General features: G+C 69.2%; 107 protein-coding genes and 6 pseudogenes (2 of these 113 only partly in view). 47 read left to right on the top strand and 66 right to left on the bottom strand.

What is annotated here, in order from left to right; translation table 11 throughout:
• Nucleotides 1-160, bottom strand: the 5' end (the start) of a protein-coding gene (locus J2S55_RS41050) for an NAD(P)/FAD-dependent oxidoreductase (protein ID WP_306872455.1). Its footprint begins 1,007 nt before the window's first position; only the first 160 of its 1,167 coding nucleotides appear in the window; the start codon lies at nt 158-160; its stop codon lies beyond the left edge, outside the window.
• Between the two features lie 65 nt (nt 161-225).
• Entirely contained in the window at nt 226-1,098 is an 873-nt protein-coding gene (gene sigJ, locus J2S55_RS41045; protein ID WP_306872451.1) for an RNA polymerase sigma factor SigJ, read from the bottom strand.
• A gap of 295 nt (nt 1,099-1,393) precedes the next feature.
• Between sigJ and J2S55_RS41040 the strand changes: the two genes are divergently transcribed.
• Both J2S55_RS41040 and J2S55_RS48510 read left to right on the top strand, forming a co-directional pair.
• Nucleotides 1,394-2,023, top strand: coding sequence for an NTF2-like N-terminal transpeptidase domain-containing protein (locus J2S55_RS41040; RefSeq protein ID WP_306872448.1), 630 nt, complete (start codon nt 1,394-1,396; stop codon nt 2,021-2,023).
• Between the two features lie 60 nt (nt 2,024-2,083).
• Nucleotides 2,084-2,458, top strand: coding sequence for a helix-turn-helix domain-containing protein (locus J2S55_RS48510; protein WP_370879752.1), 375 nt, complete (start codon nt 2,084-2,086; stop codon nt 2,456-2,458).
• Here the strand turns inward: J2S55_RS48510 and J2S55_RS41035 are convergent.
• Genes J2S55_RS41035 through J2S55_RS41020 form a run of 4 tightly spaced genes read right to left on the bottom strand, consistent with a single transcriptional unit; the run spans nt 2,379 to nt 5,894 of the window.
• Nucleotides 2,379-3,584, bottom strand: coding sequence for an ABC transporter permease (locus J2S55_RS41035; RefSeq protein ID WP_306872446.1), 1,206 nt, complete (start codon nt 3,582-3,584; stop codon nt 2,379-2,381). The genes J2S55_RS48510 and J2S55_RS41035 overlap by 80 nt on opposite strands.
• On the bottom strand, nt 3,581-4,312 hold the full coding sequence (locus tag J2S55_RS41030) for an ABC transporter ATP-binding protein (RefSeq protein ID WP_306872441.1): 732 nt from the start codon (nt 4,310-4,312) through the stop codon (nt 3,581-3,583). Before J2S55_RS41030 ends, J2S55_RS41035 begins: the two co-directional genes overlap by 4 nt.
• Nucleotides 4,309-5,376 (bottom strand): peptidoglycan-binding protein, encoded by a 1,068-nt coding sequence (locus tag J2S55_RS41025; RefSeq protein WP_306872438.1) that lies wholly within the window; start codon nt 5,374-5,376, stop codon nt 4,309-4,311. The genes J2S55_RS41030 and J2S55_RS41025 overlap by 4 nt, the downstream gene beginning before the upstream one ends.
• On the bottom strand, nt 5,373-5,894 hold the full coding sequence (locus tag J2S55_RS41020) for a hypothetical protein (protein ID WP_306872434.1): 522 nt from the start codon (nt 5,892-5,894) through the stop codon (nt 5,373-5,375). Before J2S55_RS41020 ends, J2S55_RS41025 begins: the two co-directional genes overlap by 4 nt.
• Nucleotides 5,895-6,095: 201 nt before the next feature.
• Here J2S55_RS41020 and J2S55_RS41015 point away from each other — a divergent pair, with 201 nt between their 5' ends.
• Complete coding sequence (locus tag J2S55_RS41015) at nt 6,096-6,782, top strand: response regulator transcription factor (protein WP_306872431.1); 687 nt, start codon at nt 6,096-6,098, stop codon at nt 6,780-6,782.
• A gap of 26 nt (nt 6,783-6,808) precedes the next feature.
• Complete coding sequence (locus J2S55_RS41010; protein WP_306872428.1) at nt 6,809-8,008, top strand: sensor histidine kinase; 1,200 nt, start codon at nt 6,809-6,811, stop codon at nt 8,006-8,008.
• A 119-nt stretch (nt 8,009-8,127) separates the two neighbouring features.
• On the opposite strand, the gene J2S55_RS41005 is transcribed toward J2S55_RS41010, so the two are convergent.
• Nucleotides 8,128-8,775, bottom strand: a complete 648-nt coding sequence (locus tag J2S55_RS41005; RefSeq protein ID WP_306872425.1) for a TetR/AcrR family transcriptional regulator — start codon at nt 8,773-8,775, stop codon at nt 8,128-8,130.
• A gap of 384 nt (nt 8,776-9,159) precedes the next feature.
• On the opposite strand from J2S55_RS41005, the gene J2S55_RS41000 reads away from it, so the two are divergent.
• The 3 genes from J2S55_RS41000 to J2S55_RS40990 all read left to right on the top strand — a co-directional run bounded on the left by J2S55_RS41000 (nt 9,160) and on the right by J2S55_RS40990 (nt 11,664).
• A complete protein-coding gene (locus J2S55_RS41000) occupies nt 9,160-10,686 on the top strand; it encodes an alpha/beta hydrolase family protein (RefSeq protein WP_306872422.1) in 1,527 nt (508 codons plus the stop codon).
• Nucleotides 10,687-10,827: 141 nt separating this feature from the next.
• Complete coding sequence (locus J2S55_RS40995; RefSeq protein WP_306872419.1) at nt 10,828-11,340, top strand: GtrA family protein; 513 nt, start codon at nt 10,828-10,830, stop codon at nt 11,338-11,340.
• Nucleotides 11,341-11,382: 42 nt separating this feature from the next.
• On the top strand, nt 11,383-11,664 hold the full coding sequence (locus tag J2S55_RS40990) for a hypothetical protein (protein WP_306872417.1): 282 nt from the start codon (nt 11,383-11,385) through the stop codon (nt 11,662-11,664).
• On the opposite strand, the gene J2S55_RS48505 is transcribed toward J2S55_RS40990, so the two are convergent.
• Together J2S55_RS48505 and J2S55_RS40985 are read right to left on the bottom strand one after the other, a co-directional pair.
• Nucleotides 11,646-11,867, bottom strand: coding sequence for a response regulator transcription factor (locus J2S55_RS48505; protein WP_370879813.1), 222 nt, complete (start codon nt 11,865-11,867; stop codon nt 11,646-11,648). The genes J2S55_RS40990 and J2S55_RS48505 overlap by 19 nt on opposite strands.
• Nucleotides 11,851-13,719: an ATP-binding protein gene (locus tag J2S55_RS40985; protein WP_306872415.1), complete on the bottom strand. Its 1,869-nt coding sequence runs from the start codon at nt 13,717-13,719 to the stop codon at nt 11,851-11,853. Before J2S55_RS40985 ends, J2S55_RS48505 begins: the two co-directional genes overlap by 17 nt.
• Nucleotides 13,720-13,792: 73 nt before the next feature.
• On the opposite strand from J2S55_RS40985, the gene J2S55_RS40980 reads away from it, so the two are divergent.
• The 4 genes and pseudogenes from J2S55_RS40980 to J2S55_RS40965 all read left to right on the top strand — a co-directional run.
• Nucleotides 13,793-14,863, top strand: coding sequence for an alkene reductase (locus J2S55_RS40980; RefSeq protein WP_306872412.1), 1,071 nt, complete (start codon nt 13,793-13,795; stop codon nt 14,861-14,863).
• Complete coding sequence (locus J2S55_RS40975; protein WP_370879751.1) at nt 14,820-15,227, top strand: transposase; 408 nt, start codon at nt 14,820-14,822, stop codon at nt 15,225-15,227. The genes J2S55_RS40980 and J2S55_RS40975 overlap by 44 nt, the downstream gene beginning before the upstream one ends.
• A gap of 73 nt (nt 15,228-15,300) precedes the next feature.
• On the top strand, nt 15,301-15,882 hold the full coding sequence (locus J2S55_RS40970; protein ID WP_306872411.1) for a helix-turn-helix domain-containing protein: 582 nt from the start codon (nt 15,301-15,303) through the stop codon (nt 15,880-15,882).
• Nucleotides 15,879-16,253, top strand: a pseudogene (locus J2S55_RS40965) (transposase); the annotation flags it as partial. The gene J2S55_RS40970 and the pseudogene J2S55_RS40965, both read left to right, overlap by 4 nt.
• 366 nt (nt 16,254-16,619) lie before the next feature.
• Here J2S55_RS40965 and J2S55_RS40960 read toward each other — a convergent pair.
• The 6 genes from J2S55_RS40960 to J2S55_RS40935 all read right to left on the bottom strand — a co-directional run bounded on the left by J2S55_RS40960 (nt 16,620) and on the right by J2S55_RS40935 (nt 22,769).
• Entirely contained in the window at nt 16,620-17,225 is a 606-nt protein-coding gene (locus J2S55_RS40960; protein WP_306872406.1) for a dihydrofolate reductase family protein, read from the bottom strand.
• Nucleotides 17,226-17,789: 564 nt separating this feature from the next.
• Nucleotides 17,790-18,059 (bottom strand): hypothetical protein, encoded by a 270-nt coding sequence (locus J2S55_RS40955; protein ID WP_306872404.1) that lies wholly within the window; start codon nt 18,057-18,059, stop codon nt 17,790-17,792.
• 77 nt (nt 18,060-18,136) lie between these two features.
• A complete protein-coding gene (locus tag J2S55_RS40950) occupies nt 18,137-18,307 on the bottom strand; it encodes a hypothetical protein (RefSeq protein WP_306872401.1) in 171 nt (56 codons plus the stop codon).
• Nucleotides 18,308-18,822: 515 nt separating this feature from the next.
• Entirely contained in the window at nt 18,823-19,332 is a 510-nt protein-coding gene (locus tag J2S55_RS40945; RefSeq protein ID WP_306872399.1) for an IS5 family transposase, read from the bottom strand.
• A gap of 1,172 nt (nt 19,333-20,504) precedes the next feature.
• Nucleotides 20,505-20,873 carry a nucleoside triphosphate pyrophosphohydrolase family protein gene (locus J2S55_RS40940; RefSeq protein WP_306872397.1) on the bottom strand — a complete coding sequence of 123 codons (369 nt, stop codon included), beginning with the start codon at nt 20,871-20,873 and terminating at the stop codon, nt 20,505-20,507.
• Nucleotides 20,874-21,386: 513 nt separating this feature from the next.
• Complete coding sequence (locus J2S55_RS40935; RefSeq protein ID WP_306872395.1) at nt 21,387-22,769, bottom strand: MFS transporter; 1,383 nt, start codon at nt 22,767-22,769, stop codon at nt 21,387-21,389.
• A gap of 124 nt (nt 22,770-22,893) precedes the next feature.
• Here J2S55_RS40935 and J2S55_RS40930 point away from each other — a divergent pair, with 124 nt between their 5' ends.
• Nucleotides 22,894-23,856 (top strand): helix-turn-helix transcriptional regulator, encoded by a 963-nt coding sequence (locus J2S55_RS40930; protein ID WP_306872392.1) that lies wholly within the window; start codon nt 22,894-22,896, stop codon nt 23,854-23,856.
• A 491-nt stretch (nt 23,857-24,347) separates the two neighbouring features.
• Here the strand turns inward: J2S55_RS40930 and J2S55_RS40925 are convergent, their stop codons facing one another.
• The 4 genes from J2S55_RS40925 to J2S55_RS40910 form a co-directional block, all read right to left on the bottom strand.
• Nucleotides 24,348-25,097 (bottom strand): hypothetical protein, encoded by a 750-nt coding sequence (locus tag J2S55_RS40925; protein ID WP_306872389.1) that lies wholly within the window; start codon nt 25,095-25,097, stop codon nt 24,348-24,350.
• Nucleotides 25,098-25,763: 666 nt separating this feature from the next.
• Nucleotides 25,764-27,020, bottom strand: coding sequence for an SGNH/GDSL hydrolase family protein (locus J2S55_RS40920; protein WP_306872386.1), 1,257 nt, complete (start codon nt 27,018-27,020; stop codon nt 25,764-25,766).
• Between the two features lie 18 nt (nt 27,021-27,038).
• Nucleotides 27,039-27,875 (bottom strand): NAD(P)H-binding protein, encoded by an 837-nt coding sequence (locus tag J2S55_RS40915; protein ID WP_306872384.1) that lies wholly within the window; start codon nt 27,873-27,875, stop codon nt 27,039-27,041.
• Nucleotides 27,876-27,980: 105 nt separating this feature from the next.
• Nucleotides 27,981-28,928 (bottom strand): DUF2218 domain-containing protein, encoded by a 948-nt coding sequence (locus tag J2S55_RS40910; protein WP_306872381.1) that lies wholly within the window; start codon nt 28,926-28,928, stop codon nt 27,981-27,983.
• Nucleotides 28,929-29,032: 104 nt separating this feature from the next.
• On the opposite strand from J2S55_RS40910, the gene J2S55_RS40905 reads away from it, so the two are divergent.
• Nucleotides 29,033-29,566 carry an ArsR/SmtB family transcription factor gene (locus J2S55_RS40905; protein ID WP_306872379.1) on the top strand — a complete coding sequence of 178 codons (534 nt, stop codon included), beginning with the start codon at nt 29,033-29,035 and terminating at the stop codon, nt 29,564-29,566.
• Between the two features lie 38 nt (nt 29,567-29,604).
• Here J2S55_RS40905 and J2S55_RS40900 read toward each other — a convergent pair whose 3' ends face one another.
• A complete protein-coding gene (locus tag J2S55_RS40900; protein WP_306872377.1) occupies nt 29,605-30,528 on the bottom strand; it encodes a TetR/AcrR family transcriptional regulator in 924 nt (307 codons plus the stop codon).
• Nucleotides 30,529-31,138: 610 nt separating this feature from the next.
• Nucleotides 31,139-31,984 (bottom strand): MBL fold metallo-hydrolase, encoded by an 846-nt coding sequence (locus tag J2S55_RS40895; RefSeq protein WP_306872374.1) that lies wholly within the window; start codon nt 31,982-31,984, stop codon nt 31,139-31,141.
• An 85-nt stretch (nt 31,985-32,069) separates the two neighbouring features.
• On the opposite strand from J2S55_RS40895, the gene J2S55_RS40890 reads away from it, so the two are divergent.
• The 4 genes from J2S55_RS40890 (at nt 32,070) to J2S55_RS40875 (ending at nt 36,093) form a co-directional block, all read left to right on the top strand.
• On the top strand, nt 32,070-32,678 hold the full coding sequence (locus tag J2S55_RS40890; RefSeq protein ID WP_306872371.1) for a helix-turn-helix domain-containing protein: 609 nt from the start codon (nt 32,070-32,072) through the stop codon (nt 32,676-32,678).
• 373 nt (nt 32,679-33,051) lie between these two features.
• Nucleotides 33,052-33,810, top strand: a complete 759-nt coding sequence (locus tag J2S55_RS40885) for a hypothetical protein (protein WP_306872368.1) — start codon at nt 33,052-33,054, stop codon at nt 33,808-33,810.
• Between the two features lie 259 nt (nt 33,811-34,069).
• On the top strand, nt 34,070-35,137 hold the full coding sequence (locus J2S55_RS40880; RefSeq protein ID WP_306872366.1) for an LLM class flavin-dependent oxidoreductase: 1,068 nt from the start codon (nt 34,070-34,072) through the stop codon (nt 35,135-35,137).
• A gap of 200 nt (nt 35,138-35,337) precedes the next feature.
• Nucleotides 35,338-36,093, top strand: coding sequence for a class I SAM-dependent methyltransferase (locus J2S55_RS40875; protein WP_370879750.1), 756 nt, complete (start codon nt 35,338-35,340; stop codon nt 36,091-36,093).
• A 29-nt stretch (nt 36,094-36,122) separates the two neighbouring features.
• Here the strand turns inward: J2S55_RS40875 and J2S55_RS40870 are convergent, their stop codons facing one another.
• From J2S55_RS40870 to J2S55_RS40835, 8 genes are all read right to left on the bottom strand, one after another.
• The gene (locus J2S55_RS40870; RefSeq protein WP_306872363.1) at nt 36,123-37,601 is read right to left on the bottom strand and encodes an AMP-binding protein; all 1,479 of its coding nucleotides are present in this window, start codon (nt 37,599-37,601) and stop codon (nt 36,123-36,125) included.
• Nucleotides 37,598-38,821: a cytochrome P450 gene (locus tag J2S55_RS40865; protein WP_306872360.1), complete on the bottom strand. Its 1,224-nt coding sequence runs from the start codon at nt 38,819-38,821 to the stop codon at nt 37,598-37,600. The genes J2S55_RS40870 and J2S55_RS40865 overlap by 4 nt, the downstream gene beginning before the upstream one ends.
• Nucleotides 38,818-40,542 (bottom strand): N-acyl-D-amino-acid deacylase family protein, encoded by a 1,725-nt coding sequence (locus tag J2S55_RS40860; RefSeq protein ID WP_306872357.1) that lies wholly within the window; start codon nt 40,540-40,542, stop codon nt 38,818-38,820. Before J2S55_RS40860 ends, J2S55_RS40865 begins: the two co-directional genes overlap by 4 nt.
• 107 nt (nt 40,543-40,649) lie before the next feature.
• Nucleotides 40,650-41,480 (bottom strand): SDR family oxidoreductase, encoded by an 831-nt coding sequence (locus J2S55_RS40855; RefSeq protein WP_306872354.1) that lies wholly within the window; start codon nt 41,478-41,480, stop codon nt 40,650-40,652.
• A complete protein-coding gene (locus J2S55_RS40850; RefSeq protein ID WP_306872351.1) occupies nt 41,477-42,127 on the bottom strand; it encodes a nitroreductase family protein in 651 nt (216 codons plus the stop codon). Before J2S55_RS40850 ends, J2S55_RS40855 begins: the two co-directional genes overlap by 4 nt.
• Nucleotides 42,128-42,156: 29 nt before the next feature.
• Nucleotides 42,157-42,492 carry a CoA transferase gene (locus J2S55_RS40845; protein WP_306872348.1) on the bottom strand — a complete coding sequence of 112 codons (336 nt, stop codon included), beginning with the start codon at nt 42,490-42,492 and terminating at the stop codon, nt 42,157-42,159.
• A gap of 300 nt (nt 42,493-42,792) precedes the next feature.
• Nucleotides 42,793-43,401 (bottom strand): hypothetical protein, encoded by a 609-nt coding sequence (locus tag J2S55_RS40840; protein WP_306872345.1) that lies wholly within the window; start codon nt 43,399-43,401, stop codon nt 42,793-42,795.
• An 832-nt stretch (nt 43,402-44,233) separates the two neighbouring features.
• The gene (locus J2S55_RS40835) at nt 44,234-45,697 is read right to left on the bottom strand and encodes a DUF1349 domain-containing protein (protein ID WP_306872342.1); all 1,464 of its coding nucleotides are present in this window, start codon (nt 45,695-45,697) and stop codon (nt 44,234-44,236) included.
• Nucleotides 45,698-45,908: 211 nt separating this feature from the next.
• Here J2S55_RS40835 and J2S55_RS40830 point away from each other — a divergent pair, with 211 nt between their 5' ends.
• Complete coding sequence (locus tag J2S55_RS40830) at nt 45,909-46,250, top strand: response regulator transcription factor (protein ID WP_306872339.1); 342 nt, start codon at nt 45,909-45,911, stop codon at nt 46,248-46,250.
• The gene (locus J2S55_RS40825) at nt 46,247-47,362 is read left to right on the top strand and encodes a sensor histidine kinase (protein ID WP_306872336.1); all 1,116 of its coding nucleotides are present in this window, start codon (nt 46,247-46,249) and stop codon (nt 47,360-47,362) included. The genes J2S55_RS40830 and J2S55_RS40825 overlap by 4 nt, the downstream gene beginning before the upstream one ends.
• A gap of 206 nt (nt 47,363-47,568) precedes the next feature.
• On the opposite strand, the gene J2S55_RS40820 is transcribed toward J2S55_RS40825, so the two are convergent.
• The 8 genes from J2S55_RS40820 to J2S55_RS40785 all read right to left on the bottom strand — a co-directional run bounded on the left by J2S55_RS40820 (nt 47,569) and on the right by J2S55_RS40785 (nt 58,743).
• Nucleotides 47,569-48,405 (bottom strand): DMT family transporter, encoded by an 837-nt coding sequence (locus J2S55_RS40820; RefSeq protein WP_306872333.1) that lies wholly within the window; start codon nt 48,403-48,405, stop codon nt 47,569-47,571.
• Nucleotides 48,406-48,429: 24 nt separating this feature from the next.
• The gene (locus J2S55_RS40815) at nt 48,430-50,433 is read right to left on the bottom strand and encodes a phosphocholine-specific phospholipase C (RefSeq protein ID WP_306872330.1); all 2,004 of its coding nucleotides are present in this window, start codon (nt 50,431-50,433) and stop codon (nt 48,430-48,432) included.
• Between the two features lie 15 nt (nt 50,434-50,448).
• Nucleotides 50,449-52,320, bottom strand: a complete 1,872-nt coding sequence (locus tag J2S55_RS40810; protein WP_306872327.1) for a glycoside hydrolase family 5 protein — start codon at nt 52,318-52,320, stop codon at nt 50,449-50,451.
• Entirely contained in the window at nt 52,320-54,320 is a 2,001-nt protein-coding gene (locus tag J2S55_RS40805) for a beta-galactosidase (RefSeq protein ID WP_306872325.1), read from the bottom strand. Before J2S55_RS40805 ends, J2S55_RS40810 begins: the two co-directional genes overlap by 1 nt.
• Before the next feature lie 4 nt (nt 54,321-54,324).
• Nucleotides 54,325-55,164: a carbohydrate ABC transporter permease gene (locus J2S55_RS40800; protein WP_306872322.1), complete on the bottom strand. Its 840-nt coding sequence runs from the start codon at nt 55,162-55,164 to the stop codon at nt 54,325-54,327.
• A gap of 2 nt (nt 55,165-55,166) precedes the next feature.
• On the bottom strand, nt 55,167-56,138 hold the full coding sequence (locus J2S55_RS40795) for a carbohydrate ABC transporter permease (RefSeq protein ID WP_306872319.1): 972 nt from the start codon (nt 56,136-56,138) through the stop codon (nt 55,167-55,169).
• A gap of 2 nt (nt 56,139-56,140) precedes the next feature.
• Nucleotides 56,141-57,409, bottom strand: coding sequence for an ABC transporter substrate-binding protein (locus tag J2S55_RS40790; protein ID WP_306872317.1), 1,269 nt, complete (start codon nt 57,407-57,409; stop codon nt 56,141-56,143).
• A 128-nt stretch (nt 57,410-57,537) separates the two neighbouring features.
• Nucleotides 57,538-58,743, bottom strand: coding sequence for an ROK family protein (locus tag J2S55_RS40785; protein ID WP_306872314.1), 1,206 nt, complete (start codon nt 58,741-58,743; stop codon nt 57,538-57,540).
• 107 nt (nt 58,744-58,850) lie between these two features.
• Here J2S55_RS40785 and J2S55_RS40780 point away from each other — a divergent pair, with 107 nt between their 5' ends.
• Nucleotides 58,851-59,018, top strand: a complete 168-nt coding sequence (locus J2S55_RS40780; RefSeq protein WP_306872313.1) for a hypothetical protein — start codon at nt 58,851-58,853, stop codon at nt 59,016-59,018.
• A gap of 94 nt (nt 59,019-59,112) precedes the next feature.
• Here J2S55_RS40780 and J2S55_RS40775 read toward each other — a convergent pair.
• The 12 genes and pseudogenes from J2S55_RS40775 to J2S55_RS40725 form a co-directional block, all read right to left on the bottom strand.
• Nucleotides 59,113-59,734, bottom strand: a pseudogene (locus J2S55_RS40775) (response regulator).
• Entirely contained in the window at nt 59,731-60,309 is a 579-nt protein-coding gene (locus J2S55_RS40770; protein WP_306872311.1) for a sensor histidine kinase, read from the bottom strand. Before J2S55_RS40770 ends, J2S55_RS40775 begins: the two are co-directional and overlap by 4 nt.
• On the bottom strand, nt 60,270-60,941 hold the full coding sequence (locus tag J2S55_RS40765) for a hypothetical protein (RefSeq protein WP_306872309.1): 672 nt from the start codon (nt 60,939-60,941) through the stop codon (nt 60,270-60,272). The genes J2S55_RS40770 and J2S55_RS40765 overlap by 40 nt, the downstream gene beginning before the upstream one ends.
• Nucleotides 60,942-60,948: 7 nt before the next feature.
• Complete coding sequence (locus J2S55_RS40760) at nt 60,949-62,778, bottom strand: hypothetical protein (RefSeq protein WP_306872308.1); 1,830 nt, start codon at nt 62,776-62,778, stop codon at nt 60,949-60,951.
• Nucleotides 62,763-63,530: an ABC transporter ATP-binding protein gene (locus J2S55_RS40755; protein ID WP_306872306.1), complete on the bottom strand. Its 768-nt coding sequence runs from the start codon at nt 63,528-63,530 to the stop codon at nt 62,763-62,765. Before J2S55_RS40755 ends, J2S55_RS40760 begins: the two co-directional genes overlap by 16 nt.
• Before the next feature lie 62 nt (nt 63,531-63,592).
• Nucleotides 63,593-63,847: a hypothetical protein gene (locus J2S55_RS48500; protein ID WP_370879749.1), complete on the bottom strand. Its 255-nt coding sequence runs from the start codon at nt 63,845-63,847 to the stop codon at nt 63,593-63,595.
• The gene (locus J2S55_RS48495; protein ID WP_370879748.1) at nt 63,848-64,054 is read right to left on the bottom strand and encodes an ATP-binding cassette domain-containing protein; all 207 of its coding nucleotides are present in this window, start codon (nt 64,052-64,054) and stop codon (nt 63,848-63,850) included.
• Nucleotides 64,055-64,134: 80 nt separating this feature from the next.
• Nucleotides 64,135-64,788, bottom strand: a complete 654-nt coding sequence (locus J2S55_RS40745; RefSeq protein ID WP_306872304.1) for a response regulator — start codon at nt 64,786-64,788, stop codon at nt 64,135-64,137.
• Nucleotides 64,785-65,921 (bottom strand): sensor histidine kinase, encoded by a 1,137-nt coding sequence (locus tag J2S55_RS40740; protein WP_306872301.1) that lies wholly within the window; start codon nt 65,919-65,921, stop codon nt 64,785-64,787. The genes J2S55_RS40745 and J2S55_RS40740 overlap by 4 nt, the downstream gene beginning before the upstream one ends.
• A 71-nt stretch (nt 65,922-65,992) precedes the next feature.
• Complete coding sequence (locus J2S55_RS40735) at nt 65,993-67,756, bottom strand: alpha/beta fold hydrolase (RefSeq protein ID WP_306872298.1); 1,764 nt, start codon at nt 67,754-67,756, stop codon at nt 65,993-65,995.
• A 263-nt stretch (nt 67,757-68,019) separates the two neighbouring features.
• Nucleotides 68,020-68,274: a hypothetical protein gene (locus tag J2S55_RS40730; protein WP_306872297.1), complete on the bottom strand. Its 255-nt coding sequence runs from the start codon at nt 68,272-68,274 to the stop codon at nt 68,020-68,022.
• A 441-nt stretch (nt 68,275-68,715) separates the two neighbouring features.
• Nucleotides 68,716-69,609, bottom strand: a complete 894-nt coding sequence (locus J2S55_RS40725) for a methyltransferase domain-containing protein (RefSeq protein WP_306872295.1) — start codon at nt 69,607-69,609, stop codon at nt 68,716-68,718.
• A 269-nt stretch (nt 69,610-69,878) separates the two neighbouring features.
• Between J2S55_RS40725 and J2S55_RS40720 the strand changes: the two genes are divergently transcribed.
• Together J2S55_RS40720 and J2S55_RS40715 are read left to right on the top strand one after the other, a co-directional pair.
• Complete coding sequence (locus J2S55_RS40720) at nt 69,879-70,430, top strand: Tn3 family transposase (protein WP_306875815.1); 552 nt, start codon at nt 69,879-69,881, stop codon at nt 70,428-70,430.
• A 540-nt stretch (nt 70,431-70,970) separates the two neighbouring features.
• Nucleotides 70,971-71,978, top strand: coding sequence for an RNA polymerase subunit sigma-70 (locus J2S55_RS40715; protein ID WP_306872294.1), 1,008 nt, complete (start codon nt 70,971-70,973; stop codon nt 71,976-71,978).
• Nucleotides 71,979-72,175: 197 nt separating this feature from the next.
• Here J2S55_RS40715 and J2S55_RS40710 read toward each other — a convergent pair whose 3' ends face one another.
• Entirely contained in the window at nt 72,176-72,760 is a 585-nt protein-coding gene (locus J2S55_RS40710) for a dihydrofolate reductase family protein (RefSeq protein WP_306875812.1), read from the bottom strand.
• Between the two features lie 383 nt (nt 72,761-73,143).
• Nucleotides 73,144-73,275, bottom strand: coding sequence for a hypothetical protein (locus J2S55_RS40705; RefSeq protein ID WP_306872292.1), 132 nt, complete (start codon nt 73,273-73,275; stop codon nt 73,144-73,146).
• Nucleotides 73,276-73,322: 47 nt separating this feature from the next.
• Here J2S55_RS40705 and J2S55_RS40700 point away from each other — a divergent pair, with 47 nt between their 5' ends.
• Entirely contained in the window at nt 73,323-73,907 is a 585-nt protein-coding gene (locus J2S55_RS40700) for a DinB family protein (RefSeq protein ID WP_306872289.1), read from the top strand.
• 213 nt (nt 73,908-74,120) lie between these two features.
• Here the strand turns inward: J2S55_RS40700 and J2S55_RS40695 are convergent.
• Nucleotides 74,121-74,854: pseudogene (locus J2S55_RS40695) on the bottom strand (Tn3 family transposase).
• A 26-nt stretch (nt 74,855-74,880) separates the two neighbouring features.
• Nucleotides 74,881-75,858, bottom strand: coding sequence for a hypothetical protein (locus J2S55_RS40690; RefSeq protein ID WP_306872286.1), 978 nt, complete (start codon nt 75,856-75,858; stop codon nt 74,881-74,883).
• 183 nt (nt 75,859-76,041) lie between these two features.
• Here J2S55_RS40690 and J2S55_RS40685 point away from each other — a divergent pair, with 183 nt between their 5' ends.
• The 7 genes from J2S55_RS40685 (at nt 76,042) to J2S55_RS40655 (ending at nt 79,779) form a co-directional block, all read left to right on the top strand.
• Nucleotides 76,042-76,212, top strand: a complete 171-nt coding sequence (locus J2S55_RS40685) for a hypothetical protein (protein WP_306872284.1) — start codon at nt 76,042-76,044, stop codon at nt 76,210-76,212.
• 173 nt (nt 76,213-76,385) lie between these two features.
• Nucleotides 76,386-76,682, top strand: coding sequence for a hypothetical protein (locus tag J2S55_RS40680; RefSeq protein ID WP_306872282.1), 297 nt, complete (start codon nt 76,386-76,388; stop codon nt 76,680-76,682).
• A complete protein-coding gene (locus tag J2S55_RS40675; protein ID WP_306872279.1) occupies nt 76,679-77,989 on the top strand; it encodes a protein kinase family protein in 1,311 nt (436 codons plus the stop codon). Before J2S55_RS40680 ends, J2S55_RS40675 begins: the two co-directional genes overlap by 4 nt.
• A gap of 261 nt (nt 77,990-78,250) precedes the next feature.
• Nucleotides 78,251-78,433 (top strand): helix-turn-helix domain-containing protein, encoded by a 183-nt coding sequence (locus J2S55_RS40670; RefSeq protein WP_306872278.1) that lies wholly within the window; start codon nt 78,251-78,253, stop codon nt 78,431-78,433.
• An 86-nt stretch (nt 78,434-78,519) separates the two neighbouring features.
• Nucleotides 78,520-78,951, top strand: coding sequence for a hypothetical protein (locus J2S55_RS40665; protein WP_306872276.1), 432 nt, complete (start codon nt 78,520-78,522; stop codon nt 78,949-78,951).
• A 286-nt stretch (nt 78,952-79,237) separates the two neighbouring features.
• A complete protein-coding gene (locus tag J2S55_RS40660) occupies nt 79,238-79,537 on the top strand; it encodes a DUF4158 domain-containing protein (RefSeq protein WP_306872275.1) in 300 nt (99 codons plus the stop codon).
• Entirely contained in the window at nt 79,531-79,779 is a 249-nt protein-coding gene (locus J2S55_RS40655; protein WP_306875932.1) for a hypothetical protein, read from the top strand. The genes J2S55_RS40660 and J2S55_RS40655 overlap by 7 nt, the downstream gene beginning before the upstream one ends.
• Before the next feature lie 97 nt (nt 79,780-79,876).
• Here J2S55_RS40655 and J2S55_RS40650 read toward each other — a convergent pair whose 3' ends face one another.
• The gene (locus J2S55_RS40650) at nt 79,877-80,446 is read right to left on the bottom strand and encodes a S1 RNA-binding domain-containing protein (protein ID WP_306872273.1); all 570 of its coding nucleotides are present in this window, start codon (nt 80,444-80,446) and stop codon (nt 79,877-79,879) included.
• 46 nt (nt 80,447-80,492) lie between these two features.
• Here J2S55_RS40650 and J2S55_RS40645 point away from each other — a divergent pair, with 46 nt between their 5' ends.
• The 4 genes and pseudogenes from J2S55_RS40645 (at nt 80,493) to J2S55_RS40630 (ending at nt 83,318) form a co-directional block, all read left to right on the top strand.
• On the top strand, nt 80,493-80,762 hold the full coding sequence (locus J2S55_RS40645) for a Tn3 family transposase (RefSeq protein WP_306872271.1): 270 nt from the start codon (nt 80,493-80,495) through the stop codon (nt 80,760-80,762).
• 111 nt (nt 80,763-80,873) lie between these two features.
• Entirely contained in the window at nt 80,874-81,977 is a 1,104-nt protein-coding gene (locus tag J2S55_RS40640) for a hypothetical protein (RefSeq protein WP_306872268.1), read from the top strand.
• Between the two features lie 10 nt (nt 81,978-81,987).
• Nucleotides 81,988-82,527: pseudogene (locus tag J2S55_RS40635) on the top strand (Tn3 family transposase).
• Nucleotides 82,422-83,318 (top strand): Tn3 family transposase, encoded by an 897-nt coding sequence (locus J2S55_RS40630; protein WP_306875809.1) that lies wholly within the window; start codon nt 82,422-82,424, stop codon nt 83,316-83,318. Before J2S55_RS40635 ends, J2S55_RS40630 begins: the two are co-directional and overlap by 106 nt.
• 48 nt (nt 83,319-83,366) lie before the next feature.
• On the opposite strand, the gene J2S55_RS40625 is transcribed toward J2S55_RS40630, so the two are convergent.
• From J2S55_RS40625 to J2S55_RS40615, 3 genes are all read right to left on the bottom strand, one after another.
• Entirely contained in the window at nt 83,367-85,451 is a 2,085-nt protein-coding gene (locus tag J2S55_RS40625) for a prolyl oligopeptidase family serine peptidase (RefSeq protein ID WP_306872266.1), read from the bottom strand.
• 123 nt (nt 85,452-85,574) lie between these two features.
• On the bottom strand, nt 85,575-85,973 hold the full coding sequence (locus tag J2S55_RS40620; RefSeq protein ID WP_306875806.1) for a recombinase family protein: 399 nt from the start codon (nt 85,971-85,973) through the stop codon (nt 85,575-85,577).
• Between the two features lie 21 nt (nt 85,974-85,994).
• A complete protein-coding gene (locus tag J2S55_RS40615) occupies nt 85,995-87,527 on the bottom strand; it encodes a YncE family protein (RefSeq protein WP_306872263.1) in 1,533 nt (510 codons plus the stop codon).
• A 456-nt stretch (nt 87,528-87,983) separates the two neighbouring features.
• Here J2S55_RS40615 and J2S55_RS40610 point away from each other — a divergent pair, with 456 nt between their 5' ends.
• The 5 genes from J2S55_RS40610 to J2S55_RS40585 all read left to right on the top strand — a co-directional run bounded on the left by J2S55_RS40610 (nt 87,984) and on the right by J2S55_RS40585 (nt 94,874).
• A complete protein-coding gene (locus J2S55_RS40610; protein WP_306872261.1) occupies nt 87,984-89,675 on the top strand; it encodes a DUF4158 domain-containing protein in 1,692 nt (563 codons plus the stop codon).
• 201 nt (nt 89,676-89,876) lie between these two features.
• The gene (locus tag J2S55_RS40600; protein ID WP_306872259.1) at nt 89,877-90,977 is read left to right on the top strand and encodes a Tn3 family transposase; all 1,101 of its coding nucleotides are present in this window, start codon (nt 89,877-89,879) and stop codon (nt 90,975-90,977) included.
• A gap of 383 nt (nt 90,978-91,360) precedes the next feature.
• Entirely contained in the window at nt 91,361-92,722 is a 1,362-nt protein-coding gene (locus J2S55_RS40595; protein ID WP_306872256.1) for a hypothetical protein, read from the top strand.
• 348 nt (nt 92,723-93,070) lie between these two features.
• Nucleotides 93,071-93,658, top strand: a complete 588-nt coding sequence (locus J2S55_RS40590; protein WP_306872254.1) for a site-specific integrase — start codon at nt 93,071-93,073, stop codon at nt 93,656-93,658.
• A 598-nt stretch (nt 93,659-94,256) separates the two neighbouring features.
• The gene (locus J2S55_RS40585) at nt 94,257-94,874 is read left to right on the top strand and encodes a tyrosine-type recombinase/integrase (protein WP_306872250.1); all 618 of its coding nucleotides are present in this window, start codon (nt 94,257-94,259) and stop codon (nt 94,872-94,874) included.
• A 468-nt stretch (nt 94,875-95,342) separates the two neighbouring features.
• Here J2S55_RS40585 and J2S55_RS40580 read toward each other — a convergent pair whose 3' ends face one another.
• The 5 genes and pseudogenes from J2S55_RS40580 to J2S55_RS40560 form a co-directional block, all read right to left on the bottom strand.
• On the bottom strand, nt 95,343-97,187 hold the full coding sequence (locus J2S55_RS40580; protein WP_306872248.1) for an FtsX-like permease family protein: 1,845 nt from the start codon (nt 97,185-97,187) through the stop codon (nt 95,343-95,345).
• Nucleotides 97,188-97,203: 16 nt separating this feature from the next.
• Nucleotides 97,204-97,923: an ABC transporter ATP-binding protein gene (locus tag J2S55_RS40575; RefSeq protein WP_306872244.1), complete on the bottom strand. Its 720-nt coding sequence runs from the start codon at nt 97,921-97,923 to the stop codon at nt 97,204-97,206.
• Complete coding sequence (locus tag J2S55_RS40570; protein WP_306872242.1) at nt 97,920-98,495, bottom strand: PadR family transcriptional regulator; 576 nt, start codon at nt 98,493-98,495, stop codon at nt 97,920-97,922. Before J2S55_RS40570 ends, J2S55_RS40575 begins: the two co-directional genes overlap by 4 nt.
• Before the next feature lie 23 nt (nt 98,496-98,518).
• Nucleotides 98,519-98,812, bottom strand: a pseudogene (locus J2S55_RS40565) (transposase); the annotation flags it as partial.
• A 237-nt stretch (nt 98,813-99,049) separates the two neighbouring features.
• Entirely contained in the window at nt 99,050-99,937 is an 888-nt protein-coding gene (locus tag J2S55_RS40560; RefSeq protein WP_306875803.1) for a LysR family transcriptional regulator, read from the bottom strand.
• 216 nt (nt 99,938-100,153) lie between these two features.
• Here J2S55_RS40560 and J2S55_RS40555 point away from each other — a divergent pair, with 216 nt between their 5' ends.
• Both J2S55_RS40555 and J2S55_RS40550 read left to right on the top strand, forming a co-directional pair.
• Nucleotides 100,154-101,143: an IS481 family transposase gene (locus tag J2S55_RS40555; protein ID WP_306872241.1), complete on the top strand. Its 990-nt coding sequence runs from the start codon at nt 100,154-100,156 to the stop codon at nt 101,141-101,143.
• 106 nt (nt 101,144-101,249) lie between these two features.
• The gene (locus tag J2S55_RS40550) at nt 101,250-101,543 is read left to right on the top strand and encodes a DUF1330 domain-containing protein (protein ID WP_306872238.1); all 294 of its coding nucleotides are present in this window, start codon (nt 101,250-101,252) and stop codon (nt 101,541-101,543) included.
• A 92-nt stretch (nt 101,544-101,635) separates the two neighbouring features.
• Here J2S55_RS40550 and J2S55_RS40545 read toward each other — a convergent pair whose 3' ends face one another.
• Nucleotides 101,636-103,135, bottom strand: coding sequence for an MFS transporter (locus tag J2S55_RS40545; RefSeq protein WP_306872235.1), 1,500 nt, complete (start codon nt 103,133-103,135; stop codon nt 101,636-101,638).
• Between the two features lie 125 nt (nt 103,136-103,260).
• Here J2S55_RS40545 and J2S55_RS40540 point away from each other — a divergent pair, with 125 nt between their 5' ends.
• Together J2S55_RS40540 and J2S55_RS40535 are read left to right on the top strand one after the other, a co-directional pair.
• Nucleotides 103,261-104,265: an Lrp/AsnC family transcriptional regulator gene (locus J2S55_RS40540; RefSeq protein ID WP_306872233.1), complete on the top strand. Its 1,005-nt coding sequence runs from the start codon at nt 103,261-103,263 to the stop codon at nt 104,263-104,265.
• A gap of 1,218 nt (nt 104,266-105,483) precedes the next feature.
• Nucleotides 105,484-105,696 carry a hypothetical protein gene (locus J2S55_RS40535; protein ID WP_306872232.1) on the top strand — a complete coding sequence of 71 codons (213 nt, stop codon included), beginning with the start codon at nt 105,484-105,486 and terminating at the stop codon, nt 105,694-105,696.
• A gap of 34 nt (nt 105,697-105,730) precedes the next feature.
• On the opposite strand, the gene J2S55_RS40530 is transcribed toward J2S55_RS40535, so the two are convergent.
• Entirely contained in the window at nt 105,731-106,300 is a 570-nt protein-coding gene (locus tag J2S55_RS40530) for a PadR family transcriptional regulator (RefSeq protein ID WP_306872231.1), read from the bottom strand.
• A gap of 93 nt (nt 106,301-106,393) precedes the next feature.
• Here J2S55_RS40530 and J2S55_RS40525 point away from each other — a divergent pair, with 93 nt between their 5' ends.
• Nucleotides 106,394-107,557, top strand: a complete 1,164-nt coding sequence (locus J2S55_RS40525) for an FAD-dependent monooxygenase (protein WP_306872228.1) — start codon at nt 106,394-106,396, stop codon at nt 107,555-107,557.
• 64 nt (nt 107,558-107,621) lie between these two features.
• On the opposite strand, the gene J2S55_RS40520 is transcribed toward J2S55_RS40525, so the two are convergent.
• A complete protein-coding gene (locus J2S55_RS40520) occupies nt 107,622-108,725 on the bottom strand; it encodes a sulfite oxidase (protein WP_306872225.1) in 1,104 nt (367 codons plus the stop codon).
• 412 nt (nt 108,726-109,137) lie between these two features.
• On the opposite strand from J2S55_RS40520, the gene J2S55_RS40515 reads away from it, so the two are divergent.
• Nucleotides 109,138-109,479: an SbtR family transcriptional regulator gene (locus tag J2S55_RS40515; RefSeq protein ID WP_306872223.1), complete on the top strand. Its 342-nt coding sequence runs from the start codon at nt 109,138-109,140 to the stop codon at nt 109,477-109,479.
• Here J2S55_RS40515 and J2S55_RS40510 read toward each other — a convergent pair.
• Complete coding sequence (locus J2S55_RS40510; RefSeq protein WP_306872221.1) at nt 109,456-110,277, bottom strand: helix-turn-helix transcriptional regulator; 822 nt, start codon at nt 110,275-110,277, stop codon at nt 109,456-109,458. The genes J2S55_RS40515 and J2S55_RS40510 overlap by 24 nt on opposite strands.
• Before the next feature lie 103 nt (nt 110,278-110,380).
• Between J2S55_RS40510 and J2S55_RS40505 the strand changes: the two genes are divergently transcribed.
• Both J2S55_RS40505 and J2S55_RS40500 read left to right on the top strand, forming a co-directional pair.
• Nucleotides 110,381-111,088 (top strand): SDR family oxidoreductase, encoded by a 708-nt coding sequence (locus tag J2S55_RS40505; protein WP_306872218.1) that lies wholly within the window; start codon nt 110,381-110,383, stop codon nt 111,086-111,088.
• Between the two features lie 491 nt (nt 111,089-111,579).
• Nucleotides 111,580-112,170: pseudogene (locus J2S55_RS40500) on the top strand (IS256 family transposase) (its annotated part continues 408 nt past the right edge of the window); the annotation flags it as partial.

Raw genomic sequence — 112,170 nt, 5'->3', positions numbered from 1 at the left:
CCGGCTCGTACAGGCGCGGCCGCAGCACCAGGTGCTCGTTCGGCGCGATGAGCGTGATGCGCAGGTCCGCATCACCGTCCGCGCGCTCGCGTGCCAGCGCCGCGCCCGCCGCGCTCCACACGCCCGCGAAACCGCCTCCGATGATCACAACGTGTGCCATCGTCTCGTCCTCTCTCAGCCTCACCCCTGGGGATCCGGGGGCGGCAGGGAGACAAGACAGCGGGTTCAGATGTGACCGATGTGGGCAAACTTCTCGGGATTGGCCAGTCTCCGCAACGTCGTGATCCGCCCGTCGGAGATCTCCACGGTGTCGAGCCAGACCAGTTCGCCACCGCGGTAGGTCGCCAGGGCCGGCTGCCCGTTCACCTCGATGATCTGGAACGCGTCGGGACGCCTGATCTCGATCTGCCTGACCGCCAGCAGGGCGATCGGCTCGGCGCCCTGCACCGGTCTGCGCGCGGCGGTCACCTTGCCGCCGCCGTCGGCGACATAGACGACCTCGGGGTGTAGCAGCTCGACGAGCTCAGCCATGTTTCCCGCGTCGGCGGCCGCCTTGAACGCCTTGAGTAGACGTTCGGTCTCGGCCCTGGACGCCCGGGGCCGCTCCTTGACCGCGGCGACCCGCGCCCGCGCGCGGGAGGCGAGCTTGCGGCCGGCGGCGGGCGTGCTGCCGAGCACCTCGGCGATCCGGCCGAACGGGAAGTCGAAGACGTCGTGCAGCACCAACGCGACGCGCTCGGCCGGAGTCAGCGTCTCCATGACCACCAGCATCGCGGTGCTCACCGACTCGTCCATGAGCACCTGAGCGGCGGCGTCGGGCCCGGTCAGCAGCGGTTCGGGGAGCCAGGGCCCGACGTAGGACTCCCGCCGGACACGCGCCGACTTGAGCACGTTGTAGGACGCCCGGGCGGCCAGGGTCACCAGCCAGGCCCGCAAATCGCGCACCTCGGACAGGTCGGCGGCGGCGGCGCGCAACCAGACCTCCTGCGTCACGTCCTCGGCCTCGGCCACACTGCCGAGGATCCGGTAGGCCGCCCCGAATACGGCGGGGCGATGCGATTGCCAGTCGGCCTCCGCCAACGCACCGGTCGGCTCCACCCTCGGCCTCCTGCCCTTCTCGATCAGTGCTCGGCCGCCGATTCTAGGGTCTCGACGTCACCTGGGCCGCCGCGACCAGGCGTATGCCCACCAAGCGCTGCCCCTGGTCGGCCTCGCCGACCCCACCGAGACCTCCGGCGAGGGCGAGTCCTTGTGAATGGAGACGGGGCCTGACCACGCCGCCCGCGTCAGAACGGCAAGTGGCGACAGTACGCGCTCCGATAACGGGGTCCCGGGAGCCCTGGTCAAGGCTTGTGAATCACGTGTTGCGGCCCAGCCGATAGAGTCGCCCGGTATGCCCGCGCTTCCTCTCCGCCGGCGACGGACAAGGATCACCGTCGCCGTAGCCCTGGCCGCCATCCTCGGTTCAGGTACTGCCGTCTACCTGACGTTGCGCACCGAAGGCTCGCCCCAGCAGACGGCGACCGCGTTCCTGACGGCCTGGCAACGCGGCGACCTACCCGCCATGAAAGCCCAGGTGCTGGAACCGCCCCGAGACTTCGACGGCGTTTATGACGCCTTCACCAAGGGCTCCCAGGCCAAGCAGACAACCATCCGGAGGATCCGCGTCCGCCCCAAGGCCAACCTGAATTTCGGGGAGGCCGCCACCTACCACGCCACGTTCTCCGTCACCCTCGACGGCCCGGTCCCCTATACCTATGACGGACAGCTGGAGATCATCGATTTTGACCGCGCCTGGAAAGTTGCCTGGTCACCGAGCGCGATCCACCCCGGACTGCAGGAGATCGGCTCCAGCGAGGTACGGCAAATCCGCGTCGTACCCCAACGCGATGGCTCCTCCCGGCTTGTCCTCCTGGAAACGCGGGCCAGAGGAGAGCAGGCAGGACGGCTCTTCGCCGACGAAGGCCTCAAACTGGCGGCAATCCTGGCCGACTCGGCCCAACCCGGGGTCACCGGTTACTGAGCTTGTAGGTGTGGTGCCGTCGAGGGCTGACGACGACAGGGCGCCGGATATGTCGGATTCATGCAGTACGCGCAAGGCGGTGGCCTGACCGCCGAACGCCGGACCTTTGCCGAACGCCGGACCTTTGCCGAACGCCGGACCTTTCGCGGACAGCTCCGCCTACAGGCAGCGGAACTGTCCGCCCGACGACAGCCCAATCCCGTGATCGCCAAACGGCTACGGGTCAGCGTGCGCTCGGTCCAGCGCCGGCGCAAGACCCGGACCGAAGCAGGGCTCCAGGCACTGCCGGCCCGCAGGGACCGCGCGTACGCGGGCTTTGGAGGGGATACGCGCGGACACTTCAGGGCGCGGCCTGTCAGCTCGCGTGCAGCGCCAGGGTGGGGGAGAGGCGGGAAGCGCGGACCGCGGGATAGAGGCCGGCGACCGTGCCGATGACCAGCGTGGCGGCCAAGCCCCCGCCGACCGCCCACAGCGGGATCACCCAGGGGATGCCACTGCTCGCCGCGTAGACGCCGGTGGCGGCGGCACCCAGGACGATGCCGGCGGCGCCGCCGAGCCCGGACAGCAGCAGCGACTCGGTGATGAACTGGCTCCTTATCTGGCCGCGGGTGGCGCCGATCGAGCGCCTGAGCCCGATCTCGTAACGACGCTCGAGAACCGAGATGATCATGGTGTTGGCGACACCCACGCCGCCCACCAGGAGTGCCACTCCTCCAAGGCCGGGCAGCAGGTTGCTGAAGGCTCCCTCCACGGCGGCCTTGGCCTGGAGTCCGGACGAGGGGTCGCTGACGTTGACATTGTGCGGGGTCTGCGGGTCGACCGAGCGCGGGATCAGGGCGTGGACGGCGTCGACCCTCACGTCGGCAGAGCGCTCGTAGACGGTCGTGGGGTGGCCGTCGAAGCCGAGTTGGGAGCGGGCCACGTCCCAGCCGACCAGCGCGGAGCGGGCGATGTCGGGGGCCAGCGGCAACGGGCCGATGATGCCGAGCACGGTGAAGTACTGCCCGTTGATGTAGACCTGCTGGCCGGCCGCAGTGATGCCGAGGCGCTTGGCGGCCACATCGCCCAGGACGACGGACGGGTACTTGCCGGTGGCGCCGTTCAGCCAGGTGCCGCTCATCATGCGAGCCCGCAGGGTGGTGAGCAGGTCCCCGCTCGCGGCCTGGACCGCGATACCGCCGGTGATGTCGCCGGAGATCTTGTCCGAACGCCTTACGGAGAAGGGGAGCTGACCGGTGGCGCCGACATGTTCCACACCGTCGATCCGCGCCACCCGGCCCGCCGCGTCCTCGGCCAGCGGTACTTTCTTCCCTGTCAGGAGATCCTCGCCCGGGGTGATGACGAGCATGTTGGTACCCAACCTGTCGAGTTCCTGGAGAAGCTGCTCCTTGCTGGACGCGGAGATTCCCACCACCGCGATCATCGTGGCGATGCCGATCGCGATGCCCAAGGCAGACAGCACCACCCGCATCGGGCGGTTCCGCATCCCGGCCGAGCCGGTGTGCAGCACGTCCCGGGGTGTCAGCCTGGCCGGCTTCAGGGCCGGCCGCCGCCCGCTCACCGGGCGTCCTCCCTCAAGAGGGAAGCCACCACGGGGTTGCCGGCGTCCTCGACGACCAGGCCGTCGCGGATCCTGACCCGGCGGGGCAGCATCTCGGCGATCTCCGTGTCGTGAGTGATGACAGCGATGGTGGCGCCCTCCTTGTTGAGTTCATGGAGCAGCTCCATGACGGCCTCGCCGGACGCCGAGTCGAGCGCGCCCGTCGGCTCGTCCGCGAGCAGCAGATCGGGCTCGCCGACAACCGCCCTTGCGATGGCGACCCGCTGCTTCTGCCCGCCGGACAGTTCGTGAGGCCGGTGCTTCAACCGCTCGCCGAGCCCCACCCGTTCGAGTGCCTCGCCCGCCCTCTTGCGGCGTTCGGCGCGCGGCAGCCCGGAGTACAGCAGCCCTTCGGCCACGTTGTCCTGGGCGCTCATGCCTGGCACCAGGTGGAACGCCTGGAAGACGAACCCGATGTGCTGGGCCCGCAGCGCGGAGAGCTTGCGGTCGCTGAGCGCAGCCGCGTCGTACCCCGCGATCCGCACGGACCCGGCCGTCGGCAGGTCGAGGGTGCCGACGATGTGGAGCAGCGTGGACTTGCCCGACCCCGAGGGCCCGACGATCGCGAGGAGTTCACCCCGCTCGATGGTCAGGTTCACCCCGCGCAGCGCGGTGACGCCGCCCGGGTACTCCTTGGTGACGGCGGAGAGTTCGACCACCGGCGGCGCGGTTCGGATGGCCGTGCTCATGTCGACGGCACCCCGACCCGCATGCCGCCCCGCAGCCCGTCGCCGGAGATCTCCACCCGGCCCTGCGCGAACATGCCGAGCTTCACCTTCACCTCGCGGGCCTTGCCGTTCTCGACGACCTGCACCCCGAACGAACCGTCGTCCAGCGCGAGCAGCGCCCCGACCGGCACACTCAGCACGTTCTTGCGGGTCTCGCCCTTGAGCCGCACAGTGGCGGGCGACTTGTCGAAGCCCTTGACCTTGCCGGGGTCACCGAACGTGACCACGACGGCGATCCGGGGGGTCTTGTCGTTGGGGTCGTCGCCGGACTTCGCGGTGGACCCGACCGAGGAGACGGTGCCGCGTGTCCTGGTCCCGTCAGGCAACTGCACCTGCACTTTCTTGCCGACCTTGGCCAGCGCCGCCTGCGCCACCTTCACCTGCAACCGTACGACCCGGCCCGAGCCGGTGGTGGTGAGCAACCTCTGCCCGAGCGCGGTCCGGTCGCCGACCGCCGCGTTCGCGCTCTGCACCCGCACCGCACCGGGCGCGAACGCGATCTGGTCGGGACCGGTCTCGCCGGTCTCCTCCAGCCCGTGCGCCCGCTGCCACCGCTTGACCGCGTCGGCCGTGCCGGGCGTGAACTTGTTGTCGGCGACGAGGCCGCTGCCGTACCCGAGCGCCCGCAGGTTCCGCTTCAGCTGCCGGACGTCGTTGCCCGAGTTCCCGCTCCTGAGCGACCGGTACATGGGCTCGGTTCCATACATCAGCCGTACGCTCTTGCCGTCGACGGCGTAGAGCCGGTCGTCCCGCCTGATCTTGGCACCGGCGGCACTGATCCAGGTCACCGTGCCGGCCGCACCCGAGTTGACCTTGCTCTCCTTGTTGTAGCCCAGAGTGCCGTCCACGCTGGTGCTGCTGACCAGGTCGCCCTCGGTGATCGGCGCGGTGGCCGGTGGCAGCTCGGTCTGCTGCTGCCCGGAGCCCTTGGCGTCCGACTGGTCGACCAGGCCCGTGACGGCGAAGCCGCCACCCGTCACGGCCGCGACCGCCGCCACGGTGACGGCTATGGTGCGGCCCCTCATGCGGCGCACTCGTTCAGCGCCTTCATGAACTTCTCCGGGTCAGCCCCCTGCGGGAGCTTGAAACCGCTGTTCGCCCCGTCCGGCCCCGCCTTGGGGTCGGGCATGTCGAAGCCCTTCGCGCGCACACACTCCGCGATCTTGACCTGCTGGTCCAGCGACTGCTGGCTGCCTGAGTCGCTGTGGCCCCCACTGCCTCCGCTGCCACACTCGTCGAGCGCCTGCTTCCACTTCTCCGGAGAGACTCCGGCGGGCTGGTTGAGCACCTCGGCGTACGGGTTCGCGCCCGGCTTCAGGTCGGGCACGTCCATGCCCTTGCCGCGCAGGCAGGAACGCAGGGCCTGCGCCTTGTCGGCGGCCGCACTGTCGCCCGCTCCGCTGTCGCCCGCTCCGTTACCGCCCGTCGTGACCGTCTCCTTCGCTCCGTCGTCCGATCCGGACGACGGGGAGCAAGCGGTGGTGAGCATGGCCAGGGCGGCGAGACCGGATGCCAGGACCAGGGGGAGCCTGTGGTTCCTCATTGTGTTTCTCCTCGCGGACAGGGGTGCGCGGCGGCGGGCGCCGCGCCGGTACCACGTGATCGCGGCTGGTGAGAGAGTCGCAGAGGGGGCTGTTTCGTTTCTCTTACAGCCGACCCGAGCCCCGGTGCGGGCCGACTGCAGGCCCGGGCACGCGGGTCGGCGAAACAACGGCGAAAGGTCCGCTTCGGGTACACATAAGGCATGCGCGTACTGGTGGTGGAAGACGAGGAGTTCCTGGCCGAGATGATCGCCATGGGTCTGCGCCGTGACGCGATCACGGTGGATGTCGCCCTCGACGGCTTCAGCGGGCTGCGCAAGGCGCAGCTCGGTGATTACGACGTACTCGTGCTCGACCGCGACCTGCCGGGCCTGCACGGCGACGAGGTCCTCCGCCGACTGGTCGCCGACGGCCTGCTCACCCGCGTCCTGATGCTCACCGCCGCCACCGCCATCCCCGACCGGGTCGCGGGCCTGGGCCTCGGCGCCGACGACTACCTCACCAAGCCGTTCGCCTACGACGAGCTCCTGGCCAGGGTCCTCGCGCTCGGCCGGCGTGCCAGGCCGGCGCTCCCCCCGGTCATCGAGCGGGCCGGAATCGTCCTGGACACCGCACGCCGCCAGGCAGAACGTCACGGCCGTAGGCTCATGCTCACCCGCAAGGAGTTCGCCGTCCTGGAGACCTTGATGCGGGCGGACGGCGCGGTGGTCAGCGGCGAGGACCTCATCGAGCAGGTGTGGGAGGAGCATGCGGGTTACAACACCAACCCGGTGCGGGTCGCACTCAGCCGGCTGCGGGCCAAACTCGGCGATCCGCAGGTCGTGGAGACCGTCTCCGGTGCCGGTTACCGCATCGCCCTCACCCCGGCCGCGCCGAAGGTCGGCGGGTGATCGCCGGCCGAGGTGGAGGAAGGCAAGTGATCCGCACCCGCACCGGGGGATGGCAAGCGCTCCGCCGGCTGCGCCCCGCCACTGAGCGCGCCCGCCTCACCGTCCTGTACGGCAGCCTGCTGCTCGGCGCGGCGTGCGTGCTCGTCACGGTCATCTACTCCCTCGTCCAGGACGGGCTCGACAACCGCATCGGCAGCGCCTTCTCGGACGTGCGCCCGGGCATCCGGGTCGTCCCGCTCGCGACATCCGAACCCCAACCCGGCAGCCTGATCCCCTCGGACCAAGCCGGTGAGTACGCCCAGACCAAGATGGTCGGCGCCGCCGCTGACGCCACACTCAGCCGCCTGCTCACCGTCTCCGGCATCGCACTCGCCGTCTTCGCCGCATTCTCACTGTTGCTGGCCTGGTGGATGGCGGGCCGCGTGCTGCGCCCGGTCGGCGTGATCACCGCCACCGCCCGAAAGCTCTCCGGCGAGAACCTCCACCAGCGCATCGGCCTGAAGAGCCCGCCCGGCGAGCTGAAGGAACTGGCCGACACCTTCGACCAGATGCTGGACCGGATCGAGCAACTGGTCACCGCCCAGCGAAGGTTCGCCGCCAACGCCGCGCACGAACTGCGCACCCCGCTCGCCGTCCAGCGGGCGGCGGCCGACATCGGCCTGCTCGACACGGACCCCGAACGGGTGCGATGGATCCGCAGCAAGCTCATCGAGGTCGCCGACCACAGCGAACACCTCATCGAGTCGCTGCTGCTGCTCGCCGCCACCGACCAGGGACTGGAGCGACCCGAACCGGTCGCGCTGGACAAGACCGCAACGAACGTGGCCGCCGAACTCGCCGACGAGGCGGGGGAGCGCGGCATCTCCGTCGAGATCACGGCCGCGCCGACGACCGTCGAGGGCGACCCGGTGCTGCTCGCCCACCTCGTCCGCAACCTGCTCGGCAACGCCCTGCGCTACAACGAGTGGGGCGGCATCGTCCGGATCACCCTCACCGCCCCGGACCGTACGCTCACCGTCGCCAACACCGGGTCGCTCGTGCCCGCCGACGAGGTCCCTCTGCTCTTCGAGCCGTTCCGCCGCCTCCATGAACGTAGGCACACGGCGGGCGAGGGCGCCGGGCTCGGCCTGTCCATCGTCGCCTCCATCGCCCGAGCCCACGGCGCCGCCGTTACCGCTGAGGCCAACCCTAGGGGCGGCCTCACCGTGCGCGTGTGTTTTCCTTGACGAGCACCGCCCCAACCGGCCCCCAAGAGCTCCTGACACAATGACGTGAGGCGTCGCCGGCAGCTGAGCGCGCAGCCGAGGCTGAAGAGCGCGGCGGGCGTTCGCCGTGGTCCGCGCGCTCAGCGGGTCCCCTGTCGATCGGCCCGGTTCCGGATCCCGCCGAGTACGGCGTCGAGCATCCGGTCGAACTCCGCCACAGACCCGAAGTCGGCCTGCAGGGGCGTGAGGGTGGCCATCGTCGGGTACACCGTGGCGTCGATCGCGGGCATGTCACCGACCCCGTCGGGCCCGCCGCTGAGGACCGCCAGCAGATATCCGTTGAGAAAGCCGAACAGCATCAGCGGCGCGTCCGCGACCACCTGGTCGGGCAGCCCAGCCTCACGCATCGCGGTGACCAGTCGTTCCAGGGCGGCGAGGGCCACCGGTGAGGTCTGGGCGCGCGTAGCCAGCAGCGGGAACACCCGGGGATGCCGGTAGGCCATCTCCCGGTAGCGGTGCGCCGTCCAGCGGGTGATCTCTTCCCAGCCGCGGGGCGTGTCGTCCGCGCCGGCCGCCACCTCGGCGAGCACGGCCTCGGAGATCGCGTCCAGCAGCGCCGCTTTGCCCTTGATGTGGTGGTAGATCGACATCGGGTCGACCCCGAGCTCCTCCGCGAGCCGCCGTATCCCGAAGCGCTCGAGGCCGTCGCGGTCGACGAGTACGACGGCGGCGGCCGCGATGCGCCCGCGATCGAGCCCCGCCGACGTGCCCTGTGTGCGTCTGGCCACGTCTACTCCCTCCCTCTTGCCAAATCTACACCGTAGAATTTATCGTGCAGATGGAAACCTACGACGTAGGTTTCGGAGGGAAGCGGTCATGACCACAATGTCCAACTGCCTGCGGTCACCGTCTCGGTCGAGCATCGCCTCCTCCCTCGGACAGTCCACTGTCGGTGGCCCAATCCAGCACGCCCTCACCGCACCCACCCTGCGGACCCGCTACCCGGTGGCATGGACGTCCGAGCGCCGAGCACCCCCGCCCCCATACAGACAGGAGACCCGCATGCCCAAGCTGCCTGAGCCGCAGCTCGCCGACGCCGACGACCTGGTCCGGCTCGACCCGGTCTTCGCCCGAACGGCCGTCGGCAGCAGCCACAACCTGAGGAGCACCTGATGAGACCCCTGGAGATCCTGCTGTCGGCCGCCAACCTGCTGGGGCTCGCGATCGTGGCGATCCCCCGGCTACGCGCGCTGCGCCGGCCAGGCTCCGTGGTGCCCGCCGCGCTGCTCCTGGCGGCAGCGCAGCTCCTCGTCGAAGGCCCGCGCTGGCAGCTGGCCCCTGCCTACGCGCTGACCGCGATCCTCTTCCTGACCTGGCTGACCGGCGTCGTCCGGCCGAGCGCCGTGCACGTCAACCGACTGGTCGCCGGCTCAGCCGCCGGACTGGGTGCGCTGGCGGCCCTCGTCTCCATCCTCCTGGCGACGGTGATGCCCGTATTCCGTTTCCCCGAGCCGACCGGACCGTATGCGATCGGCACTACGACCTACCACTGGGTGGACGCAGGCCGTCCGGAGCTGTTCACCGACGCCCCCGATGATCACCGGGAACTCATGGCGCAGGTCTGGTATCCCGCCGAGCCTCAGCCGTCGGCGCCGCGCACCCCCTACATCCAAGACGCCGAGGCGGTGACGTCGGCGATGGCGCGCCTGGCCGGCTTCCCGGAGCCCGTCTTCAGCCAGCTCAGGTACGTGACCACCAACGCCGTCACGTCCGCTCGGATGGCGGTCGACCGCCCCCGCTACCCGGTGCTCATCTCCCTCACCGGGCTCGGCGGGTTCCGCGCCGCGAGCACCTTCCAGATCCAGGAGCTGGTCTCGCACGGTTACGTGGTCGTCGGGCTCGACCAGCCGGGCGCCGCCGCCATGACACGCTTCCCCGACGGGCGGGAGATCCCGGGGTGGCCCAGGGACAAGATCTATCCGCTGATCAGCCAGAGCTGGACGCCGCGGCCCGACGCGCCGACACTCCAGGGGAAGGCGCTTCCCGACGGCATCATCCCGTACTTCGCGCAGGACGTCAGCTTCGCGCTCGACCGGCTCGCGGGGCTGAACGGAGCCGACCCCGACGGCATCCTGACCGGCCGCCTCGACCTCGAGCGCGCCGGCGTCTTCGGGATCTCGTGGGGCGGCGCGACCGGTGCCGAGGCGTGCGCGAACGACCAGCGCCTCAAGGCGTGCTTCATCATGGACGTTCAAATGACGGCCCACGTCGTCAGGGCGGGCTTGCAGCAGCCAGTCATGTTCATGACCCGCGATACCGACACCTTCCGTCTCGAACGGGAGCGCAGCGGCGGCTGGCCGGAGAAGGAGATCTCCGAGACCATCGAGACCATGACCGACGTGTACCAGCGCCTGTCGGGCGCCGGCTATTACGTGGAGGTCCCTGGGTTGTTCCACGTCGACTTCACCGACGTCCCGGTCTGGTCACCGGTCACACCGCAGCTTGGCCTGAACGGGACGATCGACGCTCAGCGAGCACACGACATCATCAACGCCTACTCGCTCGCGTTCTTCGGCAAGCATCTCAAGGGACAGTCACCGTCACTGCTCGAAGGGCCGTCGGGCCGCTTCCCGGAAGCGCGGTTCATGCATCACCAGGGCGGGCTGGAGCAGCCGTCAGCCGCCGCGCCCTCTCGGTGACCGTTGTCCATCCGCCAGGCCGGGCGGACGAGGGGTCCGCCCGGCGGGGTCCCGGTACTACTCCGTAAATCTTGTTACCAGGGTGTTCGACTGGTGAGAAGATCGGGGGTGCTCCGAACAGCAAACGCAGTACTCGCAAGATTGCCGGAACCGCTGCACGCATTTGCGCTGAAGCACCGTGAACTGCTGAAGTTCGTGGTGGTGGGTGGAACGGCCTTTTTGGTGGACAACACGATCTTCTATGGGCTGAAGCTGACCGTTCTGGAACCGAAGCCGGTGACCGCGAAGATCATCGCGGTGCTCGTGGCGACGATCGTGTCCTACGTGTTGAACCGCGAATGGTCGTTCCGGACCAGGGGCGGCCGCGAGCGCCGTCACGAGGCGGCGCTGTTCTTCCTGGTCAGTGGCGTCGGCCTAGTGCTCAGCTCCGCGCCGCTATGGATCTCCCGGTACGTATTTCGTCTGGAGACCCCGGATGTGAGCCTGGTGACGCAGGAGATCGCCGACTTCATGAGCGCGCAGGTCATCGGCACGTTGATCGCCATGGTCTTCCGCTTCTGGGCGCTCCGGAAGTGGGTCTTCCCCGACGAGAAGGCCCGGTCCGGCAGCGTGCGACTGGCTCCCACTCCCGATTCCACGGACGAGGCGGCTTGATGGCAGCGAATCCAGAAGCCGTTTCGGCGGTTGGACTGCTTCATGCCGGTGCGGGCACGCGCTGTCATGACCCAGGCCGAGGTGCTTTCGGCTGTGCAGCCCTCACGTGCGGAGCAGTGCCGTACCCAGCTGTTGATCATGCAGAAGGAATTGCGCTGGTCCGACGCTCCGGTCGAGCAGATTGAGCTCACTTACCTGTCGGCCCGCGCCGAGTTGCTGTGCGGCCGGCCGGAGGGAGCGGCAGGGCAACTGAGCACGGTCTCGGCCCGGATCGAGGTTCTGCCACGGCTCCTGCAGCCAGGTCATCATCTGAGCACGGTGTGAAGTTCGTGTCGGGAGGCGACGCCGAGTTTCGGATATGCCTTGTAGAGGTGGTATTCCACGGTTCTCGGACTGATGAAGAGCTGTGAGGCGATCTCGCGGTTGCTGACGCCCGCTGCGGCCGGCCGGACGATGCGGCGTTCCTGTGAGGTGAGCTGGCTGAGCGGGTCTGCTCGCGAAGCGGAGTGCTCACCGGCCGCATGCAGTTCGGCACGGGCCCGCGTGGCCCACGCTGCGGCGCCGAGATGCTCGAACAGTTCCGCGGCCAGACGGAGCGGATGCCCTCGACTGGGACGTGCGGTGTGCTCGGCGGAGCCGCTGGCCGTACAGCAGAGCGGTGCGGGCTCGCTCGAAGGGACGTCCGCCCCGCTCGTGAAGGTGCACGGCGCGCGCTAGCAGGTCGTCGGCCTGTTCGCCCTGGCCGGCCAGGGCCTGGATGCGCAGTGCCACCGCCATGGCCCAGTCCTGGCCGGTCCGCTCGGCCCATTCGGGGAAGCGGGCGAGCGGCTCGGCGGCGCGTTCGGGCCTGCCGGCCATGATCGCTGCCTCTACCAGGTCGGCGGCGGCGATCATGGGAGTGTCCGGTTGGCGCCAGCGCGCTTCCAGGTGGGGGAGGGCCTCGTGGAACCGGCCGAGCCCGAGTTCCAGCAGACCGGGCAGACCATCGGAGGAACCTTCGAGGGCGGCGATTTCGGCGAGGAGGCCAGGTGTGGGAGCAGCGTCAGCGGCGATCTGGGTGGCCTCCTCGACAGCTGCTCTGGCCTCGGAGAACCGGCCTGCGGCGATCAGGGCCCGGGCCAGCCGGCCGAGTGGTTCTGGCAGCGCGTCGCATCGGCCTTGCTCGCGCAGCCGCGCCACCTGCCGGGTGGCGAGAGCGAGGGCGGCGTCGTCGTCTCCGGCCAGCAGCAGGGCTTGGACGCTCTCCTGGCCGGCGAGGCGGGGCAGCGCCCGCTCGTAGTCGTGGGCGCGCAGGAGTCGCCTGGCGGCCGCGCCGCTGCGCCGGGTGCGTTGTTCCGGCTGGGCGCTGAGGAGCGCGGCGTGGTCGTAGATGCAGGCCGCCAGTAGGGGATCGGCGCGGCGGGCGAGGTCTTCGAGCTCTGCTGCGATCTTCTCGTCCGGGGTCATGGTGGCCGCGAGCCGGTGCGCCAGGCGGCGGACCGGGTCGTGTACGGCGTCGGACAGCAGGCGGTGCGCGCGTAGCCGGTCCGCGAGCGGGACCAGATAGTAGGCGGCGGCGCGGTCCAGGGGGTGCCGGAACTCTACCCGCATCCCCGTGACACGCAGGACGCCCTCTGCTTCCGCAAGGTCGTTCTCGGTCTGGCCGAGCGCGGCCGCTGCCGTCATGATGGCGGCGAGGTCGCCATCGCGTTCCGCGGCGATCAGGGACAGGAGCGGGCGGCTGCCCTCGGAGACCGCGGTGGCCAGCCGGTGGCCGAACCGGCCGAGCACACGCGGCCGTACGGCGAGCAGGGGCGGCGGTATTACGCGGCCGAGACGCTGCTCGGTGGTGAGTGCTGTGGCGAACTCGCGCAGCGCGAGCGGGTTGCCCTCCGCTTCCCGCACGATCCGCTCGCGGACCTGGGGGTTCAGTTCGACGTCGGCGATGAGCTCCGCTGCCTCGGCCGTGTCCAGGGCGGGCAGGGCCAGCTCCGGTACGCCGGGAGCGTCGAAGTCGTCGTCGGCCGCGAAGATGATCGCCACACCCTCGGCATGCGCTCGGCGCGCGGCGTAGACAAGTGCGGCTGCGGAGAAACGGTCCAGCCAGTGGGCATCGTCGACCAGGACAACCCGAGGGCCCTCCCTCAACAGTGCTATCAGCGCCTCCCCGGCCTGGAACGGGTCGGTGGCATTGCGCAGTGATGCGGGACGTAGGAGCCGGTCGAGAGCTGCCGCCTGCAGGCCGTACTCGGTCTCGATGCCGGTGGTGCGCAGCGTCCGCCGACCGTGCGCGGCCTCCTCCAACAGAGTGGACTTGCCCGAGCCCGCCGTGCCTCGGATGAGCAGGGTGCCGCCGGCCGCCTGTTCCACCAGCGCGGATATTTCCGTTTTTACCGTCATCTGCACCCCCGTGACGCTACCCCGTGGGCACTACGGATGTCGGCCCAGTGGTCCCGTCCCTAACGTCCCTGTCATGGCCAAGACATTGTTTGACACCGTGACCGTCGGCAAGCTCGACCTGCCCAACCGGCTGGCGATGGCCCCGATGACCCGCAGCCGGGCCGCCGCCGGAGGGCTGGCCACGGAACTGACCGCCGAGTACTACGCCCAGCGCGCCGGCGCAGGACTGATCATCACCGAAGGCGTCCAGCCCTCCGTGATCGGGCAGGGTTCCATCGACACCCCGGGCCTGCACAACGCTGAGCAGGTCAAGGCGTGGCGCCGAGTGACCGATGCCGTGCACGACCGGGACGGCCGCATCTTCGCCCAGCTCTGGCACAGCGGCCGGGTCGCGCATCCCAGTCTGTATCCCGATGGCAGACTCCCCGTGGCGCCCTCGGCCGTCCCCTCAGGCGGGCAGATGACCGCGCGCGACGGGACGATGCTCGACCACCCCACACCGCATGCGCTGACCGTGGCGGAGATCGCTCAGACGATCGCCGACTTCGCCCAGGCCGCACGCAACGCCATTGACGCCGGGTTCGACGTGGTGGAACTGCACGGCGCCAACGGTTACCTGATCCAGCAATTCTTGTCCGACAACGTCAACCTGCGAACCGACGAGTACGGAGACAAGATCCGCTTTGCCGTCGAGGTCGCCCATGCCGTGACCGAGGCGATCGGCCCCGAGCGCACCGCCATCCGGCTGTCCCCGGGGAACCCGTACAACAACATCGAGGAAAGCGACCCGATGGGCGTCTACACCCGTCTGGTCCGCGCGCTCCACCCCGACCTGGCCTACGTGCACCTGCTGGAAGTCGGGAACAGGCGGGTCACCGAGGAGGTCCGCGCTGCCTGGCCCGGTGTGCTCATGCTCAATCCCCACTCCGGGACCACCCCGGTATACGCCGGGATGCACGCCTCGCCCGAAGCCGCAGAGGAGGCACTGACCGTCGCCGACGTCATCAGCCTGGGCGCCCTCTGGCTGGCCAACCCCGACCTGCCGGAGCGGGTACGGCGCGGCGGGCCGTACAACGAACCGGACCGAGCCACCTTCTACGGTGGGGACCACGAGGGCTGCACCGACTACCCCGCGCTGTCGTGAGCGACGGACCCGCACCCGGCCGGGCGTGGTGGCCGCCGACAAGGCGTACTCCTCCCGCGGCAACCGCGCCTACCTGCGCCGACGCCGGATCAAGGCGGTCGTCCCCGAGAGGGCCGATCAGGTGGCCAACCGCAAGAAGCGCGGCTCCCGCGGCGGCCGGCCGGTCACCCATGATCCCGATCTCTACAAGCAGCGCAACACGGCCGAACGCTGCATCAACCGCATCAAACAGTGGCGTGGGCCGGCCTTCCGGTTCGACAGGACGCCCGACAGCTATCTGGCCGGCTTGCATCTACGCGGGGCCGTCTTATGGATCCGAAGCCTCCCGGCCAGCATAGAGACCCGAACTCCGTACAGGCTCTAGTGCGACGTTCCTGAATGCGGCCGTACATCCCTGCCTGCCGACCTGGGGAGATGATGGTCTCAGGGGTATTGTCATGCCGAAACTGCTGTACGCGCGTCCGCCGGCGGACGCCGACGAGGAGCGGCAGATCCGCAAACCGGCCGGGGCCCGCCATGCCCCGGCCGACTGGATCACGCGGGCGCAGATGATCGCCTTCAGCTGGCAGGGGCTGCGCACCAGTGCCATCGCGGCCAGGCTGGGCTGTCACATGCAGACCGTGCGCGAGCGGATCGAGCGCTTCAACGCCGAAGGCCTGGCCGGGCTCGGCGATCGGCCCGGGGCGGGCCGTAAACCTCGGCTCACCGAGGTCGAACGCGGGTATGTCATCGCCCTGGCGCGCTCGGCCCCGCCCGGACGACCGGTTCGCGACGGGGCCGGCGACCTGGTCGCCGACGACGAGAGCGGTCCCGCGCAGTGGACTCTGGACAGCCTGACCGCCGCCGCCCGCGCGCAGGGCATCGTCATCGCCCGTAGCCAGGTCCGCCGGATCCTGCTCAAAGAGAAGGTCCGCTGGCGGCACACCCGCTCCTGGAGCGAATCGACCGATCCGCAGTTCACCCCAAAAGGGCCGAAATCATCGGCCTCTACACCCACCCGCCGCCCGGCACCACGGTGATCTGCGCCGACGAGCTGGGACCGGTGACCCCGCGCACCTTCCCGCCCGCGCCCGCCTGGTCACCCGGCGGGCATCGGATCAAGGACCGGCTGGAGTATTCACGCGGCACCGACAAGACCTGGGTCTACGGCGCGCTGCGCATCCGCGACGGCACCGAACTCACCTTCTGCGCGCCCTCGCGCAACAGCGACGGCTGGATCCAGCTGCTTCAGCAGATCGCCACCGCCAACCGGCGTGGCCCGATCGTGGTCATCCCCGACAATCTGTCCAGCCATTTCAGCTGGCGGGTCCGCCGATGGCCGGCCCGTCATCCGCGGATCCGCCAGGTGTTCATCCCGGTCAGGGCCTGCTGGCTGAACCTGGCCGAGGGCTGGTGGCGACTGCTGCGCCGGGCCGCGTTCGCCGGGCAGACCCTCGCCGACGCCACCGAGATCGCCTACGCGGTCGCTCTCGCCACCGCCCAACTCAACGCTCACGCCCAGCCCTGGATCTGGGGACGGCCATCCCCGCAGCCCCGAATCCTCCGGCATAAGTTCGTCTACCTGCCTTTAAGGAACGCAGCACTGGTGCCTCGGGGAACGCAGTTCGCCCGGATGGGGGAGCTTGCTCGGCTGATCTACTCCTCCGACGCGACCTGGACCGGGCGTCCTGACGTTGGCCGTTCGCCCTCTATTCGGTCTTGCTCCGCGCCCGCCGGCGCCGGTATGGTGCCGTCCAGACCGGCGGACGGGGCGACGTCACGCAGGGACGCCGAGCGGCGGGTGCTCGAGCACGCGGGGCTTGTACTCGACCAGCTGGATGCGGCCGTCGAAGGTGCGGTGCTCGATCATCTCGAGGGCAACGTCCGGATAGCCGTCGTAGATGCGTTCTTCGCCCGTGGCCCCGGTGATCACCGGGAACATCACGACCCGGAAGCGGTCGACGAGTCCGGCTCGTAGCAGGGACCGGGACAGGCTGAGGCTGCCGATCGTGCTGAGGAGCCCTGAGCCGCTCGACTTCATGGCGCGGACCGCCTCGACGGCGTCGTCGCGGACGAGCGTTGAATTGGCCCACGTCAGTGGCTCCTTGAGTGAGGAGGAGAACACCACCTTGGACGCTTGCGTGAGCCCGTCGACGGACGCCTCTTCTTCGGGCCTGAACTCGTCTTGACCATTGGGGACCTCGCCTGCGGCGAAGCCCGACATCAGGCGGTAGGTGTTCGCTCCCATCAGGTAGGTGGCCTCGGGCTGCTCGCCGAGCCATGCGAGGTACTCCGGGCCCTCGAGGCCCCAGAACCCGGGCCATCCCTCTCCCGATGCGTGGCCGTCGAGGGAGGTGATGAAGTCGACGAGAAGCTCCGACATGGCGGTGTCCTTTCCTAGGGTGTCACGAGCTTGGACCGGCCGGGAGCCACAAACTCATCGGCCGCGCTGTGGAGTAACAAGGAAACCCATGACGCTGCAGCCGATCAGGTCGGCGGAGCGGCACTGCTTCGGAGGGCCCGGAGCCCTACATGATTGCACTATGCACGCAGTCGGGGAATGATCTCCACGCGATTGGGAACGGCGGTTTGAGTTCTGTCAAAGCCCCAGCTCAGCCCCATCCGCGAACGGCCCGCCCCGGCGTAAGCATTCGGGCCGGTCAGGCAGCGACGAAGGCACGGTCGGTGGCCCCTTGGAGGAGCAACTCCTGGACGCTGTCCGCGCCGATGGCGTCGATCAGGTAGGCGAGCTGGTCAGGCAGGCCACCGTCGTTGATCGATGAGCCGTACCCGCTGACGAGAAGGCGATGCGTCCGGCCGAGACCGGGGCGATCACCAAGGGGAAACGGGGGACATCAGTCCGCACCACGGGAAGGGGGCGGGGCGCCGCCTGCGCGGGCCGGCGGACACAGCAGGGGGTTCTGTACTGGGCAAGACCGAGGTCGGATCAGGCGGCGCGCGGCAGCTTCCGCGGGCCAGTCCGTGCGGCTTGCCAGGCTTGGTCAAATCCAGGGCCGATCTTGTTGGCGACGGCCGCAGGGGCGGCGACCAGGGCGTGCTCGACGCATGGGCAGAACGGGTCGCGGTGCTGCAGCCAGATGCGCTGGTGCAGGCCGTCGTGCTCGACCGGCAGGTGCAGCGTCTCGGCGCGGGCGTCCAGGACGGTCGACATCTGGCGGCGGGTGCCTTCGGCCAGGCGGGTCACAGCACGGACCACGCCTGCCGGACGCTGGGTGTCGTCTTTGTCGGCGCGGAAGGCACGCCGTACGTCGTAGAGGGCCCAGGGCTGGGCGTTCAGGTAGTCGTCGAAGCGGGCCAGCAGGGGGCGGCGGTTTCCTCGGCGGCCAGGACGTCGATCAGGCGGGCTCCGGCGATCAGACCTTGGCGGGGATTGAGGGCGACGGTGACGTGTTCCATCAGCAGCGGCAGCATCGCCTCATTGGGGTCGGCGATGTAGTGGGCCACCGATCGGGCACGGCTGCCTGTGTTGGTCAGCGCGTATGGGCACGTTATTGCGAATAGGCGGTAACGGTGCTGGCCGGTGAGCGGAGATCTGATGGTGCCCGGGTCGGGCAAGACGAGTGTCGGCTCTGTATCGCGATGGGCCTCTGGCAGGCTTATCGGGTGACAGGGAGTGCATCGGATCCTGGTGACCGGTTCCGAGACCGGCGCGAACGGAAGTACGGGTACGACTTCATCGACGAGGTGCTGGTGCGCTGTCCTCGGTGCGACGGGTGCGCTGTCGTCTTGGCGCATCCGGGGACGCTTGAGGACGGTGAGGCGGCTTCCATCGGGGTCATGAACTTCCGTCGGCGCTTGCGCTGTAGGGAGTGTGGCTACTTCAAGGACGAGACGGTCGGCTCGGCTGTCGTCGGCGCTCCTGTCGATCCTTTCTTCCAGCGGCCGGTGTGGTTGCAGGCGAGTTGCCGCGGACATGTGCTGTGGGCCTATAACGTCCGTCATCTCGACTTGTTGGATGCCTATGTGGCTGCGAAGCTGCGCGAACGTGGAGATCTTGTGGCTTGGGCTCCGGCAAGTCTGGTAGAGCGCCTGCCCACGTGGCTCAAGACCGCCAAGAACCGTGCCGAGGTCTTGCGGACGATCGGGCGCTTGCGCTTGACGCTGCCCGCTGACGGATAGCCGGCGGCGTGCTGGTGCGCCCGGCAGATCGTGGAGTCCACCCCGACCTGCCAGACGAGCAGGCCCGCCGTATCGGCCAGGACCTGCAGCCCGGTGACGATGCGCTGCCAGACGCCGGCCCGCTGCCAGCGGCGAGACAACGAGTACACCGCCTGCCAGGAGCCGTAACACTCCGGCACATCCCGCCACGGCGCCCCGATCCGCACCCGCCACCGGATCCCGTCGATGAGCTGCCGCTTGGTCCACCTCGACGGTCGTCCCGGCCGTTTCGCCACGGGCAGCAACGGCTCCAGCACCGCCCATTGCGCATCGGTCAGGTCGAACCGCCTCGTCACCGCCAGGGTGGTCACGAGATCTCCGGTATTCAGGTTCTTCTTGGTCGTTGAACCCTTTACCGGAGATCTCGCTGTTTAGCGATCGCGACACACCATCACATACCGGACTTCGAGACAGGCCCTAGCCCTCCTCGCCTCTCGCTGACTCAGCCCTCCCAGCGAGCTGGGGCCTATGCTGCACCGACAAGGGCAAAGTGGCCATCCAATACCACACCGCCCGCTTCCGCCTTGTGCCCCAACTCACCAAGGCACTCAACGTGCCGAGCCCCGCTTTCCGCAAGCCCGGCTCCGTCTGGGCTGAGTTGCCCCGGCCGAGGAACGCCGGCGCCGAACCCGTCGGGCACGCCTGCCTGGGGTACGCACGCGCATCCACCGCCCGGCAGTCCCTCGACTCCCAACTCGACTCGCTCGCCGACGCCGGGGTCGCCGGGAGCTTCTCCGAGAAGATCTCCACTGGCATCCGGGGAGGATCGTTGCAGAGATTACTGTGTTTGTGGGCGTGATGTCGTGGAGGGATGACAGGTGGTAGCTGTCGCGGTACGCCTGTCTTATGAGGTATCCGCAAGGTGGCGGCCTGACCGCCGAATTGCGGGCATTTCGCGAGCGCATCCGACTGGAGGCCGCCGCGATGCCCTCGGGGCGGGCAGCGGACCGGCGGGACGGCCGCGCCCGTATCCTCCCGGGGATTGTGCTCGCGGTCATAACGAGGGACGACGGACGACGGAGGGGCCTGACCGGGCGCGCGGCACCAGGAACGCGGGGCCGCCTGGGCCCGGCCGTTCCCCGCGCGCGATCAGCGCTTTCGCGGGCAGTGCCGAGAAGCTCAGCAGCTCTCTAACCTCGAGATGCCCTTCTTCAGAGGGGCACCGCACCCGCACCCGCACCCGAGTACGGCCGTCGCCGTGGTCGACGAAGGATGACGCGCCGTGCGACGCCGTCTGCCCTACAGCAGGTCGTCGAGGGGGGAGGGGAGGTGTTCCAGCGGTCATGTAGCCGTGCAGGGGTTTGAAGCCGTTCTTCCAACCGCCCGCGCGTCCGATCTGGAGCAGGTCGCCGCCCGCGTGGCGGGCGGCGGCGGTGAACCCGTGGCGAGCTCATCGATCAGGCGGCCTCGATCGCCGCTCATCTCGGTGATGCGCCCCTGCTGTGTGACCCATGGCGGCGGCTTCCCCCTGGCCGCCGCCGCCCTACACCGCGTCTTCGCTGAGCACCGCGTCGGCCGCTCGGCTCCCGTTCTGGGGGGAGAGCCGATCAGGATGCCACGGCATCCATTTCCGCTCGACCTCCGCCTCCAGGTCGACTCCGTGATGCCGTGCCAGGAGCAGGACCTGGGACAAGACATCGGCGAGTTCGGATCGGAAGCCCAACTCCAGCTCATCGGCAGAGTGCCCCTTATCCCTGGCCTGCCCGGAGCGCATGAGGAACATCTGGGTCAACTCGCCGACTTCCTCCTGAAGCTTCAGCAGGAACCACGTGTCATCTCGGATGATCCCGTGCTTGCGGGCATAGGTGCTCGACACCGCTTCGACCGCTTCGGTGAGCTGCCTCAGATCCATGCCGGGAGTGTAGAAGGCGGCTCTGACAACTGCCGGACGCGATCTCATCTCCGCATTGCCGGTGCACGCACTACTGCGACACTGACGGACCCGGCGATCCGCGGTGGCCGTCCTGGGCCCAGGCGGGGCACCCTGTTGCGGCTCAGGACGACCTCGAACTGCGGGGAGTCCCCGCGCTGCCCGGCGGTGATCACGAGGCCGGCGTACAGGCCGGGCATCCACAAGCTCCCCCGGTCTGTCGCACGCCGGCAACCCTCGCCACCATGGTGCAGGCCGGCGGCATCGACGACGTGCGCGCCGCCGCCGACCGGCCGGACACCTCAGCATCACGCCGCTGCCGGCCTCGCCCACCCTCGACAGGAAGCAGAAGCGACGCGGACTCAGCATCGCCGCGTAGCCCGTCGCTGCCGGCGGCAACCAGTTGTTGTTGGCCAGAAGGTTGTCGATGCCGGCTTTCAGCGCGGCGTGCAATGCCACGATTACGACACTGGACGCCGCGCGGGATCCTTCGTGTCAGCGCCGGGGCAGGGCGAGCGCGCATAGGGCGAACGTGATGGCGAATGCTGCCTGGACGAGCATGCAGATCGCCAGCGCGCTCATGTAGGCCTGACCTGTCGGGGCTGTGGAACCGGCCAGGGCCGCACCGAGTAGACCTCCGGCGACGGCGACGCCGAGGCCCATTGCGGCTTGCTGTGTGGTTTGAAGCACGCCGGATGCTGCTCCCGCGGATGCTGGAGGGACCTCGGCGATCATCGCTCCGACGAGCGGCCCGAACATGAAGGCCTGACCGATACCGACTCCGACGAGGAGGGCGGCGAACGTCCACGAGTTCAGGTCGGCACCCTGGAGGAACACGGAGACGGCTGTGATGCTCAGGAGTGCGGCTTGGATGAGTCCGCCGATGGTGAGGAGCCTGCGGAACCCGGAACGGGGCGTGAGCTTCCCCGACCAGATCGACACGGTGAGGAAGCACAAGGAGAACGGCAACAGCACGAGGGCCGCGTGCATGGGAGGCCATCCAAGCCCCGTCTGCGTAGAGATCGCGTAGAGGAATGTGAACGCACCGAACGCGGACTGGAGCATCAACGCCATCATCAGCCCGATCCGGTAGGAGCTGAGTCGAAACAGGGGTGGCGGAACGAGCGGAACGCGGTCACTACGGTGCAGCCGCAACTGCCACCGCCAGAACGCTGCGAAGAGCACCGGCGTTGCCCCCAGCAGCGTCCAGCACCAGACCGGCCAGCCCAGTGCGCCGCCCTGGGAGGTCGGGATCATGAGTGCCAGCAGGGCGAGCCCGAGCAGTGTCGTCCCGATCAGGTCGAGCGACCGGTGGCCGGGCGCACTGGTGTCGGGCAGCCAGCGCAGCGCGGCGCCGAACGCGATCACGCCCATGAGCACGCTCATCGCGAAGACCATGCGCCAGGGGGCACCGAGCAGGGGGACGGACAGCAACAGGCCGCCGAGGACCTGACCGATCGCCGTGGCCCCGCCGGCGGTCGCACCGAACAGCGCGACAGCACGGGCACGTTCGGGCCCCTGGGTGGACGCCGTGATCGTCGCCAGCACCTGGGGAACCATGGCCGCCGCAGAGATCCCGGTGAGAGCCCGCGCGGCGATCAACACGGTGATGCTCGGGGCCAGGGTCGCGACCAGGGAGAACAGGATGAAACCGGCCATGCCGAGCAGGAAGAGTCGGCGTCGCCCGTACAGATCCCCGAGCCTGCCCCCGAGGACCATCGGAACGGCGAACCCCAACGCATACACCGACACCACCAACGACTGCTCGGCAGCCGTGGCACCCAGGGAAGCACCGATGTCGGGCACGGCGATACCCGCCGCCGCGAAACTGGCCACCGACAACAGCAACGCCGACAGTGTCGTCAGGAGCCGGCCCATCCCCAGTCCTGGAGTCGGAGGCTCCGATGGACCCGGTGCAGGCGGCGGCGCGGCACGGTCGTTCTCCCTGCCAGGTTCGCCTGCGCGGGGGGAGAGGTTGTCGTGTGGTGCAGAAGATGTGGCCATGCCGTCGATCTTGAAGGGCTGGTTATCCTGGCACCAGGAGCCTATTTATGGGGGTACTAGCCACTACCTGGATACCGGGTTCTCCGTGCGGGAGGATGAAGACATGACAGAGACCAGGCCCGCCGCGATCCGGCGCGAGCTCGGTGACTTCCTCCGCAGCCGGCGCGAACGAGTGACCCCGCAGCAGGTAGGTCTCCCGTCCACAGGGCGACGGCGGACACCCGGACTACGGCGCGAAGAGGTCGCCGTCCTCGCGGGGGTCGGCGTCACCTGGTACACCTGGCTCGAACAGGGCCGTCCCATCAACGTCAGCATTCATGTCCTGCAGGCGATCGCCCGAGCCCTGCATCTGGATGACATCGAGAGACGGCACCTGCACCAGCTCGCCGGATCAAGTACGCCGAAAGCCGGGCCCACCGAATGTGCCCCAGGACTCACCGCGGCGTTTCAACCTGTCCTGGACAAGCTCGACCCGTTCCCTGCGTGCCTGCAAACGCCGCTGTTCGATGTGGTGGCATACAACCGCGCCTACCGGTTCCTGTTCACCGACCTTGACCTCATCCCACCTGGTGAACGCAACTGCGCGGTGCAGTTCTTCACCGACCCCGACTGGCGCAGCCGCTACATCGACGGTGAGCTGGTTGCCGCCCGGATGGTCGCAAGAATGCGCGCCGAAGTCGGCACCCACCTCGGCGCCCCTGCCGCTGCCGGAGTCGTTGACGACCTCCGGGAACGATCAGAGGAGTTCGCCCGACTGTGGGCCCGTCACGACGTACTGCCCCAGCAGTACGAGACAAAGCGCCTCGACAGCCCTCTTGTCGGGCAGCTTCAGCTGAACTTCGTCTCCACCAGTGTTTCGGAGACGGGACACCGGATGACCGTGATGACGCCGGCCGATGAGTCCACCTCCCTACGTCTGACCCAGATGGCAGACCTCACTGTCGCGACCACGCGGATGTAACACCTGAAGAAGATCGTCGCTCGGGGCGGGGAGGTCGTCCTGGTTGACGGCACCCTCATCCCCACCCAGAGACGCACCGGCGGAGCCAACCGTCCCAACTACTCCGGCAAACACCACCGTCACAACCTGCACGTCCTGGCCCTGACCGCGATCTGTGCGACTTCTCATAAATGAGTAATTCCGCGAGACGCGACCACGGTTCACACAGTGTCCGGTCCGTTCCCAGGCGTCACTCTCAAAACCTCTCGCAAAACCGCCTTCGCAGAACCAGGCCTGCGACAGGTTCTGCGACATGGCCGAGCTCGCCGATCCGGCCACCGCCGCCGAAGTCTTCGACTGCCCGATGTGCGTCGCGCCGGCCGGCAGCGCATGCCGCACCCGGGGCGGCAAGGCCGCCCCGGACTCAAGGCCCCCTGCCCGATTACTGAGAGTTACTTCGGGGCTCATCGCATGGACCCGAGCGGTGGGCCTATTCCGATGGCACCCCTTCTTCACGCGCGTCGTCGGGGCCCAGGCCGGGGGTAGCCGAGCTGGTCGGCGGACTCCTTCGAACCTCCGCAGACCTCAGCGACCTCGCGGGGATCTTCGGCCGTGAGACGCGCCTCAAGGTGTTCGACTTGGTCGGCCGGGTCGTCTCCGGAGATCGGAATGGTCATCCTGAACTGAAGCCAAGGGCGGTTTTCCCCGATCGCGGACCAGCCGGGATGGAACAGGAAGATGGTGATCTGCTCAGGTTCCCAGGGCCAGGCGGAGACGGCGTACAGCTCGCAGTCCCACGTCGTCAGCCAGTCGGTGTGCTCCCGGAGCCGTTCCTCCAGCAGTCTGGCGACCGTTCGGGCCGGCCATTCCCAGCTGTGATCCGTCGTGGCCCGGTGGACCTCTGCCGCGTACTGATCGACGTCGAACCGGAACTCTGGGAGATCGAACTCCTCGGCATCCGGGTTGCGCCAGCCGCTCCAGATCACGTACTGCCCTTGGCGCCTGACTGTCACGTAGACAGCACCGCAGCATCTTTCGGTGCACCCAGCCTCAGCGAGCCGAACCTCACGAGGGACGTCGGTCGCATTTTTCAGCGGCGCGTTCGGGCCCAACAGATAGCGAGGGTCCTCTGCTGGGCCCTCATCGAACACGTCGGTCAGGATGTCTCGTCCGTCGACGATCGGTCGGCATTCCACGCCGGCCCTGGTTCCGAGTGGTGGCACGACGACGCGGAGGGACAGCCGATGCGGTTCTGTGGTCACTGCCTGATGGTCTCGGAGCCAACAGCAGTTGTCAGTCGCGTTCCTGCTTTGGGGGGTTCCGGTGGTAACAGCGGAGGAAACAACGTCAACACAGGTCACCGGCCCCCTTCCAGATTGCGTCCCAGGGTGTGCGGCCTGTACGTCGAAGACCTGGACCTGCGTCTGGATGACGAACATGTGCGTATCCACGGCAAGGGCGGCAGCGTGTGCACTGTGCTGCTGGACGACCGCAGCTACGTCGCCCTGCTCAAGCAGCTACGTCGCCCTGCTCAAGCTGTACCTGGCCCGCTCCGGCTACACCGCCGGGGCGCTGTTCCGGGCCGGCATCAACGGCGCCGGCGGGCCGCTATCCTACGATGCCGCCCACCACCGCCGGCAGACCTACTGCCGCCGCCTCCGGCACCGAGGCCCGTCAGGGCCGCCCTGCCCGACGGCGGCGGGGTGAGCGCCGGGTTGGGCGGTGCCGGCCATCGGCACCGAGACCGATCCGGCTCTTGCCCGGCGACGGGAACGGTGCCCCGTTGAGCAAGCCAGCACGCGCTGGCCACCCTTCGAGGGGCCGGCCCTGGGCCCGGCCAGAGCGGCCAAGGCCACGCGGAGGCGGGTGACCCGGTCGGCGGGGCTTCCACCCGTGATCAACCGCCGACGTCACCAAGGGCGCGGTCCCTATAGGCGGCTCAGGTCGATGGCCTCCGCCATGGCGTTCAGGCCGGCGTCGTTGGGGTGGAGCCGGTCGCCCTCTTGCCCGTCGCGGACGTTGAACTCCGGCCGCAACCGGTCCGGGTCGGTCGGCGAGCGCAGGGCTTGTTCGAAGTCGGCCACCGCGTCGTACTCGCCGCTGGACCTGATCCAGGTGTTCACCTGGTCCCTGACCTGCTCCTGGGCGAACGGTTCCGGGGTGCCGTCCGGGTAGAGCCAGGGGTTGCCCTTGAACGGCATGATCGTGCCGCCCACGACTCGGATCCCGCGGGCGTGGGCGAGCCGGATCAGCTCGCGGTGTCCCGCGATGACCTGCTCGGCGGTGACCACCGGGCCGGGGTAGGTGATGTCGTTGATGCCTTCCATCACGATCACCGTGCGCACTCCCGGCCTGTCGAGCACGTCCCGCTGGAAGCGGGCCAGGCCACTTTCGCCGAACAGCGGGTGGTCAGCGAGAACCTGGTTGCCGGAGATACCGCTGTTCAGCACGGTCAGCGGCCTGCCGGCTGCGACCAGCCGCTCGGCGAGCTGGTCGGGATAGCGGTTGTCGGCGTCGAGGGTGGAGCCGGTGCCGTCGGTGACCGAGTCGCCGAAGGTCACCACCGCTCCTTGGGCAGCGGGGCTCAGCACGTCCACCCCGCTCAGGAAGTACCACGAGTGCGAGCTGTCGGTGAAGGCGGTGCCGCGAGGGTCGGACCGATGGTCGCCGGGTGCCCGGTAACTGGTGGCCGAGGAGATGTCGTGGAAGGTGGCCGGTCCGGTCGCCCCCTGGAAGTAGAGGGTGACGGCCAGCCGGTCCAGCGCCTGGACGGGTAGCGGGATGGGGTCGCTGACCAGTTCCTGACCCGCCGGGATCACCGTGTACGGCCGCAGCGAGAAGGTCGCCGGGCGCAGGGTCGCCGGACGGATGGCGGCCCCGGCGGCGGCCTTGGCCACCGTCGCTCCGCTCACCGTGAGGGGCGCTGTGCCGTACAGGTTGGAGATCTTGATACGGACGGCGACGCCGGCGCCGGTGACCCGGATCACCTGGCGTACCGACTGCCGTTTGAAGCCCGCCTGTGACCAGTTGGACGAGCCCGGCAGTCCGCCGGGCGAGGGCTGCTGCACGGCGGCCGACCAGGCGCCCGTCCAGCGGGGGCCCGCCGTGCTGGCCTGGGCCGGTACGGCGGGGGTGATGAGCGCGGCTGCGGTGGCCAGCGCGGCGAGGGTCTTGGCGAAACGCATGTGAGGGGGATCCTTTGATCAGAAGTCGGCGGCGTGGTCGGCGGCCCACTGCGCGTAGGAGCGCGCGGGGTGGCCGGTGATCCGTTCCACGGTGTCGTTGACGTCGGCCGGCTTGCCGACGGTGGTCGCCATGAGGCCGAACAGCGCGCCCAGGAAGGCGGGATCCATGAAGGCGCTCATCTGCTCCAGCACCGGCTCCGGATCGAGGTCCTCGGTGGTGAGCGGGCGTCCGAGCGCCTGGCCGAGGATGCGGACCTGGTCGGCCTGGGTGAGCGACTCGGGTCCGGTCAGGCTGTAGGTCTGTCCGGCGTGGCCGTCGCCGATCAGTGTCGAGACCGCCACGTCCGCGACGTCCAGCTCGTGGATGGCGCTGAAGGCGGCGTTGATGTACGGCGCGCGGATCACATCACCGCCGGTCAGCTGCATCGCGAACGTCAACGAGTTGATCGCCGGGAACAGCAACCGCAGAAGCGTCCATTCCAGGCCGGAATTGCGGACGGCCTGCTCCACGTCCCAGTGGTACTGGGCGATCACATCCGACTGGGGGTCGATGCCGTCCACCACCGCGCCCGAGGACAGGAAGACGATTCGGGCGACACCGGCCTGCCCGGCGGCGGCCAGGAGCGGCGCCGGGTCCATGCCGTACTGCAGGACCAGCAGGATCGCGGTCACGTCCTGGAGGGCGGTGGGGAGAGTTTCCGGCTTGGTCAGGTCGGCCCGGGCCAGCTCGACACCCTGCGGTAGACCTGCCTGCTCGGGGCTGCGGGTCAACGCCCGGACGGGATGGCCCGCTGCGTGCAGCGCTTCGACGGCCTGGCGGCCGAAGTGGGCGGTGGCACCGGTAACCAGGTACATGAGGACTCCTCTTCAAGGGGCGACCAACAGGCGAACTTTATCAGAACGGAATACTTTGTTCCATAATTGGGGCTCCACCCCGGACTCGGCAGCTCCATGGCCTGATCAGCGTTTTCTGGCCAGAGTGACGCCGTCGCGGACGGGCAGCATGACCACATCCAGGCGTCCGTCACGGCTGAGAGCCTTGTTCACGCGCCGCATCGCCTGATGATCGTCGTCCTGGAAGGCCGGGTCGAGGACCCTGCCACCCAAGAACACATTGTCAAGAACGAGAAGGCCGCCGGACGCGAGCCGCGGCACGATCTCCTCGTAGTAGCGGGGGTAATTGCCCTTGTCCGCGTCGATGAAGGCGAAGTCGAAGGCTGGTTCTTCGGGCAGCGCCCGGAGCGTGTCGAGGGCCGGGCCGATCCTGAGGTCGATGCGGTCATCGACGCCCGCGCGTCGCCAGTACGGCCTGGCGATGGAGGTCCATTCGCTGCTCACGTCGCAGGCGAGCAGGTAGCCGTCGGCGGGCAGCGCGCGAGCGATGCACAGCGAGGAGTACCCGGTGAACACGCCGATCTCGATGGCCCGGCGTGCACCCGAGAGCCGGACCAGCATCTCCAGCAGCGCCCCCTCGTCGGCCGTGACCTGCATTCCGGCGGCGCGACCTGTCGCCTCTCGCGTCGTTTCGGCCAGCTCGGTCAGCAGCTCGCCGGCCGGTGTGCAGTGTGCCCGCAGGTAGTCATCGACGGCCGGAGCGACGATCTCGAGAGCATCGCCGGAGCCCGGGTCGGTCCAGTCGACGCGGATCTCCTCCTGGGTGGCGAAGCGCAGCAGGTGCCGGGTGATGACGTCCTGCACGCCGATCAGCGAGTCGAGGTCCACGGCGGCGGCGATCAGGACCAGTTCCCGCTGGGAGGAGGCCAGCGAGCAGGCGCCGGAGCGGAAGGTGATCGTTCCTCTGCCGGCGCCGGTGTGCTCCACGTCGGCCTTGTGGCCCATGTGTGAGATCAACTGTTTGGCGTAGCGCTCGGGGCGATCGGTTGCGACATGTGCCGTTGACAGAGGCATGCGGAGTCCAAGTATCTAGATTATTCGACGCTTTCGGTGCCGGGCAGTCTGCCAACGGCGTGAGCGATTTGTCAAAAGCGTCGAAGTTCCTGGACACTTACGTCATGACAGATGAGCAGCTCCTCGCCCTGCGCTCATCCGCGCAGTACAAAGCACTCGGCCACCCGTTGCGCCACCGCATGGTGAACCTGCTACGCCAGCGCCCCGCCACCTTGGGCGAGCTGACCTCGGCACTCGATTCCACCAAGGGAACGGTCGGCTACCACGTGCGCATCCTGCGCGAGGCCGGGCTCGTCCGCCTCGCGAGCACCCGGCAGGTCCGTGGCGGCACCGAACAGCGCTTCGAGCTGATCAACAAGGGATTCCAGCTCGATGAGGAGACCGGGGCCAGGTTCCTCCACGACGCGGCCCTGGCGGAGATGTCCCCCGTCCGTCCCGGCGACCCCGGCCACACCGTGCTGCACCACCTCTGGCTCACCCCCGAAGAGGCCCGCGCGCTGGCCGAACGACTCGAAACGTTCGACCACGGCTACGAGCCGCACGGGGCCGCAGGGCACAGAACCGAGGCCTACGGACTGCTCCTCAGCCTCTATCGAGCCGACATCCCCCGCCTGCCTCCGGAAGATCACATGAGATAGTGCAGCCAACCCGCCCCAGCGAGCCTTCCTCGTCGAGGTCAGGCCACCCAGTCGTGGCGACCCCCGTGCAGGCCCTCCGCTCCCGAAGGTGTCCCCAGCCCCAAAATGGCCAGTGACCTCTGACGGAGATGTTTCCAGCTGCCGCGATCGGGTCGGTGCTCAGCGGGCCGAGCAGTCGATGTCGCATCGGAACCGAAATCCCGACGATGTTGATCTTGATTGGCTGGCGCACAGACGGGCAAGCGTCTGGCGTGGGGGCGCGCCCCCCGGCGGAAGTCGCCGGTCAGTCGGTTCGGTGTGGCGGCCCGTAAACGTCGTCGAGGCGGTGCGGGCTGGGGCAGGGGCGGCGCGCCGTCCGTGGCCCGGCAGGACTGGAGGAAGTAGGCGAGCAGGCGGCGAGAGGCGGCCAGGGACGCCTCCGGGGACTGCCGCACGACGCCGCTGTTCGCCAGGAGCAGGAGGGTGACGTCGCTGGGATCGAAGTCCTTGCGCGACTGCCCTGTGTTCTTCGCACGTTGTACCAGCTGGGCGAGTCCTGCCTCGGCGCGGGCGTGCTCGCGATGGAGGTCGGGATCGTCGGGAGACTCCTCGAGGAACGCGGCGCTGAACCCGCGGTCTTCGGCCTGCATCCTGCACACCTTGGTGAGGGCGGAGCAGAGACCGCGCCCGGGATCGTCGTCCCGTAGGGCCTCGTCCAAGGCTGCGACGCACTCGGAGAACTGCTCGGAGAACGCCGCGGCGATCAGCGAGCCCCGGGTCGGGAAGTGCCGGTAGAGGGTGGCGGCGCCAACGCCGGCCCTGCGGGCGATGGTGCTGGAGGGTACGTCGGTGCCGTTGAGGGCGTACGCCTCGCGGGCGGCCCGGAGGAGCCGGGCGCGGTTGTGCCGGGCGTCGGCTCGCTGCCCCCGGACGGGGGGCTCGGAGGCGGACGAGGGCGGGTTCCGAGACGGCTGAACAGGCATGTCTCTCACTTAACCACAAATGGAAGAGGTCATCCGCTTAGCGGGATTAGCCTGCTCTGGTGCCGCGGCATCGAGGTCACCGAGGACGTCTGAGCCTCGTTGTTCGGCAGCCACTTCCCCTTTCATGCGCGGCAAACGCCCCAAGGAGACCTCATGCGTGCAGTAGAGATCACCGACTTCGGTGGTCCGGAGAACCTCAAGCTGGTCGACCGGCCGGACCCGACCGCCGAGCCGGGCCATGCCGTATTGGCGGTGGCAGCGGCCGGGGTCGCGGAGTCCGTGTTCTCGGAAGTCACCGGCGGGGGTTGTGACCTGGCTGGGACCGGATTCCCGGAAGTCACGACCGGAGTGTACTTCCGGGAAGACGTTGTTCTCGGAAGTTTCCGCCAACCGTCACGTTTGATCAGGTCGCCGGGCGGCGCCCGTGGATCCACGGGCGCCGCCGATGCCGCGGTATACCTCGGACCGGGATGGGCTGGAGGCCGTCGCGCATGCGGCTGGTGCAGCGGCGGCCGTCCAGGTGGTCGAGTCCGTGGGCGACCAGCCGGGCCGGACGAGCTCGCCCTCCTTGGGCGCCGTCGCGGGCGCGGCCCGGAGCCGACAGGCTCGATCAGCCGATCGGTGGTGCGAGGTACTCCAGCGCATAACCGTCGCCGGAGGCGGTTACGCGGGCGATGCCGGGTGAGTCGAGGTGGGCGCCGGCTACGAAGTGGTGTGGTTGGGCCAGTTGTTCGAGGAGTGCCGCCCGCGCGGCGCGGGCCTGGGACTGGTCGCCGTCGAGCTCCCAGGACACGTTCGGCTGATCGAATTGGAGCGTGGGAACGTGAACGGTGTCGCCCCAGGCGAGAAGGTGGCCGGTGCCGCTCCTGACCTCGTAGACGGTGTGACCGGGTGTGTGGCCCGGTGTCGGGATCGCGGTGGTCCAGTCGTTGATCGCGACCTTCTCCGACACGGGTACGACCCGGTCGCGGATCGGCTCGAGCCGCCCGGTGAACACCGAGGTGTCGCCCGCGCCGATCCACACGCGCTCGAGTTTGGTGAACGCCTCTGAACCGTCCGGCGCGATCAGGCCGCTCACGTGGTCTTCGTGTTTGTGGGTGATGGCCACATCGGTGACATGCGCGCGGTCGATCCCCGCTTCGTCGAGCGCGTCGTAGATCAATCCCATGGTGGGGTCGTGCCAGGCGTTGGACGCGCCGGTGTCGATGAGAACCGACCGCGTGCCGTCGGTGACGAAGAAGGCGTTGACCGACAGCCGCAAGTTGTCGCCGGCCAGCGGGACGGCGGCCGGCAGCTCATCGAGCGTGCGCCCGTCCTCGTCGCGGAGCCGTGTCGGCGGCATGTCGATGTACCCGTCTCGCAACGAGATCACCTGCAGATCGCCGAATTCGAACGTGGCATGGTGCCGGCCACTCGAGATCAAACGCATGGAACCTCCGTCGTGTTGGGCGCGCATCGCGCGTCTCCTATAAAAGAACATATCTCCTATAGAAGAAACTCTACACTGTGGGCAGCGAGGTACTCATCGATCGAGGAGCACAGTGGTCGAGCAAGACGGAAACGCGGCCGAACTACAGCACGGTGACGACCTGGCCGGCGCGTTCGGCGGTAACGTGCGGCGACGCCGCGAGGAGGCGGGCCTGACGCTGGAGCAGCTGTCCACACAGTCGTCGGTCAGCCGGGCGATGCTGTCCAAGGTCGAACGCGGTGAGAAGAGCCCGACGATCGGCGTCGCGTCCAGGATCGCCCACGCGCTCGACGCGTCGCTCTCGGACCTGATCGGTGCGCCGGCTGCTGCCGCGTCCGGTGTGGCCGTTGTCATGCGCAAGAACCATCGCCCCGTTTTCCGTGACCCGGAAACCGGCTTCGAGCGGCACATGGTGTCAGCGGCCCCGGGCGCGGGAGGAGCCGAGATGGTCGTCCACTACCTCCCCGCGCAGGTCTCTACCGGGCTGCTGCCCGCGTATCCGCCGGGTACGGAGAAACAACTCGTGGTGCTCGAAGGCACCCTCACCGTCGCGATCGGCGGGATCAACGAGACCCTGAACGCAGGCGACTCCCTGTTCTTCCAGGCCGACGCGGACCACGGCTTCGCCAACCGAACGGACGCTCCCTGCGAATACATCATGGTCATCTCGCGCAGAACCTGATCGGCCGCAGCTTGCGGGCCTGGACAAAGCCGGCTGGGGCATCGCCCCCAGCACTCAGCTGACCTGCGGCTCAGCGCTTATCGAGAAGTCTCGTCGGAATATGACCACAACCTCGAAGCGAACACAGGTAGAACGCGGGATCACCGCCTACTCTGCCCCTCGCCGCAGCCATAGGAGTTCTGGGCTTACCCGGGCGGCCTGGCGCCTCGAGCGCGAGGCCGCCAAGCAGAGAAGACGTCAGTAGTGACAGACCCGACAGACAATCCGATCCGGCGCCGGCGCGCTGGAAGCATGCGCTGAGCTCATGTTTAAGGCAACTGAAAGTGTCGCTGCCTAACGTTCTGCGCGGGAAACTTCAACCGCAAGGAGTGACATGAAGGTAATCGCAGCTATCGCCGCCACGATGGTGCTCGCCTCCTCCCCGGCCGCGGCCGAACCCGAGGAGAGCGACCGGGAGATCCCCCTGGCACACATCGAATACACGACCGGTCTCACCGTGAGCTTCTCCGACAGCCAGCCCTCCAACGAAGTGGGGATGTCCCAGCTCGGGATCATCGGCCGCGCGCCGCTCATCGCCTGGGATCGGAGCAACAGCTATCTGCAGACCTACCTGGAGATCACCCCGCCCGACGTGCCGGTGCCCCAGCGCCTCGTCGATGACCACGGCACCGACCTCCCCGCCGAGCTGCAGCGGCGGCGGATCACCAGCGAGCCGGTCACCGTACGCGGCCTGACCGCTCCGGCCAGCGCCGTGCTCTCCGCCTCGTGCACCGACGAGCACTGGAGCTGGAACCGCTGGCACGACAAAGCCCAGGCCGGCCTGGCTCCCAAGTCGTACACCACCCATGACTTCGGCGGTTTCAAGGAGCGTCGCGCGGAGAGCTTCATCTTCAACTGCCTGCCGGCGGACTCGCCGAGTTCCCTGTGGGCCCAGCACCGGCTTTACTACTGGAACGGCACCAGTTGGTGGAAGCATGCGGACGAGAAGGTCGGCCCTGGGCTTCAGGCGGAAGAGATCAAGGGCAAGGTCAAGCGCCACCGCAAGGTCACCTATAACGACAGCTGGGGGTCCAGCCCTAACTGCCTCGGTGGGGCTTGCAAGTACACCCGTGAGGGACGTTTCACCAGCTGACGGGTGACCGGTCGCCTGCGGAAGGCTCAGCCGTACGATGAAGAAACCCCAGCCTGGCTGTGCCCGGCTGGGGTTTCTGCGCTGTGCGCCGCCGGCGACCCGAACCCCGTTCAGGTTGAGTTGTCGGGTTCCGCCTTCGATGTCGCTGAACGACATCCGCAACCGCTCGACGCCGACTGTCCAATCGACCTCGACGTGCTCGATCCACCGTCCGGTGTCAGGCTGAGTACGTTCGATTCTTCGCGCCTTGGAGGTTTTGATGCGTGCAGGCGTCGTGGTCATCGCACACCCCGGTGCGGAGGACCTCGCTGTACAGGCCGAGGAGTTGGGCCTGCACAGTTTCTGGCTCTACGACACCCCGATGGTCCACGGCGACCCCTTCGTCGCCCTGGGACTGTGTGCGAAGGCCACCAGCCGCATCAGGCTCGGCATCGGCGTGACCTCACCGGCGCTGCGCTCGGCCCCGGCCGCCGCGAGCGCGTTCGCCAGCCTCAACGCCCTGGCACCAGGCCGGATCATCTGCGGGATCGGCACCGGAAACACCGCCCGGCGCACACTGGGCATGCGGCCGACCACAGCAGCCACGATGGAGAACTTCACCAGCGCACTGCAGAACCTGTGCGCCGGACGCACCATCGAGTACCGCGAAGGTGACCGGGTCCGCAACGTCCGATTCCTGCACACCGGGGCGCACGCGAACACGGCCGACCCGATCGAGTTCGTCGTGGCCGCGCTGCCAGGACCGAAGGCCGCCGCCGTCGCCGGCCGCCGCGGCACCGGCCTGATCTCCTTCGGCCTGCTGGACCCCACCGCCTGGCAAGCACTTCATGACGCCCGCCGCCACGCCGCCCACGACACGCCACGCGCCCCCGACTCCCGCATGGACTCCTACGTGGTCACCGCGCTGCACATACTCGACGAGGGCGAGGACCCCCGCGGCGACGCGGCCCGGGACGCAACTGGCCACATCGTCCTGTCGCTGCTGGCCTTCGCCGCCGACACCGCCGCCGACGCACGCGCTTTCGCCGAGCAACTCGGCCCCGAGGAACGCGAGGCGGTGCGGCGACTCCTCGACCGGCGCGGCACCACCGCCACCGCACCCGACCGGCACACCAAGCTCTACCCCAACTGCCTCGAACGCATCGCACCGGAGGACCGGGACCTGATCCTGCCCTCACTGATGGACACCCTGGCCTTGGTCGGCACCCGCAACGACCTCCGCGCCCGCATCACCATCCTGGAACAGGCCGGCGTCGACGAACTGCTCATCCAGCCGGTGATCGACCCACCGACCGAGATGGCCCAGCTCGCGAAACTCCTCACCTGAGCGGACCCGCCAGCCGTGCGCACGTGGTTCACCGACAACAAGAATCACAGCACCTGGAGGAATCCCCCTGCTCGCATTTCAGCACAGCGCGAGCAGGCCGTTACCAGACAAGGTGGCGATTTCCGCCAATCGAAACGCTCAATCACGGCAACCAGGCCGTACGCCTGTGTCTCCCGTGCCTAATGGGCCACAATGGCCTGATGTCTGCTATGCCCGAGAAGTATGTTGAGACCGCATCATCGCCCCGATTCAACGACTACAACAGGATGGCCGAGGGGTACACGACCGAGAACGAGACCAGCCTCACAAATGCGTACTACGAGCGTCCCGCGATGCTGGAGCTCGCCGGGGACGTGGCCGGCCGGCGGATCCTCGACGCCGGCTGTGGCTCAGGCCCTCTGTTCTCCGAGCTGCGTGATCGAGGCGCCATCGTTACCGGCGTCGACGCGAGCGCCGGGATGCTGGAGGTGGCCCGACGGCGGCTGGGCGCCGACGCAGATCTGCGGGTCGTCGACCTGGCCGGCCCGCTGCCCTTCCCCGGCGACGCGTTCGACGACGTCATCGCGTCCCTGGTGCTGCACTACCTGGAAGACTGGGGACCGACACTGGCCGAGCTGCGACGCGTGCTCAGGTCTGGTGGCAGACTCCTCGTCTCGGTCGACCATCCTTTCTCCGTCGCTCTCTTTCAGCACATGGCCGGGGAAAGGCCCAAGTACTTCGAGACCCGTAACCGGACCGAAGAATGGACCATGGGTGGGCAGACCGTCCAGATGAGCTTCTGGAGCCGGCCGCTGCACGCGATGACCGAAGCCTTCACCGCGGCCGGCTTTCGCATCAGCGTCATCAGCGAACCGCCGTTTGTGCCGGAAGCCCGCGAACTGTTCCCCGAGGAGTTCCGCGAGATCACCGGCACGAGGTTCCTGTGCTTCCTGTTCTTCGTTCTAGAAGCCGGCTAACGGCGCCTCGTCACGATCATGCAGAAGGACTACGCGAACAATGTCCGCGCCCACGCGTAGTCGAGCTTGCCCACGGGCGTCCGCCTGATCTCGGGCACGATCCGCAGCGCTCGCGGGATCTTGTAACCCGCGAGCCGTCCGCAGCAGTGCTCGGCCAGCTCCTCCAGCGTCACCTCACCTGCGACCACTGCTGTCACCCGCTGGCCGAACCGTGGGTCGGGCGTGCCGACCACCAGCGCGTCGTACACCTTCGGGTGGCTGCGCACGGCGATCTCCACCTCCTCGGGGAACACCTTCTCCCCGCCGGTGTTGATCACCATCGAGCCCCGGCCGAGCATGAGCGCGGTGCCGTCCTCGTGCAGGATCGCCTGGTCGCCCTGCAGCGCCCAGCGGGTCCCGTCCGGCCCGGTGACGAAGGTGCTCGCCGTCTTCACCGGATCCTTGTAATAGCAGAGTGGGATGTTTCCTGACCTGGCCAGCACGCCCTGCTCGCCCGGCCGTACCGGCAGGTGATCGGGGCCAAGCACGGCGAAGCCGGGGCCTAGCGCGAACCTGGGCCGCTCCTCCTCGGCGGCGGCCCCGATCGCGCCCGTCTCCGACCCGCCGTAGTTGTCGACGATCATCACGTCGGGCAGCGCCGCGCGGATCCTCTCGCGCGTCGTCGCCGATAGCGGCGCCCCGCCCGACCCCACCGAGAAGACCTCCAGCTTGTACGGCCGGCGCCCCAGCTCGTCGGCGACCGGCCTGGCCATGCCGTCCCCCACGAACGACAGCACCTGCGACCGCTCGCGCTCGGCCAACTCCAGCACCGCGGCCGGATCGAAGTGCCGCCCCGTCCACAGGACCACCGTGCCGCCCGCCGACAGGCAGATCCAGGTGCTCCACTGCCCGTTGCCGTGCATCAGCGGCGCGTGCACCTGGAAGAGCAGCCCCTCGGCCCCGAAGCGCAGCTCCGAAACATCCGCGATGGGCCCCGAGTAGACGCTCATCGCCGCGAGGTAGATGTCCTCCGAACGCCACAACACGCCCTTGGGCAGCCCGGTCGTGCCGCCGGTGTAGAGGATGTACGGGTCCTCTCCCGACCGCGGCCCGAAGTCCCTGCCGCCCGGCACGCCCGCCAGCGCCCGCTCGTACGGCTCGCCGAAGGCCAGCACGGGACCGTCGAAAGGCGCCCTGGCCAGCAGGTCGGCCTCGCCCAGCAGCGCCACGCAGTCGGCGTCGCCGAGCAGATGGGCCAGCTCCCGCTCGACGTAACGGTAGTTGACGTTGACCGGCGCCACCCTGGCCTTGAAGCAGCCGATCATGCTCTCCAGCCATTCCGCGCGGTTCCAGGACAGGATGCCCACGTGCTCGCCCGGCCGTACCCCTTGGACCTGGAGCCAGTGCGCCACCCGGTTGGCACGCTCGTCCAGCTCGCGGTAGGTCAGCCGGACCTCGCCCGCGACCAGCGCGAGCCGGTCGGGCACCGCATCCGCGGCGCGTTCGAAGACGTCCGCGAGGTTGATCATCGCGCCTCCAGGACGATCGGGAAGGATGTGACACCGCGCACGAACGAGTTGCGCATCAGCCGCGGCCCCTCCGCGTCGGCCCACGCGGCCGAGCCGACCCTGGCCACCCATTCCTCGAAGAAGATCTTCAGCTCCAGCCTGGCCAGCGCCGCGCCGAGGCAGAAGTGCGTGCCCAGGCCGAAGGCGATGTGGCCGCCCGGCTTCCTGGTCACGTCGAACACGTCGGGATCGGCGAAGACCGCCGGGTCGCGGTTGGCCGAGCCGTACATGAGCAGGACCTGCTGGCCCTTTCTGATGATGTGACCATGCAGCTCGGTGTCGCGGGTGGCGGCGCGGCACATGTTGAGGATCGGGGTGCTCCAGCGGATGAACTCCTCGACCGCGCTCTCCACCAGCGACGGGTCCTCGCGTAGCAGCCGCCACTGGTCCGGGTGCCTGATCAGCACGTCGATGGCGGTGGCGATCACCGTGCGGGTGGTCTCCGCGCCGCCGTCGAGCAGCAGCAGCGCCTCGTTGGCCAGGTGCTCGTCGTCGTAGTCGGGCCGTACCGACCACAGCGATATGAGGTCGTCGTGCGGGCACTTGCGGCGCTCGGCGGCCAGGTCGAGCACGGCCAGGCCGAACTCCCCGGCGGCGACTGCGGCCTCGTGAGTGACGTAGCGCAGGCCGCCCCCCGCCGCGATCGTCGTCTCCGACCAATGCTTGAGCTTGGGCCAGTCGGCGTCGGGGAAGCCGAGCAGCCAGCCGATCATCTGGGCGGGCAGCGGCGCGGCCAGCGCAGGCACCGCGTCCACCGTGCCCTCCTCCAGCGCCTGGCCGATCTTCTCGACCACCACCGCCCTGATCCGCTCGGCGTAGCGTTCGTGCACGTAGCGCGGGGTGAAGCGGCGGTAGACGAGGCGGCGGCGCTCCGCGTGCTGCGGATCGTCTAGGCCGATCATGGAGGGGTCGGACGGCAGCTGCGGACGGTAACCGCCGGTGCTGGTCCAGAGCTTGGGATCGCGCTCGATGGCGGAGACGTCGGCGTGGCGGGAGATGCCCCACAGGTCGTTCGCCTCGTCGTAGTGGATGGGGGAGTGCTCGCGCAGCCAGGCGTACAGCGACCAGGGGTCGTCCGCGTACATGTCGCCGTCGAGCAGGTCGATGCCGGTCCGGTGGCCGGCGGCCGTGGCTTTCCTGTCCGCGATCGCCGCTTCCGTGGTCCTGAACAGTTCGCTCATGCTCCGCCCCTGACCAGCCGGCCGGGCAGTGCCCCGGTGTGCTCGCCGTGGGAGAAGGTCTGGGTGCCGCCGACGAAGGTGGCGACGTAGCCGTCGGCCCGCTGGATGAGCCTGCGTCCGCCCGCGGGCAGGTCGTGCACCATTCGCGGGCGGTGGTTGCCGACCCGCTCGAAGTCGATGAGGTTGAGGTCGGCCTTCATACCGGGGGAGATCGTGCCGCGGTCGTGCAGGCCGTACAGCCGGGCGGTGTCGCGTGACATCAGCTTGACGACGTGCTCCAGCGGCAGCCGCGCACCGCGCGAGCGGTCGCGCGCCCAATGGGAGAGCATCGTGGTGGGCATGGAGGCGTCGCAGATGAAGCCGCAGTGCGCGCCGCCGTCGCCGAGCCCGAGTACGGCCTGCGGGTGCAGCAACATCTCACGCTGGGGATCCAGGTTGCCATTGGCGTAGTTGAGTATCGGCAGCAGGAAGATCGCCTGGCCGTCGTCCTCCAGCATGAGGTCGTACAGCAGCTCGAGCGGTTCGCGGCCCTGGCGCTCGGCCTGGGCCTTGACGGAGGTGCTGGGGTGCGGTTCGTAGTCCGGGTTTTCGGGATTCAGCGGGTAGAGGCGGTCGGTGAAGCCGCGGCAGAGGGCCGCGAGTATGTCCTCGTCTTTCGGGATCTCGTGGAGGATGCGGTGCTTGACCTGGGGGTCGCGCATGCGGTGGACACGCTCGTGGCGCGGCAAGGTGGAAATTTCCTGATATGAGGGGTGATCGGCGAAGGCGTGCAGCGCCTCCAGACCGATCAGCATCCCGAACGGCCGGCAGGCCACCTGCGGGTGCAGCCGCGCCACCTTGGCCGACTCGCTCAGCAGCTCACTCCACAGGTCGGGCACCGAGTCGATCTGCAGCAGCGCGAAGGTCACCGGCCGGTCGATCGCCTCGGCCAGCCTGCTCATCCAGGCGACCTCCTTCATCGGCGCGTTGGCGTCCTCGCCCGCAGCTCCGGCCGGTGCGATCTCGTAGACGCCCCTGCCGAGCTCGCGCAGTGCCTCGCCGATGCCGAACAGTTCGTCCTCGGCCGCGAACGTGCCTGGCACAGGCTCGCCGTCGATCGCCTTGTGCGCCAGCGTCCGGCTCGTCGAGAACCCGAGCGCCCCGGCCTCGATGCCCTCCTTGACCAGATGCTTCATCCTGGCGATGTCGTCGGGTGAGGCAGGTTCGTTGCGCGCGCCGCGCGCGCCCATCACGTACGCGCGCAGCGCCCCGTGCGGCACCTGGGTGCCGATGTCGAGCACGTGCGAGTGCCGCTCCAGCGCGTCGAGGAACTCGGGGAAGCTTTCCCACTCCCAGGCGATGCCCTCGGACAGAGCGGTGCCGGGAATGTCCTCGACACCCTCCATGAGGCCGATCAGCCACTCGCGCTGGTCCGGCCTGGCCGGGGCGAAGCCGACCCCGCAGTTGCCCATGACCACGGTGGTGACGCCGTGCCAGCACGAGGGACCGAGCAGCGGGTCCCAGGTGGCCTGGCCGTCGTAGTGGGTGTGCAGGTCGACGAAGCCGGGCGTGAGCAGCAGCCCGTCCGCCTCGACGGTGCGCCGGGCGCGCCCCGGCCGGTCCGCGCCGTTCTGGCGGGCGACCTCGGTGATGCGGCCGCCGGTGACGGCGACGTCGGCGGTGTACGGCGGGGCGCCGGTGCCGTCGACGACGGTGGCGGCGCGAATGACAAGATCGTGCATGGTCAGCTCCGGTGTGGGAGTGTCACGGAGCCGCCGCATCGCTCGCGCCGACGATTTGGCGGTCATAAAGAAATTTCCTGATATGTCCGGCGCCAGCGCCGGACATATCAGGAAGGACTCTGGGTGGGTGTCACCCCTCTCAGGCCGTCGCGGCCGTAGGCGGGTTCGAGCCAGGAGGAGAAGTCGGGGCCGCGGCGCAGCGAGTGGCCGCCGTCCACGTTGATGACCTGGCCGGTGATCCACGAGGCCTCGGGCGACAGGAGGAAGGCCGCCAGCGCGGCCACGTCCGCCACCTCGCCCACCCTGGGCAGCGGGGTGCAGGCCTGGTAGTCGGCCAGGATCGGGTTCTCCGCGTCGGTGATGATCGATACCATCTCGGTGCGGATCAGGCCGGGACGGATCGCGTTCACCCGGACGCCACTGGGGCCGAGCTCGTCGGCGGCCAGCATGCACAGGTGGTCGATGCCCGCCTTGGCCACGCCGTACGGGCCGAACCAGCGGTGGGTGTTGGAGGCGGCGATCGAGGAGATCGCCACGAACGAGCCGCCGCCCGCCGCGGCCATCAGCGCGGCGGAGTGCTTGAGCGCCAGCATGGTGCCGGTCAGGTTCGTCGCGATGACCTTCTGCCACTCCTCGATCGGCAGCCGGGTGATCGGGCCCAGCCAGCCGGAGCCGCCCGCCGAGGCGACCACCCCGTCCAGACGGCCGCCCGCGTGCTCCCACGCCCGCCGTACGGCCGCCGCCATCTGCTCCTCGTCGGCCACGTCGGTCACCACGTAGCTCGCCTTGCCGATCTCCGTGCAGGCGGCGGCCAGCCGGCCCTCGGTGCGGCCGCAGATGGTCACGGCGGCGCCTGAGGCGGCAAGGCGCTTGGCGACGCCCAGCCCGATGCCGCTGCCGCCGCCGGTGACGAGCACTCCCTGGCCGTCGAGGTTCATGGCTGCTCCCTCCACAACGGTTCGTCAACGGTGAAACCGACCGGGCCGCCCCACCGGTTGCGGTAGCTCACCAGATGCACCGGGCGGCGGGGCGCGACGCCCCAGCGGCCAGTCGGGTAGCCGAACGTCACCGTGCACGCCAGCTGCCAGCCCTCGTCGTCGGGCACGCCGAGCACGCTCAGCGTCTGCTCGGGGTAGAAGATGCCGAGAATGCTGGTGAGGGCGGTGCCGACGGCATGCGCGCGAGCGGCGAGCTGGGCGTTCCAGACGGCGGGGAAGATCGAGCCGCCGCCGCTCGGGTCGTGCTGCACGAAGGCGAACAGCATCAGCGGGTAGTTCTCGAAGTTGTCGGCCAGGTGCTGCGCCGAGGCGAAGACGCGGCGGGCCTGGTCGTCGGCCTGCTCCAGCAGCGGCCTGTAGTAGCTGTCGAACAGCTGGCGCAGCCCGTCCCGGTAGAGCGGGCCGAGCTCGGCCTTGACCTCGGGGGAGTCGACCAGCATGAAGCGCCAGTTCTGCTGGTTGCCCCCGCTGGGGGCGCGCACCGCGGCGTCCAGGACGGCGCGCTGCACCTCGAGCGGGATCGGGTCCGGCTTGACCCGGCGCATCGCGCGCGTGGTGTAAAGAGCCTCGAAGACGTCCATGCTCATCGGTCGCTCACCACTCCTCATTCGCTCCATCAGGCCAGTACCCCCGCCTCGCGCGGCTTCCGTGCCTTCTCCTCGTGCAGGCACCAGGATGTTGATCGGCGGCGTCGGCTTGTCGCCCTCGCGGCGACCACGTCGGCCTGCTCTGTCAGCTCCTTGAAGGCGGCCACCCCGTCGGGGGACTTCAAGTCCAGCCCGATCGTGTGCTTGCCGCGGTCCATCACATCGGCGCGCGGCTTGTCGGAGACCGCCTTGACGCGGTCGACGCGCAGCACCTCGGCGCCGTGGTTGGCGAACATCATCCCGGCGAACGGGCCCGGGGCGAGCCCAGCCAGCTCCAGCACCCAGCCCAGAGGACCTTCAGGCATGGACATCTCCTCGACTCTAAGTCCGTACAGCTATCGCAAGCAAGCGCTTGGTGATATGACTGTTCCGTGACAGGCCGATCACGGTCAAGGAAGTGCTCTTGCTGCGGGGGGCCAGAGCCGACGCCGCCGCCCAGCCCCCTGCCGTACGGGAATCCGGCCTGGGGCCTGGCGGCATGGGTGATGAGACAGCTGCCCATCTGACCTGAGCGGTCCGCTCCTTGACGTGGCCCGGCGCCATCCGCGCCCACCGGCAGACCTGCTTGGCGGAGTGCACGGGTGACGGATCCCGGAGATGGGCCGTCAACCTTGGCGGTCCTCCAGTTCGTCTGCTCGACGGAGGTCCTTGGGGCGGCCCAGGGCGCGGCGCATCTGGATCAGGTCTTCTCGGGAGACGTAGTGAACTTCCAGGCCGCCGGGGTCGACTGCGGTGATCGCGCGGTCGAGGAACCCTCGGACGTGAAGGTTTCCCCAGGGGAGCGTCGGGGTGCAGCAGTCGCCGCTGGCTCCAGGTGAGGTGAACTGCACTTTGGGGCGGAGAAAGGAATCCGGGTGAATTGCCATGGGGTTGCCCGTTTCATCGGCGAGTTGGGCGTTGACGAAGGTGAAGGCAGCCGCCAGGGCTGGGGCGTGGGCCGGGTCGCCGTCCCAGAGCAGGTCTAGATCGCCGGTCAGTTCGGTTGATCCATGCATGATGCCGGCGACTTGCCCGATCACTACGACCCGGATGCCGTTGTGGTGGAAGGCTTCGAGTAGAGGGAACGGGTTGAACCCGAGGGCGTCGTCGGTGTTGATCGTGCCGGCGTCGTCGTCGGCGTCCTGGTGGCCCAGGCCGGTGGCCGCCCGGTTCAGGGCCAGTTCACGGGTGCGTCGTGCGGCGGTGCGGAGTCGTTCCAGCGGTTCGTCGATCATCTGATTCATGCAACACCGACTGCACTCCTGGCGCACTCGAATTTCGTAGGGTCTGGCCGGGGCCCTGGTGGTAATCGCGGAAAATCCAACGGGTATCGCTGACCAGCGTCGACGTGGAGCCCTTGGGCAAGGTCAGCGGCATCCTCGGCCCGGCCCACCGCACCCACCAGCCGGCACACCAGTCCTGCGATGCCCTCAGACCAGGGCAGGTCAGGGGCATATCCGTTGGATTTTCCGCGATTACCACCGGCACCCCTTGAGGGGCGGCAAGCGACGGCTACGTTCCGGCCCGCCCGGGACGCGGCCGGGGGTGACGGCCGCGATGGCTTCGGCACCGGGTTGGACATAGCGCATGGCGGTGCGCGGGTTCTTGGGGCGGGTCTGCCCATGATGAGCTGGAGGGGCACCTCGGTGTCGCTGAGGTGGACGGCGGCGCTGTGCCGGAGCTGGTGCAGATCGAGCCCGGCGTACTTGTCGAGCAGGACGCGGGCCCGGTCATAGCCGAGGCGAGCGCGGCGCCGATCTCGGTGAGGGGCCGGTCGCGGCCGAGCGGGAGGATCGCCTGCTCGGCCCGCTGTCATGATCGCTCATGTACGTGATAACAGACGGTTACCACGTACATGAGGCGGAGGATCAGGGGTGTCACTTTCGAAATAACCTGCACGGATGCCCAAAGTGCTTGCATTGTCGGCATAAGGGACCGAACACGGTTTTGGTGGGCTTCATCGAGATTCGGGCATTTCGGACATGTTTCCGGCATCGTCGGAGCCGTATCCCGGGGTGCTGCCGCCGAACGCGCCGAGCGGGTTCTGCACGTTCTGGCGGGCGGAACCTAACGTGGCACTTTCCTGCGGTATGCGGCAATCGCTATCCCAAGGGCGAAGGCGGCATATCCCCAGGTCACGGCCAAACCTGCCCATGGCGGGAGCGGGTAATAGCCCCCCAGTAGTGACGGGTCCACGTCCACATGCGCGAACGTGGGGACGCTCTGCGTGATCGCGAACCCGGCGGCAGGGGTGATCACCAGCAGCCATGGCGCCAGACCCGCGGTCGCCAGCAGATAGGGCACGACGACCAGCGCGATGGCCAGCCCGATGGCGACGACGGCCCGCTTGACCAGCGCGGCCAGGCCCAGAGCCAGCACGGCGGCGGCCGCGGTCAGCGCCGCGTAGCCGACGATCACCCGCAGTTCGGTACCCAGGGTGATCGGCTGGATCGGGTTCCGATTGGCACGCAACATCGCCAGGCCGGCAGGGACCACGACCCCCGAGGTCACCAGCCCCGCCACGGACGCGACCACGCCGACCACCGCGGCCTTGGCCACCAGCAGCCGCGCTGGATGCGGCTCGGCCGGCGGGCTGTTCCTGATCAGTCCGCGCCGGTGTTCCGTTGTGAAGAACGTGACCGCCGCCACGAGCATCGGAATCAGCCCCACGGCCCCGCCGATCAGCATGAGGTCGGCGCGTAGACCGCCCTCTACCGTGGCGGGCCCGATGTCACCGCCCCCGGTCACGATGAGCTTCCCGCCGGACTCGACGACCCCGCCCGGGTGATGCGGTGTCTTCCCGTCGGACTCCATGGAGACGCCGACGTCGTCGCGGCGCCACGAACCGTTCGCACCCCGCAGCTCGATCTGGTCGAAGGCGGCGGTGGCGCTGGCGAAGGCTTTCGCCATGTCCCACAAGGCGCCTGGCGAGGTGGCGAACAGCCCGATCTCGACCGTCTCCGGCAGCCCGGTCAACTTGACCGTGCCGACCTCGGTCCACGTCTTGCCGTCGTCCGACTCCTGGCCGGTGATGGTGTCGCCCGACCTGGTCAGCCGCAGCCACTGCGGGCCATTGTGAGGACCGCCGGCCACGTCGTGGACGTAGTTGTACTGCATCCGCACGCCATGATCTCCGGTGAGCATGACAGCGGCATACGGCGTGCCCTGCTTGAGGCTCTGCCTGACCAGGAGGCCGGCCTTCGCCCACGGCACCACCCCCTCCTTGATGTTGCGCACCCCGGGTACGGCGTCCGGCAGCCGGATCTGCCCGGTCATGCCTGACACGCGGGCGGTGATGCTGCCGTTCCCCTTGAGCGGCTGGTGCACGAAGTAGTACTTGTCCTTCACAGCCGTGCCATCGGGACCCACCAAAGGCGCGGGGCAGGGGCCCTCGCCCTTCCCGGTCACGCAGGTGGTGCGGGCGCCTCCGGCGATCAGCAGTCCGAGCGACACGGTCACCAGCACGGAGGCCGCCACGGCGAGCACCCAGCCCCGCGCGGAGCGGAACCTGGTCCACTCCGCGCGCAGCATCTAGGGGAAGCCGTCCCGCCCGGCCGGCCGGCTGGATCGGTAAGGCGTGAATGAACTCATGCCGACGGTTGTACGCGGCACCCGGTCCCAGCCGGGTCGCAGCCGCTGCGACCTGGCTGCGACCGGGGATCTGGCATCGTTGACCCATGGCTTCTCGACCCGGCGGCCGGTTCGACCGCCCCGCCCGCACGACGACCGGCGGTGAGGGGCGGTGAGGGTCCTCGTCGTCGAGGACTTCGAGATCCTCGCCCGCTCCGTCGGAACCGGGCTGCGCCGCGAGGGCATGGCCGTCGACGTCGTCCTGGACGGCACCGCCGCCCTCGACCGCCTGGCCGCCACCCGCTACGACGTGGTGATCCTCGACCGCGACCTGCTCGCCGTACCCGGCCTGGTCATCTCCGCTGAGGAACTGCTCGAGCGCGTCTGGGACGAGGCCGCCGACCCCTTCAGCAGCGCCGTCAAGCACACCATGCACCGGTTACGGGCCAAACTCGGCGACCCGCCCGTGATCGAGACCATCCGCGAAGGCGGCTACCGCATCGGATCGTCATGACCTCCCAGCAGCTCGCCAGAAAGTCCCTGCAGACACGGCTCGCGCTCGCCTACGCGGCGGGCATCTATGCCGCCGGAGTCCTCGTGCTCCTATTCGTCGCCGTCCCGCTCGCCGGCATCAATGCGGCCACACCCATAGGCCACCCCTCATCGAGTGCGATCACCGAAACCAGGCCCGGGATCAGCCTGCCCCAACTCCTCACGGGATCCGCCGTCGCCCTGATCCTTCTGATTCCCGTCGCGCTGGCCCTCGGCTGGTCCGTCTCCGGCCGGTTCCTGCGCCCGCTGCGCGCCATCACCGCCACCGCCAAAATCATCTCCGCCGGAAACCTCCACCAGCGCCTTGACCTCGGCGAGCCCATGGACGAGCTGACCGAACTCGGCCACACCCTCGACGACCTGTTCGCCCGCCTTCAAGCCTCTTTCGACGCCCAACGCCACTTCGTCGCCAACGCCTCCCACGAGCTGCGCACCCCTCTCGCCGGCCTGCGCACCCTCCTTGAAGTCGCCCTCGCCGACCCCGATGCCGACACCGACACCCTGCGCTCGGCCTGCCAGGAGGCCCTCGCTCTCGGCGGACACCAGGAGCGGCTCGTCCAAGCACTGCTCGCCCTGGCCACCAGCGAGCGCGGCGTCACCCGCTGGGACACCCTCGACCTCGCCCACATCGTCGAAGGAGTGCTCGCCTCCCGCCGCCGCCAAGCAACGGGGAAAGGCATTGACCTCGCCCAACACCTAACGCCCGCAGTGACGGTCGGGGACCCGAGACTGATCGAAAGCCTCGTCGCCAACCTCATCGACAACGCCATCCGCCACAACCACCCAGACGGGCACGTAAAGATCACCACTCAGACCTCCGGCACGCAGGTAGCCCTTACGGTCACCAACAGCGGGCCAGTCATCCCCGACAACCAGATCCAGCGCCTCTTTCAACCCTTCCAGAAACTGGCGCCCGATCGTCACGGCCGCCGCGACGGCTACGGCCTAGGCCTCGCCATCGTCAACGCCGTCACCCAAGCTCATCGCGCCACCCTCACCACCAGCGCACGCCTCGAAGGGGGCTTATCCATCACCGTGCAGTTCGCGCATGCGTCTCATCCGAACCGTCCTTGACGTCAGGGGACAACTGCGCAAGGGCGGCGCCCTGCCACCCGCATCGAAGCTCTGCTCGCCGCGGAGACCACCCTCGCCGCCCGCTGCACCAGCCATCGGCGCGCTACCCCGAGGTCAAGCTCTGTCCGGTGGTGGAAACGGAGAGCTGCCAGTAGCCGATCGCCGGGCCACACGCGGTGGGAACGGTGCCGCCGGCGGGTCGGCCGTCAATGCGTGGACAGCAGGATGACGCCGACCGTCACGATCCCGGCCGCGGCGATGCGCCGGGGGCCGAGCCGTTCGGCGAAGAACATCGCGCCGATGAGCGCGCCCCACAGGATGCCCGTCTCGCGGAGCGCCGCGACCTCGGCGAGCGCGCTGCCGGTCTGCGCCCACAGCACCAACCCGTACGACAGCATCGAGATCGCCCCTCCGCCGGCCGAGACCCGCCAGCGGTCGCGCGACGCGGACACGATCGCCCGCCCGCGTACGGCTGCCATCAGCGCGAAGGCCAGGACCCCCTCGACGGCGAACATCCACACCGTGTAGCCGAGCGCTGTACCGGACTCCCGTACGCCTATGCCGTCCACCACCGTGTACGTCGCGATGGTCGCTCCGGTAAGCACGGCGGCGGTCACGGCCTGGCGGGACGGCATGCGCTGCGATCCTGCCCCGGCGAGCGCCAGCGCCGCCAGCCCACCGCATGTCGTGGCCAGGCCGCACACCTGGAGGATCGTGAGCCGTTCCCCCAGGAACGTGACCACGACGGCGACGAGCAGCGGCGCGCTCCCCCTGGCGATCGGGTAGACCTGGCCGAAGTCGCCCAGCTCGTAGCTGCGGATGAGCAGCAGCATGTACACCAGTTGCATCGCGATCGAGGCGATGCCGTACGGCCAGGACCCGGGCGCGGGTGGAGCCACGAAAGGCAGCAGCGGCAGGCAGATCAGCGACTGGGTGATCCCCATGACACCGAAGGCCGCGTGCCGGTCGGGCACCGCCTTGGCGAGCGCGTTCCACGTGGCGTGCAGCAGGCCGGCGAACAGGACCGCGGCAGCGGAAAACATGATCGATCCTCGAAGTCGAGCGTGTCAGCCGGAGACGCCGGCACGGTCGTCTTCGAGACGGCCCATCATCCGGCGGTGGAAGGACGGGTCCTCGGCGACGGTCAGCCGCAGGTCGTACCAGCCGGACGCGGTGTCCCAGTCGATGACCGCCCGGTCCCCGGCCGCGACGGCCACCTCACGACGGCCGGCGCCGTAGGCGAGCGCGTCGAGCGTGAACGTCAACGGCGCCGGTCCCGGGTTGGCGATCGTCACGGTGAGCCGCCCGCCGCCGCCACGGGAGGACACCGCCGTCCAGGCAGCCGGGCCCGTACGCGACCCGGCGAACTCGCGCCGGAACCCGTTCGGGCCGGTGAGGGTCAGTTGGTAGGCGTCCGCACAGACGGGGATGGTGACGGACTGCGCGCCGAGCACGTCGAAGTGGCGTGGGAACGCGAACTCCCCGGCGTACGGGTAGAGCACGACATGGCTGCCCCGCTCCCCGGCGTCGGTCATGGTGACGATCAGCCCGTCGTCCGCCAGGACGGCGGACGCCTCCGGCCGATACGGCAGCGGCCGGGCGGGCCGCGTGCCGGGCTCCTGCGCGGCGAGCCGCCTCTCGGCGGGCGGGGTCGCCGGCCAGCGCACCCGGAACGGGGGCACGGTCACGGCCGCCACGGTCGCCGCCGAGGGTACGGCAGGCGGGGCCGACGTGAAGTCGAACGCCGAGGTGAGGTCTCCGGCGACCTGCCGCCGCCACGGGCTGATGTTGGGCTCGGTGACGCCCAGCCAGCGTTCCACGAAGCGGATCGTCGACGTGTGGTCGAACACCTCCGAGCAGACGTGCCCACCGACGGTCCACGGCGACACGACCGTCATCGGCACCCGGTAGCCGAGCCCGATCGGCAGCCCGTCGACGAACTCGTCCTCGGCGCCTTCCGGTGGTAGCGGAGGCGGCACGTGGTCGTAGAACCCGTCGTTCTCGTCGAAGGTGAGGAACAGCGCGGTCCGCTCCCACACCGAGGGGTGCGCGGCGAGCGCGTCCAGGATCTCGTAGACGAGGCCGGCGCTGTGCGCCGGGCTGGACGGGTCGGGGTGCTCGGAGTACGCCTCCGGCGCGACGATGTACGAGACCTGCGGCAGCCGCCCCTCGGCGACATCCGCGCGGAAGGCCGCGGCCAGCCGCCCCGGCGGGACCCGGTGCAGGCCCCGCTCGTAGGCGTCCCGCTCGGCCGGGGTGAGCGCCTCGACGCCTTTGCACAGCGCCGCGAGCATCTCCTCCCGCTCCTCCGCGGGCAGCCCGGCGATCAAGGTGTAGAAGGAGTGCAGGCTCCGGCAGGGCGTGTGGGCCAGGGCCTTGCGGGCGACGTCCTTGAAGGACGCGAAGTAGTCCAGGGAGTTGCACTGGTAGTTGTCCCACTCCTGGTAGACCCGCCAGGTCTTGCCCGCCGTCGTCAAGCGCTCGGGGTAGGAGACGTGGGTGTAGCCGGGATGAGCGTCCTCGTCGCAGGCGTCGTTGGCGGTGGTGCGCCGCCCGGACGGCTCGTATCCGACGGTCCCCGACCAGTGGTACAGGCGGTTGGGGTTCGTCGGTCCGAACATCGAGCAGTGATAGGCGTCGCACAGGGTGAAGGTGTCGGCGAGCTCGAACTGAAACGGCAGGTCACGGCGGTCGAAGTGGACCATCGCCCCCGGCCCCTTGCCCGCGATCCAGCCGTCGTGCCAGCCGCCGCCCCGGGTCCGCTGCCCCGTGTCCCATTCGTGGTCGACGCCCTCGACGTACTGGAGGTCGCCTTCGGTCAGGTCCCGGTCACCCGTCCCTGCGCGTACCGGGTAAGGGAGGACTCCGGACTGGTCGAACACCGGCCGGCCGTCCGGCAGTGTGATGGCGTTGCGGTCGCCGAACCCGCGCACTCCGCGCAGTGTCCCGAAATAGTGGTCGAAAGAGCGGTTCTCCTGCATGAAGAACACGACGTGCTGGAGGGAGCCGAGTCCTCCGGGCGGCACCGGCCGAGCCAGTGCCGCCCGCAGGGACGGGGGAAGAGCAGACAAGGGGAAGGCGACCTTTCAGATCTTGCGGCAGTACAGGGCGTCCGGCGTGCCGTACCGGCCGGTGCGGTAGGAGAACGCGATCCCGGCGGCGTACTCGTCGGACGCGCATTGCGCCTTGCGGTAGCCGGAGGCGTAGTCGCCGCCCTCGCCGGAGGAGGGACGGCTGTCGCTCCGGTCGTCCCACAGGGTCCGTCCGGCTCCGGCGAGCGGGATCCGCCCGGGGGCGCACAGCACCGCCGACACCTTGTCGCCGCGCAGGCTGTAGCCGGTCATGAACTGGCCGGTGGGGCACTGGTACTTGGTGAACGTGGACGCCCAGTCGGTCGTGACGTTCTCACTGGTCACCACGGTGGCCGGGCCGGAGGCCCACAGGTCCGCCACTCCGGCGTCGGTGCACAGGCCGCCCTGGCCCTTCTGGCTGATGCCGATCAGGCGCTGGTCGTCCGGGCAGGACAGCTTGTGCGCGCCGGAGTCCCAGTCGCCCCGGGCACGCATCCGCGCGGACTGGTCCGCGTCGGCGTGGATGGCCTGGAGCATGGACCAGGTGCGGACGGGCGCGACCTGTCCGGTGTGCCCGGTGGCGGCGATCAGGCGGCGCCAGTGCGCGGCCCGCCAGTCGTCGGTGTCGAGCACGCTGCGCAGCGCGCCGTCGACGGCGTAGCGGGCGAGCCCCCAGGTGTTGCCCCGGTCGTTCTCCTGGAAGCCGACCATCGGCCAGTACGCGAAGTCGGTGTCGTTGTCGATGAGGAAGTCGACCATGTTGGCGAACCAGGCCTTGTCCTTGTCGGTGGCGGCTTTGCCGACGCCGAACTCGCTGATCCACACAGGGGCGGTGAAGTGCCGGTCCGGGGTGGTCGCCACGTAGGTCGCGGTGTCACGCATGACCGCGAAGAGATCGGAGCGGCTCAGATCCCGGTAGCGATAGTCATGGGTCTCGCCCAGTCCGTCCGCGCCGGTGTGCTGCGGGCCGGTGTAGCCGTAGAAGTGCGCGGCGTAGACGAGCTTGTGCGAGCGGACGAGCGTCTGCGAGAGCGTCGCGACCGGTTTGAGAAGCGGCCTGTCGTGCCAGACACCGTCGACCGGGATGCCCGACCAGTTGATCCCCTCGATCATGATCAACATGTCCGGGTTGGCCTCGGTGAGGATCCGGTCGCCCGCCTGCTGCGCGGCGGCGGCCCAGTCGTGGCCGTCGCCCATGCCCCAGTTGGGGTTGTCCCAGGTATCACGGCGTACCTCGTTGCGGAGGTCGGCGCCGACGACCCGCTTGTTGGCCTGGTACCGCCGCGCCATGAACACCCAGTCGTCCAGCCATTTCTGGGTGGTCTGGCTGCTGTTCCACCGTTCGTTCCCGTCGACGCCGCAGCACCAGCGGGTGGTGGTCGTGTGGTTGTTGAGGATGACGGCGAACCCGTCGGCGGTGAGCGCCTCGACGACCCTGTCGTAGACCTGGAGCGGAGTGAGGCCGCGCAGCTGCGGGTTGGCCGCCACGCCCGCGTCGGTGACCGGACGCGCGTCGGTGATCATCCCGTTGGAGAACGGCAGCCGGATGCTGTTGACGCCGAGCGTATGGAAGTCCGTGATCAGCTTGCTCATCGGGACCCGGTCCAGGCCGAGCGGGACCCGATGGGAGGTCTCCGACGCGTAGTTGTTGGCCGGGTCCTCGTCGTCGCCGCTGCCGGTCCAGGTGCCGCTGGCACCGTGCCAGTTGCCGGACTGCAGTTTGAACCGCTTTCCGGTGGCGTCCACGACGTAGCGGCCCTTGGTGCTGAGAGGTCCTTCCCAGGACGCCGCGAGGGGGGTCGGTGTGTCGGCGGCCGCGGGCTGGGGGAGCGCGGCCAGGCTGCTGAGGGCGGCGGTGAGCACCGCCAGGAACGCTCGTGTTCTCATCAGGTCTCCTCGGAGGGGGAGTGACGCGCGAGAACCGCGACGTCGCGGGGGTGGAGGATGACCTGCTCGACCTCGGGACGCCCGGGGGCGAGCAGATGGTGGAACCGGTGCGGCAGATCGACCGTGCGGGCCTGGGTGGTGTGGTTGAGCAGCAGCAGGAACTCCCGGCCCCCGCCCGAGCGCACCGCGGCCTGCATACCGTCGGGTAGGCCGGGCAGTACCGGCTCGGCGCCGGCCTCGGCGAGCGCCTCGGCCATGACCGCACGCATGACCGTCTCGTCGGGACGGGTGGTGACGTAACGGACCGTGCCCGCGGCGAACCGGTTCCTGGTGACCGCGGGCGTGCCGTCGGGGAAGGCCAGCAGGACGTCCGCGCCCTCGATGCGTACGTCCTCCCGCCACAGATCCGCGGTGCCTTCCGCCAGCGGGAACGTCTCGCCCTCGGCGGCGGGCAGATACTCCTCGACGCGCAGGCCGAGCGCCTCGCGCAGCGGCCCCGGGCAGCCGCCGTGGTGGACCCGGTCGTTGCCGTCCACCACGGAGGTGAAGAACGACACCAGCAGGTGGCCTCCGGCCGAGACGTAGTCGGCCAGCCTCCCCGCGTGCTCCTCGGTGAGGAGATAGAGGTTGGGGACCACGACCAGCTTGTAGCCGGACAGGTCCGCGCCGGGCGGCAGCACGTCCACACCCACACCGAGGTCGAACAGCGGGCCGTAGTGATCCAGTGCCCGGTCGACGGCCTTCAGCCCGTCGGACGGACGGGAGTCCAGTTCGAGCGCCCACCAGCTGTTCCAGTCGAACAGCACGGCCACCTCGTTCGCCACGCGGGTTCCGGCCAGCTCCGGCACCGCGGCCAGTTCGGCGCCCAGAGCGGCGACCTCCCGGAACACCCGGGTGTCCGCACCCCCGTGCGGCACCATCCCGGAGTGGAACTTCTCCGCGCCTCCGCGTGACTGCCGCCATTGGAAGTACAGGACGGCGTCGGCGCCGTGCGCGATCGCCTGCCAGCTCCACAGGCGCATCCGGCCGGGCTCCTTGATCCCGTTGCGCCCCCGCCAGTTGACCGCCGACGGCGCTTGTTCGACCAGGTACCACGGGTCGCCGCCGTGCGCGCCGCGCGCCAGGTCGTAGGCGAGGCCCGCCGCCACGTGCGAGCGCGGCCAGAACGGGTCCGGGTAGCTGTCGAGCCCCACGATGTCCATCCGGTCGGCCCAGGAGTGCAGGTCCACGGGCTTGTGGTGAGCCAGGAAATTGGTCAGGACGGGCACGTCCGGTGTGACCCGTCGCAGGATCGCGGCCTCGAGCTCGAAGCACGCGCGCAGCGCCTCGTTGCTGAACCTCTTGAAGTCCAGTTGCTGGGCCGGGTTGGCGTACGTCGGCGCGAGCCTCGGGGGCAGGATCTGGTCGAACGAGGTGTAGCGCTGGGACCAGAAGTCGGTGCACCAGGCCGCGTTCAGCCGCTCGATGTCGCCGTACCGCGTATGCAGCCAGCGACGGAAGTCACGGGCGGACTCGTCGCAGAAGCACTCTGAGACGTGGCAGCCGTACTCGTTGCCGATGTGCCAGAAGCCCAGGGCAGGGTGGGCCTGGTAGTGCGCGGCGAGCGCCTCGACCAGCCGGGCGGCCCGGTCGCGGTAGACCGGGCTGGACGGGCAGTAGTGCTGGCGGCCGCCCGGCGACAGGACAGTGCCGGACTCGGTGACCGGCAGGATCTCCGGGTGTTCCGTGGCCAGCCACGGCGGCGGTGAGGCGGTCATGGTGGCGAGGTCCACGGTGACCCCCGCCGCCGCCAGCTCGTCCATCACCGCGTCGAAGTAGGAGAAATCGTACGCGCCCGGCGCGGGCTCGACCCGCGCCCATCCGAAGACGCCGACGGTGACCAGGTTGACCCCGGCCTCGGCCATCAGGAGCACGTCCTCGGCGCGGATCTCGTCCGGCCACTGCTCGGGGTTGTAGTCGCCGCCGAATCCCAGGCCGCCCAGGCGGTCGGTGAAACTCATGTACTCAGTCCTTCATTCCGCTGGCGGCGATGCCCTGGACGATGTAGCGCTGCGCGAACAGGAAGACCGCGACCAGCGGGAGGATCGTGACGACGGCTCCGGCGAAGAGCGCGGGCAGGTTGATCGACTGCGAGGTCAGGAAGGTGGACAGCGCGATCTGCGCGGTCCACGACTCCGGGTCCTGGCCGATGACGAGCGGCCAGAGGAAGGCGTTCCAGCTCTCGATGAACGACAGCGTGCCCAGCGAGGCGAGCATGGCACCCGAGTTGGGCAGCGCGAGCCGCCAGTACACGCCCAGATGGCCGAGGCCGTCCAGGCGGCCCGCCTCCTCGATCTCCTGCGGGAACTTCAGGTAGAAGTTGCGGAACAGCAGCACCGAGAACGCGTTGAACAGGCCGGGCGCGATGACACCCCAGAGGGTGTCCACCCCGCCCATCGCGCTGACCAGCACGAAGGTGGGCACGAACGTGGCCGAGGTGGGGATCATCAGGGTCACGACGATGAAGGACATGACGACGCCGCGGCCGGGCACCGAGATGCGGGCCAGGGCGTAGCCGGCCATCGAGCCGAGCAGGGTGGAGACGGGAGCGGTGACGATCGCGATGACGAAGGAGTTCCCGAGTGCGTTGGCCATCGGCACCGACGGGTCGTCGAACAGGTCCGTGAAGCCCTGCAGGGTGAACGGGTCGGGCAGCCAGTGCCAGTCCGGGTCGGTGATCTGCGTCCCGGTCATCAGCGCGGCGCGCAGCACGAAGTAGAAAGGCGCCAGGAACAGTACGGCGGCGAAGCCGACGACCAGGTAGGTCAGGATCGTCACCGGAGTCCTGCGCGTGGTCTTGCGCATGGTCAGTCCTTCCGGCCGAATCCGACGAGACGGCCCTGCAGCAGGGTCACCAGGATGATCAGCAGCGTCAGCAGGAACGCTCCCGCCGAGCCCACGCCGTAGTCCTGGCCCTTGAGCGCCGTGTCGTACAGGAAGACCAGCGGCGGCCGTACGGGGGCGGTGGAGTTGCCGGCGGCGGTGATGAACACGTTGTAGAACTCGTCGAAGGCCTGGAACGCGGCGATGAGGATCAGCATGAGGATCGCCACCGAGGTGTTGCGCAGCATCGGCAGGGTGATGTGCCGGAACTGCGCCCACCGGGACGCGCCGTCCAGGGAGGCCGCCTCGTACAGGTGGACCGGGATGGCCTGGAGACCCGCCAGGAAAAGGATCATGTAGAGGCCGACCTGGAGCCACAGGCGCACCGTGATGATCACGATCCAGTACAGGGGCGGGTCGGTGCTGGCGATCCACGACTGGACGTCCCAGCCGAACAGCCCGCCGATGGTGTTGGCGACGCCGGACGGCAGGCCGTTGAACAGGCTCATCTTCCAGACCAGGGCGGCGACGACGTAGGAGACGGCGGCCGGGATGAGGAAGCTGGTGCGGAAGAAGGCCCGGCCGCGGCGCATCCCGTGCAGCAGCACGGCGAGCCCGAGCGACATGCCGAAGGTCACCGGCACGATGAAGCACGTGAACAGGATGATCCCGGTCATCGAGGACCGGAACGCCTCGTCCTCGAGCAGGAACGCGTAGTTGTCGAAGCCGACCCAGGATCCGAGATCGACGGTGCCGCGCGCCTCGCTGAAACTGAGCAGGAAGCTCCAGCCGATGGCGACGTATTTGAACAGGCCGAGGCCGAGGAGCATGGGCGCGGTCAGCAGGGTGAAAGCGCCCACGGCCTTCCAGTCGGTCCGCCGCCCGCGGCGGCCGGGCCGGACCCCGGCCGGGCGGGCGGCCGTCGCCGTCCGCCCGGTCGTAGCGGTGTCTGACATGGTCAGGCCAGCTGCTTGTCGAGCTCGGCCTGGGCCTTCCCCGCGGCCTCGTCGAGCAGCGACTTGGCGTCGCCCGCGCTCTTGGCGATCTTCAAGACGGCCTGCGCGAACGCGGAGTCCATCGTGGTGTTCCACAGGTTGGAGTAGGCCCTGCTGGTGTTCGCCAGGATGTCGGCGGCGTCCTTCGCCGGGCCCGAGCTGAACTCGGTGGTCTGCGCCGCTACGCTCTTGCGTGCCGGGACGTGGAACCCGTAGCTGACGCACCAGTCCTTCTGCAGGTCCGTCTGCTTGATCCAGAGCCAGTCGAGGTATTTCTTGGCCTCTTCGACGTGCTTGCCCTTGGCGTTCACGGCCGCGAACCAGCCGCCGATGCGGGAGACCGCCTGGCCCGTGTCGCCGAACTTCGGCCACGCGACGACGCCGAAGTCGTCACCGAGCGCCTTCTTGATGGCAGGCATGGCCCACAGACCGCACCACTGCATGGCGGCGGCGCCCTGGACGAACGCAGCCGGGTCGTACCAGTCGGTGGTGAAGTCCAGCAGCAGCGACTTGTCGTCGTGCAGCTGCTTGAGGCCGGCGAGCGCGGCGATGGCCTCGGGCGAGTTGAAGACGACCTTCTTGCCCTCGGGATCGAGCAGGTCGGCGCCGTTGGACCACAGCAGCAGGTACCCCGCGTTGCCGATGCCGTCGGAGCCGACGAACAGGCCCTTCTGCTCCCGGCTGGTGAGCTTCTTGGCGGCCGCGGCCAGCTCGGCGAAAGTCTGCGGCGCGGCGATCCCGGCCTTCTCCAGGACGCTCTTGCGGTAGTACAGGACCATCGCGTCGTCCATCATCTTCAGGCCGTAGAGCTTGCCGTCGGCCGTGGCGGAGTCCAGCGACGCCTTGGAGTACTCGGCCTCCTGTCCCTTGATGATGTCGTCGAGCGGAGCGAGCAGGCCGTTCTTGACGTCGACGTACTGGAAGTCGCCGATCTCGAACAGGTCGGGCGCCTTCGGGGTGAGCAGCGTCGAGTGGAGCTTCGCGGAGTAGTCACCCGCGATCCAGTTGACCTTGATGGCGACGTCCGGGTTGGCCTTGGTGTACTCCTTGGCATACCGGATCACCGCCTGCTGGGTGCCGGCCTCGCCGTAGGCGTGGTACCACTGCTCCAGCGTGACCTTGGCGCCGGCCTTGACGGCGTCGTCCTTGCCGCAAGCCGCGAGCGCCACACCGCCGACGAAGAGGAGTGAGCCGCTCAAGAAGGCGCGGCGGGATGTCAAGGAAGTGCTCATTGGGGGGGTTCCTTCCTGGGGCCGGGCGCCCATCGGCCCACGAGGGCCGGTGTTCCCGGAGACTGTGCTAGGTCGTGATTCGCGGATCCTCTCGGCTCCGCCGTGGCGGAGATCCGCCGATACGCTCCCTAACCTGGGGATGTGACCAGGGACTGGACGGCGACGGCCGCTGCGCCGCGCGCCCATTCCTCGAACGGCAGCGGACGGATGACGAGGCCGCACCGCCCCGCGCTGCCGTAGGCCTGGGCGGAGAACGCCTCTCGGATCGATTCCTCGAACAGGTCGTAGGCGTCGAGTCCCTCGCCGGAGACCACGAGGCTCTCCGGGCCGAGGAGGTTCGCCACCACGGCCAGGCCGAGGCCGATGGCCCGGCCGGCGACGGCGAAGACCTTGCGGAGGACCTGGTCGCCCGAGCGGGCCAGATCGACCGCCTGGTCGATGGTGAGGTCGTCCACTCCCGTGGCGCGGCGAGCCTCGGTGAGCAGTGCCTGGGTGGAGGCCACCGCTTCCAGGCAGCCCGTCGCGCCGCAGTGGCAGCGCGGTCCCTCGACGCCGATCGGCACGTGGCCGATCTCCCCGGACACGCCGAACGCGCCCGAGACGAGACCGCCGTTGACGACGAACGCACTCCCGATGCCGGTGCCGATGGTGACCAGCGCGAAGGAGGACGCGCCGACGCCCGCGCCGAACCACTGCTCGGCGGCGGCGAGGGCCTTGACGTCGTTCTCCAGGGTGGTGGTGAGCCCGGTGGCGTCGTTCAGCAGCGCGGCGAGCGGGACGTCCCGCCAGCCGAGGAAGGGGGAGTAGCGCACGATGCCGGCGGCGCGGTCGACATCGCCGGAGATGGCGACTCCGAGCCGGTGGGTCCGCTCCCGGAATCCGGGCCGCATGTCCAGGAGCTCGGCGACGATCGCGGCGAGGGCCGCGACCACGTCGGTGGGCTCCATGGGGGAGGCGGAGGCGTCGGTCCGCACGTCGAAGCCGGGCACGGCGTGGTGGCGAGTGGCGACGATCCGGGAGCCCAGGTCGGTGACCACGCCGATGAGATCATCGCCGGTGATCTTGATACCGATGAAGTACTCGCGTTCGGGCGCGATCGCCAGCGGGCTGGCGGGCCTGCCGGCGCCGGGCGCCGTCCGCTCGGTGGGGGCCAGTTCCCGCAGGTAGCCCGCCTCGATCAGGGGGCGGGCGGCTTTGGTCACCGCCGCCGACGAGAGGCCGGTGAGCCTGCACACGTCGACCCTGCTCACCGGGCCCCGGGTGAGGACCATGGTGAAGACCGCGCTGGCGGCGGGGCTGGTGATGGGCGCCCCGGAGCCCTGGCTTCTCGGCATGCGAGTCACCGTAGGGTCTAGTAATTAACTTCGTCAAGAATTTAATTCCGCGCGGATCGGCGGTACATTTCCCGGACCGACGCCGCCCCCCCAAGGAGTGCCCCACCGTGATCGAGTACGACCTCCGGCATCGGATCTGGCTGCTCAGCACGCCGACGACCGCGTACGCGCCGGGGCTGGACGACGACGGCACGCCGCGGCACGTGCGCCGGGGACCCCCTCTGACGTTGGAGCAGGCGGCGGCCGGGGCCGAGGAACAGCGGTACAGCTGCTAGGAGGCCTGTTGGCAAGGTCTGCTCCACCAGCCGCCATCTGCGGCGTTCCTGCAGGTAGACGGGGTGGGCTCGGTAAAGGCGGGCTGTTGGTCGGTTAGCTGAGCAGACCCCGTCGGTAGCCCTCACCGACGGCGGCGGCGCGGTCGCGGACGCCGAGTTTGTCGTAGATGTGCAGCAGGTGCGTCTTAATGCTGGCTTCGCTGATGAAGAGCTTGGCGGCCGCCTGGCGGTTGGAGGCGCCGTCGGCGACGAGGGCGAGGACTTGGAGTTCGCGGTCGGTGAGGGCAGCCTTGACCGGTTTGCGTACCTGGCCCATCAGACGTCCGGCGACCGAGGGGGACAGGACCGGCTCGCCGGTGGCTGCGGCGCGGACGGCGCGCAGGAGTTCGTCGGTGGGGGCGTCTTTGAGGAGGTAGCCGGTGGCGCCGGCTTCGATGGCGGGCAGGACGTCGGAGTCGGCGGTCGAAGGTGGTCAGGACGAGGGTCTTGATGTGGGGGTGGGAGTGGCGCAGGGCGGTGATGGCGGTGACGCCGTCCATTTCGGGCATGCGCAGGTCCATGAGGACGATGTCGACCTCGAGTGCGGCGGCGCGTGCTATGCCTTCGCGGCCGTTGGCGGCTTCGCCGGCGACGTGGATGTCGGGTTCGGCTTCGAAGGCGGCACGCAGGCCGTCACGGATGATGGGGTGGTCGTCGACGATGAGGAGGCGGATCACCGGGGGTTTCCTTGGAGCGCGGGGACGGTGGCGCTGACGGCGGTGCCCTCGCCGGGCGTGCTCTCGATTTCGAGGGAGCCGCCGACGCCGCGTAGGCGTTGTCGCATGCTGCTTAGGCCGAATCCTCTGCCGTCGGGGTCGTGGATGCCGGTGCCGTCATCGCGGATGTCGAGCAGGACGACGGCGCCGGTGTAGGAGAGGGTCAGGCCGGCGCGAGTGGCACCCGCGTGCTTGGCGACGTTGGTGAGGGCCTCCTGGGCGACGCGGAAGAGGGTGACCTCAATGGCGGGGCTGAGCGGGATACGGTCGCCTGTGACCTCGACGTGCAGGTCGACGCCGGTGGACTGTGCCCAGTCGCGCGCCAAGGTGGTCATCGCCTCGGGCAGGTGGGCGTCGTCGAGTTGGTGGGGCTGGAGGGCGGCAACGGAACGGCGGGCCCCGGTGAGGCTTTCGCGGGCCAGGTCGAGGGCGAGCGCGACGTGGGTGTCGGAGTCCTCGACGCGCTGGGCGGCGCGTAGCTGGGTGATGATGCCGGTCAGGCCCTGGGCGAGGGTGTCGTGGATCTCGCGGGCCATGCGCTGGCGTTCGTCGAGGATGCCCGCCTCGTGGGCCTGGGTGAGGAGTTGGGCGTGTGCAGGTCGGCGTTCTCCTCCAGGGCGGTCTGCAGGTCGCTGACCGCCTTCTGGTATATGCGCTGGCGGTCCTCGATCTTGATTCCGGCGATGGAGCCGCCGCCGATGGCGACGGTCTGCACGGCGATGATCGCCAGGTAGAAGGCGATGAGCTGGATGGTGGCCTGCGACCAGTCGAGCGTCGAGCCGTACAGGACGAAGGAGGTGGCGGTGACGGCGGCGAAGGTCCACTTGGAGGGGGCGAAGTGGGCGGCCAGGAAGAAGCCGGATATGCAGTAGATGACGAAGATGGGGTCGTGGAAGGCCAGCAATGCCGCGGTGGCCAGGACACCGAGGAAGTGCGCGGTGACCGCCACCCGCCGCCCACGCACGGCGGCGGGCAGGAGGGTGCGGGCGCCGAGGATCCAGACCAGGGCCAGGGCGGTGAGCGCGAGGGTGCGCGGGATCCCGCCCGGGGGCTGCTCAGGGGAGGCCAGGCTGATGACCAGGGAGGTGGCGAGGGTGAGGTAGGGGACGATCTCGATGACGCGCTCGAAGCGCCGTTCCCAGACGGAAGGGGGGAAGGGGCCGTTCATCCGGGGCTTACCCTCCTTTCCGCCTGGTAGTCGACGTGGACGAGCTTAGACGCATCGGGATGAGGATGGCGTAGCCGTACATCAGCAGCCTGATCGCGATCATGAAGATGATGGTCGGCCACTGCCAGATCGGCGGGAGGTGCAGGGCCAGGAACCAGACGCGCTCCTCGACACCCAGGATCTTCATGACCAGGGGGGCCAGGCCCTGCGGGAACAGGGGGAGCCAGGCGATGAGGTAGCTGATCGTGACGCCGATGCGGTGGTGGGTGGGGAGATCGGCGGTGGTGGGCTTGGCGGGTTCGGGGGGCGGGCCGTACTTCATGAGGTTGAGCAGTTCGATCCCGTGGCTCTCCAGCCTGCGGTAGGCGACCTTGCCCAGGCCCCAGGCGCTGAGGACGCCGGTCAGCACGCCGGTGACGACGCCGGCCCAAGGGTCGAGGAGGATGGCGCCGGCCGCGGGCAGGGCGGTGGCGGGGACCGCGAGGAGCACGAGCCAGGCGAGGCTGGTCTCGGCGGTCTCGTCGGCGCCGGTGCTGAGCGGGTTGCCGCCGCGCTTGTGCGGGTCGGTGCCGGGGACGAGCAAGGTGACGGCGAGCAGGACGATGACCCCGGCGCCGCCACCGAGCAGGGCGGGCAGCAGTCCCAGGCCCCACGGCCAGGCCCAGGTCAGGCCGCTGATGAGGGTGCCTGCCAGGGAGAGGACGAGCGCGGCCGGGCCGACGATGACCAACCAGGCCAGCTGGCGGCCGCGGACGTCGGCGCGTTCGGCTCCGGGGGTCATGAGGGTGAGCCACAGGGCGGTGCCGTCGGAGGCGTACAGGTTGGCCGAGGTAGCGGCTCCCATCACGATCGCGATGAGACCCGTGAACGGGACCATGACCCAGGCGTCGATGGTCACGAGCAGGAGGGGCGTGACGACGGCGTATGACAGGGCGGTGGCCAGGAGCTGGATGCGGACCAGGTCACGCCACCAGGCGCGCAGTTCCTTCGCAGCCGCGATCCGGGCGCCGGCCGCCACAGGAAGCGGGCGCGGGGTGCCCCGGCGGGGCGGTACTCCGCCCCGCGCGGCCGAGACGACGCGGCGCGTGAGCAGGCCGGACCAAGCGGCCAGGAGGAGGGCGACCACGGCGGCATTGGCCGCGAGGATGGCCAGGGCGAGGATCCAGGGGGCCTCGATGGCGGCCACGCCCCATCCCGACGGCAGGACGCGGACAAAGAGCTGCGACCACGCGGCGGTATCGGCGCCGCCCAGCGCCGCTACCGGGGCCCAGCCGTTGCTGCACAGGGCGATGGCGGTTCCGGTCACCACGCCGACCGCTGCCGCGGTGGCGCGGGATCTGACGGACAGGCCGATCAGGGCCACGATCACACGGGAGATCATCACCATCGTGATGAGCGTGATGACCGCTGCTGCGAGGCCGATGAGCACACCTGCCGGGCCGAAGCGCCAGCCATACACCGGCAGTGACATCAGGGCGACGAGGTTGACCGCCGGTGCGGGGCCGACGAAGGCTCCGGCGAGCAGTGCCGCCGCGATCCGGCCTGGCGTGGCCGGGAGCATGGAGAAGTACTCGGGGCGCAGGGCTTCGCTGCCACCCCCGATGAAGATGGGGCCGAAGATCCAGCCGGACAGCCAGACCGCCAGCGTGACTGGCAGGTAGACGGGCCACAGGACAGCGACGGCGATCGTCGCGAAGGCCAGGATCAGCCCGAGCGAGACGCCGGTGTAGAGGTTGGAGGCGTTGTCGCCGCGCAGGGAGTTGCGCATGAGCGCCAGCCGCATGCGGATCATGTGCTGTGCCAATGCGGCCGGGGCAGGGGTCAGGAGGTGAGCCATGCCAGCCTCTCCGTCCCTCCGGTGCGGGCGCCGACGAGGTCGACGAAGGCGTCCTCCAGGGTTCCGGCGCCGCGTACGTCGGCCAGCGGCCCGGCGGCTACGACGCGGCCGTCGGAGATGACGCCCACGTGGTCGCAGAGCTGCTCGACGAGGGCCATGACGTGGCTGGAGATGATCACGGAGCCGCCGTTGCCCACGAACCTGCGCAGGATGGCCCTGATCGTGGCTGCGGAGACGGGGTCGACGGCCTCGAAGGGCTCGTCCAGGACGAGCAGGCGGGGCGCGTGCAGGAGGGCGACGGCCAGGCCGATCTTCTTGCGCATGCCGGTGGAGTATTCGATGACCAGGGTCCGCTCGGCGGAGTCGAGTTCGAGGACCTGGAGGAGTTCGTCGGTGCGCTCGGCGACGACGGCGGGCGGCAGGCCGCGCAGCAGGCCGAGGTAGGTGAGGACTTCGCGGCCGGTGAGTCGTTCCGGCATGGCGTTGCCGTCGGGCAGCACGCCGATCAGTCCCTTGGCCTGGACGGTGTCACGCCAGACGTCGACGCCGAAGATCTCGGCGCTGCCGGAGTCGGGGCGGAGCAGGCCGACGGCCATGGCCAGGGTGGTGGTCTTGCCGGCTCGGTTGGGGCCGACCAGGCCGTAGAAGGATCCGGCGGGGACGGTGAGGTGGATGTCGTCGACGGCCAGGTGGTCGCCGAAGGCTTTGCGGAGTCCGGTGGTGCGGAGGGCGGGCTCCCGGTGTGTTGGCATGCCTTGAGAATCGCGCGGGGGCGGGGGTGACGGATCGTCCGTACGGGGAGCGGGGTGGTGGATTACGGCATCAACCGATCGGTTGATACGGGCAAGCAGCGGCTGGTGCGTGGCGATGTCCGCCGGCACATGTTCTGCCGGCTCGACCAGCGCTTGGCCACCTCCCGCAGGCCTACCGTCTCCAGCACCTCGTTCACCCGGTTCGCGGGGATGCCGTTGCTCTGGGCGATGGCCGGCAGGTGGTTGCGCGCGCTGCGCCCGCTGCGCACGGCCTTGGCGTCCAGTAGCGCGCCGACCTTGCGCAGGGGATGCTTCAACTAGTGGTATGGCCGGCCGTCTATGAGCACCGACCCGACCGAGGGCCGGTCGAGTCCGAGGATCATGCGCATGGTCGTGGATTTCCCGGCTCCGTTCAGGACCAGGGACCCGGTCACCTGACCGGGCTCGACGTCGAACGTCAGGTCGGCGACCGCGGCGACCCCGCCGTAGTGCTTGCTCAGATTCGCTGCTCGGACCGCGTTCATGATCCAAGGCTGCCGTCGCCGGCGGTCGTTTTCGTCGCGCCCGGGGACGGTTCTCGGGCGAGGACTCCGGGATCCTGTTCCTACTCTCCAGGTTGGACCAACGCCGCCTCGTAGGCGACGATGACGGCCTGCGCCCGGTCCCTGACGCCTATCTTGGCGAACAGGCTCGTCACGTGGTTTTTGACGGTCGACGGGGAGACGGTCAGGTCAGCGGCGATCTCCGAGTTCGAACGGCCCCGGGCGATCAAGATGAGGATTTCCCGTTCCCTGTCGGTCAGCCCGGCCGGTTCGGCGGGCATCGTCCTTGGGCGCGAGGTGCGGACGAACGTGCCGATGAGCCTGGTCAGCAGGCGCGGCGCGACGGCTGACTCGCCGCGGTGCACCACGCGTACGCCCTCGACGAGCTCCTCGAAGGAGATGTCCTTGGGCAGGAAGCCGTCGGCGCCGGCCCTCAGTGCCGCGACCACGTTCTCGTCCAGGTCGAACGTGCTCAGCGCGAGCACCCGGACGCCCGGCAGCTGCGCGGTGATCAGCTCGGTGGCGCGCACGCCGTCCAGGCCGGGCATGTGCAGGTCCATGAGCACCACGTCCGGCCGGAGGTTCCTGCTCAGTTCCACCGCCTCCGCGCCGTCGGCGGCCTCGCCGACCACGCTGAGGTCGGGCTGGGCGTCCAGCATCAGCTTGAAGCCCTTGCGTACCAGCGCGTGGTCGTCGGCCAGTAGAACTCTGATCACGATCTCTCCAGGGGGATGCGGGCGTGCACCCGGAAACCGCCTTCTGGGCGCGGGCCCGTGGACAGCCGGCCACCGCATAACGCCACCCGCTCGGCCATGCCGACGAGTCCGAACCCCGGCGTGCTGGTCTGCCTCGCCAGGCCGTCGTCGATCACCTCGACCTCCACCGCGGCCGGCTCGTACGCCAGACGCACGCCGGCCTTGGCGCTGACGGCGTGCTTGCGCGTGTTGGTCAGCGCCTCCTGCACGATGCGGTAGACGGCGTGGTCCACCGCGGCGGGCAGCTCGACGGGCTCGCCGGTCACCGTCAAGTTGGCGGGCAATCCCGACGACCTGGCCTCCTTGATCAGTACGGGCAGCCGCTCCGCGCCCACCCCCGTCGCGGCGTCCGGTCCTTCGTTGTCATCGGCCCTGAGCACGTCGAGCAGGCGGCGCATCTCCGACATCGCCTGGCGCGCCGTCTGCTCGGCGCTCTCCAGAGCGTCCTTGGTGACCTCCTGCCCGGGTGGGAGCGTGGCCCGTGCGCCGCCGACCAGGGCGTTGATCACGGTGATGTGGTGGGCGACCACGTCGTGCAGTTCCCTGGCGATGCGCCGCCGCTCGGCGCGCACGGCGGCGTCGGCGGTCTCCTGCCTGCTGCGTTCGTTGAGCTCGGTCCTGAGCCGGACGAACTGGCCGATGCCCACGGGCACTGAAACGGCGAACAGGGACCACAACCAGCCGCCCGCCGCGACGTGGAACAGTTCCGCAGCGATCACGTAGACGACGAAGAGGGTCGCCGATGTGATCAATGTCGGGCGGCCGGTCGTGTAGCGCCCCAGGCTGTAGTACGCGACGATCGAGGGCAGGCTCGTCACGCTGGAGACGGGCAGCAACTGCGTCGCGATGCTTACGATGCCCAGCGCGGCTGTCAGCCCGGCGGTCCAGATCGGCCGGCCACGCCTCATCAGCAGGCACAGGGAACCCACCACTTGGAGCCCGGCGGTCAGCGTCGCCCGCGTCTCACCCTGGACCAGCAGGGCGATCATGCCCACGAGCACCGGGACGGGGAGCACGATCACCAGCGTCGTGTCGAAGACCCGGGGCCGTCCGAAGAAACGCACGATCCTCATGTAGTTTCGGGCCACGCGCACGCTGAAATTCTCCCTGAGTCACGTGACTTCGCCGTGCACCTGGCTGCAACGCGGTGTCTGTGCTGCGGTGACTAGTCGAAGGGAATGCCATCGAAGGTGCCGGACAAGGCCGGCCGGGTGGAGAACGCCGTCCAGGTCAGCGTCACCTCATGGGTGCGCCTGCCGGTCTCGGCCGTGAGGGTTGCGGTGGCACGACCGTCCTGCGTGAGCTTGATCGGTCCGCTGACCCGCAGGTCGCGTACGAACCGCACCCCGTCGAGCGTGATGTCCTGGCCGAAGGCGACCTGGCCGCCGCGTAGCCCCGGCTCGTTCGGCCGCCCGAAGTAGTAGAAGGCGTGCGGATTGCGGCGGGCGGTGGCGTCGGCGGCGGTGGCGAAGGCGGCCGCGAGGATCCGCCGCTGGCCGCGGCTGAGCTTGCGGGCCGGGTGCGGCGCCATGTCCCTGAGCTTTTGGGGAAATGCGCCGACGGCGCGGTAGTTCTCGCCGGTGCATTTCCGGTCGACCACCTGCTTGGTGGTCAGGAAGGTACGCAGCATGCCGCGCACGCAGTCACCCATCGGCGACGGGAAAAAGGATTGCGCGTGGATCCCGAACGGAATGCGGATGACGGTCGCGTTTGGGAAGACCTGAAGCGAACGCGCTACCTCTGCGGGGCGGTTGACGTCGAAGTCCCCTGCCACCACCAGGATGGGGATGTTGGGCAGCGCCTGTCCTGGCGGGCGAGGCGGGCTGTGTCGTGGGGTCGGCCAGTTGATACACCACTCCTGGCCGGCGACCGCCTCGGTGGGGAAGACGTCGGTGGGCTGATAGGGCGCCATCGGGCGTTCCCGCTCATAGTACCGCTCGGCCTGCGCTTGGCGCTCGGCTGCTGATGCCAGCCGGTTGAAGGGGAAGGAGCCGTCGCCGCAGCGAAAGCCCAGATATCCGGCAAGCCACGGAGGGGTGAACGGCGGGATGGTCTTGGGGATCAGCCGGGCCAGGCGGCGTAGTGGAGCCGGGTCACCGTTGAGGTAGGCGTGTGCGGCCGCGACGTTCTCCCGGCCGAGCACCGCTTCGGCTGGCTCACGGAGCGTGAGTGCTTGCTGCATCGTCACCTCCGGGTCGGGCTGCTCTCGCAGCCGGTCCACCAGCCTCGTCCAGGTACCGGAGGCTTTGCCGGGCAGCGCGTCGCATGCCTTCGAGCGCCCGCAGACGAGATCGAGGTAGTCGAGCCGGGCGTCGAACGACCAGTCCGCGTATCCGTCGCGGCCGATGACCACGGTGCTGTCCAGGAAGATCGCGTCCAGGCTGTTCGGGTACCGGGCCGCATACGCCTGGGCGTACAGGGTGCCGTAGGAGTTGCCGAAGTAGCTCATCTTGCCCAGGCCGAGCGCTCGCCGTACCGCGTCGAGGTCGTGCGAGGCCTGGTCGGCGGTGAAGTACGCGCCCCGCGCACCCACGCTCTTGGCGCAGGCGGCAACGGTCTCCGGCTTGAAAGGGTCGGCGCCCGAGCACAGCAGCGGCGAGGACTTGCCTATCCCACGCGGATCCATGACCAGCAGGTTCTTCCGGTCAAGGACAGACCCGAGAACTTGTTGGATCGCGGGTGTCTCCGGCAGAGCCGGTTGTGGCCCGCCGCGGTTGGCCGCCACCGTCCCGTCGGCGTCCTTGGCCGGGATGAAGGTGAAGGCTACGGAGATACGTTCGGAGGAGGGGTTTTCCCAATCGAGGGGGACTTCGATAGTGCCGTCGCAGCGTGTGGTCGCGGTCGCGCACTCATGCAGTTCGGTCGGAGGCGTCGGTGCGCCGGGCAACAGGGCCGTGGCCAGTACGAGTCCTAAGGCTTTTGCGATCATGCCGACAGTCTCGTTTCCAGTGCTCCGGGTTTCGTCGGCCTCTCGGAGGATCCGCTCTGGGACCCTGCTCCCAGAGCCGTCAGCGACCGTGTGACGATCTCGGCACAACACCCCTGTGCTGACGGCGAGCCGACAGGCAGCAAGACCATCGAGGTCCGCGTCCAGTATCCCAACCTGCGCACCCCCAAGGCCGGCGACCACATCCGATCCGTATGCGGTCGCGACAACACCGGGTCGGAGAGGGTCGCCCGCGGATCCGCTGGTCAGACACGGCGGATAGGGAAGTCATCGCTGTTGACCGGGCGGACGTAGCCGGCCGGGCCGTACGACGGCCAGAGCCGGTAGGCGCACTTGTAGCAGTCGGTGTGCAGGTGCCAATCGGCCGTCTTGGTCGTCGCCGTGGCGTGCTCGGGAATCTCGGAACCGCACGCGGTGCGGGTGCCGTCCAGACTCACGTGCACCTTCACCGAAGTGCGCTGCTCGGTCTCGGTGCAGCGGCCGTCGACGCGGCGCCACACCGGCCGGGTCCAGGTGACGATCGGTCATCACCACCGGCCCGTGCTCGGCGGGACCGGCCTCAAATGGGGAAGCGGGCTGAGGGACCAGGGGGACGGCCAGGCGGAGATCGTAGAGTTCAGTACGCCAGCGATCACCGGCGAATGTCTGGATCCACCACCCGGCCGGGGCTGCGGCGTCGCCGGGACGCAATCCAGCCGCGTGGAGCTGGCCGACGGACTTGGCCCTCCGCTTGCGAACGTGTCCCCAGCCGCCAGGTACCTCCGTGACTATGCGGGCTCGCCGTATTCGGCGACGTATGCCGCGTAGTTCTCCGCGATGATGGCCCGCCCGGCCTCTGCGGCCTGCCCGTAGCTTCCAGCGAAAAACCAACGTTAAGGCGCATTGATCAGCTTCGTGGGCTGGCCCGGTAGTGTTTCGGTCCGTTTGGTGCCGGTCGATACCTAACCGAGTGCCGGCGGGTGCTCGGCTGGACGGCGTCCCCAGGCCGAGATCAGCGGCGCGAGCGTCAGGTCGAGTTTGCCCGCGTGGATGGCGGCCAAGTGCGCGTCGATCTCGGCGTCGTCGGCCAGGCCGGCCGCGAGCAGTTCGCCGCGCACGTGCCGGATGGTCGCCGCCTCCAGCCGGTCGCAGGCCAGCCCGCCGACCGGGAAAGAGCCCGCCGCGGCGACATCCACCAAGCCGGCCTCACGCAATGCCCGCGGCAGTGTCCGGCCGTAGCGCAGGTCCGCGCCGCGGCGCGTCAGCAGCTCCCGGACCGCCTCGCGCAGCCGGTTGGCCCGCCGCTGCGCCGGGCCGCTGTCGTCCAGGCATGCCAGTGGCTGCAGAGCGGTATCGGCGTCCTCGACCAGCAGCCAGCCGCCGGGCCGCAGTGCCGCCGCCATCGTGGCCAACGCCCGAGCCCGGTCGGGTACATGGACCAGCACGAGCCGGGCGTGCACCAGATCGAACGTCCCCGGCTCCGGGGGCGGATCAGCGGCGACGTCGTGCCGGCGCACCTCGTACCCGCCGCCTGCCTTCAGCCACGACGGGTCGATGTCCGTGGCCAGCACGTGCCCGGTCGGACCGACGGCCGCCGCGAGCGCCTCCGGGATACTGCGGCCACCGGCCCCCACCTCCCAGCAGCGCGAGCCAACCTTGACCCCCAGTCGATCGAAGTGCCCCCGCGTCACACCGTCGAACAGCTCGGCCAGCCAGACGAATCGCTCGCCCGCCTCGGCTCGCGCGTTGTCCAGCAGGTACCCGCGGGCGGGAGCGGACTCTCCACCGAGCGCGGTAGTCCCGCCTATCGGATTCGGTCGGCCACTGACGTGCGGCGGGCGGGGCGAGGAGGTCATCACTACATGGTCACCTCCCCGGACCACCAGCACCACGACGACAGGAGAGGGATATCTCACACAGCCGGCGAACCCCGCACGTCCTACAGCACGGTTCCGCACCGTGACGCGCCGGAAGAGGTACATCGGCCTCGGGGAACATCGGTACAGCGGTTGACGCCAAGCCGGTGATCTTGTTCAGTCCGGAACTCCGAGACCGGTGACGCGGTTCTCGTACTCGCGCCGGGCCTTGCGCTGGGCAGGGACGGTAGGGACAGTCGGGCAAGACCATCGACTGGGACCTGATCGCCCGCCACTACGACCAGATGATCAAATACGCGACCGCGCTGCGGCTGGGCACCGCCGAGTCCCACCAGATGCTGCGCCGCTTCGCCCACGGTGGCCTCAAGCACCCCACCTACCAGGCCATCGAGGAACTCGGCCGTGTGATCCGGACGATTTTCATCTGCGACCACCTCGCCGATGAGCGGCTGCGCCGCGAGCTCCACGAGGGCCTGAACGTGGTGGAGAACTGGGACTCGGCCAGTAAGGAGCTGTTCTACGGCAAGGCCGGCGATCTGACCGGCGATGACCGCGAGCACGTCGAGGTCTCCACCCTGGCCCTGCACCTGCTCGCCGCGACCATCGTCTACCTCAACACCCACCCGGTCCAGATCGTGCTGCGGGACCCGCCGTGGACCAAGCGGCTCACCGCCGCCGACCGGCGCGGGCTGACCGCACTGTTCTGGAGCCACCTGAACCTGTACGGCCGCTTCGAACTCGACATGAACAATCACCTGGACCTGGCGGCCGACGCCGTTCCCGGTCCGCAGGACCGGTGAGGCGGCCAGGCCGCCGCCGCTGTCCGGTCACTCCATGGCCGGGGACTGCGAGCCGTCGCCCAGAACCCGGTAGACGCCGGCCACCGAGGGGTGGCGCTCCTTGTCGGCCCTCCGCTCGGGTCCGTGACACCAACCCCAAAGTAACTCTCGGTAACTGGAGTAACTGCCAGTCGCTGCGGATGCTGCCACCACATCAGCATCGGCGGGCACTACAGCTTTCACCTACCCGACCTCGGCGGCAGCCACCGTCCGTTGCGTGACCCGGACGCCGAAGACGACGCACAGGGCTTGCCGCCGGCCGGGATCGGCCGCTGCACTGGGCGATCAGCCGGACCAGCCATATCCGCCCGATCTTTCCCCAGTACTACGGGGACCCCACCTCGATATCGAGGGTGTGCCCGACCCGAACACGTCCCCTGGATCGACCCGACCCATCCGGCCTGACGGACGGCCCGGTGTCAGCGGCTTCACCGCTCAGAAATCCTCCGCCACGTCGTCAGTTCTGGTAGCCCCTCGCCACCCGTGGAAGGATTGACGACCATGACCGACGCCAGACTGCTAGGCGACGACGAGGCCGCGTTCATCGCGGCGGCCCGCTCAAATGACGCAGCGCAGTTCGCGCTCATCACGGAGCGCTACCGGCGTGAGCTGCAGGTGCACTGCTACCGGATGCTCGCGAACTACGAGGACGCCCAGGACATGACGCAGGAGACGTTCCTGCGGGCGTGGAACAAGCGGGAGTCGTTCAAGGGCCACGCTGCGCTGCGGACCTGGCTGTACCGGATCGCGACGAACGCCTGCCTCGACTTTCTGGACAAGCGCAACGACCGCACACCCGTGCCTGCCGAGCTGCCGGGCGCGGACTCGGAAATGCGCTACCTGCAGCCCTACCCGGACCGGATGCTCCCGGAGGACCCGCAGGAATCGGTGGTGGCGCGGGAGACGATCGAGCTGGCGTTCATCGTCGCCGTCCAGCACCTGCCGCCGCGGCAGCGGGCGGTGTTCATCCTGCGCGACGTCCTCGGCTGGCCGGCGTCGAAGGCCGCCGACGCCCTCGAGCTGACCGTCGCATCGGTGACCAGCGCACTGCAGCGGGCGCGCGTGACGATGCGCGAGCAGCTGCCCGACCGCCGCCTCGACTGGCGGAGCCCCGCCACGCACGAGCTGTCGAATGACGAGCGCGGCGTGGTGAAGTCGTATATGGACGCCCATGAGCGCAACGACCTTGACGGGCTGATGGCCCTGCTCCGCGACGACCTGCGCTTCGCGATGCTGCCCGAGCCGGGCACCTTGATCGTCACGGCCAAGGACGCGGTGGACGGCTGGGTCTCCGGTGGGCTCTTCCAGCGCGGCTACGACGACTGGCGCTGCATCGCCACGACGGTCAACCGCATGCCTGCCGCCGTGCTGTACCTCCGCAGCCCCGACGACCCGGAGTACCGTTTGTTCAACATCGCGGTCCTGCACATCGTCGACGGGAAGATCGCCGAGCTCACCGGATTCGACGCCACCGACAAACCATGGCTGAGCCTGCCCGCGACGCTGTGATCAGACAAGTCCCCATCGGGTACGAGTCCAGCGCACGGGCCGGCGTCACCGTCGTCCTCATCTTCAGCGAGTCGGTCAACAGCTCACTCGGAACCCAAGGAAGGGCCGGGAAAAGGTTCCCTTATCGCCGAGGGTCACGGTGAGCACGCCAGGAAGGATTTCGACCTGGCCTTACGAGCCGAGCATCCGGCCCGTGCTCATCGCCTCGTCTCGTATCGGGTCAGCACCACGCCGCCGGGAAATGTCCGCGTCTCGACCAGGTTCAGGTTCACCCAGCTGTCCAGCGCGGTGAAGAACGGCGTGCCGCCGCCCACCAGGACCGGATGGGTGACGATCGCGTACTCGTCGATCAGCCCGGCCCGCATGGCCGCCCCGGCGAGCGTCGCGCCGCCGATGTCCATCGGGCCGCCGTCGTCGGCCCTGAGCCGGGTGATCTCGGCGACCGCGTCGCCGGTGACCAGGCGGGTGTTCCAGTCGACCTTGCCGATCGTCGATGAGAACACCGCCTTCGGCATGTCCCGCCAGCGGCGCGCGAACTCGATCTCCGCCGGCGTGGCACCCGGCTGCTTGTCGGCGGTCGGCCAGTGGGAGCTCATCGCCTCCCACAGCTTGCGCCCGTACAGCGCCAGGCCCGTCGCGTCCACCCGGTCGGACCACCACTGGAACAGCTCGGCGCTCGGCGACGAGTCCGGTCCCTCCCCCCCACTCCAGCCGAGGTCGTCGCCGGGCGCGGCGATGTAGCCGTCCAGGGTCACGTTCATGCCGAAGATCAGTTTCCGCATCGTGCCAGCCTTCCGTGAGTCGATCTCACACGTACAGACGGGCGCGGCGCGGAAACCTAATCGGTGCGCGACCTGCGTCCGCAGGTAGTCCTCGCGTTCCGGACTCAGCACGGCGTACTCGGCGGGCTCGAGCACCACCGACCGGATCTCGATTTCACCCTCGCAAACGCCTGGTCACACAGCTACAGCGCCGAGCCCTCTCACCGGGCTGGAGATCGCCAAGCAGTTCCCGACGCTGGGCATCTCGCCCGGCGGCCAGCGGCCGCGCGTGCGCCGCAAGATCCGCGAGTACCTACCTCTCTACCAGCGCCGACGCAGCTAAGCGTTGTTTTCAGCGCCTGCTGCTGAAGGGCCAGTGGGGTCCAGCACCTTGCGTGGGGCCGCTACTGGGCCACCGCGTAGTCCGGCCCGGTCATCGCCGGCCTCCAGCTCTGCGCCCCGAGGCAGTGCTGTCCGTGGACGTGAACAACGGCGGCCATGGCCAGGCCTCGGCTCTGCCGGTCGTTGCGGACCATGTACGGGATTTTGAGACCACGAGCAGCCCATGGCAGGCTCATGCCGCATGATCGATGAATTCGCGAAAGACAACCTGCACGGAAGACTGCGGCGGGACCGCAAGGCGCTGCTCTGGAAACTCGACGGCTTGTCCGAATACGACGCCCGCCGACCTTTGACAGCGACCGGGACCAACCTCCTCGGCCTGGTAAAACACGTGGCCACCGTCGAGGCCAGGTACTTCGGCGAGGTCTTCGACCGCCCTTCCCCGGAACCGCTGCCCCGGTGGCAGGACTCCAACGGCAGCGATCAGTGGGCGGCCGAGGACGAGACCCGCGAACAGATCATCGGGTTCTACCGGCGCACGTGGGACCACTCGGACGCGACGATCAACGAGCTTCCCCTCGACGCCCCCGGCCACGTGCCGTGGTGGCCGGAGCCTTATCCCAACACGAACCTGTTCGCCATCATGCTCCATGTCCTCAGCGAGTCCATCCGGCATGCCGGGCACGCCGACATCCTGCGCGAGGGCCTCGACGGCCGGACCGGGTTGCGCGCCGAACACGAGAAGCCAATCGACGAGGAAGCCCGAGCCGCCTACCGCGCGAAGATCGAGCAGGTCGCCAGGGCGGCCGCACCAATCAAGGCTTAGTTAGACATACCAGGCAGCCTGACATCAGCTCCCCTGCCGGCGCTTGCGATTTCCGAGCACCCCGGCCACCTGATATGCCCGCGTCACCCGATGTGGGCGTTCAGTCCACGCCTTCGTCGTCCTCGTCCAGCTCGGGCGCGTCCGGGTCGCACAGCGGGTGCAGGGCGCCGGCGGCCGGGGTCGAGGCGGTGCAGCTGTAGCGGCCGAGCAGGTTCAGGTTGCGGTGCTTGAGCGGGGGAGCCGGGTGATGTCCTCCTCGCGGATATCGTGGCCCTCGGCCTGGAGCTGGGCGACGGTGGCGTCGATGTAACGGGGCGTCCAGAGCACGATGGCGTTGAGGACCAGGCCGAGCGAGCCGAGCTGGTTCTCAACGCCGTCCCGGTACGTCTGGTGGATGGTGCCGCGCTTGCCGTGGCACACGTTCCGGGCCAGCTTGTGGCGGGATTCCTGGACGGTGAGCTGCCGGTTCCTCTCCTCCGGTAGGTGCCGTCGACCGGGTCGACCACGCGCAGCAGGTGCTCGGTCTTGGCGATCCGCCCGTACTCCGCGAACGCCGCCCCGAGCGGGGTGGGGCGGCCGTCGCGTCCGAACATGCGCAGCAGGTCGTAGGCGCGGACCTGGTTGGTGACCAGGGAACCGGCGACCTTCAGCATGTCCGGCCAGTGCGTGATCACCTTGTTCAGGTTCACGTGGTTGCGCGCCAGGTCCTCCACCGCGCCGTACGTACCCGTCTCGACGCCGGGCATGGTGGCCCGCCAGAACCGCTGGTCGTCCAGATCGCGGAACCGTGGTGAGAAGTTGTAGCCGAGGATCTTGAACAGGCCGAACACCATGTCGGAGTAGGAGGCGTTGTCGGTCGCCACCATCTCCGGCTTGACCCCGCCGTCCAGGTTCAGCAGCGCGTCCAGGATGTGCGGGAAGTCGCGCGGGGTGCCGGGGACGACCATCTGCCCGATGCCCGCGACCTGGTCGTTTACTGCGTTGAGCTGGGCAGGTCCTTCATCCGGGTGGTGCCGTCCCCGAGGTGGACGAAGGCGTCCAGGAAGCCGGTCCAGGCGTTCACCTCGAACAGCAGATCCGGCAGGTCGATCTTCGGGAGCATCCGCTCGACCCGGCGGCGCAGCCAGGTCAGGGACTTCGGTTCGCCGAGCGCGCCGAGCTTGTCGACGTTCAGCTTCACCCGCCCGTCGTCCTGCACCTCGATGGAGACCTTCGTCGCCGGCCCCGCCTCTTCCAGGCGCTCGGCGAGCTGCTTCCACCCGGTGTCCAGGCCCCGCACCAGCTCCGCCAAGTTCTCCTCGACGGGCATGTCCAGGCTCAGCCCGGCCAGCACGTCCTCCTCGACCGCATCCCAGTCGGGCCCGTCCAGCAGACGGGCCCGCGGGTCGGACCAGCGGTACGAGGGCGAGGCGAAGACGTCGCGGTTGTTCAGGGCCCGGTGCAGCTGCTCCAGCACGCACACCACGTACGCGTCCCGGTCGACCGCGCCCTGGGGCACCAGCGAGACCACCGTGGCCGCGGCGGTCATCACAGCGGCGCGCGGGGCGACTTCCTCCAGCGCCGCCCACAGCGCGGCCACGTCCAGGTCCGCGCCGTGCTCCTCGACCAGCTCCAGCTCCTCGAACAGCACCTTCGCCGCCCGTGCGAGCGTGCGCGACGCCTTCTCCAGCTGCGGCAGCGTGGACAGCCGCTCCTTCTCCGTCTTCCGCTTCGCCGTGTTCAACAGCCGGGTGGCCATGAGGACCTGGAACAGGTCCAGGGCCTCATCGATCGCCTTGGCCTCAAGGTGCCGCATCGCCGCGGTGAGCATCGCCGTGCGCTCCGGTTCCGGCGCCCGTTCCAGCAGCGGCGCCTTCGACCCCAGCGCGTACCGGGCCAGCGCCGCCGTCCGGTCCGGCGGGATCTGCGACAGCTTCAGCCGACCGAGCCGGTACGCGCCGATCTCGTCCACCCGCTCCAGCGCGCGGGCGAACGCGGTGCCCGTCGTCCGCGTCGGCGGCCGGCGCAGCCGCTCCAGCCCCGAGAACCGGGAGCCTTCCGCCGGGCCTGCCGCCTGTGCTGGACGCCATGATCACCGGCTTGGCGTTAACCGCTGTACCGATGTTCCCCGAGGCCGGTCCTGGCGGGCGCCGGGATGTCGCCGACGCAGGTCGAGGCCGTCATGGGCATGTCGACGGGACTGCGGGAGGGGTACGTCCCCGAGCAGCCGCGCACCCCGGCGACGACGACCGGCACCACGCTCGGCTCCTGGGCCTGGGCGGAGCTGCGTCCCGCCTGGCAGGGGCACGACGAGGACGGCGGGTGACGGACCGCCGTCCTGGAAGTCCCGGCCCGGGAGAGCGCGGCGGCCATCGCCACCGCTGAAGGCCCGGCCTCCGGCAGGTGGCATGCACCGGTAGGCGCGCGTTCACCCCGTTGTCGATCACTCGTCGCCGGCGGCGCGTAGGGTGGGCCCCCGATCGGGGCGGACGGAGGGCGATGGCGCGGGAGTTCTGGGCGGACGACACGTCGATGGCCAACGCGGCGTACGCCATGGACGAGTCCGCGGAGCTGTTCGGGCGGCACGTGGACGCGCTGCTGGGCTCCCTGGCGGGTGGCGGACGCTCCCCGTGGGGCATCGGCGTGCTCGGCATGGCAGTGGACGAGCTCAACCTCCTGGTCGGCGAGGCGTGCACGCGGCTGCACGAGAGCATGGTCAGCGCCGGGGCGGGGCTGCGGGACATGGCCGCCGTACGCCGCGCGGCCGAACGGGCGTCGGTGATCGACCCTTCATGACGGTGATGCTGCCGCCGCCGCTGGAGATCGCCTTCCAGGCGCTCGGCGTGCCCTGGCCCACCCAGGACGAGGACCGGCTGCGCGATTGCGCGGCGGCCTACCGCGAGTGCGCGGCGGCGCTCGCCGTCCAGGTCACGCCGCTGGTGCGCGAGTCGCTGGGCCGGGCCGCCGGCGGCAACGCGGGGCTGCACATGGAGGCGGTGGCCGCGTTCTGGGACGAACTGGATCAGGAGGACGACCGCTCCGGTCACCTGTCCAGGGTCGGCACGACCCTGCACGCCCTGGCCGACGCGCACGAGGTGGCGGCGCGGTTGGTGGAGGCGTTGAAGGCGGTGCTGATCGCGCTCGCCGGCGGGGTGGTCGCCGTACTCGTCTGGGCGATGGCGGCGGCCGCGGTGAGCGGGGGAGCCGCGGCCCTCCAGTCCAGGTCCGCGCTTCTGTCGTTACGGGTCTCCGCCACGCGCTTCTGGCAGACCTTCGCCCGCGAGCTGGAGCGCTTCCTCGCCCGCGATCTGGCCATGGGCCTCCGTACGCTCCTCCACCCCGTGCGCAACGCCCGCAAGGCCCGGACCCTGACGAAGGAGCGGGCGGCCGGACGGCCGGTCAGCGCCGCCGAACGCGACCTGCTGACCAGGCTGAGCAGGGTACGGGAGAAGGACATCGCCCCCTACCCGCACGCCGGCGACGACGGCGTCCATCTGATCACCTTCGACGACGGCGGCCACGCGATCTACAAGCTGGCGCCCGGCCGCAGCCCCCGGGAGACGGTGCCGAGGTCGGGCATGCCGCGCCGCGAGGCCGAGTCGTACCGCTTCAGCGAACGCCTGGGCTGGGACCTCGTGCCGCCCACCACGACCTGGGACGGCCCGTACGGGCACGGTTCGGTGCAGCTGTGGGTGGAGAACGCGCGCGGGGGAGGGAGGTGGGCCTTTCCCGAGATCCAGCGCGAGCGCGCGGCCGTCTTCGACTACGTCACCGGCAGCCTGGACCGGCATACGGAGAACTACCTGACCGACGCGGCCGGTGACCTCCGGCTGATCGACAACGCGTTGTCGCATCCGCGGTCGCACACCCGGGCCATGCGCTCGCCGTTCGTCGTGGCCTACCGTGACGAGCCGCTCAGCCCCGGCGTCCTCGCCGACCTGCGGGCGCTGGACTTGGAGGAGGAAGCGCGGGTACTGCGTGAGTCCGGGTTCGGGCACCGGGAGATCAGGGGCAGGCTCCGACGGCTGCAGGAGCTGCGGGAGGAGGGCATGATCACGTCGTCGGCGTGGCGCGGTCACATCCAGTCCGGCGACGGCTGGTGACGGCGCGCGGCAGCTTCGTGAACGCGGTGAAGCGGTCGATCCGGTGGTGCCGGCCACAGTGGTCTCCCGGAGGGCTGAAGGGGTCCCTGACGGCCGTATCGGTACACAAGGTGAGGGGCTACCGTCTCGCCGCGATCGTGCCGTGACGCTGACCTGCAGGAATGGGCCGGTGGCGGCGCCTGCAGAGCGTCCGGGCGGGCCCTGGTCGGCTGCTGCGGATCGGGTCCTGCGCTAAGCGTCCTTTCCGGTAAAGATCCGCTCGTGACTGCCGCTCTGCCCGATCGGGCCACCATGACCGTCGCCGAGACCACCCTGGCGCTCGGCGTGCACCGTGACGCCGCCTACGACGCCGTCCACCGCGGCGACCTGCCCGCCATCCGTGTCCCCACCGCCAAGCTCGCCGACCTGCTCGGCCTGCCCTGGCCACCGCCCGCCGACCAGTAAGCGACCGCGGGCCCTCCGGCACGCGTGGACGCGTGCCGGAGGCTGACGGACCCTGCGGAAACCCCGACACGAAGGAGATGAGACTCATGGGCCCACCGACCAAGCTCACCCCGCAGGTGCAGGCCGGCTTGCTCGCCGCTTTGCAGGCCGGCCACAGCATCGCCTCGGCCGCCGAGCTCGCCGGCAGCTGCGAACGCACCGTGCACACCTGGCGCGAACGCGGCCAGGCCGGTGACGCCCCCGAGGAGTTCGCGCAGTTTGCGCAGGCCCTTACGCGGGCGCGCGCGAAGGCCCGCGACATCCTCGTGGCCGCCGCGTTCGCCGACGCGGTCGGCGGCGTCGAGATCCAGCGGACCATCCGGCCCGATGGCACCGAGGAGGTGCGTACCACGCCGCGGAACGGCCGCCTGGCCCTGGAGCTGCCGGCCCGCATGCATCTGGACTGGCGGCCGGTGAAGGCGGTGGAGATCTCCGGCCCCCAAGGCGGCGCCGTGGCGGTCGACCACACACCGAGGTGATCGAGCGTCTGGCCGCCCGCATCAAGGAAACGAGAGCCCGACACGAGCAGTGGCAAGCCCAGCAGAGGCAGGCACCGGCCGGGGTCCCGGCCTGATCCGTCGTCGACCGCGGCGGCTGCCGGCGGACGACGGAACCCGGGCCGGGGCTGCGTCGCGGCGACCGCGGGCCAAGCTCCGTCGAGTGGGACCGGCCCCTGCCCATCGCCTGGCCGTCGCACCGGCCCCGAGTATGGCCGTCGCTCCCCGCTCCTCAAGGCCGCACCCTTCGCTGCGCTCGGCTGTGGCCTTGACCGCCGGAATCGATGATCTGCAGGGTGCTCCGCGGGCGGTGGTGATCCGGTTGGCGAACCAGCTCGCGCTGCATCCGGGGGTGCTGGACTTCTACGGTCGTCCGCAGCCCCGCAGTGATCATCTGAAGCTGGTGGCGGGCTATCTGGGGTGGCGGCAGCCGAAGCCGGCCAGTGCGCCGATGAAGGAGTTGGAGCAGTTCCTGCTGGACCGGGCGATGGAGCATGATGCGCCGTCGCTGCAACGGAGGCGGCGCTGGCGGAGCGGGCCCGGCGAGGCGAGGCCCGGCAGGTGCTGATGGAGCTGATCTTGCCGGTGTTGGCTGCCCCGTCTGTCCCGGATGAGCAGGTGGGCGGGATGCCACGCGAGAGCATCGGGATGCAGCGGCTGAGGGAGATCGTCGCAGAAGGGTGGAAGCCGCTGCCGCGCGACCGCGGCCGGCTCTCGGCGCTGGCTTCCTCCTACTCCTACCTTCGCCAGTTCACCCCGAGGTCCTTGCGGCGGTCGACTTCACCGGCGGCCCTGGCACCACCGACCTGATGGACGCCCTGAAGATCCTGCGCGAGGTCAACCGGGCAGGCGGACGGAAAGTCCCTGCGGGCGTGCCGACCTCGTCCGTACCGTCCCGCTACGCCGGCTACCTCGCGGCCGCCCGCAAGGACGGCGACTCGTCGGCATCACTGAGACCAGCTGGTGTCTGCGCAAGCGTCAGGCCGATCCGCCGCCGGGGAACATCGACGAAGCTGATCCTCACCATCAGGATGTCGCCCACCTCCACCTGGTTGCCCGCGAGCTCTGTGTTCTGCACGAGACCCTCGAAGCCGTTGTCTCTGTCCTCCACGCGAACGAAGACCCCGAACGGCACGATCTTGGTGACCGGTCCACTGACAAGCGAGCCGATCTGCCGCTCAAGCTCAGTCAACGGATCATTCTGCAGCGCCTTCAGTGACAGCGCCACCCGCCCGCGTTCGGTATCCACGTCAAGAATCTCGGCGGTGACCTGCTGCCCAACGGAAACGACGTCACCGGGGTGGCTGAGGTAACGCCACGACAGCTCAGGAATGTTGATCATCGCGGTGAATCCGCCGATATCAACAAAGGTGACGCCGGAGTCAGCGATCTCGATCACCTTTCCTTCGATGTGCTGACCCCGGTGCAACGTGCCCAGGAAGGTCTTCTCCGAGTTGCTGAGGGCAGGCTGCTGCATGCCCCCACGTTCTCATGCGGACGCGACCGCAAGCGATCAACCTGCAATGGCAGTCATCTTCATGACCGCAACGCCGGATACCGCCTGGACTACTGAGTACTACTCCCGCGCCGTCCTCGAACTCCGTGCCCAAGGCCGCGACGTCCCCGACGAACTCCTCTCGCACGTGTCGCCGGGCCGCAGCGACAACATCAACCTGTTCGGCACCATCGACGTCGATATCGACGCTGAACTCGCCGAACTCGACGGCGGCTGGCGGCCGCTGCACCCCACCCAGCTCAACGAGCTGGGCCTGTCCTTCTTGATCTCACCGTAGGACGTCACCGCTCGCTGGGCAGCCTGGCGCCGGGGCCGGCTCCTGAACATTCTTTTGTCGCGTGGCCTATGCTGGACGCATGATCAAGAGAATCGAGTCCTCCATCCGCCTGTGAGCGAGACGCCCAAGCCTGGACTGCTCGGAAACCAGACGAGCCTGTACGACCACGCTCTACGGCTCCACCGCCTGTATCCCGATGCCGCGCTCTCGAATGACGGCAAGCCCTACCCGGTCAGCGATGCCCATCGCCGGCGGGTCCGCGAGTCACAAGACGACCGACGACGCCAGGGCGCCGGAGCGGCCATGATCCTGGATGCGTTTTTCACGCGCCCCGACGCCGCCCCACGAGACTTGACCTGGGCCTTCCACGACGTCGACGTCCCCATCCATTTCAATGAGCACATCACTGCAGCCGCGCTGCGCGCCGACCTCGAAGGAGTCCAGGAGACCGGTCGCTGGCTGGTCCGCAACAGCTCTGACGAATGCTCGACGATCATCGGCCTCGCCCTGCTCGCGTCCGACTGGGACGGGCAGGACATCGACCTGATCAAGCACATCGGCCTGCTGTCGGAGACTTTCGGTCCCCTGACGGCACACGCGCTGAAACGGCGGATGGGCGGCGGCCAAGCACTCCTGTGGCTCGCCCGGCGCACCGCAGGGTGGGGCCGGGTCTACATCGTCGAGGCTCTGTGCCAGGTCGGCGGATTCGCCGCCCGCCCTTGGCTGTTGCGCGAGGCCATCGACGGCGACATCCTCAACGGCTACTACGTTGGCGCCGTCGCCAAAGCCGCCGACGTCCATGAGGCCATCACCGCACCTGACCCGGACGATGACCTCATCGACCACACCGGCCGCCTGCTCAGCCTCATGGCGAACAACAATGGTATGGGCCAGACCTGGAACGGCTATCACGCGATCCGCCGGGTCCTAGACGCCCATGTCACCCACCTGGCCAACCAGTACCTGACCATCCTGCGACGCGACGATTGGTCGGCCGCAGCGCGCGCAGACCTCGACCCCACCGACGAACGTTCAGCCTGGTTCCTGGAGACTCACCCGCGGCGGCCAGCCGTGGATCAGCGTGCCCAAGCTGGACAAGCAGGCCGAGCCGACGGACCTTTCCGCGCTCAAGGCCGAAGTACAGCGCCGCTGGGGCACCATCGACCTGCTCGACATCCTCAAGGACGCCGCGTTCCTCACCCGGTTCACCGATGAGTTCTCCTCGGTGGCCAGCCGCGAGGTACTGGACAAGGCCACCCTGCACCGGCGGCTGCTGCTGTGCCTGTTCGCGCTGGGCACCAACATGGGCATCCGGCAGATGGCCGCCACCGGCGAGCACGGCGAGGACGAGGCCGCCCTGCGCCGCGTCCGCGCGACCTACATCACCCGTGACAACCTGCGCGCGGCGATCGCGTGCGTGGTCAACGAGACGCTGGCCATGCGGGATACGGCCTGGTGGGGCGAGGCGACGGCCACCGCCTCGGACTCCAAGCGGTTCGGCTCGTGGGAGTCGGACCTGATGACGGAGTTCCACGCCCGCTACGGCGGCTACGGCGTGATGATCCACTGACACGTGGACAAAGGCCGCGCCTGCATCTACTCCCAGCTGAAAAGCTCCTCCTCCGAGGTCGCGGCGATGATCGAGGGCCTGCTGCGGCACTGCACCGACGCGAACGTGCAGGCCAACTACACCGACACTCACGGCGCTTCCACCGTCGGGTCGCCTTCACCGAACTGCTGGGGTTCCGGCTGCTGCCGCGGCTGAAGACCATCGGCTCGATCCGGCTGTATGCGCCCGAGGCAGGCCCGCACCGTTGGCCGCGCCTGGAGCGCATTGTCAAGCAGCGGCCCATCGACTGGGACCTCATCAGCCGCCACTACGACCAGATGATCAAATACGCGACCGCGCTGCGACTCGGTACCGCCGAGGCCGAGCAGGTGCTGCGCCGCTTTGCCAAGGGCGGCCCCAAGCAGCCGGTCTACCGGGCCATGGAGGAGCTCGGCCGGGTGGTGCGCACCATCTTCGCCTGCGACTACCTGGCCGGCGAGGACCTGCGTCGCCAGATCAACAGCGGCCTGCAGGTGGTGGAGAACTGGAACGGCGCCAACGGCAAGATCTTCTACGGCAAGGAAGGCGTGCTCACCGGCCCCGACCGCGAGCACGCCGAGGTCTCCATGCTGGCGCTGCACCTGCTGCAGTCCTGCCTGGTCCTCGTCACCGCCCGGCTGCCGCCCGAGCGCCCGCCACCACGACCCTTTGACGGCTTTGCCGCGGTAGACGACGTCGTGACGGCGCGCCGCCACCCACGCGGTGACGGCCTGCTCAACCTTGTCGCGCGGGCGCCTCGTCGTAGGCACCGCCGAAGATGCGGCTCTCCCAGAGCCACCGGTCCCCGGCCGGGATGGGCGGTCAGGCCCCCCGTGGCCGGTCCCGGTGACGAACGGGGACAGGTAGACGCCGTCCTTGCCGGCCTGTCGAGGACCGCCAGCTCGCCCATCAGGCGGTCGGGATGGAAGTTGAGCGTCACACGCAGCCCGGGATCGACCGGGCCGTGACGTGGCTGATGGGGCGTGCGCGTGCCGTACCCGACGTGTCTGTCGTCATCATGACCCGTCGGACGCGTGCAGGACAAAGGCCAGCACATCGGCGAGCAGTGCCTGCTCCTGGTCTCGGGTCGAGCCGGCGCCATGGCCGCCGTGCTCCTCGACGCGCAGCAGCACCGGCCGGCCGGAGGCCGTGGCCGCCTGCAGGCGGGCGGCCAGCTTCGCCGGCTGCCACGGCGGTACCCGCGCGTCGCGCAGGCCGGTGGTCAGCAGCACCGCCGGGTACGGCACGCCGTCGCGAACCCGCAGGTAGGCGTCGATGATCAGCAGGGCACGCAGGCCCTCCTCGGTGGTGACGCTGCCGAACTCGGGCACGTTGATCGGCCCGCTCTCGGTGAACTCGTTGCGCGTGGCGTTCACCGTCGGCATGTGCATCGCCATGGCCGCCCACAGATCGGGGCGGCGCACCAGCGCGCCGCCGGTGGGGATGCCGCCGCTGCTGGCGCCCTCGGCGGCCAGCCGTCCCGGACGGGTGTAGCCGAGGGCGATGAGGTGTTCGGCGCAGTCGATGAAGTCCGTGATGGTGGCCTCCTTGCGCTCGCCGCGCCCGGCCTCGTGCCATTCGCGGCCGTAGGTGCCGCCGCCGCGCAGGTGCGCGACGGCGTAGACGCCGCCACGCTCGTACCAGGCGAGCATCTCGGGACGGAACTCCGGCAGGTCGATGAACCCGTGGGAGCCGTAGCCGGTGAGCACGGCCGGGTTGTCGCCGTCCAGCTCCAGGTCCTTGTGGTGGATGACGGTGAGCGGGATCGGCGTCCCGTCCTGCGCGGGCGCGTACAGGGTGCGGGCGTGCACGTCGCCGAAGTCCACCGGTGAGCGGGGCGCCAGCCCGGTGTCCTGGAGGGACCGGCCGTCGTAGCGGTAGAGCCGTGGCGCGTCGGTCCAGCCGGCCACCAGGAGCAGGGCTTCGGGCCGCTCGGGGTGGGTGGTCCACTCCAGGATGGCGCCGTCCACCGGCATCGGGAGGTCGGCGGGCTCGCCGCCGGACAGGGGCACGTGCCGTATCCGGCTGACGCCGCCGTCGAGATCGCGCACCAGCAGCCGGTCGCCCACCACCCGCACCGTCTCCACCGCCCGCTCACCCGCGGGCACGACCACCCGGGCTCGGGACAGATCGGGTGCGGCAAGCGGAACGGCCAGCACGCGGGAGCGCGGCGCGTCCCGGTGGGAGACCAGGTAGAGGGTGTCGTGGCTGGTGGCGAAGGCGGTTACGCCGTCCGCCACGTCCGTGACCTTCCGCCACGGGCAGGCGTCCGGGTCGGCCAGCCCGGCGCGCGGCGCCACATACAGCGTGCAGTCGCTCAGCTGCTCGCTGGTCCAGGGCCAGGGGCTGAGCGCGCCGTGGGAGATGATCGCCAGCATCCACTCGCCGTGTGGTGGCACCACCAGGAAAGGCCGGTCCTGCGGGGTCAGCTCGATGTAGGGGTTGAGGCCGCGGGCCAGCACCACCGTGTCCTGCGCCGGGTCGGCGCCCAGGTGATGCAGGAAGGAGCGGCTGTCCAAGCGGTGCTGCTCCACGTAGCGGTGATAGACGAACGACTGGCCGTCCTCCAGCCAGCTCAGGAAGGCGAAACGCGTCGTAGGCGGGACCGTCTCCCGGAGGGCGCCGGAATCGGCGTCGATCACGCGGATGGAGCTGTCCTCCGAGCCGGAGGCGGAGACGGCGCAGGCGACGTGGCGGCCATCGGGGGAGGGCACGTACCAGTCGATGGCGTGGTGCCCGTCGCCGGGCACCGTGCCGGGATCGAACAGGACCCTGCGCGCTCCGTCGGCCTCGGTCACCGTCAGCACCGGCACGCGGGCATCCGGCTCGCGCACCAGGGCGAAGACCCTGTCGGCTGCCATCGCCAGGCCGAAGCACCGCGTGAGCGCACCGCCCAGTTCACAGATCCGGGTCAGCAGGCCGGAGCGGTGCGGCAGGGCGTCCAGGTGCTCACGGGCGTGCCTGGCCTGGCCGTCCAGCCAGTGGCGGAACTCCTCGCCTCCGGTTTCCATCCACCGGTAGGGGTCCTCGAGTGTGATGCCGTGGAGGGTCTCGCGCACGACGTCCACCCGGGCGATCGGGGGTTCGGTGATGTCACTCATATGCGCATGATCATATGCCGGAGATCCAGTGACTCATCGGACATTGGATCACGCGCCCCTCCGCCGGGCTCGCCTGACGGGCCATGCCGAGTAAGCAACAGTCACAGCCTCTGACCAGCCCTATTAACCCTTTCCGGCGTACTTGGTCTGCCCCCCTTCCAGTGCCGCCGGTCGGCTGGCTCGCAGCTCGCGCAGCTCCGGGATGTGGTTGTAGAGCGTGCCGGGGCTCACGCCGAGCAGGCGCGCGATCGAGGTGATGGAGTGTTCGGGGTTGGGCAGCAGGTCCCGGGCCGCCCGCAGCAGGTCGGGGGTGACCACGGTGGGCGGGCCGCCGATCCGGCCGCGGGCCCGGGCGGCGGCCAGGCCCTCGCGGGTGCCGGCGACGATGAGTTCGCGGATGAACTCGGCCAGCGCGGCGAAGACGTGGAAGACCAGGCGCCCGCCCGGGGTGGTGGTGTCGAGGCTCTCATGCAGGGAGGCGAAGCCGATCTCGCGGCGGCGCAGCTCGCCGACCATGGCGATCAGGTCGGCCAGCGCCGCTGGTCACTTGGTCGGTTCGTAAACCGTGACGACGTGGCTCGCCTGCGCCGGTCCGGTCTGGCCGCCGCCGGCCCAGTGCGCGGTGTAGGTGTACTCGCCCGCGCTCAGTACGTCGGTGAACATGTACGACGCACTGGGGTTGATCCCTACCGGCCACTGCACGGTTTCGCCGTCATTGCCGCTGCGGGTGCGCCGGACGGTGATCGTGCCGCTGCGCGGCGCGGTGGCGCCCGTCACCTGGAGCTGTCCGCTGAACACGAGCCTCGTGCCGGCGGCCGCGCTCGTGGGCCCGGTCAGCGTGAGCGTGGTCACGTATCTGACCGCCGTGGTGAGGGAGGCCTTGCTCCAGCGGTGGCTCTCGTCGCCGTTCCAGAGCACGGTGTAGGTGAGCTCCCCCCCGATCGGTGGCGTGTCGGTGATGGTGAAGGTTCCGTCCGCCGCGGTGGTTGCGCTGGGCAGTTCCGTGCTGGTTCCGTCGGGCAGGGTGCGGGTCACGGCCAGCGGTTGCGCGCCCGGCACGGTCCCGTCGTCGAATGCCAGTCGTCCCGTCAAAGTGAGCGGTTGCTGCGCGGCCCCGCCAGGCTCGGCTGTCAGCGTCAACGTGGAGGCCGGCAGAGTCACGTCATGGAGCCGCCACAGGTAGAGGTGGTCCGAATCCGTCTTCAGCAGGCTGAAGATGTCGCGGCCGGAGAAGGCAGCACTTCCGTTGACTATCTCACCTTTCGGGAGGCTTGCGGCATAGATCTCCGCGCCCGAGGCCCTGTCGTACAGCGTCATCCCGCCGGCGGTGAGCTGATTGCGCCCGCCCGCGATGTAGGCGCCGTCCGGGCTGATGGCGACGGTTGCTGGGTATCCCTCAGCCTCGGGACCTTTCTCGTAGCTGTGCACCAGGGCCAAGGTGGTGGCGTCCCACATCTCGAAGGCGTCCGGAAGCACGAACGCCGAGATCACGTGCGAGCCGTCCGGGGTGACGGCGACATCGTTCAACCGGCCGTGGGAGTAGGTGTGCCCGTCGATCTCGCCGCGGAAGACGGGAGCGGCACCGCTCACGTCGTAGACGAACAGGTCAGCCGGACTGCCGCCCCCTTCGCCGACCACCAGCGTGTTCCCTGCCGCCGCGAGGTACGGGCCCGACTTCAGAGGAACCTCGAACGGCGCTGGCTCCGGCGTCGTCACCGACAGATCGAGACCGAGGGCGCCGGACGCACCGCCGCAACCGCCATAGCCAACCCACAGCCGTTCGCCGGTGAGCGCCAGGCTCGATGGGCATCCGTAGGCGGCGAGGTCGACGCGCCGGGTGATCTCCAGCGTGGCGGTGTCGATCTCGGCCACCTCTCCCGAGCCCATCAGCGCGGCGTACAGGCGGGTGCCGTCGGGTGTCATGGCCAGGCCGTACGCGCCGGACAGGCCGGTGATGGTGCCCTCGACCTCGCCGGTGGTGTCCGCGATGACGATGCGATCGTCGATCGAAACGGCGACCTTGTTGCCTCCGACGACCAGGTCGGTGCTGTAGGAGAAGGCGCCGAGATCGGTCACGGAGTCCTCGGCCGAGGCTGCGGGGACGGGGGCGATGAGTAGGCCGGCCGTCAGGGCCAGGACGCCGGCCAGCGCGCCCGGCCATGACAGGGCGGATCTACGAGGTGTCACGGATAAGAAGCGCACGTGAAGCTCCGCTCGCAAAAGGTCCCGTAAAGGTAAGGATGAGCCGAAACTCCTTGATCAAGCCAGAAAGGCACACTTGAAGTCAAGATCTACTTCAGTAGTCACCGACGGTCAGGCCGTATCCGTCCTCCACCGTGTCGGCTTCTGAGAGTTCCTTAGCGGTCGGGGCCCCGCTCGGGTCGGCGCAACCAGCCCCAAAGTAACTCTCTGTAATACCTCAAGGCCGCCACGTGACAGTCACGGATGAGCGGTACTGAACCGTAGCGACCTCGATGCGGGCAGGGTGCCTCCGAATCTTCCAAGCGATCGGGGGAGAAGGGATCCCTGCCGATGCGCGGAGAGTGGGAGCTGGAGGACCTCATCGAGTGCTGGACACTGGATGAGGCCGAGGCCGAACTGCTGGCGAACAAGAGCGGCGCCACCCGTCTCGGGTTCGCGTTGATGCTGAAGTACTTCGAGCTCGAGGGCCGCTTCCCGCGCCGGGAGGACGTGCCGAAGGCCGCGGTCGACTACATGGCGGGCCAGGTGAAGGTCAATGCGACGCTGTTCGCCGAGTACCACTGGTCAGGCAGCACGATCGAGTATCACCGGGCGCAGATCCGCCGGTTTCACGGCTTTCGTGAGCCGACAGTCGCCGACGAGGACAAGCTGACGTTCTGGCTGGCCGACGAGATCTGCCCGGTGGAGACGTCGCGGGAGCGGCTGCGGGCCGCGCTACTGGCCCGCTGCCGGGAGGAACGGACCGAGCCTCCCACGCCCAAGCAGGTCGAGCGGCTGGCGGGCGCGGCCGAGGCGCTGTTCGAGCGGGAGTTCACCACCAGCACGACGCGGGACTTGCCGGCCTCGGCGGTGGCCGCCCTGAAGGACTTGGTCGCGGTTCCCGACCCTGAGCCGGAGGGCGAAGGCAAGGCTGGCACGGCCGCAGTGCGCAGCTTCCTGCAGGAGCTGAAGGAGGACCCGGGACCGCTACAGCTGGAGACGCTGCTGGCCGAGATCGTCAAGCTGGAGCGGGTCAAGGCGATCGGGTTACCGGAGGGCCTGTTCGAAGGGGTGGCGGAGAAGGTGGTGGGGGTGTGGCGGGCCCGGGCGATGCGCATGTACTTGTCCGATTTCGCCGCCGCGCCGGAGCCGATCAGGCTGACCTTGCTGGCGGCGCTGTGCTGGGTGCGCAAGGCGGAGATGATCGACGGCCTGGTGGAGTTGCTGATCCAGCTCGTGCACAAGATCAGCATGCGGGCCGAGAAGAAGGTCGAGAACGAGCTGAGCGGTGAGTTCCGGTGGGTGCAGGGCAAGCACGGCACCTTGGCCCGGCTCGCCCAGGCGGCGCTGGACCTGCCCGAGGAGCTCGTCCGCACGGCGATCTACCCGGTGGTGGGCACGGCCACGCCGGCCGACATCGTGGCCGAGGCCAAGGCGAACGAGAAGGAATTGCGTACCCGGGTGCGGGTCAAGCTGCGCGGCTCCTACTCGCGGCACTATCGGCGCGGCCTGCCCAAGCTGCTGCGCGCGCTGGACTTCCACTGCAACAACACCGCCTTCCAGTCGGTGATGGACGCGCTGAAGCTGCTGGAGCGCTACGCCGATTCGGAGGCGGTCTTCTACGACCGCGCCGAGACGGTCCCGATCAAGCATGTGGTGCCCGAGGACTGGCAGGAGGCGGTGGTCGACGAGCGCGGCCGGATCGAGCGCATCCCGTACGAGCTGTGCGTGCTGGTGGCCTTGCGCAAGGCTATCCGGCGGCGAGAGATCTGGGTGGAGGGCGGCAAGGTCTGGCGCAACCCCGAGGCGGACCTGCCGGCCGACTTCGACGACAACCGGGGCGTGCACTACGAGGCCCTGAAGAAGCCCCGTGATCCGGCGGCGTTCCTCGCCGACCTGCAGTGCCGTCACACCGCTGCCCTGGACCGATTGGAGACGGCGATGCGCAAGGGCACCGCCGGCGGCGTGAAGATCACGCGGAAGAAGGGCGAGCCGTGGATCAGGGCCCCGCCACTGGTCAAGCAGGAGGAGCCGACGGGCTGAAGGCGGAGATCTCCCGCCGGTGGGGCGTGATCGACCTGCTGGACGTGCTCAAGGACGTCGCTCACGTCACCGGCTGCACCGCCGCCTTCACCTCGGTGGCCTCGCGCACCGCCATCGACCCTGCGCTGCTGCAGAGACGGCTGTTGCTCTGCCTGTACGGGCTGGGCACGAACGTCGGGGATCAAGCGGGTCGCCGACGGCGTGGCCGCGGCCGCGCTGCCGTCCGGGCAGCTCGACAACGAGGCGGCGCTGCGGCGCGCCCGCCGGCTGTTCATCAACCGCGCCAACCTGCGCGAGGCGATCCGCCTCATCGTCAACGCCACCCTCAAGGCGCGCGACACGATGCTGTGGGGCGAGGGCACCTCGTGCGCGTCCGACTCGCGCAAGTTCGGGTCGTGGTCGGCGAATTTCATGACCGAGTGGCATGAGCGCTATCACGGGCCGGGAATCATGGTGTACTGGCACGTCGAACGGCGGTCGGTGTGCATCTACAGCCAGGTGACCAGCACGACCGCCTCCGAGGTGGCCTCGATGATCGAGGGCCTGCTGCGGCACCTGACCGACGCGGAGCTCGATCGTCAGTACACCGACACCCACGGCGCCTCGATCGTCGGGTTCGTCTTCTCCGAGCTGCTGGGCTTCAAGCTGCTGCGACGGCTGAAGAGCATCGGCCCGGCGCGGCTGTACCGGCCCGGGACCGGCGAGGACGAGGCTTGGCCGGCGCTGGAGGCGGTGCTGTCGAACAAGACCATCGACCGGGACCTGATCGCCCGCCACTACGACCAGATGATCAAGTACGCGACCGCGCTGCGGTTGCTTACCGCCGAGTCGCATCAGATGCTGCGCCGCTTCACCCGCGGCGGCCCCAAGCACCCCACCTACCAGGCGATCGAGGAGCTGGGCCGCGTCGTCCGGACGATCTTCATCTGTGAGTATCTCGCGGATGAGGAACTCAGAAGGGAGATCAACGAGGGCCTGAACGTGGTGGAGAACTTCAGCTTCGCAAGCAAGGACCTGTTCTACGGCAAGGCCGGCGACCTGACCGGCGACGACCGGGAGAACGTCGAGGTCTCCGCGCTGGCGCTGCACCTGGTCGCGGCCGCGATCGCCTACCTCAATACGCACCTGATCCAGATCGTGCTGCGCGATCCGGCCTGGCGGAATCGACTGAGTCCAGCCGACCGGCGCGGTCTGACCGCGCTGTTCTGGTCCCACCTGAACCTGTACGGCCGCTTCGAGCTCGACATGAGCCACCACCTGGAGCTGGACGGCGTTCCGCTCGGGCGGCCCAGCGCCCCGTGACGCACGGGGCCGACAGGGCCACCCTGTCGTCAAACCGCCAACAGCGCGCGCCGAGTTGGACGCGGGTAGCTGATATCCCGCCTCAGGGTCTATTTGGCGGCTGGCGCCACGTTGGTCAACGGCACCCTCGGTTGGGGGTTCCATGCTCCGAATGCTGGTGTCAAGGCGTTGTTGATGTTGCCGAATCGCCCTGCTATGGGGCCTTGAGTGCTCTTGTCCGCTCCGGCATCCGGGCGTTTGGATCAGGTGGGGTGATCTTCCGCGGTGTGGACATGCGGTGGATTTTGGGTGTGTTCCTGGTATCGCTGCCTGTCCCGCCCCTTTCGATTCGTCGCGCGGGTCGCCGGCCTGCGCCCGTCAGCCAGAACAAGGAGTAGCGGCCTATGCCCTCGCTGACCTACACCGTTCTCACCGATCCTGTGTCGCTGGAGGCTTCGGAAAAGGAGAGGTCCCCGTCCAAGGGGACGGTGTATCTGATCGTCACCAACCTCACAGAAGCGGTAGTGGACTGGTCGACGATCGAGGTGACGGTGCCGGTCGGCGACGGCGCCTATACCCTCACCCCAGATACCGGCACCATCACACCCTCCGCCCAATACATCAATACCACGACGAACACGCCGACCTCGGTGACCTTCGCCCGGAGCGGCGACAATGGCTTCCGAGCCACTGCCCGCGACCGTAGTGAAGCTTTCTATCCCGGCGACTGCATGATCTTCACGCTGGCCGATGTCACCCTCAGCGTCGGCGCTGGGCCGGTGGTGTTGCCAGTGACCGAGACTCTCGTCACCCAACGCGATCCGGATCCTCCCACCTACGCGGCGGTGGTGGTGGTGAAGACCACACCCCAGCGGCTCCCCGCACCACATAACTTCCGCGCTGACACGGCTCTGCTGGACGCCGGAGACACCCTCACGCTGAGCTGGGAGGGGTCCGACGACTTCGACTACAAGATCGAGTTCCCGGGCGGGTCGCAGCCTATCCCCAAAGGCCAGCGATCCTGGCCGGTGTCGCCTGCCCCGGTGCGGGCCACCACCTACACCCTCCTCGCCACCTCCCGTACCACACCTCAACAGGAGCATGCCCTCACCACGACCGTTCAGGTGCGCTTTCCCGTCCTGGAGACCCTCACCGCCACCACCGGCATCAACACCCCGCAGGTGCAGGGGAAGAACAACACCGACGGGAAGATCACCTTCACCGGCACGGAGGTCGGGATCTCCGACAACGTCAAGGTCAAGGGGATGCTGACGGCCGCCAATGCCAGCTTCAGTGACACCGTGACGGCTCGCAGGGCCGACTTCAGGACGGTCGCCACCGACCGGGTACAGGGTACGGGCGCCGACAACGGGTGGCTCGAATTCCGCAAGGAAGGCGTGACCATCCACCGGGACAACGAACCAACCCTGGGGGTGGTGTACGCCGATCAGGCCGACCTGGACATCGTGAAGGCCAGAGTCGTACGCGGAAGACAAGACGACGAAGGCTCAGTCACCTTCGGCACGGAAGGTCTGACCGTTCATCGGGCGAACGGCGAGACCAGGGGGTCGGTCTATGCCGACCGGGGCGACTTCAACGGCATCAACACCGGATGGCTGCAAGGAAACAAGAACGAGGGAAAGCTCAGCTTTCACGGTTACGGGTTCCACGTCAACACAGGCGACGGAACGCCTGGCATCCTGGTCGCAGACGAGGTCCGCGTGACAAAGGTAACCTGCGCCACGGTCAACGGCCACAAAATGTGATCAGCCCAGCCGACCGATGACAGTCCTGCGCCCTGGCCGCTGCGACCCTCAGACCGGCCCGAGCGCAGGACCCCAGGCCATCTCGTGCCACCAGGTACAGCGGGCGTTGTGGTCACCTACGACGCATTGCTGGACAGCCAGCCCCATCTTCCGGAACTCCGCCTCCTGATCCTGGCCGGTGCACATATCCGTTCGCCGTGCACCCCACCGTAAGACTGGCTCTCCATGTACGCGATAATGATCTATTGATCATGGCGGCGCGGCGACCGGGAGAACCCTCCACCGGGGCGGTGCGCGACTCCGGCACGTTATCCGGTACATCGCCGCAGCCGTCGCCTGGCGGTCGGCATGAGCGCCGCGCCGAAGATCACCGCTCTTCACGGTGGAGGCGTAACCCTCGCCGAGGCCGCCGACGCCTTCCTCGCCACCGCGCGCACGGCCAACCCCAACACCCACCACGCCTACGCCTCGGCCATCGACCGCACCATCGAGCGGCTCGGCCGCGACCGGCCGCTCGCCGACGTCGCCGACGCTGAGATCGGCGCCGCGCTCACCGAGCTGTGGGGCCGATGCGCGCCGGCGACCTGGAACCGCAACCGCGCCGCCGTCACCTCCTGGCTGACCTGGTGCCAGACCAAGAAGCACTGGGCCGCCCCGTCGGTCCCGGCCGACGCCGAACGCCGCAAGGAAACCGCCGACGAGACCCGCGCGGTCGCCAAGACCACCATCCACCGGCTGCTGCCCCGCCGCGACATCCCGCTGCGCGAGAAGACCCTGTGGCGGATGCTCTACGAGACCCGCGGCCCGGGCCGCGGACTCATCATGGGCAAGACCCGGCACAAGAACCCCCGCACCGCCATGCGCTACGTCAACCCCGGCCCTGAGGCCATCGCCAAGGTCATCGAGGTCCTGACGCCCCGCCGCCGCACCCACTGATCAACCAGTGGGGACTGGCCGGAGCTGTAGGAGTTCCGGGCCGTCACGGATCACTAACAGGCGAAGAAGCCCCAGGTCACTACCGCTAATTTCTGCACTCAGCCTCCTTGAATGCCGATCAGAGACTTCGGCAAGGCCTGGAGCCCTATGGCCAGCACGCTGGTGCGAGGCTTTCCCTGCAGCCGTTCGATTCGGCGGCTCCAGACGCACAGGGTGACGAAGACTACAGAGTTACTTTGGGGCTGGTCGCGCCGACCCGAGTAGGGGGCCTGGCGCAGCGGCGCCGACACCTGGACCACCGCCCAGCGCAAGGTCTTCGCCAACGACCTGGAAAACCCGCAGCTCATCGCGGTCAGCGCGGCCAGTAACCGGGCCAAGGGCGACCAGAACCCCGCCCAGTGGAAGCCCGCGCTGCGCGGCTACTGGTGCACCTACTCCCGCGCGTGGGTGGACATCAAGCAGCGCTACGCGCTGGCCGTGACCGCGCAGGAGAAGACGGCGCTGGCCGAGATGCTGGAGACCTGCCCGGCCGTCGGCGCCCGCCGTGGCCGGTAACACCCGCTGCGGAAGCGAAGTCGTCGGGGGCCCCGGCGGCGTGATGACCGAGGACGTCGGCGTCGTGACCGGCGACCTCACCATCCGCACCGAAGCCGCCGGCGACGCCCAGGCGGCCCAGGTGCAGGTGCAGGCGCAGTACACCGGCGCCGAAGAGTGGTACACCCTGCAGGGCGGCAGCGCCATCCCGCTGGCCGGCCGCTCCTCCGAAACCTGCGGCCTGCACGTGGAGGACCTCGACCTGCGACTGGACGACGAACACGTCCGCATCCACGGCAAGGGCGGCAGCGTACGCACCGTCCTGCTGGACGACCGCGGGTACGTCGCCCTGCTCAAGCTCTACCTGGCCCGCGCCGGCCACACCGCCGGGCCGCTGTTCCGCGCCTCCATCAACGGCCGGGGCGGGCCCCTGTCCTACGACGCCGCCCACCACCGCCGGCAGGGCTACTGCGCGCAGGCTGGCGTCGAGATCGACATCCACCAGCTGCGCCACGCCCACGCCACCGAACTCATCAACGCCGGCGTCTCCATCGAGGCCGTGCGCCGCCGTCTCGGCCACGCTTCTGCCGAGACGGCGCAGCTGTATGCGTTGCTCGACGACAAGGTCGCCGATGCCGAGATCCGCGCCGCCCGCCGACGCCACGGCCAAGTGACGCGCTGAAGAAGTCCTCACGGCACGTCAAGATCACTATTGTGTGTTGACAGCCTCCCCCGCACAAGCCACATGATCAACTGAGTGGCGGGGCCAACACCACCCGCGTGTACTTGGTGACAGCTTCCTTAACGACAGGCCGAGTACGGCAGAAAGACACCGCATCCGGGTGCCTACCGGACAGAAGTAGGGCTCTCTCTGGTCTCGGTATCCACATAACCGCAGGTCAATGCGCTGACCACGATTCGCTCGGCTCCGGCCCCCTCCTCGCGCTGAGGACTTGTCACCGAAACAGCCGCCGCTGGCTGTGCCGCCCGACCTGCGGTTGCAGGTGGGCACGGCCTGTTCCTGCCGCATTCCGGCCGCACCCGTGTATGGGCTGCCGACCGACCCGCCGGAGCCGGCGGCGGGGATGCGTGGGCTGCTGCGGGTGAGCGGCATGCGCGCCTTCACTCACTCGCCGAGCCACGCTAACCCTCAGGTCAGCTCGGCCTGCAGATTCACGCCCGCAGGACGCCGCGCGCCGATGCCGGCCGGTACGGCCGTCAGCACCGACACCACCACCGCGCAGCCCACGACCACGGCCGCCAGTTGCCACAGCGCGGGGACGGCCACCGGATCGTCGTCCAGGACTTCGGCCAGGCCGATGCCCCCGGCAACCCCCAGCAGCGCCCCGGCCAGCGCGGGCAGCACCTGCGCCGCTGCCAGCCCTACGCTGACCTGGCCCGGCGTCGCGCCCAGCGCCCGAGCCAGCGCCAAGGGCCGAGCCGTGTCCAGTGCCGTGGCCCAGATGATGCAGATCGCATTGGCCACCGCCTGCACCACCAGCATGATCACGACCGGAGCCAGCACCCGGGTCATGGCCAGCCGGGGATCATCACCCGGAGTCGCTTCCAGATATCGGTTGGCCCCGGCCGCCAGCGCGGCCACGATCCCGGTCACCGAGATCGCGATCCCGGCCACGTTCAGCAGCGTACGGCGGGGCCGTCGGGCCGCCAGCCGCATCCCCAGCAGCAGCGGCACCGGCAGTCGCGCCGACAACGTGATCATCCAGGAAGTACGGCGCGGCGGGCGTTGCGAGTCGGCCAGCGCCCGGACGGTGCTGATGCGCGCGGCACGCACGGCCGGCATGAACGTCGCCAGCCCCGCGATCGCCAGCGCGACGGCGATCACCAGGCCGACCGCGGCCGGTGTCAACGGCACGGTGTCCGCCGTGCCGAGCAGTCCGGCGCCGGGTTCGACCAGCAATGGCGCGGCCAGGCGTCCGGCCGCCAACCCGGCGAGCGCCGCCAGCAGCGCCACGGCCAGATTCACGGCCAGCAGGACCACCGCGACCAGGCCCGGCGTGCCGCCAACTGCCTTGAGCAGCCCGACCCGGTGCATCTGGTCGGCCATCCTCCCGCCGACGAGCACCACCGCACTGGACAGCGCGAGCAGACCGAGCAGCCAGGCGGCCACCAGCAGGGCCCGCTGGACGTTCTCCGCCACCTTGGCGTGCCCCTCCAGGACCTCCTGCCACGTGACCAGCGCCGGTTCGTTGATTCTTCGCCCGTGGTGCGCCGCGCTGAAGGCCTCGGCCTGGCCAGTCAGCTTCAGGTTGATGAGGTGGCCCAGGGACTCCGGGTAGCGGGCGAGGCCGCGGGTCTCGGCCTCGGTGAGCCACATCATGCCGGCCTGGCCCACGAAGAACGTGTCCGGCGTGCCCGGCGGTGGCTTCGGCGGGCGTTCGGTGAGAGCGGCGAACGCGGAATCGAACCGGCAGGGGGCCAGGCAGACCTTGGGGTAGGGAGCCGACGCGGCGGTGATCGCGACCCCGGCGACCTGGTAGGGGCGATTGTCCAGGGCGATCCGGTCGCCGACGTCGACCCCGAGGGCTCCGGCGAAGCTGGCCTCCAGCACCGCGCCGCCCTCACGCACCCAGCTGCCGCGCACCACCGTGGGCTGGTCGACGGCGGCCGTGGCGGCGGCGCGTCCCTGCACCCAGGCCGGCAAGGTGACGCTGCCGGTGTTCACCCGCACCTGGGTGTAGGGGAAGGGGCCACTGTGGGCGACGACACCGGGAGCGCTCGCCAGCGCCTGCAGCTGGGCCAGATCGGCGGGCCGGCCGCCGACGAAGGGAGTGGCGACGCTGGCGACCACGTCGGGACCGGCGGTGGCCTCCCGGGTGCTCTGGTACGGCTGGTTGATGACCCCCTGCAGGGCCAACGCCATCGCGAGCGCGGTGGTGGCGGCGCTCATCGCGAGCAGCAGTAGCGCCGCCTCGGCCGGGCGACGGCACAGGTCCCGTACGGCAAGCCGACACACCAGCAGCAGGCGGCCCATCAGCCCTCCAGCCCGGTCAGCCCGGCCAGCCGCCGCCCGAGGTCAGCCTGGTCTCCTCCACCAAGGCACCGTCGCGCATGGTGATCAGCCGGTCGGCGACCGCCGCCACCCGTGCGTCGTGGGTGACGATCAACACCGTCTGCCCCGCCGTACGCAAACTCTCCAGCAGCCGCAGAACCTCCACGGTGGCGGCGCTGTCGAGATTGCCGGTCGGCTCGTCAGCGAGCACGACAAGGGGCTCGTTGCTGATAGCCCGGGCCAGCGACACCCGCTGCCGCTCCCCACCCGACATCGCCGAGGGCAGGTGCCCGGCGCGGTGGCCGAGACTCACCCGCTCCAGTAATTCCACGGCTCGGCGGCGCGCCGCGCGCGGGGAGCGCCCAGCCAGCAGCGCGGGCAGCTCGACGTTCTCCACCGCGGTGAGCTCATCCATCAGGTGGAATGCCTGGAAGACGAACCCGACCGCCTGGCGTCGCAGCAGGGCCAGGCCCTTCTCGCTCAGCTTGTCGATGCGCCGCCCGGCCAGCCACACCTCGCCCGCCGAGGGACGCTGCAGGCCGCCCAGCAGATGCAGCAGCGTCGACTTGCCGCTGCCGCTGGGGCCCATCACCGCCACCGTTTCCCCGGCGGCCGCCACCAGCTCGATCCCGTTGAGCGCATGCACCCGCCCCGCGCCGTGGCCGTAGTGCATCTGCAGTCCGTGCGTGCGTAGGACCGCCTGGTCGGTATCTATCATCCTCGCCTCACAGTCCAGTACTGGGCACATGCCTCCAGCCAGCGCAGGTCCGCCTGTAGCCGCAGCACCACGCCCTCCAGCAGCAGCCCGGCGACCGCGCCAGCCGGTTCGGCCAGGGCGGCGCGCTGGGCGGCGGCCAGTTCGGCCAGCAGCGCGTGCCGCTGGGCGTCTACAAGCCGCTCCGGGTCGACCAGCCCGGCCGCACCGGCGGCCACAAGCTTCAGGTGGAACTCCGCCGGGGCCGGCTTGGGCCAGCTCGTGTCGTCCAGCCAGGCGATCACGCGCTCGCGTCCTTCCGGGGTCAGCTCGTAGACCTTGCGATCTGGACGGTCGATCTGGCCGACCCGCTCAGCGCTCACCAGCCCGGCCTTCTCCAGGCGAGTGAGCGTCACGTACACATGGCCTGCGTTGAGCGCACCGGCCAGCGGGCCGAGCGCGAGCTGTAGCCGGGCGCGCAGTTGGTAGCCGTGCGAGGCGTCCTTGGCCAGCAGGGCCAGCAACACTTCCTGTACGACCCGCAGCTGGTAACCCTGGGAAGGTTCCTTGCCGGGCGCGCCGATCGTCTCTGCCATCACGCTTCCTAGTTAACCGTTAGCTAGATAAGGTAACGGTTAACTAAGGCAGGTGCCGCCAACGAGTCCCGTCGGCCAAGCGGCGGCCGGATCAATGAGTTGAGTCGTCGCCAGCAGATGAGCGCGCAGGCCAGGCTGAGGAAGGCTTGGTGGATATCTGCACGGATCTCCCAGTGGATGCGGAGCCGCCGGAAGGCGTGCAGCAGGGCGAAGGTCTGCTCGACGACGTAGCGGTGTTTGCCCGGGCCGGAGCCGTGTTCGGTGCCGCAGCGGGCGATCAGGGGCCGGATGTGCAGGTCACGGACCAGGCGGCGGCGGCGCGATTCGAAGTCGGCGGGCAGGTCCTCGTCCGGGTTACGGGGTCTGGGGAACATGGGGTATCGGTAAGAGTCGTGCAACCAGGTACACCCGTTTGAGTTCGCCCAGATCAGCGGTGCCCTATTGATCGGTGGGGAGGCGTCCGACGGCGTCTTCGAGGTCGGCGTGGGTGGGCAGGGTGTACCGGCGGGTGGTCTCGCCACCGCAGGCGTCCGTCTCGCTTGACCTCTTGCGCGTCAGTCCGGCAGCCAGTGCAGCTCGTGCGCCAGGGTTTTGGCGACGGCACGGATGCGGCGGTGTAGTGGCGACTGCTCGCGTGGGAGGACCAGGTGGATCGTCAGGCTGGGCGCGCCCCGCAGCGGTCGCCAGGTGAGACCGGCCGGTGATGCCGTGACCGCGGCTTCTCCGGCCGGGGCGAGGGTGACCCCGTCGCGCAGGTCGCGCTGAGACATGTCGAAAGAGACTGCGGGCGTGTGGAATCGGGGGTGTGGCCGGGTGTCTCGGAACAGTGCGGACAGCTGATCGTGGATCACGGGGTTGGCCGCACGGTCCGGGAGCCGCAGCGGATACGCGGCCGCGTCGGCGATCTCGATCTCCGGGTGTTCGGCCAGCGGATGGTGCTGCGCCAGCTGGACCCCGACGCGCTGACGCCGCAGCAGGAACCGGCGCACGCCACGGCCCGGCTGTTCACCGCGGGTGATCCCGGCATCGATGCGGCCGTCGGCGACCGCGGGGGAGATCTCCGGTGTCGCCATCGGGACCGCGCCGACCTCGAGTCCGCTGTTGCCGCGAATCAGCCTGTCCACCAGGGCCGGTGCCGTCTCGGCCCCGGCGCTGAGGCTGTATCCGATGCGCAGCGTGCCCAGTTCGCCGGCCGCCGCGCTCCGGGCGGTGTCCCATGCCCGGTCCAGCGCCGCCAGCGCGGGCGGCGCGGACTCCGCCAAAGCCGCACCGGCCGTGGTCAACACGACGCTACGCGTGTTGCGGACCAGCAGGGCCGTACCGAGTTCCGCCTCCAATCGGCGCATCCGGGCGCTGAGTGCGGGCTGTGCGATACCGATCCGTGCGGCCGCGCGGGTGAAGTTCAACTCCTGCGCCAGCACCAGGAAGTACCGCAGGCTCACCGTATCCGGCGCCACGTGCCCTCCCTGCCGATTGATAACGATCCGTTCTGAGTCTATCCCGTACCGATCTTTCCCTCGACCGCACATCAAGCCCTAACTGTAATGACCACGGACGTTGAGAACGCAGGGCGACACGGTCTGTGGATCGTTGAAAAGTGAAGGGCCTGCGGGTTCGGTGTGGATTGCGACATCTACGCCGAGCCTCGGAGGCCCTTCATGCCCCACCGTAACGCTCCGCTGACCGAACTCGGGCGGCTTCGCCTGGCCCGCTGCGTCGTGGAGGACGGCTGGCCCCTGCGACGGGCCGCCGAGCGCTTCCAGGTAGCGGTGAGCACGGCAAAACGCTGGGCCGACCGCTACCGCACACACGGTCGCGCCGGGATGGCAGACCGATCCTCCCGGCCGCGTCGCAGTCCTAACCGCCTGCCCACGCGGACCGAACGTCGGATCATCAAGGTACGGGTGACACGCCGGTGGGGACCGGCCCGCATCGGCTACCTGCTGGGGTTGCACCCCTCCACCGTGCACCGGGTCCTGTCGCGCTACCGGCTGGCCCGGCTGCGGCATCTGGACCGCGCCACCGCCCTTCCCATCCGCCGCTACGAACACGACCGGCCGGGCGACCTGGTGCACGTGGACGTCAAGAAACTCGGCAACATCCCCGACGGCGGCGGCCACCGCGTCACCGACCGGCAGACCGGCCACCACCACCGCAAGGCCACCACCACCGCCCGCTACAAGCACGGCAAACCCAAGATCGGCTACAGCTACCTGCACACCGCCCTGGACGACCACTCCCGCCTGGCCTACACCGAAATCCTGCCCGATGAGACCAAGGAAACCGCCGCCGCGTTCTGGCACCGCGCCCACGCCCACTTCACCGGCCTGGGCATCACCGTCCGCCGGGTCCTGACCGACAACGGCAGCTGCTACAAGTCCTTCCTGTGGCGTGACACCCTCACCGGCTTGGGCATCACCCACAAACGCACCCGCCCTTACCGGCCCCAGACCAACGGCAAGGTCGAGCGCTTCCACCGCACCCTGGCCGACGAGTGGGCCTACGCCCGGCCCTACATCAGTGAACCGGAACGCCGGCACGCGTTCGAGCCCTGGCTCCACGCCTACAATCACCACCGAGCACACACCGCACTCGGCGGCCACCCACCCGCCAGCCGCGTTCCTAACCTCTCAGGTCAATACACCTAACCTGCGCATATGACGATTCAACTGACCGCAGTACCCGTCGCGGGGATCGATCGATCTGAGTGTCAATTCGAAGTCGGACGTGTCCGGCCGAACACAGGAGGTTTCCATGGCTAAGGGCTACTGGGTCAGTGTCTACCCCGCCATTTCCGCCCCTGAGAGGCTGACTGCCTATGACAAGCTGGCCCGTCCGGCTGTCCAGGCTGGGGGCGGGCGACGACTCGACCGTGGCGGCCGAGTCGTCGCCCACGAGGCCGGAATCACGCAACGCGTCGTTCTGATCGAGTTCGACAGCTTTGAACAGGCCGTCGCGGCATACGAGAGCGAGGCGTACCAGAAGGCGCTGGTGGCCCTCCCCGACGGAGTCGAGCGCGACTTCCGCATCATCGAAGGCATCGACTGACCGGCACCCCACTACGACGTCGGCAAAACCATCAAGCGAGAAACCACCCTCGCTGCCCGGCTTGGACAGACAGGTTAAAGATCAAGCTTAGGTCAGGGTGCTGAGGCCGTAGCGGGTTCGGGCGCGGCCGGGCTCGGGGCCGGAGCCGGGCGGCGTACCAGGGCGATCGTCGCCACTGCGGCGGCGAGCGCAATCGCCGCCGCGGTCATGGTCGCGGCGTTGAGGCCGGCCGCGTAGGCGGCCGGGACGACGGTCGCGTCGGAGACCTGGCTGATCGCCTGCGCGGCCTGGCCACCGGTGAGAGCCTCCGTCATGGCGGCGGGATCGGGCACCTCGCCCTCCAGGGAATGTTGCAGCGTCGCACGGAAGACGCTGCCAAGCACCGCGATTCCCAGCGCGTAGCCGAGCTGCCTGAACGCGCTGACAGCACCGGCCGCCATCCCGCTCCGCTCCGGCGGAACGGAGCCCATCGCCGCCGCCGTGACGTTGGGGAGGGCCAGTCCGACGCCGATCCCGGTGATCGCGAACCCGGGGATGACGGCGGTCCAGCCCGATCTCGTGGTCAGCACCGCCTGGCTCAGCGTCCCGATCCCGATGAGCAGCATTCCGGCGCCGACGGTCCACCGAGGTGACACCCGGTGGAGGAAGCGCCCGGTCAGCCAGGAGGTCACGAACGACAGGCCGCTCATCGGCAGGATGACCAACCCGGCCCCGATCGCGCTCAACCCTTGGACGGACTGCAGCCACAGCGAGGTGTAGAGCAGGTAGGCGAAGGCCGCCCCCGACATCACCAGCGAGGCGATCATGATCCCGGCGAACGTCGGGTTGCGGAACAGACGCAGGTCCAGCAGGGAATGCCGGGCACGGATCTCGACCACGACGAAGGCAATCAGGGCGGCTGTCCCGATCGTGAACATGCCGAGCGTCGTCGCCGAGGTCCATCCGTTCTCTCCCGCCCTTGTCAGCGCGTACGTCACCGCGCCAGCGGCCAGGACGAACAGCGCCACACCGGGCAGATCGATCCGCTGTGCCGCCGGGTCGCGCGACTCGCGAACCACCCTCAGGGTCAGCCCCACGGCCAGTACACTGACCGGCAGGTTCACCAGGAAGATCCACCGCCAGCCGAACTCCTGCGTCACCAGCCCGCCCAGGAGCGGCCCGACGCCCGCTGCCGCGCCGTTCACCGCCCCCCAGACGCCGAACGCCACTCCCCGGTCGCGTCCCTCGTAGGAGGCGTTGACCAAGGCGACGGTCGTCGCGAACATCATCGCCGCGCCGGCGCCCTGCACCGCCCGCGCGCCGACGAGCACCACCGCGTCCGGAGCCAGCCCGCAGACCAGTGACGACAGCGCGAACAGCGCCAGCCCGCTCACGTACACCTTGCGGCGTCCCACCAGGTCGGCGAGCGCGCCCGCACCCATCAGCAGCGCGGCCAGCACCAGCGCGTAGACGTCCATGACCCACTGCAGCGAGGAGAACGACGCCTTCATCCCCATCGCGATGTCCGGCAACGCCACCGTCACGATGTTGACGTCCACCAGCAGCATGAACGTCCCGAGACAGACCGCCGTCAGCGGCCACCACTTGCCCATATCAGTCCTCCGTCGGTCGTCGCGGACCGCCAGAGCGGTCAGGCGGCAACGATCGCCGAAGAACTGCGAGAGATCCATCCAGGAGGGCGTAAATCCGTATTTTCGACATATTTTACTCTTGAGTGGTGAATTTCCCCATCAGCGCCGTTGCCGACGACCTCGACCGCAAGCTCATCCACGCGCTGCAACTGGACGGTCGGGCACCGTTCAGCCGTATCGCCGACGTCTTCGGCGTCTCCGACCAGACGATCGCCCGCCGCTACCGCCGATTGCGCTCGCAGGGCGTGCTGCGCATCGTCGGCGTCCCCCCAGCCAACTACGTCGCCCACGGCCGATGGCTCCTCAGGCTCCGCTGCGCGCCCGGCGCGGCGCAGAGCGTCGCCGCCACCCTCGCGCGGCGTCCTGACACCGCCTGGGTCCAGATCGTCTCCGGCGGCACCGAACTGCTCTGTATCGCACGCACCCGCAGCCAGGTCGAGAGCGAGCAACTTCTGCTGGCCGGGTTGCCGCGCGGTAACCGGGTCGTCGCCATCGCTGCGCATTCGGTCCTGCACACCTATTACGGCTCACCCGGCAGGATCCGCAGCCTGGAGGCTCTCAGCCCGGAGGAGGTCCAGCGGCTGAGCCCCGAGCCGGCTCCGGAGATCGACGACATCCAGCCTCTGGACCCTGGCGACCAGCAGCTCCTCGACATCCTGGCCCGTGACGGCCGGGCCGGCCACGCCGAGCTCGCCGCCGCGACCGGCTGGTCGCAGTCCACCGTCGGACGCCGTCTCGACCATCTGCGCGGCATCGGCGTGCTCCACTACTACGCCGAGTTCGATCTCTCATACGTCGGTTTCCACACCGCGGCCCGATTGTGGGCGACGGTCGCCCCCGCAGAGCTGGTCGCTACCGGACAGGCGCTCGCCGGGCACCCCGAGGTCGTCTTCGCTGCGGCCACCACCGGGCCCACCAACCTGGCCGTCCAGGTCGTATGCCGTAACTCCCGCGAGCTCTACCGTTACCTCACCGAACGGGTGGCCGCCCTGAAGTCGATCGGCCACGTCGAGACCGCCCCCATCGTCCAGAACGTCAAGCGCGTCGGCGCCGTCCTCGACCCGGCCTTCCTGGATACACCGCGCCGCTGACGGCTGAGGCGTTCAGTCCCAGAACGTCTCTTCGAGGGCGCGCGTTACGGCGCCCAGCCCTCTGGCGCCCCCGTAGAGGGGGTGGTTCACTGGCGACCTCACGTAATCAGGTGTCGCCTATCGGCAGGGTCCTGCGGTCGCGGGATCTGAGGAACACCGGAACCGGATCGTGCGCCAAGCCCCGTCCGCGCAGGTCATCGCTGTGCGGTTCCGTGTCGAGTCTCGTCGAGCGTAATTGACCGCAGATACTGCCCTGTTATCTGCGGCATCAATGATCGCGACCTGGAACGATGGCCACCGTCCGCTACGTGAAGCGGCCCTGCTATCTGTGGCAAGGGAGAAGCGGTGCCCACCGTCGTGGCGTTCTCCTCCCGCAGGCGTCCCCAGCCCCAAACTAGATCGATCGTTGCAGGTCACGGGGTGCGTGCCGGACATCACGGAGACTGGGATTTCGGCACCGGAGGGCAGCGTTGGGATGCGGCCGAATAGGGGTGCCACCGGAATACGGCACGCCTCCCTTCGACCCACCCGAACATTCACCCCAAGAAGTAGGCCTGAGGCCGGACGAAGAGCGCGGCCAGTGGCGCCTGGCCGCCTGAGGTCCGGGCGGCTAGCGTGATCGGGGTCGCGTGCGAGCATCGGACCGCGGGGCGCTGTGGCGGACAAGCTGGAAAACCTGATCGCGGGCATGCTCCTGTTCGGCAGCATCGGATACCTAGTGGGCGCGCTCATCGACGGCTCTCTCTGGGACGGCCCCTCAGGCTCCGGGAGCTCATCCGGCTCCGGGGGTCGTCCGGCGCGGGCGGCGACTACAGCGGCGGCAGCTACGGCGGCTATGGCGGGGACGGGGGCGACGGCTGACCGTCGCCGGCCCGGCCCGCCCCGGTTCGTGATCAATCGCAGGGGAGCACTCGCCTCTGGCCGGATGAATCCACCGCCGGCCCTCGCCGCGAGAGCCGTCAGGGGCCTGCCGGGTCGTCCTGAGCGGAAGGGGCATCCACGCTTTTGCGGCCGACGTTGCCGACGAGTCGCAGCCGGTGCTCAGGGCCCTCCACGGGTTGGGGTCCCAGTGGCAATGGAGCAGAATCCAACAGTTTTGCTGCTGACCTGCGGAAACTCCTTGAGAAAAGCGATCACGGGACGGCAGGCCCAGAGCCCGTCCACGCAGGTCAGACCCATTTCCGTTGGATTTTCCGCGATTGCTACTGGGACCTCCTGGTGGAAGCGGTCGACGAGCTCGGCGACGGACTCGCCCGTCGCACCCCGTCCGACAAGCCGGAGCAGCGCCGGCAGGCGCTGATCGACAGCTTCGCCACCCATCGGGCGTTGTGGGTGGCCCAACTCGAGGCCGCGGTGCAGTGTGATCGCCGAGCTTCGATCATTCGCCGACCAGCTCTGATGCGGCGGTGGGTAGCGCCGGCGGGGAGATAATCGCCGGCCATCGTTCCGATGCGCCTCACCCCCGTCAGGCGCCCTGCCAGGAGAGGCGGCCTGAGCGCAGATCGTCGATCACTGCGCACAGCCAGTCCCGCTCGGTCGCGGCGACCGCGCGCAGATACTCGGTCTCCAGCGCGCCCACACGGGCGTGGCCGTCGGTCGTGTGAGCGGCCAGGATGGCGTCCAGCTCGGCAAGGTCGGCGGCGACGTTGTCGGCGCGGCGCTCCAGGGCGGCGAGGGCCTCCTCTGGAGCGATCATGAGCAGGTGGGAAAGGGCGGCGGGGAACTCGGGGAACTCCCGCCTGCGGGTGGCCAGCATCTCGTCCATCCAGGCGCGAGCGGTCGCCCGGCCGTCGTCGGTCAGCTCGTAGACGGTCCGCTCGGGATAGGCCTGGTCGCGCTCGGTGTCACGGACCCGGATCAGGCCCTCGGCGGCCAGCCGGTCGATCGTCCGGTAAAGGCTCGCGCGCTGACTCACGTTGACGACCTGATCCTTGCCCCACTGCTTGATCAGCCGCTGCATCCCATAGGGGTGCAGCGGTTTGTAGTGGAGCAGGGCCAGCACGGTCAGGGCGAGAGGTGAACTTCGTACGGTCATGCCCGCCATCTTATGCCAGACACTAGTTGACCAATAACTAGTTTCAATAAAACTATTTCGCCTGTGACCGACAGACTCTCCCGAGGAGTGAACATGAGTAGCGTGCGGACGGCCCTGGTGATCGGCGGTGGCGTGGCCGGGCCGGTGACGGCCCTGGCCTTGGCCCGGGCGGGGATCACCGCCACCGTTTTCGAGGCCCACCCCACCGCCGCCGACGGGGTCGGCGCGATGCTGTCCCTGGCCCCCAACGGCCGTAACGCCCTGGGCGTGGTCGGTGCGGATGAGGCGGTCGCCAAGGTCGGACAGCCGGTTCCGGGCGTGGTGATGGCCGATGCCACCGGGCGGCGGCTGGCCGACTTCCACGGCTTCCCCGGCCTGCCGCCCACGCTGGCCATGGCCAGGGCCGACCTGTTCCACGCCCTCGCCGACCACACGGTGGCGCAAGGTGTCGAGATCCAGTACGGCAAGCGGCTGGTCGGCGCGGTCCAGGGCCCGGACGGCGTGACCGCCACGTTCGCCGACGGCACCACGGCGAGCGCCGACGTCCTGGTCGGCGCGGACGGCATCCGCTCCACCGTTCGCACCCTGATCGACCCGGACGCGCCCGGCCCGGTCTACGGCGGGGTGCTCAGCTTCGGCGGGATCGCTCCCGGCGATGACGTGGAGGCCGAGCCGGGAACGATGTACTTCGCATTCGGCCGCGCGTTCCTCGGTTACTGGGCGCTGCCGGACGGCCGGATCGTCTGGTTCGGCAGCCTGCCCAGCGAAGAGCCGCTGACCTCCGCCCAGGTCCGCGCCGTGCCCGCCGCCGAATGGCTGGAGCGGCTGCGCGCCCTGTACGCCGGGCACGTCCCCGGCCAGACCCTGCTCGCCCGCACCGCGCCCGAGGACCTGATGGCCGTCGGCCCGATGGAGGCGATGCCGGACGTCCCGACCTGGCACCGGGGCCGCATGGTCCTGGTCGGCGACGCCGCGCACGCCCCCTCCTCCAGCTCCGGCCAAGGCGCGTCACTGTCCGCCGAGAGCGCCGTCGAACTGGCCCGCTGCCTGCGCGACCTGCCCACCCCGGAGGAGGCGTTCGCGGCCTACGAGCGGCTGCGCCGCCCCCGTGTGTCGATGATCGCCGGGGATGCCGCGGCCAAGAACAAGGCCAAGGCGGGCAAGGCGGGAGACCGTCCCGCGATGCCGGCCCCCGAGCAGATGTTCGCCCCCGTGCACCACCACCGTATCGACTGGGACGCCCGAGTCACCGCCTGACGGCCCGAGGGCAGGTCGCCGCGGACCCGGGCGGAGCACCTCGAACGGCGGTGCGGCGGATGAGTCACCGCACGAGGACCGGCACCCGCTGCACCTGGTTGCTCGCCATGCCCTGGCGGTTCCACGGCTGTTCGACCGGCTGGACGTTGCCGGCGGCGTCGCTCGCCCGGACGCACAGGTCGTAGCGCCCCGGCTCCCGTGCGTGCCACGTCCACCGCCAGGCCCGCCAGGCGTACCGGCTCGGCTGCGGCCCCAGGTCGGCCTCCGCCCAGGTCGCGCCGCCGTCCACGCTCACCTCGACCCGCGTCACCGGCCCCCACCCCGACCAGGCCCGGCCCGCCACCTCATGGACACCGCGGTCGAGGATGCGGCCGCGGGTCTGGAAATCGGGAAAGCCGGGAGGCTGCATGAGCGCGCGGGGCCGGATCCGGGTCACCGGTTCGCCGTCGTCGTCCGGCCAGTGCTTGATCCGGTACGCCGTGGCGTTCTGGTAACCCGCGAACGGCGTGTCGAGCACCGAGATGCGCACGAGCCATTTCACCTGGGCCATGCCGTACCAGGAGGGCACCAGGAGACGGAGCGGGGCGCCGTGCTGCGGCGGCAGCGGCTGACCGTTCATGGTGTGCACCAGCAGCACGTCCTCGCGCAGGGCCTCGGCCAGTGGCAGGCCGCGCGTGTAGTCCTGCTCGATGCCGCGCTCGATGCCGTGGTCGGCGCCGGTGAACGCCACGTCGACGGCGCCGTCCCGGATGCCTGCCTCACGCAGCAGCGGCGCCAACGGGGTGCCGGTCCACTCGGCCGTGCCGACCGCCTCGTCCAGCCAGGGCTGGCTGATCGGCCGAGGGGCGAGCCGGGCCCGGCCGTTGCCGGCGCATTCGAGCGTGACGCGATGGGTGACGTACGGCCTGGCCCGGATCGCGGCGAGGTCGAGCGTCAGCGGGTGCCGGACGTGACCGTCGATCCGCAGCCGCCACGCCTGGGGGTCGAGGTGGGGGATGTCGTAGTGGATCAGCAGGTAGTGCAGGCCCACCGGGGTGACGTCGTAGCGCAGCGCTTCCAGCGGCATGCCGTGATTGCGCGCCGCGAGCCGGAGCTCGTCCAGTGAGATGTCCTCGCCGGGATCTGCCACTCGCGCCGGTGGGCTGACCGATTCGTCGACTGTGGCCATGAGCACCACCCCTTGTTCCGTGTTATCTCCTCGGAGAAGCAGGTGTCCAGCTCCCGGATGGCAAATTCACCGATAAAGCTGATATGTCAGGATGTCTTTACGGCTCCAGCGGCCCGTTCGGACCGCACGCGCCGCGTCACACCCACACCACCCATGCCCGACAGGCACGCCGAGGACCGTACGGCACGCTGAGCAGCGAAACGGTCCGTCATCGCACCCGGGTCGCGGGCGTGCGCGCCGCGGACGGCAAGCCGCCGTGTCGCCGCCAGCTGGGCGGCGCTGACGAGCAACGGCAGGCCTTCCGGCACCGAGGCGACGGCCAGGTTGACGCCCTCGCCGAGGGTCTCCCGCAGCCGCCTACCGCAACGAGCTGGCCAAGCTCTGCGAAGCCGGCCCCGAGCTGCTGGCGGCCTTGCCACCACACGAAGCTCTGCGCGCCTGGATGGGGTGCTTCATCGACTACGTCACCGCAATGCTCGGAATGGCCGAGGTCCTGCGCTCCCTGGTGGAGTCCGGGATCACCCCTTACGCCCACAGCCACGAGATGATGCTGGAAACCCTGGACTCGCTCTTGAAAGCAGGAGCTCAGGCCGGGACCATCCGGGCGGACATCAGCGCGGCCGACATGTTCGCCGCGCTCACCGGGATCGCGCTCGCCTCGGGCAAACCGGAGCAGCGCGAGCAGGCCGAGCGACTCCTGGACCTCACCATGGACGGACTGCGACCCCGCTCAGGTCAGGGTCAGCTGCCGTAGCGTGCGCAGGGCATGGTGAGAGGCGGACCCCGGTTCGGCCGTGTAGAGGACGAGACGCAGGTCGTCGCGGTCGGGCACGAACATGACCTGGCAGATCACGTCGATGACCCCGACGGTGGGATGCGAGATGCGCTTGCGCTGCTCGCGGCGCACACGCACCTCATGCTGCGCCCACAGCAAGGCGAACTCCACGCTGCAGCCGAGCATCTCCGCCACCAGCGCCTGGATGTCCGGGTCGTCCGGATAACGGCCGGCGGCCACCCGGAGGTCGGCGACGGAAGCGCGGGCGAAGGCGCCCTTCTCCTCGTCGTTGAGATGGTCGGCCAGATCTGATGCGGTGAAGCACCACCGGATGACGTTCAGATCATGAGGCGCCCGGGTTTCCAGAGAACCCATCAGAGCACTGGCCAGGGGATTCCAGGCGACCAGGTTGTAGGCGGCGTCCATCACGTACGCCGGGACGTCCTCCAGGAAGGCGATCAGGTGCAGCATGCCCGGCGGCACGTCAGCGCGGCGCCTGGCCGGTTCCAGGGGCTGGCCGGCCAGGCGAAACAGGTGCGTGCGCTCGTCCTGGGTGAGCATCAGGGCACGAGCCAGCGCGTTCAGCACCTGCTTGGACGGGCGCGGCCCGCGGCCCTGCTCCAACCGGATGTAGTAATCGACCGACATCCCGGCCAGGTGCGCGACCTCCTGACGACGGAGCCCAGGCGTCCGGCGGCGCTGACCTTCCGGAAGGCCGACCTCACCGGGCTTGACTTTGGCACGCCTGTCACGCAGGAACTCGGGCAACTGGTTCATCTACCCATCCTGCGCCATGAATGACACATTGCCCCTGGTACAGCTTGTACCAGCATAAGAAGGTCTCTCCCGCTCGGCCCCGTCCACGGCCAGCGTTGGACCCATGACGACAGCTCTCATCACAGGTGCCAACAAGGGAATCGGCTTCGAGACGGCACGACTGCTCGGCGAGCGGGGGATGACCGTCCTGATCGGCGCACGCGACGAGGAGCGCGGCCGCGCCGCCGCCGACCGGCTCGGGCAGCGGTACGTGCCCCTCGACGTCACCGACCCCGCCAGTGCTCAGGCGGCGGCGAAGTGGATCGAGAAGGAGTACGGCACGCTCGACGTCCTCATCAACAACGCGGGAGTCACCGGCGGGCCGGAGGAGCTCACCCCGAGCGGCATCTCCCTGGAGGCGGTGCGAGGTGTCTATGAGACGAACGTGTTCGGCGTCATCACCGTCACCAACGCCATGCTGCCGCTGCTTCGCACGTCGAAGGCAGGCAGAATCGTCAACATGTCGAGCGAGCTGGGGTCCCTCACCTACGCGAGCGACCCGGAGAGCGCCCTCTGGGCGCACTCCTACGTGGCCTACAACTCCTCGAAGTCGGCACTCAACATGATCACCGTCGCGTACGCCAAGGAGCTCCTCGAGACCCCGATCAAAGTCAACGCGGCCAACCCCGGCTACTGCGCCACCGACCTCAACGGGCACACCGGATTCCGTACGGCAGAGCAGGGCGCAGCGATAGCCGTGCATCTCGCCAGTCTGGACGCGAACGGTCCGACGGGCGCCTTCCTGCAGGACGACGGCGCTTTGCCCTGGTGAGTCGGCGTTGAAGCAGGAGGCCCTTCGATGGGCTCTCTACTGGTGCTCTGTGTGGTGGCAGAACTGCTACCTGGCCTCTGGGGCCGTTCTTGAGACGGCTTGAAGGAAGTTGACGGGATTCCGTCCGATCGGCTTGATCGGACGGGATCTTGTTGTTTCTGGGCTCCTATGGCCGCCGGCCGGGCTGGTTCAGGCTCGTGTGGTGACTGTGGTGAAGGCATCTGGCGGTGTCGGAGCGCTGTGAGTGCACGGGGAACCGGCCGATGGACGTGCAGAGCCCGGCGGTCGGGGTGATGCTGTGCGGTTGGCGGCGTCGGGGCGGTCAATCGCATGGAGGTGGGGGTGGCCTGCTTGCGGCTGTAGGCGGCGCAGGTTGCGTCCACGGAGGTGGTGTACGAGTTTCCCCAGCTAGTGGGCGTGGCGTCGTGGAATGAGGACGGCCATCGCGTGATCCTTCAGGTTGCGAAACCAAGATCGAAGGAGAAGAAGCGATGGCCGTGAACAACAGTGTGGACCCCGCCGCCTGGCTGACGGAGCAGATCGAGCACGGGGACTCGGATCTGTTGCGATCCATGGTGAAGACCATGGCCGAGGCATTGATGTCGGCCGAGGCCGACGGTCTGTGCGGCGCCGACTACCGTACCCGCAGCGACGAGCGCACCAACCGGCGCAACGGCTACCGCAGCCGCGACTGGGACACCCGCGCCGGCACCGTCGAGCTCGCGATCCCGAAACTACGCTCGGGCTCCTACTTTCCCGACTGGCTGCTGGAGCGCCGCCGCCGGGCCGAACAGGCACTGATCAGCGTGGTGGCCACCTCCTATCTGCTGGGGGTCTCCACCCGCCGGGTGGACAAGCTGGTCGAGCAGCTCGGCATCAAGAACATCTCCAAAAGCCAAGTGTCAGAGATGGCCAAGGTGTTGGACGCCCAGGTGGAGGCCTTCCGTACTCGAGCGTTGGACGCGGGCCCGTATGCCTTCGTGTGGCTGGATGCGCTCACGCAGAAGGTGCGCGAGGGCGGCCGGATCATCAACGTGCACGTCCTGGTCGCCACCGCGGTCAATGCCAACGGCAACCGAGAG

Source organism: Streptosporangium brasiliense (genome assembly GCF_030811595.1).
Classification (GTDB): domain Bacteria; phylum Actinomycetota; class Actinomycetes; order Streptosporangiales; family Streptosporangiaceae; genus Streptosporangium; species Streptosporangium brasiliense.
The sequence above is the reverse complement of the archived record's forward strand: the minus strand, read 5'-3'. Positions and strand labels throughout refer to the sequence as shown.

Bases quoted from the DNA above. Each gene is read 5' to 3' on its own strand.
- J2S55_RS41040 (WP_306872448.1), top strand. From the start codon at position 1,394: ATGCCCGCGCTTCCTCTCCGCCGGCGACGGACAAGGATCACCGTCGCC.
- J2S55_RS48510 (WP_370879752.1), top strand. From the start codon at position 2,084: ATGCAGTACGCGCAAGGCGGTGGCCTGACCGCCGAACGCCGGACCTTT.
- J2S55_RS41030 (WP_306872441.1), bottom strand. From the start codon at position 4,312: ATGAGCACGGCCATCCGAACCGCGCCGCCGGTGGTCGAACTCTCCGCC.
- J2S55_RS41025 (WP_306872438.1), bottom strand. From the start codon at position 5,376: ATGAGGGGCCGCACCATAGCCGTCACCGTGGCGGCGGTCGCGGCCGTG.
- J2S55_RS41020 (WP_306872434.1), bottom strand. From the start codon at position 5,894: ATGAGGAACCACAGGCTCCCCCTGGTCCTGGCATCCGGTCTCGCCGCC.
- J2S55_RS41015 (WP_306872431.1), top strand. From the start codon at position 6,096: ATGCGCGTACTGGTGGTGGAAGACGAGGAGTTCCTGGCCGAGATGATC.
- J2S55_RS41000 (WP_306872422.1), top strand. From the start codon at position 9,160: ATGAGACCCCTGGAGATCCTGCTGTCGGCCGCCAACCTGCTGGGGCTC.
- J2S55_RS40990 (WP_306872417.1), top strand. From the start codon at position 11,383: ATGCCGGTGCGGGCACGCGCTGTCATGACCCAGGCCGAGGTGCTTTCG.
- J2S55_RS40985 (WP_306872415.1), bottom strand. From the start codon at position 13,719: ATGACGGTAAAAACGGAAATATCCGCGCTGGTGGAACAGGCGGCCGGC.
- J2S55_RS40980 (WP_306872412.1), top strand. From the start codon at position 13,793: ATGGCCAAGACATTGTTTGACACCGTGACCGTCGGCAAGCTCGACCTG.
- J2S55_RS40970 (WP_306872411.1), top strand. From the start codon at position 15,301: ATGCCGAAACTGCTGTACGCGCGTCCGCCGGCGGACGCCGACGAGGAG.
- J2S55_RS40960 (WP_306872406.1), bottom strand. From the start codon at position 17,225: ATGTCGGAGCTTCTCGTCGACTTCATCACCTCCCTCGACGGCCACGCA.
- J2S55_RS40940 (WP_306872397.1), bottom strand. From the start codon at position 20,873: ATGGATCTGAGGCAGCTCACCGAAGCGGTCGAAGCGGTGTCGAGCACC.
- J2S55_RS40935 (WP_306872395.1), bottom strand. From the start codon at position 22,769: ATGGGCCGGCTCCTGACGACACTGTCGGCGTTGCTGTTGTCGGTGGCC.
- J2S55_RS40930 (WP_306872392.1), top strand. From the start codon at position 22,894: ATGCCGTCGATCTTGAAGGGCTGGTTATCCTGGCACCAGGAGCCTATT.
- J2S55_RS40920 (WP_306872386.1), bottom strand. From the start codon at position 27,020: ATGCGTTTCGCCAAGACCCTCGCCGCGCTGGCCACCGCAGCCGCGCTC.
- J2S55_RS40915 (WP_306872384.1), bottom strand. From the start codon at position 27,875: ATGTACCTGGTTACCGGTGCCACCGCCCACTTCGGCCGCCAGGCCGTC.
- J2S55_RS40910 (WP_306872381.1), bottom strand. From the start codon at position 28,928: ATGCCTCTGTCAACGGCACATGTCGCAACCGATCGCCCCGAGCGCTAC.
- J2S55_RS40905 (WP_306872379.1), top strand. From the start codon at position 29,033: ATGACAGATGAGCAGCTCCTCGCCCTGCGCTCATCCGCGCAGTACAAA.
- J2S55_RS40900 (WP_306872377.1), bottom strand. From the start codon at position 30,528: ATGCCTGTTCAGCCGTCTCGGAACCCGCCCTCGTCCGCCTCCGAGCCC.
- J2S55_RS40895 (WP_306872374.1), bottom strand. From the start codon at position 31,984: ATGCGCGCCCAACACGACGGAGGTTCCATGCGTTTGATCTCGAGTGGC.
- J2S55_RS40885 (WP_306872368.1), top strand. From the start codon at position 33,052: ATGAAGGTAATCGCAGCTATCGCCGCCACGATGGTGCTCGCCTCCTCC.
- J2S55_RS40880 (WP_306872366.1), top strand. From the start codon at position 34,070: ATGCGTGCAGGCGTCGTGGTCATCGCACACCCCGGTGCGGAGGACCTC.
- J2S55_RS40875 (WP_370879750.1), top strand. From the start codon at position 35,338: ATGTCTGCTATGCCCGAGAAGTATGTTGAGACCGCATCATCGCCCCGA.
- J2S55_RS40870 (WP_306872363.1), bottom strand. From the start codon at position 37,601: ATGATCAACCTCGCGGACGTCTTCGAACGCGCCGCGGATGCGGTGCCC.
- J2S55_RS40865 (WP_306872360.1), bottom strand. From the start codon at position 38,821: ATGAGCGAACTGTTCAGGACCACGGAAGCGGCGATCGCGGACAGGAAA.
- J2S55_RS40860 (WP_306872357.1), bottom strand. From the start codon at position 40,542: ATGCACGATCTTGTCATTCGCGCCGCCACCGTCGTCGACGGCACCGGC.
- J2S55_RS40855 (WP_306872354.1), bottom strand. From the start codon at position 41,480: ATGAACCTCGACGGCCAGGGAGTGCTCGTCACCGGCGGCGGCAGCGGC.
- J2S55_RS40850 (WP_306872351.1), bottom strand. From the start codon at position 42,127: ATGAGCATGGACGTCTTCGAGGCTCTTTACACCACGCGCGCGATGCGC.
- J2S55_RS40845 (WP_306872348.1), bottom strand. From the start codon at position 42,492: ATGCCTGAAGGTCCTCTGGGCTGGGTGCTGGAGCTGGCTGGGCTCGCC.
- J2S55_RS40840 (WP_306872345.1), bottom strand. From the start codon at position 43,401: ATGATCGACGAACCGCTGGAACGACTCCGCACCGCCGCACGACGCACC.
- J2S55_RS40835 (WP_306872342.1), bottom strand. From the start codon at position 45,697: ATGCTGCGCGCGGAGTGGACCAGGTTCCGCTCCGCGCGGGGCTGGGTG.
- J2S55_RS40825 (WP_306872336.1), top strand. From the start codon at position 46,247: ATGACCTCCCAGCAGCTCGCCAGAAAGTCCCTGCAGACACGGCTCGCG.
- J2S55_RS40820 (WP_306872333.1), bottom strand. From the start codon at position 48,405: ATGTTTTCCGCTGCCGCGGTCCTGTTCGCCGGCCTGCTGCACGCCACG.
- J2S55_RS40810 (WP_306872327.1), bottom strand. From the start codon at position 52,320: ATGAGAACACGAGCGTTCCTGGCGGTGCTCACCGCCGCCCTCAGCAGC.
- J2S55_RS40805 (WP_306872325.1), bottom strand. From the start codon at position 54,320: ATGAGTTTCACCGACCGCCTGGGCGGCCTGGGATTCGGCGGCGACTAC.
- J2S55_RS40800 (WP_306872322.1), bottom strand. From the start codon at position 55,164: ATGCGCAAGACCACGCGCAGGACTCCGGTGACGATCCTGACCTACCTG.
- J2S55_RS40795 (WP_306872319.1), bottom strand. From the start codon at position 56,138: ATGTCAGACACCGCTACGACCGGGCGGACGGCGACGGCCGCCCGCCCG.
- J2S55_RS40790 (WP_306872317.1), bottom strand. From the start codon at position 57,409: ATGAGCACTTCCTTGACATCCCGCCGCGCCTTCTTGAGCGGCTCACTC.
- J2S55_RS40785 (WP_306872314.1), bottom strand. From the start codon at position 58,743: ATGCCGAGAAGCCAGGGCTCCGGGGCGCCCATCACCAGCCCCGCCGCC.
- J2S55_RS40770 (WP_306872311.1), bottom strand. From the start codon at position 60,309: ATGGCCCGCGAGATCCACGACACCCTCGCCCAGGGCCTGACCGGCATC.
- J2S55_RS40765 (WP_306872309.1), bottom strand. From the start codon at position 60,941: ATGAACGGCCCCTTCCCCCCTTCCGTCTGGGAACGGCGCTTCGAGCGC.
- J2S55_RS40760 (WP_306872308.1), bottom strand. From the start codon at position 62,778: ATGGCTCACCTCCTGACCCCTGCCCCGGCCGCATTGGCACAGCACATG.
- J2S55_RS40755 (WP_306872306.1), bottom strand. From the start codon at position 63,530: ATGCCAACACACCGGGAGCCCGCCCTCCGCACCACCGGACTCCGCAAA.
- J2S55_RS48495 (WP_370879748.1), bottom strand. From the start codon at position 64,054: ATGAACGCGGTCCGAGCAGCGAATCTGAGCAAGCACTACGGCGGGGTC.
- J2S55_RS40735 (WP_306872298.1), bottom strand. From the start codon at position 67,756: ATGATCGCAAAAGCCTTAGGACTCGTACTGGCCACGGCCCTGTTGCCC.
- J2S55_RS40725 (WP_306872295.1), bottom strand. From the start codon at position 69,609: ATGACCTCCTCGCCCCGCCCGCCGCACGTCAGTGGCCGACCGAATCCG.
- J2S55_RS40715 (WP_306872294.1), top strand. From the start codon at position 70,971: ATGACCGACGCCAGACTGCTAGGCGACGACGAGGCCGCGTTCATCGCG.
- J2S55_RS40710 (WP_306875812.1), bottom strand. From the start codon at position 72,760: ATGCGGAAACTGATCTTCGGCATGAACGTGACCCTGGACGGCTACATC.
- J2S55_RS40705 (WP_306872292.1), bottom strand. From the start codon at position 73,275: ATGGTCCGCAACGACCGGCAGAGCCGAGGCCTGGCCATGGCCGCCGTT.
- J2S55_RS40700 (WP_306872289.1), top strand. From the start codon at position 73,323: ATGATCGATGAATTCGCGAAAGACAACCTGCACGGAAGACTGCGGCGG.
- J2S55_RS40685 (WP_306872284.1), top strand. From the start codon at position 76,042: ATGTCGCCGACGCAGGTCGAGGCCGTCATGGGCATGTCGACGGGACTG.
- J2S55_RS40680 (WP_306872282.1), top strand. From the start codon at position 76,386: ATGGCGCGGGAGTTCTGGGCGGACGACACGTCGATGGCCAACGCGGCG.
- J2S55_RS40675 (WP_306872279.1), top strand. From the start codon at position 76,679: ATGACGGTGATGCTGCCGCCGCCGCTGGAGATCGCCTTCCAGGCGCTC.
- J2S55_RS40665 (WP_306872276.1), top strand. From the start codon at position 78,520: ATGGGCCCACCGACCAAGCTCACCCCGCAGGTGCAGGCCGGCTTGCTC.
- J2S55_RS40650 (WP_306872273.1), bottom strand. From the start codon at position 80,446: ATGCAGCAGCCTGCCCTCAGCAACTCGGAGAAGACCTTCCTGGGCACG.
- J2S55_RS40645 (WP_306872271.1), top strand. From the start codon at position 80,493: ATGGCAGTCATCTTCATGACCGCAACGCCGGATACCGCCTGGACTACT.
- J2S55_RS40625 (WP_306872266.1), bottom strand. From the start codon at position 85,451: ATGAGTGACATCACCGAACCCCCGATCGCCCGGGTGGACGTCGTGCGC.
- J2S55_RS40610 (WP_306872261.1), top strand. From the start codon at position 87,984: ATGCGCGGAGAGTGGGAGCTGGAGGACCTCATCGAGTGCTGGACACTG.
- J2S55_RS40595 (WP_306872256.1), top strand. From the start codon at position 91,361: ATGCCCTCGCTGACCTACACCGTTCTCACCGATCCTGTGTCGCTGGAG.
- J2S55_RS40590 (WP_306872254.1), top strand. From the start codon at position 93,071: ATGAGCGCCGCGCCGAAGATCACCGCTCTTCACGGTGGAGGCGTAACC.
- J2S55_RS40585 (WP_306872250.1), top strand. From the start codon at position 94,257: ATGACCGAGGACGTCGGCGTCGTGACCGGCGACCTCACCATCCGCACC.
- J2S55_RS40580 (WP_306872248.1), bottom strand. From the start codon at position 97,187: ATGGGCCGCCTGCTGCTGGTGTGTCGGCTTGCCGTACGGGACCTGTGC.
- J2S55_RS40575 (WP_306872244.1), bottom strand. From the start codon at position 97,923: ATGATAGATACCGACCAGGCGGTCCTACGCACGCACGGACTGCAGATG.
- J2S55_RS40570 (WP_306872242.1), bottom strand. From the start codon at position 98,495: ATGGCAGAGACGATCGGCGCGCCCGGCAAGGAACCTTCCCAGGGTTAC.
- J2S55_RS40555 (WP_306872241.1), top strand. From the start codon at position 100,154: ATGCCCCACCGTAACGCTCCGCTGACCGAACTCGGGCGGCTTCGCCTG.
- J2S55_RS40550 (WP_306872238.1), top strand. From the start codon at position 101,250: ATGGCTAAGGGCTACTGGGTCAGTGTCTACCCCGCCATTTCCGCCCCT.
- J2S55_RS40545 (WP_306872235.1), bottom strand. From the start codon at position 103,135: ATGGGCAAGTGGTGGCCGCTGACGGCGGTCTGTCTCGGGACGTTCATG.
- J2S55_RS40530 (WP_306872231.1), bottom strand. From the start codon at position 106,300: ATGACCGTACGAAGTTCACCTCTCGCCCTGACCGTGCTGGCCCTGCTC.
- J2S55_RS40525 (WP_306872228.1), top strand. From the start codon at position 106,394: ATGAGTAGCGTGCGGACGGCCCTGGTGATCGGCGGTGGCGTGGCCGGG.
- J2S55_RS40520 (WP_306872225.1), bottom strand. From the start codon at position 108,725: ATGGCCACAGTCGACGAATCGGTCAGCCCACCGGCGCGAGTGGCAGAT.
- J2S55_RS40510 (WP_306872221.1), bottom strand. From the start codon at position 110,277: ATGAACCAGTTGCCCGAGTTCCTGCGTGACAGGCGTGCCAAAGTCAAG.
- J2S55_RS40505 (WP_306872218.1), top strand. From the start codon at position 110,381: ATGACGACAGCTCTCATCACAGGTGCCAACAAGGGAATCGGCTTCGAG.